The sequence below is a fragment of the Kitasatospora sp. NPDC092039 genome, from assembly GCF_044756065.1.
In the GTDB taxonomy this organism is placed as follows: Bacteria; Actinomycetota; Actinomycetes; order Streptomycetales; family Streptomycetaceae; genus Kitasatospora.
On record NZ_JBIVSD010000004.1, the window covers coordinates 266828 to 378013 of the forward strand.

107 protein-coding genes and 1 tRNA gene (2 of these 108 only partly in view) are annotated in these 111186 nt (G+C 73.1%); 54 read left to right on the forward strand and 54 right to left on the reverse strand.

Annotated features, from left to right (window positions below; genetic code table 11):
* The 3 genes in view from ACIQI7_RS10755 to ACIQI7_RS10765 are tightly spaced (each overlapping or abutting the next) and all read left to right on the forward strand, a layout consistent with a single transcriptional unit that may run on beyond the window.
* Positions 1-1077, forward strand: the 3' portion of a protein-coding gene (locus tag ACIQI7_RS10755; RefSeq protein ID WP_401107386.1) for an energy-coupling factor transporter transmembrane component T. Its footprint begins 30 nt before the window's first position; 1077 of the gene's 1107 nt are visible here — the last part of the coding sequence; its start codon lies off the left edge, out of view; it ends in the stop codon at positions 1075-1077.
* Complete coding sequence (locus ACIQI7_RS10760) at positions 1074-2675, forward strand: ABC transporter ATP-binding protein (protein ID WP_401107389.1); 1602 nt, start codon at positions 1074-1076, stop codon at positions 2673-2675. Before ACIQI7_RS10755 ends, ACIQI7_RS10760 begins: the two co-directional genes overlap by 4 nt.
* The gene (locus ACIQI7_RS10765; protein WP_401107391.1) at positions 2672-3508 is read left to right on the forward strand and encodes an ECF transporter S component; all 837 of its coding nucleotides are present in this window, start codon (positions 2672-2674) and stop codon (positions 3506-3508) included. The genes ACIQI7_RS10760 and ACIQI7_RS10765 overlap by 4 nt, the downstream gene beginning before the upstream one ends.
* On the opposite strand, the gene ACIQI7_RS10770 is transcribed toward ACIQI7_RS10765, so the two are convergent.
* Together ACIQI7_RS10770 and ACIQI7_RS10775 are read right to left on the reverse strand one after the other, a co-directional pair.
* Positions 3505-4302, reverse strand: a complete 798-nt coding sequence (locus ACIQI7_RS10770; RefSeq protein ID WP_401107393.1) for a helix-turn-helix domain-containing protein — start codon at positions 4300-4302, stop codon at positions 3505-3507. The genes ACIQI7_RS10765 and ACIQI7_RS10770 overlap by 4 nt on opposite strands.
* Positions 4303-4679: 377 nt before the next feature.
* Complete coding sequence (locus ACIQI7_RS10775) at positions 4680-4928, reverse strand: hypothetical protein (RefSeq protein WP_401107395.1); 249 nt, start codon at positions 4926-4928, stop codon at positions 4680-4682.
* Positions 4929-5169: 241 nt separating this feature from the next.
* Between ACIQI7_RS10775 and ACIQI7_RS10780 the strand changes: the two genes are divergently transcribed.
* From ACIQI7_RS10780 to ACIQI7_RS10790, 3 genes are all read left to right on the forward strand, one after another.
* Positions 5170-5820, forward strand: coding sequence for a M15 family metallopeptidase (locus ACIQI7_RS10780; RefSeq protein ID WP_401107398.1), 651 nt, complete (start codon positions 5170-5172; stop codon positions 5818-5820).
* Between the two features lie 95 nt (positions 5821-5915).
* Complete coding sequence (locus ACIQI7_RS10785) at positions 5916-6332, forward strand: NUDIX hydrolase (RefSeq protein WP_401107400.1); 417 nt, start codon at positions 5916-5918, stop codon at positions 6330-6332.
* A 137-nt stretch (positions 6333-6469) separates the two neighbouring features.
* Positions 6470-7852 (forward strand): hypothetical protein, encoded by a 1383-nt coding sequence (locus ACIQI7_RS10790; RefSeq protein ID WP_401107403.1) that lies wholly within the window; start codon positions 6470-6472, stop codon positions 7850-7852.
* Between the two features lie 9 nt (positions 7853-7861).
* Here the strand turns inward: ACIQI7_RS10790 and ACIQI7_RS10795 are convergent, their stop codons facing one another.
* Positions 7862-8938 (reverse strand): NAD(P)/FAD-dependent oxidoreductase, encoded by a 1077-nt coding sequence (locus tag ACIQI7_RS10795; RefSeq protein ID WP_401107405.1) that lies wholly within the window; start codon positions 8936-8938, stop codon positions 7862-7864.
* Positions 8939-9117: 179 nt separating this feature from the next.
* Between ACIQI7_RS10795 and ACIQI7_RS10800 the strand changes: the two genes are divergently transcribed.
* Together ACIQI7_RS10800 and ACIQI7_RS10805 are read left to right on the forward strand one after the other, a co-directional pair.
* Entirely contained in the window at positions 9118-10026 is a 909-nt protein-coding gene (locus tag ACIQI7_RS10800) for an RNA polymerase sigma-70 factor (RefSeq protein WP_401107407.1), read from the forward strand.
* A gap of 108 nt (positions 10027-10134) precedes the next feature.
* A complete protein-coding gene (locus ACIQI7_RS10805; RefSeq protein WP_401107410.1) occupies positions 10135-10998 on the forward strand; it encodes a LysR family transcriptional regulator in 864 nt (287 codons plus the stop codon).
* Between the two features lie 74 nt (positions 10999-11072).
* Here ACIQI7_RS10805 and ACIQI7_RS10810 read toward each other — a convergent pair whose 3' ends face one another.
* On the reverse strand, positions 11073-11399 hold the full coding sequence (locus ACIQI7_RS10810) for an antibiotic biosynthesis monooxygenase family protein (RefSeq protein WP_401107412.1): 327 nt from the start codon (positions 11397-11399) through the stop codon (positions 11073-11075).
* Between ACIQI7_RS10810 and ACIQI7_RS10815 the strand changes: the two genes are divergently transcribed.
* The 3 genes from ACIQI7_RS10815 (at position 11400) to ACIQI7_RS10825 (ending at position 14771) form a co-directional block, all read left to right on the forward strand.
* Positions 11400-13154, forward strand: a complete 1755-nt coding sequence (locus ACIQI7_RS10815) for a recombinase family protein (protein WP_401107415.1) — start codon at positions 11400-11402, stop codon at positions 13152-13154.
* A 414-nt stretch (positions 13155-13568) separates the two neighbouring features.
* Positions 13569-13865, forward strand: a complete 297-nt coding sequence (locus ACIQI7_RS10820) for a hypothetical protein (protein WP_401107418.1) — start codon at positions 13569-13571, stop codon at positions 13863-13865.
* Positions 13866-14534: 669 nt separating this feature from the next.
* Positions 14535-14771: an HNH endonuclease gene (locus ACIQI7_RS10825; RefSeq protein WP_401107421.1), complete on the forward strand. Its 237-nt coding sequence runs from the start codon at positions 14535-14537 to the stop codon at positions 14769-14771.
* Between the two features lie 120 nt (positions 14772-14891).
* Here the strand turns inward: ACIQI7_RS10825 and ACIQI7_RS10830 are convergent, their stop codons facing one another.
* Positions 14892-15083 (reverse strand): hypothetical protein, encoded by a 192-nt coding sequence (locus ACIQI7_RS10830; RefSeq protein WP_401107424.1) that lies wholly within the window; start codon positions 15081-15083, stop codon positions 14892-14894.
* A gap of 785 nt (positions 15084-15868) precedes the next feature.
* Here ACIQI7_RS10830 and ACIQI7_RS10835 point away from each other — a divergent pair.
* A complete protein-coding gene (locus ACIQI7_RS10835) occupies positions 15869-16804 on the forward strand; it encodes a major capsid protein (protein ID WP_401107427.1) in 936 nt (311 codons plus the stop codon).
* An 83-nt stretch (positions 16805-16887) separates the two neighbouring features.
* On the opposite strand, the gene ACIQI7_RS10840 is transcribed toward ACIQI7_RS10835, so the two are convergent.
* Complete coding sequence (locus ACIQI7_RS10840) at positions 16888-17616, reverse strand: GntR family transcriptional regulator (protein WP_401107430.1); 729 nt, start codon at positions 17614-17616, stop codon at positions 16888-16890.
* A 154-nt stretch (positions 17617-17770) separates the two neighbouring features.
* Here ACIQI7_RS10840 and ACIQI7_RS10845 point away from each other — a divergent pair, with 154 nt between their 5' ends.
* The 4 genes from ACIQI7_RS10845 to ACIQI7_RS10860 all read left to right on the forward strand — a co-directional run bounded on the left by ACIQI7_RS10845 (position 17771) and on the right by ACIQI7_RS10860 (position 19760).
* On the forward strand, positions 17771-17980 hold the full coding sequence (locus ACIQI7_RS10845) for a hypothetical protein (protein WP_401107433.1): 210 nt from the start codon (positions 17771-17773) through the stop codon (positions 17978-17980).
* 386 nt (positions 17981-18366) lie between these two features.
* Positions 18367-18684: a hypothetical protein gene (locus ACIQI7_RS10850; RefSeq protein WP_401107436.1), complete on the forward strand. Its 318-nt coding sequence runs from the start codon at positions 18367-18369 to the stop codon at positions 18682-18684.
* A 207-nt stretch (positions 18685-18891) separates the two neighbouring features.
* Complete coding sequence (locus tag ACIQI7_RS10855) at positions 18892-19407, forward strand: NUDIX domain-containing protein (RefSeq protein ID WP_401107439.1); 516 nt, start codon at positions 18892-18894, stop codon at positions 19405-19407.
* Between the two features lie 107 nt (positions 19408-19514).
* Entirely contained in the window at positions 19515-19760 is a 246-nt protein-coding gene (locus ACIQI7_RS10860) for a hypothetical protein (protein WP_401107442.1), read from the forward strand.
* A gap of 320 nt (positions 19761-20080) precedes the next feature.
* Here ACIQI7_RS10860 and ACIQI7_RS10865 read toward each other — a convergent pair whose 3' ends face one another.
* Complete coding sequence (locus ACIQI7_RS10865; protein WP_401107445.1) at positions 20081-20551, reverse strand: cupin domain-containing protein; 471 nt, start codon at positions 20549-20551, stop codon at positions 20081-20083.
* Position 20552: 1 nt separating this feature from the next.
* On the opposite strand from ACIQI7_RS10865, the gene ACIQI7_RS10870 reads away from it, so the two are divergent.
* A complete protein-coding gene (locus ACIQI7_RS10870; protein ID WP_387748610.1) occupies positions 20553-21029 on the forward strand; it encodes a MarR family winged helix-turn-helix transcriptional regulator in 477 nt (158 codons plus the stop codon).
* A 22-nt stretch (positions 21030-21051) separates the two neighbouring features.
* Here ACIQI7_RS10870 and ACIQI7_RS10875 read toward each other — a convergent pair whose 3' ends face one another.
* Both ACIQI7_RS10875 and ACIQI7_RS10880 read right to left on the reverse strand, forming a co-directional pair.
* Positions 21052-21534: a CYTH domain-containing protein gene (locus ACIQI7_RS10875; protein ID WP_401107448.1), complete on the reverse strand. Its 483-nt coding sequence runs from the start codon at positions 21532-21534 to the stop codon at positions 21052-21054.
* 103 nt (positions 21535-21637) lie between these two features.
* Positions 21638-23713, reverse strand: coding sequence for a DHA2 family efflux MFS transporter permease subunit (locus tag ACIQI7_RS10880; RefSeq protein ID WP_401107450.1), 2076 nt, complete (start codon positions 23711-23713; stop codon positions 21638-21640).
* A 438-nt stretch (positions 23714-24151) separates the two neighbouring features.
* Here ACIQI7_RS10880 and ACIQI7_RS10885 point away from each other — a divergent pair, with 438 nt between their 5' ends.
* Positions 24152-25372, forward strand: a complete 1221-nt coding sequence (locus ACIQI7_RS10885; protein WP_401107453.1) for a peptidoglycan-binding protein — start codon at positions 24152-24154, stop codon at positions 25370-25372.
* Between the two features lie 70 nt (positions 25373-25442).
* Here the strand turns inward: ACIQI7_RS10885 and ACIQI7_RS10890 are convergent, their stop codons facing one another.
* The 4 genes from ACIQI7_RS10890 to ACIQI7_RS10905 form a co-directional block, all read right to left on the reverse strand.
* Positions 25443-26027 carry a TMEM165/GDT1 family protein gene (locus tag ACIQI7_RS10890; RefSeq protein ID WP_401108010.1) on the reverse strand — a complete coding sequence of 195 codons (585 nt, stop codon included), beginning with the start codon at positions 26025-26027 and terminating at the stop codon, positions 25443-25445.
* Positions 26028-26315: 288 nt separating this feature from the next.
* Positions 26316-27101, reverse strand: coding sequence for an ABC transporter permease (locus tag ACIQI7_RS10895; RefSeq protein WP_401107454.1), 786 nt, complete (start codon positions 27099-27101; stop codon positions 26316-26318).
* A 44-nt stretch (positions 27102-27145) separates the two neighbouring features.
* Positions 27146-28777 carry a dolichyl-phosphate-mannose--protein mannosyltransferase gene (locus ACIQI7_RS10900; RefSeq protein ID WP_401107456.1) on the reverse strand — a complete coding sequence of 544 codons (1632 nt, stop codon included), beginning with the start codon at positions 28775-28777 and terminating at the stop codon, positions 27146-27148.
* Positions 28778-28964: 187 nt separating this feature from the next.
* Positions 28965-30269 (reverse strand): MFS transporter, encoded by a 1305-nt coding sequence (locus ACIQI7_RS10905; protein ID WP_401107458.1) that lies wholly within the window; start codon positions 30267-30269, stop codon positions 28965-28967.
* 144 nt (positions 30270-30413) lie between these two features.
* Between ACIQI7_RS10905 and ACIQI7_RS10910 the strand changes: the two genes are divergently transcribed.
* Positions 30414-30995 carry a MarR family winged helix-turn-helix transcriptional regulator gene (locus ACIQI7_RS10910; protein WP_401107461.1) on the forward strand — a complete coding sequence of 194 codons (582 nt, stop codon included), beginning with the start codon at positions 30414-30416 and terminating at the stop codon, positions 30993-30995.
* A gap of 229 nt (positions 30996-31224) precedes the next feature.
* Here ACIQI7_RS10910 and ACIQI7_RS10915 read toward each other — a convergent pair whose 3' ends face one another.
* The 3 genes from ACIQI7_RS10915 to ACIQI7_RS10925 all read right to left on the reverse strand — a co-directional run bounded on the left by ACIQI7_RS10915 (position 31225) and on the right by ACIQI7_RS10925 (position 34882).
* A complete protein-coding gene (locus tag ACIQI7_RS10915) occupies positions 31225-33051 on the reverse strand; it encodes a glycosyl hydrolase family 18 protein (protein WP_401107464.1) in 1827 nt (608 codons plus the stop codon).
* A gap of 367 nt (positions 33052-33418) precedes the next feature.
* The gene (locus tag ACIQI7_RS10920; RefSeq protein ID WP_401107467.1) at positions 33419-34087 is read right to left on the reverse strand and encodes an FxLYD domain-containing protein; all 669 of its coding nucleotides are present in this window, start codon (positions 34085-34087) and stop codon (positions 33419-33421) included.
* A 234-nt stretch (positions 34088-34321) separates the two neighbouring features.
* Positions 34322-34882 (reverse strand): DoxX family protein, encoded by a 561-nt coding sequence (locus ACIQI7_RS10925; RefSeq protein ID WP_401107470.1) that lies wholly within the window; start codon positions 34880-34882, stop codon positions 34322-34324.
* A gap of 213 nt (positions 34883-35095) precedes the next feature.
* Between ACIQI7_RS10925 and ACIQI7_RS10930 the strand changes: the two genes are divergently transcribed.
* Entirely contained in the window at positions 35096-35728 is a 633-nt protein-coding gene (locus ACIQI7_RS10930; RefSeq protein ID WP_401107472.1) for a MarC family protein, read from the forward strand.
* A 57-nt stretch (positions 35729-35785) separates the two neighbouring features.
* Here the strand turns inward: ACIQI7_RS10930 and ACIQI7_RS10935 are convergent, their stop codons facing one another.
* Together ACIQI7_RS10935 and ACIQI7_RS10940 are read right to left on the reverse strand one after the other, a co-directional pair.
* Complete coding sequence (locus tag ACIQI7_RS10935) at positions 35786-36325, reverse strand: NADPH-dependent FMN reductase (RefSeq protein WP_401107475.1); 540 nt, start codon at positions 36323-36325, stop codon at positions 35786-35788.
* 77 nt (positions 36326-36402) lie between these two features.
* Positions 36403-36867 carry an Lrp/AsnC family transcriptional regulator gene (locus ACIQI7_RS10940; RefSeq protein WP_387748588.1) on the reverse strand — a complete coding sequence of 155 codons (465 nt, stop codon included), beginning with the start codon at positions 36865-36867 and terminating at the stop codon, positions 36403-36405.
* Between the two features lie 189 nt (positions 36868-37056).
* Here ACIQI7_RS10940 and ACIQI7_RS10945 point away from each other — a divergent pair, with 189 nt between their 5' ends.
* Both ACIQI7_RS10945 and kynU read left to right on the forward strand, forming a co-directional pair.
* Positions 37057-37887, forward strand: a complete 831-nt coding sequence (locus ACIQI7_RS10945) for a tryptophan 2,3-dioxygenase (RefSeq protein WP_401107477.1) — start codon at positions 37057-37059, stop codon at positions 37885-37887.
* A 128-nt stretch (positions 37888-38015) separates the two neighbouring features.
* Positions 38016-39242: a kynureninase gene (gene kynU, locus ACIQI7_RS10950; protein ID WP_401107479.1), complete on the forward strand. Its 1227-nt coding sequence runs from the start codon at positions 38016-38018 to the stop codon at positions 39240-39242.
* 116 nt (positions 39243-39358) lie between these two features.
* Here kynU and ACIQI7_RS10955 read toward each other — a convergent pair whose 3' ends face one another.
* Positions 39359-40303, reverse strand: coding sequence for a hypothetical protein (locus ACIQI7_RS10955; protein ID WP_401107480.1), 945 nt, complete (start codon positions 40301-40303; stop codon positions 39359-39361).
* Between the two features lie 76 nt (positions 40304-40379).
* Here ACIQI7_RS10955 and ACIQI7_RS10960 point away from each other — a divergent pair, with 76 nt between their 5' ends.
* On the forward strand, positions 40380-41009 hold the full coding sequence (locus ACIQI7_RS10960) for a TetR/AcrR family transcriptional regulator (protein ID WP_401107483.1): 630 nt from the start codon (positions 40380-40382) through the stop codon (positions 41007-41009).
* 175 nt (positions 41010-41184) lie between these two features.
* On the opposite strand, the gene ACIQI7_RS10965 is transcribed toward ACIQI7_RS10960, so the two are convergent.
* On the reverse strand, positions 41185-42693 hold the full coding sequence (locus ACIQI7_RS10965; RefSeq protein WP_401107486.1) for a choice-of-anchor A family protein: 1509 nt from the start codon (positions 42691-42693) through the stop codon (positions 41185-41187).
* Positions 42694-42905: 212 nt separating this feature from the next.
* Between ACIQI7_RS10965 and ACIQI7_RS10970 the strand changes: the two genes are divergently transcribed.
* The 3 genes from ACIQI7_RS10970 (at position 42906) to ACIQI7_RS10980 (ending at position 45187) form a co-directional block, all read left to right on the forward strand.
* On the forward strand, positions 42906-43613 hold the full coding sequence (locus tag ACIQI7_RS10970) for a 4'-phosphopantetheinyl transferase family protein (protein ID WP_401107488.1): 708 nt from the start codon (positions 42906-42908) through the stop codon (positions 43611-43613).
* A gap of 142 nt (positions 43614-43755) precedes the next feature.
* Complete coding sequence (locus ACIQI7_RS10975) at positions 43756-44238, forward strand: DUF2269 family protein (RefSeq protein WP_387748574.1); 483 nt, start codon at positions 43756-43758, stop codon at positions 44236-44238.
* A gap of 118 nt (positions 44239-44356) precedes the next feature.
* The gene (locus ACIQI7_RS10980; protein ID WP_401108013.1) at positions 44357-45187 is read left to right on the forward strand and encodes a helix-turn-helix domain-containing protein; all 831 of its coding nucleotides are present in this window, start codon (positions 44357-44359) and stop codon (positions 45185-45187) included.
* 91 nt (positions 45188-45278) lie between these two features.
* Here the strand turns inward: ACIQI7_RS10980 and ACIQI7_RS10985 are convergent, their stop codons facing one another.
* The 7 genes from ACIQI7_RS10985 to ACIQI7_RS11015 form a co-directional block, all read right to left on the reverse strand.
* Positions 45279-45713, reverse strand: a complete 435-nt coding sequence (locus ACIQI7_RS10985; protein WP_401107491.1) for a hypothetical protein — start codon at positions 45711-45713, stop codon at positions 45279-45281.
* A 293-nt stretch (positions 45714-46006) separates the two neighbouring features.
* Complete coding sequence (locus ACIQI7_RS10990; protein ID WP_401107494.1) at positions 46007-46903, reverse strand: amidohydrolase family protein; 897 nt, start codon at positions 46901-46903, stop codon at positions 46007-46009.
* Positions 46900-48534 carry an acyl-CoA dehydrogenase family protein gene (locus tag ACIQI7_RS10995; RefSeq protein ID WP_401107496.1) on the reverse strand — a complete coding sequence of 545 codons (1635 nt, stop codon included), beginning with the start codon at positions 48532-48534 and terminating at the stop codon, positions 46900-46902. The genes ACIQI7_RS10990 and ACIQI7_RS10995 overlap by 4 nt, the downstream gene beginning before the upstream one ends.
* A complete protein-coding gene (locus tag ACIQI7_RS11000) occupies positions 48518-49279 on the reverse strand; it encodes a TetR/AcrR family transcriptional regulator (RefSeq protein ID WP_401107499.1) in 762 nt (253 codons plus the stop codon). The genes ACIQI7_RS10995 and ACIQI7_RS11000 overlap by 17 nt, the downstream gene beginning before the upstream one ends.
* A gap of 149 nt (positions 49280-49428) precedes the next feature.
* A complete protein-coding gene (locus ACIQI7_RS11005; RefSeq protein WP_401107502.1) occupies positions 49429-50937 on the reverse strand; it encodes a S28 family serine protease in 1509 nt (502 codons plus the stop codon).
* A gap of 179 nt (positions 50938-51116) precedes the next feature.
* Positions 51117-51971, reverse strand: coding sequence for a serine protease (locus ACIQI7_RS11010; protein ID WP_401107503.1), 855 nt, complete (start codon positions 51969-51971; stop codon positions 51117-51119).
* Between the two features lie 391 nt (positions 51972-52362).
* A complete protein-coding gene (locus ACIQI7_RS11015; protein ID WP_401107505.1) occupies positions 52363-52992 on the reverse strand; it encodes a TetR family transcriptional regulator in 630 nt (209 codons plus the stop codon).
* 119 nt (positions 52993-53111) lie between these two features.
* On the opposite strand from ACIQI7_RS11015, the gene ACIQI7_RS11020 reads away from it, so the two are divergent.
* The 3 genes from ACIQI7_RS11020 to ACIQI7_RS11030 all read left to right on the forward strand — a co-directional run bounded on the left by ACIQI7_RS11020 (position 53112) and on the right by ACIQI7_RS11030 (position 54722).
* Positions 53112-53267: a hypothetical protein gene (locus ACIQI7_RS11020; RefSeq protein ID WP_387748558.1), complete on the forward strand. Its 156-nt coding sequence runs from the start codon at positions 53112-53114 to the stop codon at positions 53265-53267.
* A 57-nt stretch (positions 53268-53324) separates the two neighbouring features.
* On the forward strand, positions 53325-53708 hold the full coding sequence (locus tag ACIQI7_RS11025) for a hypothetical protein (protein WP_401107508.1): 384 nt from the start codon (positions 53325-53327) through the stop codon (positions 53706-53708).
* A gap of 129 nt (positions 53709-53837) precedes the next feature.
* On the forward strand, positions 53838-54722 hold the full coding sequence (locus ACIQI7_RS11030; protein WP_387748554.1) for a metallophosphoesterase family protein: 885 nt from the start codon (positions 53838-53840) through the stop codon (positions 54720-54722).
* A 155-nt stretch (positions 54723-54877) separates the two neighbouring features.
* Here ACIQI7_RS11030 and ACIQI7_RS11035 read toward each other — a convergent pair whose 3' ends face one another.
* The 8 genes from ACIQI7_RS11035 to ACIQI7_RS11070 form a co-directional block, all read right to left on the reverse strand.
* Positions 54878-57451, reverse strand: a complete 2574-nt coding sequence (locus ACIQI7_RS11035) for an FtsX-like permease family protein (RefSeq protein ID WP_401107511.1) — start codon at positions 57449-57451, stop codon at positions 54878-54880.
* Positions 57448-58203 carry an ABC transporter ATP-binding protein gene (locus tag ACIQI7_RS11040; RefSeq protein ID WP_401107514.1) on the reverse strand — a complete coding sequence of 252 codons (756 nt, stop codon included), beginning with the start codon at positions 58201-58203 and terminating at the stop codon, positions 57448-57450. Before ACIQI7_RS11040 ends, ACIQI7_RS11035 begins: the two co-directional genes overlap by 4 nt.
* On the reverse strand, positions 58200-58493 hold the full coding sequence (locus ACIQI7_RS11045; RefSeq protein WP_401107517.1) for an SHOCT domain-containing protein: 294 nt from the start codon (positions 58491-58493) through the stop codon (positions 58200-58202). The genes ACIQI7_RS11040 and ACIQI7_RS11045 overlap by 4 nt, the downstream gene beginning before the upstream one ends.
* Before the next feature lie 240 nt (positions 58494-58733).
* Positions 58734-59411, reverse strand: coding sequence for a response regulator (locus ACIQI7_RS11050; protein ID WP_401107519.1), 678 nt, complete (start codon positions 59409-59411; stop codon positions 58734-58736).
* On the reverse strand, positions 59408-60652 hold the full coding sequence (locus tag ACIQI7_RS11055; RefSeq protein WP_401107522.1) for a sensor histidine kinase: 1245 nt from the start codon (positions 60650-60652) through the stop codon (positions 59408-59410). The genes ACIQI7_RS11050 and ACIQI7_RS11055 overlap by 4 nt, the downstream gene beginning before the upstream one ends.
* A gap of 94 nt (positions 60653-60746) precedes the next feature.
* Complete coding sequence (locus tag ACIQI7_RS11060; protein ID WP_401108015.1) at positions 60747-63278, reverse strand: ATP-dependent Clp protease ATP-binding subunit; 2532 nt, start codon at positions 63276-63278, stop codon at positions 60747-60749.
* A gap of 182 nt (positions 63279-63460) precedes the next feature.
* The gene (locus ACIQI7_RS11065; protein WP_401107524.1) at positions 63461-64165 is read right to left on the reverse strand and encodes a VIT family protein; all 705 of its coding nucleotides are present in this window, start codon (positions 64163-64165) and stop codon (positions 63461-63463) included.
* Between the two features lie 256 nt (positions 64166-64421).
* Positions 64422-65033 carry an HAD family hydrolase gene (locus ACIQI7_RS11070; RefSeq protein WP_401107526.1) on the reverse strand — a complete coding sequence of 204 codons (612 nt, stop codon included), beginning with the start codon at positions 65031-65033 and terminating at the stop codon, positions 64422-64424.
* Positions 65034-65235: 202 nt separating this feature from the next.
* Between ACIQI7_RS11070 and ACIQI7_RS11075 the strand changes: the two genes are divergently transcribed.
* On the forward strand, positions 65236-65847 hold the full coding sequence (locus ACIQI7_RS11075; protein ID WP_401107528.1) for a hypothetical protein: 612 nt from the start codon (positions 65236-65238) through the stop codon (positions 65845-65847).
* A 384-nt stretch (positions 65848-66231) separates the two neighbouring features.
* Here ACIQI7_RS11075 and ACIQI7_RS11080 read toward each other — a convergent pair whose 3' ends face one another.
* The gene (locus ACIQI7_RS11080) at positions 66232-66378 is read right to left on the reverse strand and encodes a hypothetical protein (protein WP_401107531.1); all 147 of its coding nucleotides are present in this window, start codon (positions 66376-66378) and stop codon (positions 66232-66234) included.
* A 118-nt stretch (positions 66379-66496) separates the two neighbouring features.
* Here ACIQI7_RS11080 and ACIQI7_RS11085 point away from each other — a divergent pair, with 118 nt between their 5' ends.
* A complete protein-coding gene (locus tag ACIQI7_RS11085) occupies positions 66497-66640 on the forward strand; it encodes an integrase (RefSeq protein ID WP_401107534.1) in 144 nt (47 codons plus the stop codon).
* A 157-nt stretch (positions 66641-66797) separates the two neighbouring features.
* Positions 66798-68051: a restriction endonuclease gene (locus ACIQI7_RS11090; protein ID WP_401107537.1), complete on the forward strand. Its 1254-nt coding sequence runs from the start codon at positions 66798-66800 to the stop codon at positions 68049-68051.
* Between the two features lie 65 nt (positions 68052-68116).
* Here ACIQI7_RS11090 and ACIQI7_RS11095 read toward each other — a convergent pair.
* Positions 68117-68188: transfer RNA gene (locus ACIQI7_RS11095), tRNA-Val, on the reverse strand.
* Between the two features lie 246 nt (positions 68189-68434).
* On the opposite strand from ACIQI7_RS11095, the gene ACIQI7_RS11100 reads away from it, so the two are divergent.
* On the forward strand, positions 68435-69754 hold the full coding sequence (locus ACIQI7_RS11100) for a hypothetical protein (RefSeq protein WP_401107539.1): 1320 nt from the start codon (positions 68435-68437) through the stop codon (positions 69752-69754).
* Positions 69755-69864: 110 nt separating this feature from the next.
* On the forward strand, positions 69865-70083 hold the full coding sequence (locus ACIQI7_RS11105; protein ID WP_359914456.1) for a zinc ribbon domain-containing protein: 219 nt from the start codon (positions 69865-69867) through the stop codon (positions 70081-70083).
* 16 nt (positions 70084-70099) lie between these two features.
* Here ACIQI7_RS11105 and ACIQI7_RS11110 read toward each other — a convergent pair whose 3' ends face one another.
* The 3 genes from ACIQI7_RS11110 to ACIQI7_RS11120 form a co-directional block, all read right to left on the reverse strand.
* A complete protein-coding gene (locus ACIQI7_RS11110; RefSeq protein WP_401107541.1) occupies positions 70100-70933 on the reverse strand; it encodes an HAD family hydrolase in 834 nt (277 codons plus the stop codon).
* On the reverse strand, positions 70933-73599 hold the full coding sequence (locus ACIQI7_RS11115) for a phosphoribosyltransferase (protein WP_401107544.1): 2667 nt from the start codon (positions 73597-73599) through the stop codon (positions 70933-70935). The genes ACIQI7_RS11110 and ACIQI7_RS11115 overlap by 1 nt, the downstream gene beginning before the upstream one ends.
* A 243-nt stretch (positions 73600-73842) precedes the next feature.
* Complete coding sequence (locus ACIQI7_RS11120; RefSeq protein WP_401107546.1) at positions 73843-75051, reverse strand: HpcH/HpaI aldolase/citrate lyase family protein; 1209 nt, start codon at positions 75049-75051, stop codon at positions 73843-73845.
* A 357-nt stretch (positions 75052-75408) separates the two neighbouring features.
* Between ACIQI7_RS11120 and ACIQI7_RS11125 the strand changes: the two genes are divergently transcribed.
* Complete coding sequence (locus ACIQI7_RS11125) at positions 75409-76608, forward strand: TerD family protein (RefSeq protein ID WP_401107549.1); 1200 nt, start codon at positions 75409-75411, stop codon at positions 76606-76608.
* A 118-nt stretch (positions 76609-76726) separates the two neighbouring features.
* On the opposite strand, the gene ACIQI7_RS11130 is transcribed toward ACIQI7_RS11125, so the two are convergent.
* On the reverse strand, positions 76727-77467 hold the full coding sequence (locus ACIQI7_RS11130) for a Tellurium resistance (protein ID WP_387748480.1): 741 nt from the start codon (positions 77465-77467) through the stop codon (positions 76727-76729).
* A gap of 340 nt (positions 77468-77807) precedes the next feature.
* Here ACIQI7_RS11130 and ACIQI7_RS11135 point away from each other — a divergent pair, with 340 nt between their 5' ends.
* Positions 77808-78989, forward strand: a complete 1182-nt coding sequence (locus ACIQI7_RS11135; protein WP_401107552.1) for a DUF2637 domain-containing protein — start codon at positions 77808-77810, stop codon at positions 78987-78989.
* A gap of 87 nt (positions 78990-79076) precedes the next feature.
* Here the strand turns inward: ACIQI7_RS11135 and ACIQI7_RS11140 are convergent, their stop codons facing one another.
* The 5 genes from ACIQI7_RS11140 to ACIQI7_RS11160 all read right to left on the reverse strand — a co-directional run bounded on the left by ACIQI7_RS11140 (position 79077) and on the right by ACIQI7_RS11160 (position 83091).
* Positions 79077-80171: a DUF475 domain-containing protein gene (locus ACIQI7_RS11140; protein WP_401107555.1), complete on the reverse strand. Its 1095-nt coding sequence runs from the start codon at positions 80169-80171 to the stop codon at positions 79077-79079.
* 147 nt (positions 80172-80318) lie between these two features.
* Positions 80319-80897 (reverse strand): TerD family protein, encoded by a 579-nt coding sequence (locus tag ACIQI7_RS11145; protein WP_387748474.1) that lies wholly within the window; start codon positions 80895-80897, stop codon positions 80319-80321.
* A 228-nt stretch (positions 80898-81125) separates the two neighbouring features.
* On the reverse strand, positions 81126-81701 hold the full coding sequence (locus tag ACIQI7_RS11150) for a TerD family protein (RefSeq protein WP_387748473.1): 576 nt from the start codon (positions 81699-81701) through the stop codon (positions 81126-81128).
* A 221-nt stretch (positions 81702-81922) separates the two neighbouring features.
* Positions 81923-82381, reverse strand: a complete 459-nt coding sequence (locus ACIQI7_RS11155; protein WP_387748471.1) for a peroxiredoxin — start codon at positions 82379-82381, stop codon at positions 81923-81925.
* A gap of 272 nt (positions 82382-82653) precedes the next feature.
* Positions 82654-83091, reverse strand: coding sequence for a DUF3052 domain-containing protein (locus ACIQI7_RS11160; protein WP_401107559.1), 438 nt, complete (start codon positions 83089-83091; stop codon positions 82654-82656).
* A 517-nt stretch (positions 83092-83608) separates the two neighbouring features.
* Between ACIQI7_RS11160 and aceE the strand changes: the two genes are divergently transcribed.
* Together aceE and ACIQI7_RS11170 are read left to right on the forward strand one after the other, a co-directional pair.
* On the forward strand, positions 83609-86359 hold the full coding sequence (aceE, locus tag ACIQI7_RS11165; RefSeq protein WP_401107562.1) for a pyruvate dehydrogenase (acetyl-transferring), homodimeric type: 2751 nt from the start codon (positions 83609-83611) through the stop codon (positions 86357-86359).
* 109 nt (positions 86360-86468) lie between these two features.
* Complete coding sequence (locus tag ACIQI7_RS11170) at positions 86469-86981, forward strand: nitroreductase/quinone reductase family protein (protein WP_401107565.1); 513 nt, start codon at positions 86469-86471, stop codon at positions 86979-86981.
* 112 nt (positions 86982-87093) lie between these two features.
* Here ACIQI7_RS11170 and ACIQI7_RS11175 read toward each other — a convergent pair whose 3' ends face one another.
* Entirely contained in the window at positions 87094-88695 is a 1602-nt protein-coding gene (locus ACIQI7_RS11175; protein ID WP_401107568.1) for an MFS transporter, read from the reverse strand.
* Between the two features lie 219 nt (positions 88696-88914).
* On the opposite strand from ACIQI7_RS11175, the gene ACIQI7_RS11180 reads away from it, so the two are divergent.
* The 7 genes from ACIQI7_RS11180 to ACIQI7_RS11210 all read left to right on the forward strand — a co-directional run bounded on the left by ACIQI7_RS11180 (position 88915) and on the right by ACIQI7_RS11210 (position 96263).
* A complete protein-coding gene (locus ACIQI7_RS11180) occupies positions 88915-89601 on the forward strand; it encodes a TetR/AcrR family transcriptional regulator (protein ID WP_401107571.1) in 687 nt (228 codons plus the stop codon).
* Between the two features lie 123 nt (positions 89602-89724).
* Positions 89725-91038 (forward strand): histidine kinase, encoded by a 1314-nt coding sequence (locus tag ACIQI7_RS11185; protein ID WP_401107574.1) that lies wholly within the window; start codon positions 89725-89727, stop codon positions 91036-91038.
* Positions 91035-91709: a response regulator gene (locus ACIQI7_RS11190; RefSeq protein ID WP_401107576.1), complete on the forward strand. Its 675-nt coding sequence runs from the start codon at positions 91035-91037 to the stop codon at positions 91707-91709. The genes ACIQI7_RS11185 and ACIQI7_RS11190 overlap by 4 nt, the downstream gene beginning before the upstream one ends.
* A gap of 179 nt (positions 91710-91888) precedes the next feature.
* Positions 91889-93013, forward strand: coding sequence for an alpha/beta hydrolase (locus ACIQI7_RS11195; RefSeq protein ID WP_401107578.1), 1125 nt, complete (start codon positions 91889-91891; stop codon positions 93011-93013).
* Between the two features lie 26 nt (positions 93014-93039).
* On the forward strand, positions 93040-94344 hold the full coding sequence (locus ACIQI7_RS11200) for an acyltransferase (protein WP_401107581.1): 1305 nt from the start codon (positions 93040-93042) through the stop codon (positions 94342-94344).
* A 146-nt stretch (positions 94345-94490) separates the two neighbouring features.
* Positions 94491-94826, forward strand: a complete 336-nt coding sequence (locus ACIQI7_RS11205; RefSeq protein WP_401107583.1) for an MmcQ/YjbR family DNA-binding protein — start codon at positions 94491-94493, stop codon at positions 94824-94826.
* A 222-nt stretch (positions 94827-95048) separates the two neighbouring features.
* Complete coding sequence (locus ACIQI7_RS11210) at positions 95049-96263, forward strand: alpha/beta hydrolase (protein ID WP_401107585.1); 1215 nt, start codon at positions 95049-95051, stop codon at positions 96261-96263.
* A gap of 49 nt (positions 96264-96312) precedes the next feature.
* Here ACIQI7_RS11210 and ACIQI7_RS11215 read toward each other — a convergent pair whose 3' ends face one another.
* Positions 96313-97305: a helix-turn-helix transcriptional regulator gene (locus tag ACIQI7_RS11215; RefSeq protein ID WP_401107588.1), complete on the reverse strand. Its 993-nt coding sequence runs from the start codon at positions 97303-97305 to the stop codon at positions 96313-96315.
* A 100-nt stretch (positions 97306-97405) separates the two neighbouring features.
* On the opposite strand from ACIQI7_RS11215, the gene ACIQI7_RS11220 reads away from it, so the two are divergent.
* Positions 97406-97984, forward strand: coding sequence for a TIGR03086 family metal-binding protein (locus ACIQI7_RS11220; protein WP_401107591.1), 579 nt, complete (start codon positions 97406-97408; stop codon positions 97982-97984).
* Between the two features lie 50 nt (positions 97985-98034).
* Here ACIQI7_RS11220 and ACIQI7_RS11225 read toward each other — a convergent pair whose 3' ends face one another.
* Both ACIQI7_RS11225 and ACIQI7_RS11230 read right to left on the reverse strand, forming a co-directional pair.
* Positions 98035-99048, reverse strand: a complete 1014-nt coding sequence (locus ACIQI7_RS11225) for an aldo/keto reductase (protein WP_401107595.1) — start codon at positions 99046-99048, stop codon at positions 98035-98037.
* Positions 99045-99548 (reverse strand): MerR family transcriptional regulator, encoded by a 504-nt coding sequence (locus ACIQI7_RS11230; RefSeq protein ID WP_387748441.1) that lies wholly within the window; start codon positions 99546-99548, stop codon positions 99045-99047. The genes ACIQI7_RS11225 and ACIQI7_RS11230 overlap by 4 nt, the downstream gene beginning before the upstream one ends.
* 134 nt (positions 99549-99682) lie before the next feature.
* Between ACIQI7_RS11230 and ACIQI7_RS11235 the strand changes: the two genes are divergently transcribed.
* The gene (locus ACIQI7_RS11235) at positions 99683-100516 is read left to right on the forward strand and encodes a serine hydrolase domain-containing protein (RefSeq protein WP_401107599.1); all 834 of its coding nucleotides are present in this window, start codon (positions 99683-99685) and stop codon (positions 100514-100516) included.
* 57 nt (positions 100517-100573) lie between these two features.
* On the opposite strand, the gene ACIQI7_RS11240 is transcribed toward ACIQI7_RS11235, so the two are convergent.
* Entirely contained in the window at positions 100574-101350 is a 777-nt protein-coding gene (locus ACIQI7_RS11240; protein ID WP_401107601.1) for a pirin family protein, read from the reverse strand.
* A gap of 225 nt (positions 101351-101575) precedes the next feature.
* Here ACIQI7_RS11240 and ACIQI7_RS11245 point away from each other — a divergent pair, with 225 nt between their 5' ends.
* From ACIQI7_RS11245 to fabF, 5 genes are all read left to right on the forward strand, one after another.
* Positions 101576-102772 carry a PucR family transcriptional regulator gene (locus ACIQI7_RS11245; protein WP_387749266.1) on the forward strand — a complete coding sequence of 399 codons (1197 nt, stop codon included), beginning with the start codon at positions 101576-101578 and terminating at the stop codon, positions 102770-102772.
* 91 nt (positions 102773-102863) lie between these two features.
* On the forward strand, positions 102864-103814 hold the full coding sequence (locus tag ACIQI7_RS11250) for an ACP S-malonyltransferase (protein ID WP_401107604.1): 951 nt from the start codon (positions 102864-102866) through the stop codon (positions 103812-103814).
* A complete protein-coding gene (locus ACIQI7_RS11255) occupies positions 103811-104842 on the forward strand; it encodes a beta-ketoacyl-ACP synthase III (protein ID WP_387748433.1) in 1032 nt (343 codons plus the stop codon). The genes ACIQI7_RS11250 and ACIQI7_RS11255 overlap by 4 nt, the downstream gene beginning before the upstream one ends.
* Before the next feature lie 75 nt (positions 104843-104917).
* Positions 104918-105157 carry an acyl carrier protein gene (locus ACIQI7_RS11260; protein WP_387748431.1) on the forward strand — a complete coding sequence of 80 codons (240 nt, stop codon included), beginning with the start codon at positions 104918-104920 and terminating at the stop codon, positions 105155-105157.
* A gap of 186 nt (positions 105158-105343) precedes the next feature.
* Entirely contained in the window at positions 105344-106609 is a 1266-nt protein-coding gene (gene fabF / locus ACIQI7_RS11265) for a beta-ketoacyl-ACP synthase II (protein WP_401107609.1), read from the forward strand.
* Between the two features lie 63 nt (positions 106610-106672).
* On the opposite strand, the gene ACIQI7_RS11270 is transcribed toward fabF, so the two are convergent.
* Positions 106673-107167, reverse strand: a complete 495-nt coding sequence (locus ACIQI7_RS11270; RefSeq protein WP_401107610.1) for a DUF3145 domain-containing protein — start codon at positions 107165-107167, stop codon at positions 106673-106675.
* Positions 107168-107531: 364 nt separating this feature from the next.
* Positions 107532-108557, reverse strand: coding sequence for an NADP-dependent oxidoreductase (locus tag ACIQI7_RS11275; RefSeq protein ID WP_401107612.1), 1026 nt, complete (start codon positions 108555-108557; stop codon positions 107532-107534).
* Positions 108558-108713: 156 nt separating this feature from the next.
* Here ACIQI7_RS11275 and ACIQI7_RS11280 point away from each other — a divergent pair, with 156 nt between their 5' ends.
* Together ACIQI7_RS11280 and ACIQI7_RS11285 are read left to right on the forward strand one after the other, a co-directional pair.
* Positions 108714-109178: a MarR family winged helix-turn-helix transcriptional regulator gene (locus ACIQI7_RS11280; protein WP_401107614.1), complete on the forward strand. Its 465-nt coding sequence runs from the start codon at positions 108714-108716 to the stop codon at positions 109176-109178.
* Between the two features lie 119 nt (positions 109179-109297).
* The gene (locus ACIQI7_RS11285) at positions 109298-110869 is read left to right on the forward strand and encodes an LCP family protein (RefSeq protein ID WP_401107616.1); all 1572 of its coding nucleotides are present in this window, start codon (positions 109298-109300) and stop codon (positions 110867-110869) included.
* Positions 110870-110920: 51 nt separating this feature from the next.
* Here the strand turns inward: ACIQI7_RS11285 and ACIQI7_RS11290 are convergent, their stop codons facing one another.
* Positions 110921-111186, reverse strand: the 3' end of a protein-coding gene (locus tag ACIQI7_RS11290) for a 1-aminocyclopropane-1-carboxylate deaminase/D-cysteine desulfhydrase (protein ID WP_401107618.1). The gene runs 646 nt beyond the window's last position; only the last 266 of its 912 coding nucleotides appear in the window; the start codon falls outside the window, past its right edge; the stop codon is at positions 110921-110923.

Sequence of the window (111186 nt, forward strand, 5' to 3'; positions counted from 1 at the left end):
CCCACCGGACCCCGCCAACTGCACCCCGGGGCCTGGTGGTTGTGGGCGCTCGGGCTGGGCGCGGCGGCCACCAGGACCACCAACCCGGCGATCCTGCTGCTGCTCACCGCCGTCGCCGGGTACGTGGTCGCGGCCCGGCGCGGCGACGCGCCCTGGTCGCGGTCGTACGGGGCGTTCCTGCGACTGGGCCTGCTGGTGCTCGGCATCCGGCTGGTGTTCGCGGTCTTCCTCGGCTCCCCGGTCCCCGGCACCCATGTGCTGTTCACCCTGCCCGAAGCCCCCCTCCCCGCCTGGGCGCAGGGCGTGCGGATCGGCGGCCGGGTCACCGTCGAGGGCCTGCTCGCGGCGCTGTACGACGGACTGCGGCTGGCCACCCTGCTGGTCTGCGTCGGCGCCGCCAACTCCCTGGCCAGCCCGGCCCGGCTGCTGCGCGCCCTGCCCGGCGCGCTCTACGAGGCGGGCGTCGCCGTCGTCGTGGCGATGACCTTCGCGCCGAACCTGGTCGCGGACGTCCGTCGGCTGCGCGCCGCGCGGCGCCTGCGCGGCCGCACCGACAGGGGCGTCGCGGCCGTGCTGAGCGTCGGACTCCCGGTGCTGGAGGGCGCGTTGGAGCGATCCGTCGCGCTGGCCGCCGCGATGGACACCCGGGGCTTCGGCCGCACCGCCGACGTCCCGCGCCGGCTCGCCCGGGCGACGGCCGCGCTCACCCTGGCCGGACTGCTCGGGGTCTGCCTGGCCGCGTACGGGCTGCTGACGGCCGGCGGCGCGGGCTGGGCGCTGCCCGTCCTGCTGCTCGGCCTGGCCGCCGCCTTCGCCGGACTGCTGCTCGGCAGCCGACGCTCCGTCAGGAGCCGCTACCGGCCCGACCCCTGGGCCCTGCCGGAGTGGCTGACCGCCGGCTCCGGGGCCGCCGTGGCGGCCCTCACCACCTACCTGGCCGCGCAGGACCCGGCCGCCTTCGCCCCCACCGTCGTCCCGCCGACCGTCCCCGCGCTGCCCCTGGCCGCCGTGCTGACCGTCCTGCTCGGCCTGGTACCGGCGTTCGCCGCCCCGACCCCGCCCCGGAGGGCATCGTGATCACCTTCGAGCAGGTCTCCGTCCGGTACGCGGACTCCGCCGCGCCCGTACTGAACGGCGTCGACCTCACCGTCCCCGAGGGCGAACTCTGCCTGCTCGTGGGCCCGTCCGGCTCCGGCAAGTCCACCCTGCTGGGAACGGTCAGCGGCCTGGTGCCGCACTTCACCGGCGGGGTGCTGCACGGCCGGGTCACCGTCGGCGGCCGGGACACCCGCGAGCACCGGCCGCGCGAACTCGCCGACCTGGTCGGCACGGTGGGGCAGGACCCGCTGGCGCACTTCGTCACCGACACGGTGGAGGACGAACTCGCCTACGGCATGGAGTCGCTGGGCCTGCCGGGCGACGTGATGCGCCGCCGGGTCGAGGAGACCCTCGACCTGCTCGGCCTCGCCGACCTGCGCGACCGCCCGCTCGGCTCCCTCTCCGGCGGCCAGCAGCAGCGCGTCGCGATCGGCTCCGTGCTCACCGTGCACCCGCGCGTCCTGGTCCTGGACGAGCCCACCTCGGCCCTCGACCCGGGCGCGGCCGAGGAGGTGCTGTCCGTCCTCCAGCGGCTGGTGCACGACCTCGGCACCACCGTGCTGATGGCCGAGCACCGGCTGGAGCGGGTCGTCCAGTACGCCGACCAGGTGCTGCTGCTCACCCCGGACGCGCCCCCGGTGCTGGGCGAACCGGCCGAGGTGATGGCGCACTCCCCGGTCCACCCGCCGGTGGTCGGCCTCGGCCGGCTCGCGGGCTGGCGGCCGCTGCCGCTCTCGGTCCGCGACGCGCGCCGCAAGGCCGCACCGCTGCGCGCCGAACTCGACGGCCGGACGCCCGCCGCCGCCGGTGCGTCGTCCGGTGCCCCCGTCGCCGTAGCCGACCGCCTCGCCGTCCGGCGCGGCCCGGTCCCCGCGCTGCGCGGCGTGGACCTCGCGCTCCGCCCCGGCGAGATCACCGCCCTGATGGGCCGCAACGGCGCCGGCAAGTCCACCCTGCTGGGCAGCCTGGTCGGCCTGCACGCCCCCGCCTCCGGCCGCGTCGAGGTCGGCGGCCGCACCCCGCACCGCACCCGCCCCGCCGAACTGATCCGCGAGGTCGGCCTCGTCCCGCAGGACCCGCGCGACCTGCTGTACGGCGAGTCGGTCGCCGCCGAGTGCGCCGCGGCCGACGGCGACGCGGGCGCCGCCGCCGGCACCTGCCGCGCCCTGGTCGAACGCCTGCTGCCCGGCATCACCGACGACACCCACCCGCGTGACCTCTCCGAGGGCCAGCGGCTCACCCTCGCTCTCTCCGTCGTGCTCACCGCCCGGCCCCCGCTGCTGCTCCTGGACGAGCCGACCCGCGGCCTCGACTATGCCGCCAAGGCCCGGCTGGTGGAGATCCTGCGCGGCCTGGCGGCGGAGGACCACGCCGTGCTGCTCGCCACCCACGACGTCGAGCTGGCCGCCGAACTCGCCCACCGCACGGTGATCCTGGCCGAGGGCGAGATCGTCGCCGACGGACCGACGGCCGAGGTCGTCGTCTCCTCCCCGGCGTTCGCCCCCCAGGTGTCCAAGGTGCTGGCGCCCGGGCCGTGGCTCACCGTCGGGCAGGTCGCCGAGGCGCTGGGCGCATGAGCACTCGTCCCGTCCCGCTGGGGCGCAGGTCCATTGCGGCGCTGCTGTCCGTCTCCTTCGTCGGCGTCGCCGCCTTCGGCTGGCCGCTGCTCGCGTCGACCAAGTCGGCGCTGGTCGGCCACTCGGCGGACGCGCCGTGGCTGTTCGCGCTGTTGTTGCCGCTGCTGCTCGCCGTGGTCGTCGCCCAGATCTCCGAGGGCCGCTCGGCGGGCGGCGGGGCGCCGGGGCTGGACGCCAAGTCGGTGGCCCTGCTGGGGGTTCTCGCGGCGGCGGGCGCGGCACTGCGGCCGCTCGGCGCGGGGACGGCGGGGCTGGAGCCGATGTTCTTCCTGATGGTGCTCTCCGGGCGGGTGTTGGGGCCGGGGTTCGGCTTCGTACTCGGCTCGCTGTCGATGTTCGCCTCCGCGCTGCTCACGGGCGGGGTGGGGCCGTGGCTGCCGTTCCAGATGCTCGCCATGGGGTGGGTCTGCCTGGGCGCCGGGCTGCTGCCGGGATCCGCCTCCCTGCGCGGCCGCCGCGAACTCATGCTGCTGGCGTCTTACGGCGCTCTCGCGTCCCTGCTCTACGGCACGATCATGAACCTCCAGGGCTGGCCGTACATCGGCGGCCTGGCCGGCTCCATCTCCTTCGTGCCGGGCGACCCGCTGCCCGCCAACCTGGTCCGCTTCGCGGCGTACTGCCTGACCACGTCGCTGGGTTGGGACCTGCCCCGCGCCGCGCTGACCGTCGTCCTGTGCCTCACCCTCGGCACCCCCGTCCTGCGCGCCCTGCGCCGCACGACCCGTCGCGCCGCCTTCGACGCCCCGGTCACCTTCCACCCGCCGGAGCGCTAACGGCACCCGCCGCACACCTGCCCGGCCCCGGCGACGGGCCGCCCGCACATCCCACCCCGCCCGGGGCACTCGTGCCTTCGCGGCCCGTCGTCCCCTTGCCGGGGTTTTGGCACCATCGGCACCTTCGCGATCCGCGCTGCCACGATCGCCCCCACGCTGTGCGTGACCCTGTCCGGCAGCGGAGCCGCGATGATCCCCGCCAGCGCGTCCCGCGTCCACCCACCCGCGAGCAACCCCTCCACCCGCGCGGCCTGGTCGCACAGCGGCTTCCCCGCCAGCGCCATCCGGGGCTCCCTGCGCCCGAGTTCGAGCAGCAGAGCCATGCCCGCCGTCAACTTCTCCGGGGGACGGACGGAAGGCTCTTCCACGGCCTTGGTTTTCAGTTCCTTGGAAGGGCTTCCCACCTTCCCGCCGCCTGGCACCCCAGGTCCGGGCCCACCGGCGGCCGGGGCCACGGGAAGCGGCGGCATCGCATGCGCTGCCTTCCCGTTCGTCACCGGCACCTCATGAACCGAAACGACCGTCCGCACCTGCCCCGTCAGCGGATCCCGCAGCGTCCGGCGGACGTAGTGCCCGGCCGCCTCCAGCTCTCGCAGCGCACGGGCAACCGTCGTCCGCCCTTCAACGCTCTTCGCAGCGAGTGTGCGGACGTCCTCCCGCGCCCCGTCCGGCAGACTGAGCAGGTAGCTCAGCAACCCGCGCGCCGCCCAACTCAGCGAGTGCTTACGGACGACGTGGCCGTTGTCGAGGATCGTGTACCCGGGAGCATGCCGAGGGATACGATGAATCTGCATCGTGGAGCTCTTCTCTCCTGGTGCCGAACCCCGGGGTGTTGGCGCACCGCCGGGGTAACTCTTGCCCATGCATCGAGCACTCCTCCCGAGCACCCGGCACCGCAATCTTCACCGTAATGCCGTAACGCCCAATCAAACTCAGCTCGTGATCACTCATTCGGGCGGCGCAAGCGCGCACAACCCGGCGCGCCCCGGGCTCGCCAGCCCGGGGCCGCCGAAATTCCGACTACAAAGATGGTCCGTTGATCGGCCTGCAGCCGAGACGGGAGGCGAGATCGCTGGTGTCCCGGTTCGGGTGTGGAACCTACCAGTGCCGCCGGTGCCTTCCGTCCACCTCGACTGACGATCAGTCATGCGCAACGCTTTACGCTCCGTCGTCACCCGACCACGTGATCCGGCGAGTTGAGCCGCACCCGGCGCTCGCCCTCCACGGTGACGGTCGGACCGAACCGACCGAGGCCCGGCACGCCCTGGCTCTGCCACCAGGCGTGGGCGGCGGCCACCTCGTCCCACAGGCCGAATCCACCGACCCGGCCCCCGGGTGGTGCGCGTGGATGGGCCCCGCCGATCTGGCCGTGGACTCCGGCCGGTGCCTCCTCGGCCTCGGCCGGACGGACGAGGCCCATGCCCTGATCGCGGAGGGGACGGCGCTGCTGCCCCGCACCAGGGAACAAGACGCGCGGCATCTTCCTGACGTACCGGGCCCGGAGCCACCTGAAGGCCAGGGACGTCGAGCAGGCGCTGTCCGTCACCTGCGAGTCCTGGAACGCCTGCGGACCGGCTGAGTGCACCGAACCCGAACCGGGGGCGCACCTGGAGCGCGGCATGTCGGTCCCGTAGCCTTGATCCTCTTCCCCAGGAGGCGTGTTGAGCGAGATCGTCCTGATGTCCGACCCGAAGGTCGCCGCGATCCCCGTTCGGAACCGCGACGAGCGGCTGTCGGACGTGCGGAGCGGTGGCGCGCTGCTGGTCGACGGGCGCAAGCAGGACGGCGCCGGGGCGTTCGCGCAGCTGCGCACCGGGGTGCTCGACCGGCTGCTCGACGCGCAGGCGGCGCTGCCGGACGGCCTGCGGCTGCTGTTCGTCGAGGGCTACCGGCCTCCGGCGCTCCAGAGCCGCTACTTCGACGAGTACGCCGCCGAGTTGCGGGCCGCGAACCCCGACTGGCCGGACGACCGGATCAGGTCGGCGGCCAGCCGCTACGTCTCCCCTCCCGAGATCGCGCCGCACAGCGCCGGGGCCGCCGTCGACCTCACCCTCGTCGACGCCGACGGCCGCGAACTGGACCTCGGCACCAGGGTCAACGCCAGCCCGGAGGAGAGCGCCGGGGCCTGCTACACCCACGCCGAGAACATCGGCGCGCAGGCCCGCGCCAACCGGCGGCTGCTCAGCGACGCCCTGACCGGCGCCGGGCTCGTCAACTACCCCACCGAGTGGTGGCACTGGTCGTACGGCGACCGCTACTGGGCGCTGGCCACCGGCGCCCCGGCCGCGCTCTACGGGCCGGCGCAGCGGTAGCCGACACGACACGCGGTCCGCGGAGCCTGCCGAGCGGGCCCGCGGCCCCGGGCCAGACTGTCGTCGACACCGGCGCAGGCCCGAGGAGCAGAGCGATGACCGAGCAGGACCCCGAGCGGCGACTCCCCGCCGTCGCCGTCGCGATCGTGGTCGAGGACGGCCGGGTGCTGATGGTGCGGCGGCGGGTCGCCGAGGGCGGGCTGTCCTGGCAGTTCCCGGCCGGGGAGGTCGAGCCGGACGAGTCCCCGGAGGACGCGGCCGTCCGCGAGACCGCCGAGGAGACCGGCCTCTACGTCGCCGCCGCCCGGCTGCTCGGCGAGCGCGACCACCCGCAGAGCGGGCGGCGGATGGCGTACACGGCCTGCGAGGTGGTCGGCGGCACCGCCATGGTGATGGACGTCGACGAGCTGGACCGGGTGGTCTGGGCCTCCCGCGCCGAACTCGCCGAGTACGTCCCGTTCCCGCTGTTCCCGCCGGTCCAGGAGTACCTGGACGGCACGCTCGCCGGGTAGGGCACGGCGGACTCGCGTGGGAAGTCGGCCCGTCCGACTTCCCACTCAAGAACATCAGCGCCGGGGCCCTGGAACTCGTCTCCAGGGTACGGACGTTCGGACGGGAGACCGCTCGCCCCCGCTTCGGAAGGACACGCGTGACACCCGCGCAGGAAGCCCCGTCCGGCCACGACCACGCCCCTCCGCGGGCCCGCCGCCCGGGTCGGGAGCCGGTCACCGACGAGACGGTGGCCCGGCTGAGGGTCCTGGCCCGCACCGACCCCGCCTCGGGCCTGCCCGCGCTGGCCGAGGCGCTGCGGGGCCGGGCCTACGGCGAGCCCCGGCCCCGGCCCGAGGAGGCCGTCCCGTTCCTGGAGGAGTCCGCCGCCATCTACCGCGCCCTGGTCGCCGACGGCGGCACCGAACACCTGGGCGCCGCCGCCAACGCCCTCGCCTCCCTCGCACTGGAGTGCTCCCTGGCCCACGCCGACGGCCTCGCCCTCGCCGCCCGGCAGGAGGCGGCCGACCTGGCCTCGTGCGCCGAAGCGGCCCGGCCGGTGCCGGACCTCGGCCGGGCCGCCGTCCTGCGCGCCGACCTCGCCCACGCGCTCGCCGAGGCGGGTCGGTTCGACGAGGCCGTGGACGCCGCCCGCGCGGTGGCCGCCCGCTCCCGGGCGGTGACCGAGCCCGGCGGGACCGACCTGACGCGGCGCCTGCTCGGCCTCACGGTGCTGCTCCGCCTCGCGGGCCGCACCGAAGAGGCCGTCGCCGTCGAACACGAGGCCCTCGCCTGGCTGCACGAGGGCCGTACGGAGCCGGACCGCAGCCCCGTACCCGCCCTGCGCGCCGCCGGCGCCGCGCTGTGGTTCGCCGACCTCGGCGACCCCGCGCAGGCCCGCCTCCTGCTCGCGGAGGCCGCCCGCGCCTGCGAGCGTCTACCCGCCCGCGGCGAGCGGGGCAACTTCGGCTTCCTCGAAGGCCTGCGGGCCGACCTGTTCGCCCGCTCCGGTGTCCGGGACGAACAGGCCGCGGCCGACGCCCCGGATCCGCTCGCGCTCGGCATCGACCCGAGCCGACACCTCCAGCCCGTGCTGGGCCTGAGCTTCCACCACTGGTCCTTCAGCCTCCGCGATTCCTTCCGGGACGGACTGGTCGCCCTCGCGCGGGCCGTCGAGGCGATCACGGGCGTTCCCGAGCAGACCGACCGCCTCCCTGACGAGGACGACCTGCCCGAGCACACCGACGGCCGGTCGCCCCTGCCCGACGACCGCGACCTGCTGGCCGCCCTCGGCACCCTCACCCGGCGGCTCGACCTGCGCCGGGCGGTCCTGGGAGAGCATCCGAGCTACTACGCCCGCACCGCGCTCCCCCGGCTGCGGCGGAACGTCCGGATCGCACGGCACCTCCACGCGACGGACCCCGCCGCCGGCACCCGGCGCCTGGTCAGGGCGCTCACCGACCTGGCCATGGCACAACTCGTCCACGGCGACAACGCCGACGCGACCGGCACCCTGCACGAGGCCCACGCGCTCGCCGGCTGACCGGCGCGCTCAGCCCCCGATGCCCGTCCTGGCACCGAACTTCCCACCGCGGGAGGCGAGTTCCTTGAGCACGACCCCGCCGCGCCCGGCGAGGTGCGAGCGCCGCAGGCTGTCGTCGCGCCGGGTGAACTGGGCCACCGCGGCGCCCCGCCCGAGGGTGACGGCCCGGGCGACGTAGCGCGGGGTGTACGGCGCGGGCGTGCGGCCGGCGAGCAGGCGGCGCAGGTTGTCCACCGCGACGGCGGCCTGCGGGCCGGCGAGCGCGCAGGCGAAGCGGGCGCCGGGGACGGCCGCGCAGTCGCCGATGGCGAAGATCCGCTCGTCGTCGACGCTGCGCAGGGTCGCGTCCACGGCCGCGCGGCCGTCCCCGTCGACGGTGAGGCCGCTGCGGGCGGCGAGGTCGGGGACGCCCGACACGATCGCCCACAGGGTCAGGTCGGAGGGGAGCGCCACGCCCGACCCCAGGTGCACCGCGCCGTCGGCGGCCCGCACCAGGCTGTCGTCCACCACCTCGACGCCCAGGGCCGCCAGCCCGTCCCGTACCTTCCGGTGCGCCCGGTCGGTGAAGTCCGCGGCCACCGCCCGTCCGACGATCCGCACCCGCAGGTCCGGCCGCGCCTCGGCGATCTCGGCCGCCGTCTCGATCCCGGTCGCACCGCCGCCGACCACCGTGACCGCGCTCCCGGCGGGCAGCGCGGCCAGCGCGGTCCGGGCCCGCTCCGCCCCCTCCCAGCTGCCCACCGGGACGGTGCCCGGCACCGGTCGCACCGTGCTGCCCATGGCGAGGAACGCCCAGTCGAAGGCGAGGCCCGTCCCGTCGTCCAGGGTGACGACGCCGTCGCCGATCCGCTCGACGGTGCCGACCCTCAGCGCGGCCCCCGCCCGGAGCATCGACGCGATCGGCGTCGCGGCGGCGTCCGTCCCCGCGATCCGCTGGTGCAGCCGTACCCGTTCCACGAAGTCCGGGCGCGGATTGACCACCGTCACCTCGGCCGCCCGCACCTTCCTCGCGACCCGGTTCGCCGCGAGCATGCCCGCGTAGCCGGCGCCCACCACGACCACCTTCATCTCCGCCACCGCCTTCATCTCGGCCTCCTGCCGGTGCTGCGTCCGTCCGTTCGGGCAGGAGATGCCGGCCGGCCGCCCGGCGTGACACCGATCCGGCACGAGAGCGGTATGAGACAGGTCACACGGCGCCAGGTGTCACGGACCGGGGCGCTCCGGCGTCCTGTGGGAGGCACCAGCCGACCGGAGGGAGACCCGAGATGAGCGGCGAACACGCGGACGACCATCACCCCGACCCGGCCACCGAGGCCTTCGTCGCCCACCGCAACCTGCTGTTCACCGTCGCCTACGAGATGCTCGGCTCGGCGGTGGACGCCGAGGACGTCCTCCAGGAGACCTGGCTGCGGTGGGTGGGCGTCGACCTCGACGCGGTGCGGGACCGGCGCGCCTACCTGGTCCGGATCACCACCCGGCAGGCGCTCGGACGGCTGCGCGCGATCGGCCGGCGCAAGGAGTCGTACGTCGGCCCGTGGCTGCCCGAGCCGCTGCTCACCTCGCCGGACGTCGCCGAGCAGGTCGAGCTGGCGGACAGCATCTCGATGGCGATGATGACGGTCCTGGAGACCCTCGCGCCCACCGAGCGGGCGGTGTTCGTGCTGCGCGAGGTGTTCGGCCTCGGGTACCAGGAGATCGCGGAGGCCGTCGACAGGACGCCGGTCACGGTCCGCCAGATCGCCCACCGGGCCCGGGCCCACGTCGCCGCCCGCCGGCCGCGCGGCACCGTCTCGGCCGAGGAGGCCCGCACCGCCATCGCCGCCTTCCAACGGGCCGTCGAGACCGGCGACCTGCAGCAGCTGCTAGACCTCCTCGCCCCCGACGTGGTCGCCCTGAGCGACGGCGGCGGCATCAAGCAGGCCATGCCCCGGCCCACCGTCGGCGCCGGCCCGGTGGCCCGCCTGCTGGCCGCCGGCGTGGCGGTGTGGGGGCCGCTGGGGACGTGCGAGCCGGCCCAGGTCAACGGGCACCCGGCGCTGGTCATGCGGATCGACGGGGAGATCGACCTGGTGGTGGCGATGCGGATTGAGGAGGGGCGGATCACCGGCATCTACTCGGTGCGCAACCCGGAGAAGCTGACCCACATGGAGCGCGAGACGGCGGTGAGCCTCTGAGCCCCTCCCGGAAACCTCCGGAACCCTCTGGAGCACACCGGGCCCTTCGACACCTCCTCCCCCGTACGCTGTCCCGCAGCACCGGGAACGAGGGCGTTCGGGGGAGCAGTGGAACTAGGTCAGTTGCGCGCCTTCGAGGCCGTCGTCACCCACCGCACGATCACCGGCGCGGCCGGGGCGCTCGGGCTCGCCCCGGCCGCCGTCACCGAGCGGGTCCGCACCCTCGAACTCGGCCTCGGCACCGCCCTGTTCGACCGGTCCGGGCGGGACCTGACCCTCACCTCGGCCGGTGAACGGCTGCTGCCCTGGTCCCGGCGGCTGCTCGACCAGGCCGAGCAGGCCCGCCGCGAGGTCGTCGCCGCCAGGGCCCGCCTGCGGCTCGGCGTCCTGGCGGCCGTCGCCGCCACCCAGGTCCCGGCCGTCCTCGCCCGCCTCACCGACCGCCGGCCCGACCTGGACATATCCCTGCACACCGACACCTCCCGGGACGCCCTGCTCGACGGCGTCGCCGCCGGAGCCCTGGAAGCCGCGCTCGTCCTCGACGCCCCCGGCCCGCTCGGCGCCCTCGGCTTCCCCCTGCCGCCCGCCCCGCTCGACCACCTCGACGTCCAGGACGTCCCGCTCGCCCTGGTGGCCGCCCCCACCCACCCGCTGGCCCGCGTCGGCGCCCTCACCCGCGAGGCCCTCCGCGGCCACCGCCTCCTCGTCAACTCCCCCGCCTGCTCCTTCCACCTCGCGGGCGAACGCCTCCTCGGCCACCACGTCCGACGCCTGCGCACCGGCGCCGTGCCCGTCACCCGCGCCTGTGCCGAACAGGGCCTCGGCATCGCCCTCCTCCCCGCCCACGCCGTCCACGCCCACCTCACCGCCGGTACCCTCGTCCGCCTCCCCCTCGACCCCCCACCCCTCCACCTCCGCCTCCTCTGGCGCACCGACCACGCGCCCCTCCCCCTCCCCGCCGCCCTCGCCTGAACGGCCCGGGCCCGCACACAGCAGCGCGGCCCGGGGCTCCGAAAGCCCCGGGGCGCGCAACCGCCGTACGGATGTCAGGCCTTGGGGCCCGTGGACTGGACGACCTCGAAGGACCAGAGGGTGGAGCCGGTGGCGGCGGGGCGCTTGGGGGCCTCGCCGGAGGGGCCGTTCTGGTGGGCGGACTTCATCGGGCCCTCCATCCAGGCCTTGAAGTCCTCCTCGCTGCGCCAGCGGGTGTAGACGAGGTACTGGTCGGTGCCCTCGACGGGGCGGAGGAGCTCGAACCACTCGAAGCCGTCCGAGTTCTCCACCGCGCCGGCCCGGGAGGCGAAGCGCTGCTCCAGCACCTCGCGCTGCTCGGCCGGCACCGTCAGGACGTTGATCTTGACGACGCTACTCACATGACACCTCTCATCGTGAGGCCCGCTACCTGGGCACTTAATCTTGACCACGTGCGAGCAGTCTCCTACATACGACAGTCAAAGAAGCGTGAGGACGACTCTCAGGCTTCGCCGGCTGCCCAGCGAACGAAGACCGAAGCCTTGATCGTCGCCAAGGGCTGGGAGAACAACGGCCACTTCGAAGACGTCGGCAAGTCGGGTTGGGACCCCAACGTCACTCGGCCCGGGTTCGAGGAGATGATGGCGGCCGTCCGTGCTGGGCAGGTTGACGCCGTGGTCGTGTTCTCCCTCTCCCGCCTCACGAGGCAAGGTGCGCTGGAGGCCATGAAGATCAACGAGGAACTGGCCCGGTACGGTGTGCGCCTGGTCTCGGTCGAAGAGCCCTATCTCGACACCTCCACCCCGATGGGCGTTGCCATCTTCGGTCTGATCGCCGCGCTGGCCCAGCAGGAATCCGACTTGAAGTCCGCCTACGTCACGGCGACCAAGGAGACGCTGCGCGCGGCCGGGAGCCACGTCTCCGGCATCCCCCCGTACGGCTTCCAGACGGTCCGGGAGCAACGCGGCGAACTGTCCGTGATGCGACTGATTCCCGACCCGATCGAAGCGCCGCACGTGCGCGACATGGCCCGCTGGGCCGCAGACGGCATGTCCGCCGGAGACATAGCGCGCCAGCTCACCAAGTCGAACGCACCGACCAAGGTGACCACGCTGGGCAACAAGGGCACCAAGCGCCTTGAAGCACGCCGCGCGAACGGCTCATCCAAGAGTCTCGGTGGCCCCGGCTGGACGACCTCCACCGTCCTGCGCATCCTTCGTGATCCCCGGCTCGCCGGGTACGCCATGGTCTGGGAGGGCCGGAAGCCGCGCACGAAGGACGAGGACGGCAACGTGGTCCCCGGCACACAGGGCAAGCGGACCGTTCTGCGCGGAGACGACGGCTCTCCCGTGGTGTCGCACGAAGGCATCATCACCGCCGTGGAGTGGTGGGCTCTCCAAGAGATCCTGGACGGCCGAACGAAGGTCGTCGCCCGCTCCGGCCGTCGTGTCCCGACGCTGCTCGCTGGCCACGGGATGCTGTTCTGCGATGTCTGCGGATCGGTCATGGTGGCGGACAAGAGGGGCGACGACGAGAACCCGAAGTCCTACTACAAGTGCAACCGCCCCGCCGGTGTCATCCCCGGGCATGGTGGCCTGGTCATCGACGCAACGGCTGCGGACCATGAGGTGGCCAGCTCCGTGTGGGCGCGTCTGATGGCCATGGACCCGGCGGACGAGGACGACGCAGAGTGGCTGATGGAAGCTGCCCGCCGATTCACCCGCCAGCAGCAGGACCCGACTCATGATGCCGAACAGGCTGCATCAGAAGCCGAGTTGGTTCACGTCCGGGAGGCCCTTCGCACGCTGTACCAGGACCGGCAGGAAGGTCTGTACGTCGGCGAGACCGGCAAGCGGATATTCGCCGAATCGGTCGCCCGACTGACGGCACACGAGGAGCGCGTATCCGCGCGGGTCGAAGAGTTCCGATCGGCAAGCAACCGAACCGTCACGATCCCGATGGACTGGACAACCCCTGACAGTGACCCGATCGGAGACGGCTCAACCTGGTCAGGCATGACCCTTGAGCGCAAGCGGGAGTTCCTGTCGCTGTTCGTGGACTCGGTCCGTATCACCAAGGCGATAGGCAGGGGTCGGAACGCGAACACCCAGGACCGTGTAGTCATCAGGTGGGCCAAGAAGCCATCCACCGACTAACACCAAAGGGGGCCAGTGCCCCTCTTGGGCCTTTCCCAGCCCCGCTTGGCCCCCAGCGGCCAAGCGGGGCTTCTTCGTGCCCGCAGAGGGCCGTCCAGGAACGTGCTGGCTGCTCGGTCCGCACCCTCCCCAGCGACAGGCGGGCAGCGATGGGGTGACGGGGTGACGTTCGAGGGCTCTGTTTCAGGTTTCTCTATGTGTGCGTGTGTCTAAGAGAAACCAAAACTGACCCCTCGAACGTCACCCCGTCACCCTTGGCACCGGGCAGGATATCGTCCCCCTCTTCTACTCCCGGGAGAAGGAACAGAGACAGTCCGGGCGGCGCCATTCGGCGGGCGCGGGATGACACTCCGTCCCCACCGGCAAGACGGTTGCCGACAGTGGCGCGAGGCCGACGGGGCGGGGCGCCGCGAGATGCTGGACGAGTACGGCGTCAAGGTGGTGCTGTACCCGGTGTGGGGCCGTGGGAAAGCGGACCGCGTGGTCATCACGGCCGAGATCGATCACGACCCCGGAGCCGAGGTAACGGGGGCTGTCGAAGGCGACCAGGACCGCCCCGAGGCCGAGCAGCCACAGCCCGAGGCCCCGAAGGTGGGCCGTACTGCCGTCCGGCTTGCCGAGCCCGTTGTACAACCTGCCGAGAACAACCAGGACTCGGTACAGCCCGGGCTGGTGGGCGCACCAGCGTCGGAGCCCGCCCTAGCCGCGTAGCCGCGGGACAGCCCGAGGGGTGACGGGGTGACGTTCGAAGGGTCGATTTCAAGTTCTTCTATGACACAGCGAGTCTAGAGAGAACCTGAAACAGACCCCTTGAACGTCACCCCGTCACCTTTCGGTTTTCAGGAGGGGAATTCGTCCCCTCCTCTACTAGTGAGAGAGGGGGACGGACAACCCGAACAGTGCCGCCCATCGGGCCGCGGGAATTCCTCCCCCTCCTCTACCTCCGGGAGAGGGCGCAGGATTACCGCGCACCCCACCGACGGGAACCGGCGGCCCGAGTGCCCGCGCCCCTCTCGCAACCCTGCCCGTGCACCACGCACCCGCGTTACCGGGTGGCCGCCGGAGTCGTGCGGCAGAGCGCGGGGACCGCACCAGCCCGAGTAACGGCGTCCGCCAGGGCGCACCTGAAAGGGACTCACCGAGTGCGGTCCCCACCGCCCCGCAAAGGGCACCAGGACCAACAGGAACGGCACCGACGGAGCATCCGCGGGGTGCCCGTGGCAGGGGTGAAGCGGTTCGCCTGCCATCCGGACCAACGAAGGGGGCACGATGCGCTGTATCGACTGCACCGCACCGCCCACTCACCGGGGCCGCTGCCAGCTCCACCACGAAGCCTACGAAGCCCGCCCCTCGGTACGAGCGAGGCGCCGCCGTCAGGCCGTGGTCGAGCGGGGCAACTCCGCTGCGGCACGCCTGCGGAAGCAACTCCGCCGCGCCGGCCGGGCCACCTGCGGCGCCTGCGCGCTCGACTTCCTTCCGTCCGCCGTGGACGTGGACCACGTGGTCCCCCTGGCCCTCGGCGGCGAAGACGTGGACTCGAACGTCTGGTCCCTGTGCCGCCCGTGCCACAAGGCCAAGACGCGTCAGGACTTCGGGGCGCAGTCGACCCCGTTCTGAACGGTCCGGAGAGGCCGCGCTCGCGAGCCTGTCTGAGGTATCGGAGTTCCTCCCCGGACCACTCGTCAGCCTACCGACGAGATGCGACGCGCTGCGTCAGAGCAGTGCGGGTCAGTCGTTCTACCGGGCCGACCAGTCGGTGAGGTAACCCACAGCGATGTTCACGTTTCCCTTGGCCAACTTGAGTGCGTCCAAATTCAGGCGGCTGTTCGAGTATCCCAGATCGCCCAGAGCCTCAAGCTCCTTGCTGTAGATCTGCGCGAAATCGGGCTCACTCGTGTTGCTGGTCGCTGCGTTCTGGACATCCGACATGGCCACTCCCTCACTGCTCGGCACCCTGCCGATCGCTGCGGATCATGACATGACGGTCCGTCATCACGCCACTACCCTTGACAGATTGGCGGTGGTTCGGTGCCACGTAAGCCCCGCCCCCCGTGCTCGGTCCCGGGGTGCCCCGAGCTGACCACGGGCGGACGCTGCCCGCGCCACCAGGCCGAGGCCGACGCACAGCGAGGCACACCAGGCGGAAGCGCGTACGGCCCGCGGTGGCCACGCATCCGACGGGCCTACCTCTACACGCATCCGTGGTGCGTGCTGTGTGCTCGCGTCGCTGTGGTCGCTGACCACTTCCCCGAGTCGCGTCGCTCGCTGGTCGCCCGAGGTGTCAGTGATCCGGACGCCTGGTCGCGTCTCCGTCCGCTGTGCACGTCGTGTCACAGCCGCGAGACGGCCGTTCACCAGCCCGGAGGATGGGCCTCGGAGCGCCAAAAGCCCATAAAGGGCCTCTGACCTGCGGTTTTACCCAGGGGGGTGACTCCCTCCCCTCCCCACCCAGCGCGGCAGGGAGGAGAAAAAATCTAATGGTCAATTAGGGCATTTTGGTGGGGATTGCAATGCGCAATCAGGCCCCTTGATGGACCGAATCGCCAGGAAATGACGACGTCGCCCGGACGCCAACTCATCTACTGTTCCTGCGGTTGGGGCTGTTCTCGAGTGAGCGCGGCCGCAGTCGCACCGGAGCCTGGCGACGATTCCGGGATCTGGGACTGATCGTGCCGGAGTCAAGTAACGAAATTCTGCAACTAGGAGATTCAATTATGGCCCTTACCCTTGCCGAATCCGCGAAGCTCTCTACGGAAGACCTTCAGCGTGGCGTGATCGAGACGTTCGTTCAGGAGTCGCCCATTCTCGACCGCCTCCCCCTCATCGAGACCGAGGGAACGGCGTATCGATACAATGAGGAGTCCGAGCTTCCCGGGGTTTCCTTCCGCGCTGTCAACGAGGCATACCCCGAGAGCGTTGGCGCGGTGAACTCCCGAATCGAGACCCTCGCCATTCTCGGCGGCGACTCCGATGTAGACAAGTTTCTCGTACAGACGCGTGGCAACATCAACGACCAGCGGGCGGTTCAGGAGGTCCTGAAGGTCAAGGCCGCTTCGCTGCATTTCTCCGACCAGTTTTTCAACGGCGACACCGCAGTGAACCCGAAGGGGCTTGACGGCCTGCGTAAGCGCCTGATCGGGCGGCAGGTGCTCGACGCCAAGGGAGTTGGTCCGGTTGCCAACGGCTACGATTTCTTTGATGCGCTCGACGCGTTGACCGCGCAGGTTCGCGGCATCAGCGGGCAGAACGGCGCCCTGTATATGAACGCGGCGATCCTGGCGAAGATCCGTTCCGGGTTCCGCCGGCTCGGGGGTGCTGAGCTGCTGACGTCCGAGATCAACGGCAAGAAGGCCACCATGTGGAACGGCATTCCGATGCTCGATCCCGGCCAGAAGCTCGACGGCACCGATATTCTCCCGCTCACGGCCGTTACCGGCGGTAAGGAGACTGGCGACATTTACGCGGTCCGGTTCGGTGCCACCGAGGCGGATGCGGGTGTCACGGGTCTGACGAACGGCGGCATTCAGGTGACCGACCTCGGCGAGGCGCACGACAAGCCGGTTTACCGGACCCGAATCGAGTTCTATTGCGGTATCGCACTGTTCGGCGGCAAGGCGGCGGCACGTCTGATGAACGTTCTCGCTGGCTGATCTGATGGCATGGTAAAGAGGCCCCCATCCCTACTTCCCTTCCGGGTTGTGGGGGCGGGGGCCTCTTTGCGTTCTTGGTCGATCTACGGCGTGTACTCGTAGCCGATGGTGAACCGGGCGGGCAGGCAGGACTCCGTGTACTCAATCACACCTTCGTCGTCCGACCAGCGGTGGACGAGCGCCAGGATCGAGCTGCCGACCGGCACTGCCAGGGCGGCGGCTTCTCGCTGGTCCGCGGTTCGCGCGTGCATGTCGTCGCGCGCCGCCGTGATGGTTCGGCCCGTGGCCTGGAGGACCCTTGCCGTGATTCCGTCGTTCCGTCCCGGCGCCGTGTTGAGCAAGTCGGGCACGAGCGCTGCGAAGTGCGCGGGGTACCAGGACACCGCGAAGAGGGTTCGTGACTTACCGCGCCCAGCGATGTACTCGCGACGCACCAGTTGGGCCCCGTGTTCCAGGTCGAACAGATCCGCTACGTAGAGCGGCGGGATGACGATCTCGGCAGCCGTCACGCGGCTGGTCTCGCCATCCATGAAACTGGACTGCACCCTCTGCACTCGGGCGAGACGGTCACGGCTACTGGCACTCACGCGCGGGTCGTCCGCGACGAACGTTCCACGTGGTGACGTGCGCAGATAGCCCTCCACCTGGAGGTGCTGGAGTGCGCGGCTGACCGTGGCCACGGCGACGTTCCAGCGGCCGGCGATCTCCTTGTTGCTGGGCAGCTTTGCACCCGGTTCCAGCTCTCCCGAAAGGATTCGCTGGCGGTAGTGATCCGCGATCACAGACCACGTCTTCGGCGTCTTGCTCGGCACGTTCGCTCGCTTCCGCTCGGTGGACGATACCCCGCTTGAGCAGACTAGTTCACTCGGAACCGTAGCGACCGAACTAGGCCACTCTTCATGCTGGACTAGTTCACTGACTGGACGTCGGTTAAGCGGTGACCAGCCCTGTTCCGAGGGAGCACACATGCAGGATGCGGAGAACAAGTGCCCGAACGGCGAGGAGATCCGTCCGGACCCGCCGGACCCGGACGGCATCGCCACGTGGAAGTGCCCGTGCGGATACTTCGGCTACGTGCTGCCGGTCGACTTCGTGTCGACGCACCCGAACGAGACCCGCGTACAGGTCTGCGGCCGGAAGCGCCGGAGCAGCGTGCCCGCGCCGGTCATGGCGTGACGGTCCGGTCCTGGGGCCGGCTGTGGCTTCACCGGATCACTCACCCGGTGGTCACGGCTCAGATGCTCTGGGGTCTGCATCTTCAATTCGCTTGGCCGGTAATGATGTTCAGCCCGAGGCGACGACAGATCATCCGTGACGAACGCGCCCACGTGGCCCCCTGGCACGTGGAGCTTCGCACGGGCCCCGAGTAGCACCTTCAGACTCCCGTCCCGGGCGCGCTGTCATGGCTGACGTTGCACTCGGGACGGGCTCCAACTCCCGTACCCCGCCCCGGGGCTGGAACCGAGGCGACAACACCGGTACGGGAAACCCGGTCCCGTCCGTACGCGCAACAACCCCCGTCGTGGACGGGCGGGGCCGCCACCATCGAGGAAGGGTGCCACATGGCAAGGACCAGCCCGAAGGGGGCGGAACGCCGCGTGGTCGTGCTCCGCCGCGAAACCCGGAACTTGGCTCCGTCGGGCGTAGCGGTCCGGCTCAACGTCGCGTCGCTCGGCTCCGTCGCGAAGGACTCCCGCGCCGATCGGATCGGGTTCGTTCACCGGACCACCGGCAGCTACGCCTATCTACGGGAGCCGGGGACGGTAGACGACGTCTGGGAGTGCCCGGTGACCTCGGTCGGGCCGCCCAGTGCGGAAGAGGCCGAGCGCGCCCAACTGGTTGACGTGGGAGTCGTCCCGCACAAGGACCACCCCGAGTAGCCCCTTCGACTCCCGGCATGACTGCCGGGTCGCGTCCCCCGGAACAGCTCCCCGGGGTGGCGCGCGTCGATCCCCCGCCGGATGTTCTGACACCAACAGCCGTCGGGGGATCGGCACTCAGACCCCCGCCCCGACTCGATCGACCGTCCAAGTGTTTCGAGTCGGGGCGGGTTCCATCTGCCCAACCACTAGGCGACAGGAACAACTGTGGTGCACAAGGACATTCAGCGGCAGCCGGAGCGCCGGATCGGGGCGCTGGTTCTGCTCACGGACCCGGAACAGCGCGTGCTCCTGGTGGAGCCCACCTACCGGCCCGGTTTCCAGCTTCCCGGCGGCGCCGTCCACCAGGGCGAGCAGATCGCTGACGCGGCGGCGCGCGAACTCGCCGAGGAAACCGGACTGAGTCGGGTCATCACGCATCATCTGGGCGTCGACCAGATCCCGGCGAACCCGTCCACGGGCGCCGTCGAAGGGTTCAACATCATCTGTGACGGCGGGGAGGCGACCCCGCTGGAACGGCGCCTTCTGGCCGACCAGGGCGTGCCGGTCGGCGCGGCCCGAGAGATCAGCGGTCACCGGTGGGTGGCACTCGAAGAGCTGGACGACGTCACGGAGCCCTACATGGCGCAGCGCATCCGGGTCGCCATGGGTATCCGGAACAGCGGGCTTCGTCAGCCCCTCCTGTACATCGGACAGCCGGCGGGCGAGCGCCACACCGCGTAATGGAGGCATCCGGCGGGGGATTCAACCCCGAAGGCAAGCTTTGGCGCGCTGAGTACTGGTTTCGGGGTCAGCCCGGGATTCCCGGAGTCGTCGCCGGAACCTCGAACGTGACCGGCAGCGCTGCCATGCACTCGTTCGAACGCTTGGCCGCGTGGCTGATTTCGGAGATGGCCCGGCGGTGGTGGACGTTGGAAGTGCCGTGCGAAGTGGCCGACTTCGGGGAGATCCTTCTTCGCCACGCGCAGCAGGACGCCCAGGCGCACGGCAAGTGGACGTACCGGCCGGACATGCCCCCGGCGTGGGCGGACGTCACCGTGACCTACCATCCGACCGATCGGGGCAAACGGGCCTGAGGATCGAAGGGGCCCCGTCCGGGTTCGCCTGGGCGGGGCTTCGGTCCGGCGGCTCTTCCTGAGACGGCCGGGCCGCTTATGTGAGTGGCTTGACACATTCGTTGATCTTGACGACGGACATGGCGCGCTCCTTCTGCTCCGGTGACTGCGTACGGGAGCAGTCTGCTACACCTCACGGCCGGGCGGTCCGCAGGTGTCGGCGGCCGTCCGGGCACGGGCAGCCGGCGGGGGCGGCCGTCCGGGCACGGGCAGCCGGCGGGGGCGGCCGTCCGGCGGGGGCAGCCGGCGGGGGCGGCCGTCCGGCGGGGGCGGCGTGGGGGTCAGGCGATCCACGGCGGGAGGACCCGCTGGTCGTCGCGCGGGGCGAGGGCGCAGGCGCCCTCGGGGGTGCGGGCGTCGGGGTTGTAGGCGTGGGCGGGGGACGGGGAGGCGACGACGGCGGTGAAGCCGGTGTCGGTGGCGATCCGGCGGGCGGCGTCGGCGGGGAGGACGACGGTGTCCCCGGCGGCGAGGGTGAAGACCTCCCCCGCAAGGTCGACCCGGGCGGTGCCGGTGAGCAGGGTCCAGACCTGCTCGGTGTCCATGGCGTGCAGCGGGCCCCGGGCGTCGGCGGCCATGTCGACGTGCCAGACGGCGAGGGCGGCGGATCCCTGGGTGGGCGAGGCGTAGGTGGTCATGACGCCGTTCGGGGTCGCGGTGCGGCGGGCGTCGGTCCGGCGGATCACGGGCATGGCGAAGGAACCCCTAAGATGGACAATGAAGTTGTCTATATAGTCAATGAGGTTGTCCATCGTGTCAAGTGAACCGTCTCCGCCGGGTTTTGAGCTGCCGCTGCGTCTGCTGCTCGCCTTCCGGACGATCATCGACGAGCTGCACGAACGCATCGCCCGTCAGGGTCATCCCGACCTGCGCCCGATGCACGGCTTCGTCTTCCAGGCGATCGGCCCGCAGGGCACCACCGCCTCCGAGCTCGGCCGCCGCCTCGGAGTCTCCAAGCAGGCGGCCGGCAAGACCGTCGACCAGCTGGAGCAGCTCGGCTACGTCGCGCGCGTCGCCGATCCGACCGACACCCGGCGCAAGCTGGTCCGGCTCACCGAGCGCGGGGTGGACTGCCTGATCCGTTCGGCGCGGATCTTCGACGAGCTGCGCGAGGAGTGGTCGGAGGTCCTCGGCGAGGAGCAGCTGCGCGCGGTGGAGGACGGCCTGCGCCGGCTCGCCCCCGGCGACCCGTTCCGGTTCGACACCCCGCGCTGGTTCGGTGCGCCGTAGCGGACCAACCCCCTTGGTACGGTCAGGACTCGGGCAGTCCACGGGTCGCGAGGGTCTGGTTCTTGTACGCCTTCACGCCGGTGATCTCGGCCCCGAACCAGTCCGGCGCCGAGAACGCCTGGGCCTCGGCCTCCGAGCCGAACTCGACCTCGGCGGTGCGCAGCCCGGCCAACTCCCCCTGGTAGACGTCCGCGTGGACCGTGACGCCGGACTCGTCGAAGGTGTAGCGGTCCTTGACCAGCCGGGCGCCCTCGGTGGCCGGCCAGAGCTCGGTGAACTCCTCTTCCCCGAGCTCGCGTTCCACCTCGATCCGGACGGGGGAACCCGCCGAGGACGAGGCGCCGCGCTTGACGCCGAGGACGCGGCCGCCGCCGATCCGCCGCAGCCGCACCTCCGTCCCGTCGTCCTTGATCGCGATGTACCCCTGCTCGATGTGCTGCCGCACCGCCGTCTCCGGCGGTTCGAAGGCCTCCAACAGGAACTTGCGCTCGATCTCGAACGGCATGCCGCACCATCCCTTCCCGGTCGCACCGAGCGGCCGGTTCGCACCGAGCAGCCAGTTCGCACCGCGCGGCCCGTCGAGCCGTCCGGACGAACCCGTCGGGCCGTCAGAAGGACCGCCCCTCCCCACGGTACGGCCGCTCCGGCCCCGCCGGGTCCGGCCGGTCGCGCCGGTCCGAGCAGAGCGAGGAGCTGAGCCGGTTCAGCAGCCCGGCGAGCTCGGCGTACTTCTGCTCGTCCCAGTCCCCCAGCAGCTCGGCGAGCTGGGTGCGCCGGGCGGCGACCAGCCGCAGCGCCGCCGCCTCCCCCGGTTCGGTGAGCCGCAGCGGCAGCCGCCCGACCCGCGCCGCCAGCCCCCGGCCCTCCACCTCCCGGACGGCCTCCTCGATGACGGCGACCGGGACGATCCGCCGCTCGGCGAGTTCGACCGGCTCCACCGAGCCGTGCTGGTGCATCTGGAGCAGCAGCCAGCTGGAGGCGGGCCGCAGGTCCAGCCCGGCGGACTCGGTGATCCGGCGGAAGAGGTCGCGCCGGGCCTCGCGGCTGTTCAGCACCGACAGCGCGCGGGCGATCTCGTCCAGCGAGGTGCGCTCGACCGGGTTGACCCCGATGGACTCGCTCAGGTCGGGCGCGGTGACGGTGGAGCGCAGCTTCTGTTCGCGCAGGAACAGCGACAGCACGAAGGCGACCACCGCGACCGGCACCGCGTACAGGAACACCCGGGTGATCGACTCGGCGTACGCGTGGTAGACCCCCGGCTGGACGGCGGCCGGCAGCCGGGGGATGACCCGCGGGTCGGCGGTGATGACCTCCGGCCGGAACCCGGGCGGCAGCGGCACCCCCGCCAGGGCGTCGGCGAGCCGGCCGCGCAGCCCGTTCGCGAAGACCGTCCCGAAGACGGAGACACCGAAGGAGGCCCCGATGGAGCGGAAGAAGGTGGCGCCGGCGGTGGCCACGCCGAGGTCCTCGTAGCCGACCGAGTTCTGCACGATCAGCACCAGCACCTGCATCACCAGGCCCAGCCCGAGGCCGAAGACCAGGAAGTAGCCGCTCATCTCGGCGGTGCCGCTGTGCTCGTCCAGCCGGGAGAGCAGCAGCAGCCCGACGGTGGTCACGGCCGTCCCGGCGATCGGGAAGATCCGGTAGTGGCCGGTGCGGGCGACGATCTGACCGGAGCCGATCGAGGTGAGCAGCATGCCGAGCACCATCGGCAGCATGTGGATGCCGGACATGGTGGGCGAGACCTGCTGGACCACCTGGAGGAAGGTCGGCAGGTAGGTGAGCGCGCCGAACATCGCGAAGCCGACCACGAAGGAGATCACCGCGACCAGGCTGAACGTCCGGGAGCGGAACAGCCGCAGCGGCAGCACCGGCTCCGCCGCCGTCCGCTCGACCCGGACGAAGGCGACCAGCAGCACCAGGCCGAGCGCACCGAGGCCGACGATCTGCCAGGACGCCCAGGCCCAGGTGGTCCCGCCGAGCGAGGTCATCAGCACCAGGCAGGTGGCGACGGCGGCGATCAGCACGGTGCCCAGGTAGTCGATCCGGTGCTCGCGCCGGACCTCCACCCCGTGCAGCACCGCCGCGATCACCACCAGGGCGACGGCGCCGATCGGCAGGTTGACGTAGAACACCCAGCGCCAGCTGAGGTGGTCGACGAACACCCCGCCGAGCAGCGGCCCGAGCACGCTGGTGACGCCGAACACGGCGCCGAACAGGCCCTGGTAGCGGCCGCGGTCCCGGGGGGCGACGAGGTCGCCGACGATCGCCTGAGAGAGCACCATCAGCCCGCCGCCGCCCAGGCCCTGGAGCGCGCGGAAGGCGATCAGCTCGCCCATGTTCTGGGCGATCCCGCACAGCACCGAGCCGAGCAGGAAGATCACGATGGAGGCCTGGAAGAAGCGCTTCCGGCCGTACATGTCGCCGAGCTTGCCCCACAGCGGGGTCGCGGCGGTGGAGGCCAGCAGGTAGGCGGTGACCACCCAGGAGAGGTGCTCCAGGCCGCCGAGGTCGCTGACGATGGTCGGCAGCGCGGTGGAGACGATGGTCTGGTCGAGGGCGGCCAGCAGCATCGCCAGCAGCAGGGCGCCGATCGGCACCCAGAGGTTGGGGACGGTGACCGCCGGCGGGCCGCTCGCGCCCGTGGCGCTCCGGCCGGACCCGGCGCGCGGATCCGTCGTCATGGCGTCTCCAGGGGCATCACGGCACCTCCGCGGACGTCCACAGCGCCCGCGCGGGCGTCATCGCGTCTCCGTCGGCATCACGACGTCTCCGTGGGCATGGCGTCTCCAAGGGGGTCGCGGGCCCGTCGCCCGGGCCGTGCGGATGATCACTCCCAGCTCACCGCGCTGGTCTGTTCGTCCCGATTCGTTCCGTCGGGTCGAACCGAGCGTAAGCGCCGGGGACGACCGCCGCGCCCCGGGCGTTCTCCGAGGGGCCAACCGGCACCAACCGGCACAACACCCCCGCCGGCGGACGGACGCCCCTGTCCACCCTTCGGGCGGTCCTGCATAATCAGGCGCGATCGTGCGCCCCGGTCCGCCCGGAACGTGCGCCGAACGACCGAACGACCGCCCGCGAAGTCGACGCGGACCCGACGCGAAACCGAGGAGGACCGGCCGATGCCGGACCAGCACTGCCCGACGTGCGGCACCGCACGCTCCACCGGGTGCGGCTGCGTCCCGGACCCGAGCCTCACCGAGACCGCCGTCCTGCCCCACCTCGAAGGGCCGCTGGTCCGCCCGTACGTCCCGCAGACCGCCGACCAGGTGGCCGACGAGGCCCACCCGAACGCACCCGTGGTGGACCCGTTCGCGACCACGGTGCTGCCGCCCGTCCCCCCGGGACGGCCCGGGCCGCCGGCCGCTCCCCCGCTCGGACCGGACGCGGACGCGTACGCCACCACGGTGCTGCCGCCCGCCGCCCCGGGGCAGGGCCCGTTCGGGCCGGACGCCGGCGCCTACCCGGACGGTGCCTACCCGGACGGCGGCTACGCGGACGGCGGCTACTCGGAAGCCCACGCCACCACCGTGCTGCCGCCGGTCCCGCCCGCCGGGCCGGGCGGGTACCCGGGGGCCGCGCAGCAACAGCCACCGGTGCCGGGGTCGGGGCCGGACGCCGACGAGATCGGTCTCTTCCCCTTCGGCCCGGGCGCGGGCTCCGGACGGCCCCCGGGCACGGCCGGGCCGCGGGCCGGCGGCGGCCGGGCCGCCAGACGGGCGGCCGAGCAGGCCGACCGGCGGCCGCTCGCCCAGCGCAAGGGGCTGCTCGCCGGGGTCGGCGCCGCCCTGGTGGCGCTCACCATCGGCGTCGCCTACGCCGTGACGCCCTCCGCCGGGCCGCCGGCCGAGCAGGCCCGGCCGCTGCCGACCAGCACCCTGGCGCCCGCGCCGGTGGACCCGCCCACCCTGGCGGCGCCCGCCCCCAGCGCGGCGGCGCCGACCAGCGAGGCACCGAGCCCGACGGCCACCGCCACCCGCAAGCCGAGCCCGACCAGGACGGCCACCCCGACGCCGACCCCCACGCCGACGCCGCCGCCTCCCCCGGTCCAGCCGCCCGCGCCGGACCCCGTCCCGACGCCGACGCCCACCCCCACGCCCACCCCGACGCCCACCCCGCGGCTGCTCCAGCTCGGGATGAACGGGCCGGACGTCAAGGACATGCAGCAGCGCCTGTACGCCGCCGAGTGCGGATTCGTCGACAAGTCGATCATCACCGGCACCTTCGACTACTGGACCCAGTCGGTGCTCAGCAGCTACCAGCGGGAGAACCGGATCAAGGGCGAGAACGGCGTCTACGGCCCCAAGACCCAGGCCACCCTCACCGCCGACCCGGGCTGCTGATCCCCCGCACGTACGAAGGGGCGGCGGCCGCCCACCGGCGGCCACCGCCCCACTCGTCAGCCCACAGCCGTCAGCCGGTGACCGCCCCGAAGATGCTGATGCCCGCCAGCACCACCATGATCGTCGCCGCCACCCGGATGATCAGCTTCATCGGCACGTGCTTGAGCAGCTTCTGCCCGCCCACGATGGCGATCCCGCCGACCGCGCACAGCGCCAACCAGGAGCCGAGGCCGACGGCCAGCGGGTCCGCGTACTTGGCCGCCAGGTTGGCGGTCATGATCTGGGTCAGGTCGCCGAACTCGGCGATCGCGACGACCACGAAGCTGGCCCCGGCCACCTTCCAGAAGCTGTTCGAGGACGGCTCCTTGGCCGCGTGCTCGTCGTCGTCCCCGCCGTGGAACAGCAGCATCGCCGCGCCGACCAGGAACAGCACGCCGGTGACGCCCTCCACCCAGCGGTGCGGCAGCAGCGAGAGCAGCTGCCCGGCGGCGAGCGCGAGGCCCACCTGGAGGGCGAAGGCGGCGGCGATGCCCGCGAAGACGTAGCTCGCACGGTACTTGGTGCCGAGCACCAGGCTGGCCAGCGCGGTCTTGTCCGGCAGTTCGGCCAGGAAGATGACGCCGAAGGTCAACGCGGCAACGGTAGGACTCATCAGAGGTTTCCTCGGTCGGGCTGCCCGGCCACCGCAGCTCCGTCAGGGGACGCTTCGGCCCGACAGCACTGGTCATGGTCACAGCACTGCGGCCGAAGGTCTCGCCGGCAACGCCCTGTCGAGCGATGCCCCGGGCGCCGGGCCCCTGGGGGCCAGTATGTCGACGGTCCGGTGGAGGGCTACTCCCCTTCAACGACGCCAAGCGTACCCGACGGCGTGAGCCGGCCGGTCCCAGCAGGCCACCCCACCCGAAGGCCCCACCCGAGGCCCCCTGCCCCCCGCCCCTCGCCCCTACCCGCCGCCCCCGTCCGGCCCGGGCGCGACCAGTCCGCGGCCGACCAGCTCCAGGACCACCACGATCGCCACCGACTCCACCGCCAGCAGCCCGATCAGCACGAACAGCTGCACCGCCCCCGCCTGGACCGGCGAGGCCCCGCCCAGCAGCATCCCGACGAACGCCCCGGGCAGGGTGACCAGGCCGACCGTCCGGGTCTGGTCCAGCGCCGGGACGAGCGAGGTCGCCGCCGCCGTCCGGCAGATCTCCAGCCGGGCGTCGCGCTCCTCGAAGCCGAGCGCCAGCGCGGCCTCCACCTCGCCGCGCCGCAGCCGCAACTCGTCCAGGGCCCGCCGCCCGGCCAGCGAGGTCGCGGTGAGCGCGCCGCCGATCAGGATGCCCGCGACCGGGATGACGGACAGGCCCCGGGCCGGCAGCAGCCCGGCGCCCAGCAGCAGGGCGAGCACCGGCAGCACCCCCGCGCCGATCGGGGCGGCCGCCCAGACCCAGGCCGGGCCCGGGGTCATCCGCCGCCCGGCGGTGCGCACCGCGACCGAGAACATCAGCAGCACGAACAGCGCCGACCACCAGAGCGAACCGACCACCCAGGTGATCACCGCGGCGACGGCGGCCAGCTGCACCACCGCGCGCAGCCCGGCCCGCAGCACCGCGTGCCCGTGGCCGAGCAGGCCCCACCCGGCCACCGCGACGGCGGCCAGCAGCAGCACGGCCGTGACCACCCCGAGCACCGGGGTGACCGGCAGCAGCTGCCCGCCGGAGGCCGCCAGGTCCGCGGGGAGCATCAGATCCGGCCCGTCGGGCAGATCCAGCCCATCGGCCGGGCCCGTCAGATCCAGCTGGTGAACCACATCCGGTCCTGCCAGGACGACATCGGGATCACCTCCGCCGTGTACAGCGGGTAGAAGAACGCGAAGCAGCCGATGATCGCGAGCACGACCGCCCCGGCCCCGATCGCCCCGATCCGGCGGCGCCCGGGGCCGCACCCGGCCGGGCCGAGCATCGCCCCGAGCATCTGGGCGACGGCCAGGCACAGGAACGGCACCAGCACGACCATGTAGAAGGAGAAGATCGTCCGCTCCTGGTACCGGAACCAGGGCAGGTAGATCCCGGCCACCGCGCACAGCACCGCGCCCGAGCGCCAGTCCCGCCGGAAGAACCAGCGCCACAGCAGGTAGACCAGCGCGAAGCAGGCCGCCCACCAGAGGAACGGCGTGCCGAGGCCGAGGATCTGCGCCGCGCAGCCGCCCGAGGAGGTGCAGCCGCGCTGCCCGGCCGGGACCTGCTCCCAGTACATCGAGACCGGGCGGCCGTCGACCAGCCAGGCGAAGGGGTTGGACTGGTAGGTGTGCGGGGTGCTCAGACCGGTGTTGAAGTCGTACATCTGCGAGTGGTAGTGCCACAGGCTGCGCAGCGGCGCGGGCACCCAGCTCATCGGGACCTGCGGCAGCGGGATGCCCAGGACGCTGTCCGGGGAGAGCCCGGCGCGCCCGTCGGCCCAGTGCCGGTCGTAGCCGCCCCCGCCGTCGGCGCCGGTACCGCCGGTGGCCAGCCAGCCGCTCCAGGCGCCGACGTACACCACCGCGGCGGAGCCGACCATGGCGAGGAAGGCGGGTGCGGCGTCCCGGCGCAGCATGGAGCGCCAGGGACGGCGGGCGCCGGCGCCGCGGCGGCCGGACCCGTCCCACAGGACGGTGAGGACGCCGAGGGCGGCGAGGATCGGTGCGCCGTTCCACTTGACGGCGCAGGCGGCGCCGAGGAACACCCCGGCGGCGATCCGCCAGGGGCGCCACCCCAGCCGGACGGTGTCGCCGCCGGCGGCCTCGGCGACGCGGGCGAGCCGGGCGCGGGCGTGGTCGCGGTCGATCAGCAGGCTGCCGAAGGCGGCGAGCACGAAGAACATCTGGATGCCGTCGAGCAGGCCGACCCGGCTCATCACCAGCTGGAGGCCGTCCACCGACATCAGCAGCGCGGCGGTGCAGCCGACCAGGGTGGAGCCGAAGAGGCGGCGGCCGATCCGGGCCAGCATCAGCACGGTGACGGTGCCGAGCAGGGCGGTCATGAACCGCCAGCCGAAGGGGTTCAGTCCGAACAGCTGCTCGCCGATCGCCATCACCCATTTGCCGAGCGGCGGGTGCGCGATGAACTCGGGCGCGGAGGTCAGCGGGATGGACTGGGGGACGGACAGGATGTCGGCGTTGGCGTGGTCGGGCCAGGTGCCCTCGTAGCCCTGCCGGAGCAGCGACCAGGCGTCCTTGGGGTAGTACGTCTCGTCGAAGACGAAGGAGCCGGGGTGGCCGAGGTCCCAGAACCGCAGCAGGCCGGCGAAGAGCGCGACGGCGACCGGTCCGAGCCAGCCCGCGTGGTCGGCCGCCCAGCGGACCGGGCCGCCGCGCGGGGCCGGTGCCGGGGCGGCGGGGGCCGGGGCCGCCGGTGGGTGCGTGAGCGCCGCTTGCGTCATAGCCTCGCCGATTCGCCTGTCTGCTCTGCCCGGGTCCTGGCTCCGCCCGGGTCGTGCCGCCCCGGCCGGGGCAGGGCGGTCGACAGCCACTGACACTATGTGGCGGTGCCCGCGAAGCCAAGCGCGACGGGCGCCGACCAGGTGACCTGGTCGGCGCCCGTTTCGAACGCCCGGACGGGCCGTTCCGCTACGCGGCGGTCTGCAGCTCCCGGACCGGGACGGCGCGGACCACGACCGGCGCCGCGTTGTCCTGCTCCGGCGTGAGGTACGGGCGCAGCCGCAGCGCCATGACGACGATCAGCAGCGTGGAGCCCGCCATGGCCGCCAGGTAGAGCGGCCAGGTGCCGGAGCCGACCAGCAGCACGCCGACGGCCGGGCCGACCGCGATCGCTATCTGCTTCACCAGGGCGTACCCGGCGTTGTAGGTGCCGAGCAGCCGGGCCGGGGCGAGGTCCGCGACGATCGGGCCCATGGTGGGCGCGAGCAGCGACTCGCCGACGCCGAAGAGGGCGTAGATCGAGACGATGGCGACCGTGGCGGCCATGGTCTCGGTCCGGATCAGGCCGGCCACCAGGGCCATCGCCCAGGCGCCGAGCCAGACCAGGCCGGCCGCGGCCATCGCGGTGGTGCGGCGGCGGCGCGCGGTGATCCGCACCATGAACATCTGCAGCACCACGATGGTCAGCGCGTTGGCGCCGATCGCGAAGCCCAGGGTGGAGGGCGCGGTGCCGACGGTGTCGGTGGCGAAGGCCGCGACGCCGGACTCGAACTGGCCGTAGCAGGTGAAGAAGATCAGCCCGGCGAGCAGGCAGAGCCGCAGCATCGCCTTGTCGGCGACCAGCGCGCGCAGCCCCGTCGGGCCGTCGGCCTTGCCCTGGACGACGCTCAGCTGGACCAGGGGCATCCGGGCGGTGCCGGTGACCAGGGCGAGGCCGAGGAACGTCGCCGCCTCGATGGTGAACAACCGGGTGAGGCTGGCCGGGTCGGAGACGTCCACGATCTGCCCGCCGACCAGCGCACCGATGCCCATGCCCAGGTTGACCAGGGTGAACTGGAGCGCGAAGGCGTGCGAGCGGGTGGCCGCCGTGGAGCAGCGGACGATCATCGTGGCGAGCGCCGGCTGGCAGGTGGTGACACCCGCGCCGAACAGGAAGGAGGAGACCAGCAGGGCCGGGGTGCCGGTGGCGTGGCCGAAGGCGAACGCACCGGTGGCGGCGAGCGCCGTACCGGCCAGCAGCACCGGGCGGGGGCCGTACCTGTCGATGCCGCGGCCGGTGAACGGGAGGACGGCGAGGGCCGCCAGCGCGAAGACGGTGAACACCATCCCGGCCGCCAGCGAACCCAGCCCGCGCACCTGGTCCACGTACACGAACATGTACGGCATCGTGAACCCGCTGCCGAACGCGCTGAGCGCGTTGCCGATCTGGACGCGGCGCAGCGGGCCGCCCGCTCCACGCCGCTGCTGCCTCTGCTGCTTCACCGTGCCGGTCACCGTGCACATCCCTTCCTGGTTTCAACTGGATACTCTTAAGTCCAGAAGATTTCAGAGCTAAAGTTTGACGAGATAAAGTCTTAGCACCGGAAGAGTGCGGAGTCAAAGGCTTAAGGGGTGCACGCTCGTGGGAGACTGGTCCGCATGACTACGGACAAGCCGCGGCCGGCTGCCGGCCAGCCCGCCCCGGCCACCCCCCTGGAGTTCGGCATCGCCGAGCAGGTGGCCCTCTACCAGCGGGAATTCCCCACCGTCGACCCCCAGGTGGAGACGATCGTGCAGACCCTCAACCGGGTCTCCCGGCGGATGGGCGTGGCGTACGACCGGCAGCTGACTGTGCTCGGAATCACCTCCGCCGAGTGGGAGGTGCTCAAGGCCCTGGTGGTCTCCGGCAGCCCGTACCGGCTGGGCCCGGGCGAGCTGGCCAAGCGGCTCGGGCTCACCCCGGCGGCGATGACGCACCGGATCGACCGGATGGTGGCCGACGGCCTGGTCACCCGGGACCGGGACGAGACCAACCGGGTGCGGGTGATCATCGAGCTCACCGAGACCGGCCGCGACAAGTGGCTGGAGTCGATGCGGATGGCGGCGGTGTTCGAGGAGGAACTGCTCCAGGACGTCGTGGGCGAGGAGCGCACCGCGCTCTGCGCGACGCTGGGCCGGATGCTGCGGCGGATCGAGGAGAGCCAGCCGGACGCGCTCGGGCGCACCGACGACCTGGCCTGACGCCGGAGCGCCGACACACCGACGCGCCGGAGCACCGGAGCACCGGAGCACCGGAGCACCGGAGCGTGCGGGCCGGCTCGGCGGGGCTCCGCCGCCGCGGCCGGGCTCCGCGCGGGCCCCGGGAACGCGAACGGGTCCGGCCCGCCGGGAGGAGGCTCCTCCCGGCGGGCCGGACCCGTCGCTTCAGGTGCTGCGAGGATCCGTCAGGCCCTCGGCGGTCCGTCGGTCGTCAGCAGGGACCGTTGTCGGTCCAGACGCCCCACTGGCCGCTCAGGCTCGGGTCGTCGCCCTTCGTCCACCACTTGTTGGTGTAGTAGTGGCCCTTCCACGAGACCTTGGTGCCGCCGGCCGCGTAGGTGGTGTTCGCGTCCCAGCTCGGGGCGGCCGGGCAGGAGCTCGGGGTGCCGGTCGGGGTCCCGGTGGGGGTGGTGGTCGGCGTGCCCGTGGGGGTGCTGGTGGGCGTGCCGGTCGGGGTGCCGGTGGGGGTGCCGGTCGGGGTCGGGGTCGGCGTGCCGGTCGGCGGGGCCGGGCAGGCGGAGGCCGAGCCGTTGGTGGCGCTCACCATCTTGTCGAACAGGCCGGTCTTGGTACCCAGGTCGTACAGCGAGAAGGCGAAGGACCCGCCGAGGCCGTTGCAGTGCGCGTAGTCGATCTTGGCCTGGATCGACTTGGCGTCCTCACCGCTCCAGAAGGTGTTGCCGTCGTAGAAGTACGTGGTCTTCGCGTCGTCGTCCCAGAAGGTCTTGGACGGGTTGTCGACGAAGCCCGCGAGCTCCTTGAACATCTGGATGCCGGGGACGTTGCCGGACATCGCCGCGCCGGCCGCCGGCTGGGTGGCGGGCTGGAACAGGCCGTGCTTGCCGTTGTCCTTCACCCCGGTCCAACCGCGGTAGTAGAACGGCACACCCATGTTGATCTTGTTGGCGGGGAAGCCGCCGGGGATGCCGTACTCCTTGTCACCGGCGGTCCAGGCCTTGATCGCGTTGTCGATCGAGTACTTCCCGTTGCCCGGCTTGGCCGGGGTCGACGGGTCGTTCGGGCCCGAGTACAGCGGCGCCTGGTGGTTGGTCGGCCCCTGCGGGTCCCAACCGCCGTGCATGTCGTAGGTCATGACGTCGAGGAAGGTCAGGTACTGACCGATCTTGTCGGTCTCGACGTTCATGATCTTGTCCTGGCCGGCGCCGACCGCCGCCGACAGGGCGTAGGTCTTGCCGTCGGTCTTGCCCTGCGCGTCCAGCTGGGTGCGGAACTCCTTCAGCAGCGCGGTGAAGTTCTGCTTGTCGGCCGGGCTGGAGATGTTGCCGGTGTGGCCGCCGCCGCCCGGGTACTCCCAGTCGAGGTCGACGCCGTCGAAGATGCCGGCGGCGGAGCCGGGGCCGCCGTAGCCGGCCTCGCTGGGCAGGTTGCCCTTGATGAACATGTCGATGCAGGACGACACCAGGTGCTTGCGCGAGGCGTCCGTGGCGGAGGCCGGCGAGAAGAACTTGGAGTAGGTCCAACCGCCCAGCGAGATCAGGACCTTGAGGTTGGGGTTCTTCGCCTTGAGCTTCTTCAGCTGGTTGAAGTTGCCCGCGATCGGCTGGTTCCAGACGTCGCCGACGCCGTCGACCGAGATGTCCGCGCCGAAGCTCTTCTGGTAGTCGGCGAACGCGTCGCCCGCGCCGTCACCCGCGTTGGGGTTGTTGTCGTTCGTGTCGGCGGCCTTGGTGGCCTCGAAACACCCCAGGTCGGTCGGGTGGATGTTGGCGAACGAGTAGATCAGGTAGTCCAGGTTCTTGGCGACGCCGGTGTCCTGGATCGTCTTGGGGTAGTACGCGTTCGCGTAGATCGACCACTGGTCGAAGTAGGCGACCTTGATGCCGCCGCTGGTGGCGGGCGCGCCGGTGGAGTTGGTGGTCGCGGCGTTGGCGGCGACGCCGCCGGACAGCGCGAGGCCGGCGCCGAGCAGCAGGGAGGCGGTGGTGCCGGCCGCGATGGCGGCCAGGCTCTTGGGGTGGCGTCGGCGGCCGCCCTGCGGGGCGGGGGCCCCGGCCCTTTCAATGCGTGAGCGCAGCATGGGTGCGTGACTCCTGGTTGTGGGGGTACCCGTCGGCCCGGCGGCACGCGTCCGGGGTGGGGCCGGACGACCGGGACATGACAGGCATGGGTGGGGAATCGAGCGGATCAGACCATGACGGACTACCGGGATGTGCCGAACCGGCGCCCGCGGCACACGACCGCTGACGCCGGTTCAGGGGCTCCCTGCACCTGGGCAATAAAAATGGACTAGACCAACTCGCCCGTCAAGGGGGGCAGTCGGGCCTTGAGACCCGCTTAAGGTTCCACCCCCGCGCTGAGCTGGGCGGCCGCGCGCGGAGTCCGCACCTGAGTTCGGGTACCGGAGCCTGGTGCCGAAGCCTTCGTGCCGGAGCCGGGCGCCGGACTCAGTAGCGGACGGCGTTGGCCACCTCGGCCTTGACCGTGCCGGAGAGGCTCCGGTTGGCGTGCGCGGTGGCCTGGGCGCTCTGCCCGGCGGCCACGTCCGCGACGGTCACCGCGGTCGCGTCCAGCACCTTGCCGGACTCGTCGGTGAAGTCCAGCTGGATCACGTACCGGTACGACTGCTGGCCGTGGTTGGTGACGGTCAGCGGCACCTGCGGCTTGCCGTCCGACCCGGTCTCCACCGCCCCGGCGGTGACGTCCCCCTTGGCGTCCAGCCCGCCCTTGATCCCGGCGACGGCCGAGGACGCCGACGACACCGCCGCCGAGGCCCGCGCCTCCGCCGAGGCGATCGCCGCCCCCGCCCCGCCGGCCGCCGAGGCCAGCGCCGAGGCGGCGGAGGCGGCCGCACTCGCGCCCTTCTCCACCGCCGCCGCGGCCGAGGAGGCCACGCTGCTCGCGCTCCTGCCGGAGGAGCAGCCCGCGAGCACCGCCGCGCCGACCACCGCCACGGCCAACGCCCCTGCCACCGCGCACCGTCGGCGGCGCAGCGGCGGTGCGTCCAGGTCCTGCGCGGTGGTCCTCGGCGGGGTCGGGGAGCCCGGGCCGGTCTTCGGGCCCGCCTCCGCGGGGCGGAGACGGGCCCGGGCGCGGGTGAGCGGCTGGCGGTCCATGCGGTCCCTCGTTTCCGGTCGGCGCCGGGCTGCCCGGCACACCTCCCCGCCCACCCTCCGAGGCCCGGTGGACCGCCGCCAGCAGGGCTGCTGCCCCCGGGTGACGCGGCCGCGGACGGGGCCGGTGCCGCCCGGGAGAGCCGCTGGGGCCTGCCTCGAACCCCGTCGTGCGCCCGGGCGCCGGAAGAGCCCGGAGCCCTAGGAGAGCCCGGAGCCCTGGGAGAGCCCCGAGTCCTAGGAGAGCCCGGAGCCCTCCTGCGAGTCCGCCTCCACCGCGGCCCGCTCCTCGCGCAGCCGCACCAGGTGCCGGCGCCGCGCCACCACGCCGTACGCCCCGGCGGCGCTCGCCACGAAGGACGCCAGGCCGACCCACGGCCGGTCGAAGACGTGGCCGGTCAGGTGGTCCAGCGAGTACCGGCCGGCACCGGCCAGGCCGATCGCCAGCCCGGTCGCGCCGAGGAAGGCCGGGTACTCGTAACCGCCGGACATCGCGAAGAAGCCGGCCGGGGCGTGCACGGACACCGCGCCCGCCATCGTCCCGGCCACCACCGCGCCGGCCGCCGGGGTGGCCAGCCCGGCCACCAGCAGCGCGCCGCCGCCCGCCTCGCCGAGACCGGCCGCGAGCGCGCTCTGCCGTGCCGGGTGGAAGCCCATGTGTTCCATGGCCTCGGCGGTGGCCTCCAGGCCGCCGCCACCGAACCAGCCGAACAGCTTCTGGGTGCCGTGCGCGATCAGCACTCCGCCGACCGCGCTGCGCAGGGCCAGCAGGCCCAGGTCCTTACGGTTCAGGCACATCTCGCATCCTCGTTTCCGCGGCGGCGTGGACCTGCTCGGTGGCGGTCCTGACTCCATAGCAACCGAGAGCGCCCACCGCTTCGAGCCGGGGCCGCCATCCGGGCGAATCCGCCGCCGGCCAGGAATGAACCGCCCGGCGAGGAGATTCACGCCACGCCCGACCGCGGGGCGTGGCGGACCGGCCGCCCGGGGGCCCGCGGTCATGCTTGGCCCATGTTCGTCTTCAACCTGAGCAGCGCCTTCATCACCTTCTTCGCCGTGGTCGGCCCGCCGAAGACCCTGCTGTCCTTCGCCCGGCTGGCCGGGACCAGGAGCAACCTGGAGCTGCGACGGCTGGCGGCGCTGAGCACTGCCATCTCGGCGGTGATCGGCCTGGTGCTCGGCTTCGGGGCCGACGAACTGACCACCCTGTTCCACATCAGCGACCAGTCGCTCCAGCTCGCGGGCGGGGCGATCTTCTTCGTCTACGCCGTCGCGCTGGTCTTCGGCCTCCACCTCGGCTCGGACGGCGACGAGGACGAGCACCTGGCGAACCCGCTGGTGGACGGCATCCGTGAACTGCTGCTGCCGTACATCGCCAGCCCGCTCGCCGTCACGGCCGTCCTGGTCGCCTCGCTCAACCAGGACGACTGGGGGTGGAAGGCCGCCGTCGCCGGGGCGTACGTGGCCGTCGCGGTGATCAACTACCTCTGCGTGGCGGTACTCGCGCCGCTGATGCGACGCACCCACCGCACCTCGCTGGAGGTGCTGTCACGGCTGCTCGGGATGCTGCTGGCGGCGGTCGGCGTGGAACTGTTCCTGGAGGGCCTGGCCGGGCTGGGGGTGCACCTCCCGGCCGGGCACTGAGCCCGTCGGGCCACCTGCCTGTCGGTCCGCCGGGCCGCCCCCCGGTCGGTCCGCCGGTCAGCCCGCCGCGAGGCGGGCCAGCACCTCGCCGATCCGCTCCCGCACCAGCGGGTCGGCGACCAGCCCGTCCGGGCCGACCGCCCCACGTGCCGGCGACAGCCGGACGCAGGCCTCGTCCAGCACGGCCGCGCCGGTGTAGCCGAGGACGGTGCGCAGGGTGGCCTCGGCCCCCTGGCCGCGGCCCGGGCCGGCGGCGTTGATCCAGCCGGTCGGCTTGTCCGAGATCTCGGTGCCGCCGACCGTCCAGTCCAGCAGGTTCTTGAACGCGCCCGGCAGCGTCCCGGCGTACTCGGGGGTGCAGACCAGCAGCGCGTCGGCCGCCCCGATCGCGGCCCGCAGCGCGGCCACCGGCTCCGGCAGCGGGTCGGTATCGAGGTCCGGGTTGAAGTGCGGCAGCCCGGCCAGTCCGTCGTAGTACGTGGTCCGCAACCCCGGAGTGGCGGCGGCCACCGCGGCCGCGGTGCGCAGCACGGTCTCGTTGGTGGAACCGGCCCGCAGGCTCCCGGGCAGCAGCAGGATGTGGCGCTCGTTCGGCATGCCGGGAACCTACTCCCTGACGTCCGTGTCAAGGCCAGCGGGCGCCCGCCGGCCCCGGCGCGACGACGCGGCGGCGGTCAGCGCGGCGGCACCACGGGCCGCCAGGGCACCGGGCTGGAGAGGATCATCGAGCTGGACGGCTGGCCGTAGCGGCCGAGCCGGTCGCACACCCCCTCGAACTCGGCCATCGACGACACCGCGACCAGCAGCACGCAGCACGCCCCGCCGGTGACCCGGTGCAGCTGCACCACCTCCGGCCAGGTCGGCACCTCCGGGTCGCGCAGCACGCAGCGCGGGCCGTAGCACTGGATCTGGACCAGCGCGGTGATCGGCAGCCCGGCCCTGGTGAGGTCCACGTGGGCGTGGTAGCCGCTGATCACCCCCTCGGACTCCAGCCGGCGGACCCGTTCGGCCACCGCGGGTGCGGACAGGCTGACCCGGCGGGAGAGTTCGTTGTACGAGAGCCGGGCGTCGGCCTGGAGCTCGGCGAGCAGACGGCGGTCGACGGCGTCCAAGGCGACCTCCCGGGTGGTCGGGATCAAGGGATTTCCGTTCGTAAAGCGAATCGGCGCAACGCCTCGCGAACGAGAGCTCCGAACGCGGTTGCGATGCCCGTCGACCATTCAAGCGGGGGGCACCGCCGCCGCACAATGGGCACCCGGTGGAACCCGGCAGTCCGGCTGGATCACCGGACCGGGCGACGGGGCCCGGAGGATCAGGAGGCATCGGGTATGGGGCACGACACGGTGGAGACGCCCAAGCTGTCGTTCGGTCGCGGCGGAGCACCGGGCCGAGGGACCCCGTACGCCCAGTACGCGCGCCTGGACGAGCTGCACGGCCTGCAGCACCCGCGCAGCGAGGAGCCCGCCGAGCTGTCGTTCATCGTCACCACCCAGGTGATGGAGCTGCTGTTCGACCTGCTGCGGCACGAGTGGACGCTCGCCCGACAGGCGCTGCGCGAGGACGACCTGACCGCCGCGCTGGCCGCGCTGCGCCGGGGCACCCACGTGCAGGACGTCCTGGTGGAGTCCTGGGACCTGCTGGCCACCATGACCCCGCACGAGTTCAACTCCTTCCGCGCGCTGTTCGGCGAGGCCTCCGGCTTCCAGTCCTCCGCCTTCCTCCGGCTGGAGTTCCTGCTCGGCAACAAGAACGCCGCACTGCTGAACATGTACGACGGGATGCCCGGCACCCAGGCCGAGCTGGCCGAGGCGCTGCGCTCCCCCGGCCTGTACGACGAGGCGCTGGCCCTGCTGGCGCGCCGCGGCCTCGCCCCTCGGCGGGCCCCCTCCGAGCGGCGGTACCAGCCGTCCGCGGAGGTCGAGGCGGCCTGGCGGCGGGTCTACACCGAGCCGGAGTTCGCCGCGCTCCAGCCGCTCGCCGAGGCCCTGCTGGACGTGGCCGAGCGGGTCACCCGATGGCGCCAGCGGCACCTCTCGGCGGTCAAGCGGACGATGGGCGGCAAGCCCGGCTCGGGCGGCTCCAGCGGGCTGACCTGGCTGCGCAAGTCGGCCGAGCAGGACGTGTTCCCGGAGCTGTGGACGGTCCGGGACGGGCTGTGACGGCGGAGACGGACATGACGGCCGCGACGGCCGCGACGGCCGCGACGGCCGCGACGGCGCTGGCAGCGGTGACGGGCACGTCGGGAACGGGACGGGCCGGACACACGGATGACGAGGAAGGGACGGGCATGACCACGCGCGAGGAGTGCGAGGCGCTGGACGCCGTCGACCCGCTGGCGGCGTTCCGCAAGGAGTTCGCCCTGCCGGACGGAGTGATCTACCTGGACGGCAACTCGCTGGGCGCGCTGCCGGTGCGCACGCCCGAGCGGGTACGCCAGGTGGTCGAGGAGGAGTGGGGCCGGGAGCTGATCCGCAGCTGGAACGACGCCGGCTGGTTCGAGCAGCCGTACCGGCTGGGGCGGCGGATCGCGCCGCTGATCGGCGCCGGTCCGGCGCAGGTGGTCGTCTGCGACACCACCTCGGTCAACCTGTTCAAGGTGCTGTCGGCCGCGCTGCGGCTGCGCCCGGGCCGGCGCACGGTGCTCGGCGACGCCGAGGCCTTCCCGACCGACCTGTACATCGCCGAGGGCGTGACCGGCCTGGTCGAGGGCGCGCGCAGCACGCTGATCCGCCCCGAGGAGCTGGACCGCCACCTGGACGGGAACGTCGCCGCGGTCGTCCTCTCGCACGTCGACTACCGCACCGGCGAGCTGCTGGACATGCCCGGCATCACCGCCCGGGTCCGGGCCGCGGGCGCCCTGATGATCTGGGACGTGTGCCACTCGGTGGGCGCGCTGCCGATCGAACTCGACGCCGCGGGCGCGGACTTCGCGGTCGGCTGCACCTACAAGTACCTGAACGGCGGCCCCGGCTCACCGGCCTTCCTGTACGTCGCCGAGCGGCACCTGGCGGCCGGCCCGCTCCAGCCGCTGAGCGGCTGGTTCGGCCACGCCCGGCCGTTCGCCTTCGAGCCCGGGTACGACCCGAAGCCGGGCATCGGCCGGTTCCTGACCAGCTCGCCCTCGCTGCTCGGCCAGGCCGCCCTCGGCGCCTCGCTGGACGTCTGGGAGCGGGCCGACCTGGCGGCGGTCCGGGCGAAGAGCCTGGCGCTGACCGACCTGTTCGTCTCGCTGACCGAGCGGCTGGACGGCGTCGAGGTGGTGACCCCGCGCGAGCACGCCCGGCGCGGCAGCCAGGTCGCGCTGCGGCACGCCGACGGCTACCCGGTGGTGCAGGCGCTGATCGAGCGCGGGGTGATCGGCGACTTCCGCGCGCCGGACCTGATGCGCTTCGGCTTCACGCCGCTCTACCTCTCGTACACCGAGGTCTGGGACGCCGCCCGGCAGTTGGCCGAGGTGCTGGAGAGCGGTGAGTGGCGGGCGGAGCGCTTCTCCCGCCGGGGCGAGGTGACGTAGGGCGCGCCCGGTGGGTCCCTGCCGTGCACCCGGCAGGGATCCGCGGGACGCGCCCCGGCCCCCGGGCACCGGTGGAGCGCTCCTTCCTTCGAGGAGAACCGGCCTGCGCTCGGGCGTCAGTCCGTCAGTTCCTCGACCAGCGCGCGGTAGACCGCGAAGGCCGGCTTGGGCGTGTAGTCGTCGCGCAGCAGCCCGAAGTGCGGGAACGGTCCGGCGCCCGCGCTGTCCGCGTCGCGCAGGGCGAAGAACGCGTAGCCGGCGACGTTGAGTTCGGCGGCGAGCCCGGCGACCGTCCGGACCACCTCCGCCACCACCTCGGCCTGCCGCGCCTCGCTGCGCCCGGGGCCGGTGGGCCAGCCGTTCTCGCAGATCCGCAGCGGGACGCCGGGCCCGATCCCGGCCCGGGGCAGCGTGTCCCGGCGGAACCCGGTGAGCACCGCCCGTACCGCGTCGGCGAGTCGACCGGGCGGGACGGGGCGGAAGACGTCCGGGAAGAAGTCCAGGCCGACGTAGTCCAGGGCCCGGTGGAAGCGCTCGTCGGCGAGCCGGCCGAGCTCGGGCCAGAAGGTGTCCGCGGGGTCGAAGGAGGGCACCGCGTTGAAGCCGACGGCCAGCCGGTCGAACCCGTGGGCCAGCGCCTCCTCCTTGGCCGCGACCACGCCCTCGACCAGCGCCCGGCGGACGTTGGGGATGCTGCCGTCCACGGGCGGGAGGTCGAGGTTGGGCTCCTCGCAGATCTGCAGCAGGGCGAGGCGGTGCCCCTCGGTCCGGACCGTCCGCCGGACGAAGTCCAGCCAGCCCGCCAACTCCCCGCCGCGCTCCCGGTACTGGACCACCAGGTCGAGCCGGCGGCCCTCGACGGCGTACCGCTCGGGCCGCTCCGGGGTGTGCTCGCCACCCGGGTACGAGCGGTAGGCGCGGACCAGGAACTCCGCCGCGCCGCCCTGGAGCAGGCGCAGGGCGGCGGTGATCCGGGCCGGGTCGTCGGGGCGGGCGGGCGTGATCACGCCGGTGTCGTCACCGGCCGCCCCGCCGGGGTAGATGCCGAAGGTGAAGGTCATGCCGCCACCGTAGCCGATATTTTTGGTGTCACTGCAAGTTTGAAGTGACATCAGGATCTGCGGATAGAATCCGGCCATGGGACTTCGCGAACTCAAGAAGCAGCAGACCCGGGAGCTGCTGTCCGACACCGCCATGGGCCTGTTCGCCGAGCGCGGGTTCGACCGGGTCACGGTGGTGGAAGTGGCCCGGGCCGCCGGGGTCTCGCCGAACACGGTCTTCAACTACTTCCCGACCAAGGAGGACCTCTTCTTCGACCGGCAGGAGGAGGTGGTCGCCCACCTGGCCGCCGTGGTCCGGCACCGCCCGGCGGGCAGCACGGCCGTGGACGCCGTCCGGGCCGACCTGCTGACCGCCTTCGCGAACGCGGAGCCGACGGTCGGGCTGGACCCGGGGATGGCGGCGTTCTGGCGGATCGTCGAGGACAGCGCCGCCCTGCGGGCCCGGCTGCTGGAGCTCGGCGAACGGGCCGAGGCGGCGCTCGCGACCGCCCTGGCCGAGGAGTCGGGGGCCGCACCGGAGGACCCGCTCCCCCGGATCGTGGCCGGAGCCGTCGCGGGGGCGCACCGGGCCGTCCTCGGCGAGGTCCGGCGGGCCGTGGTGGCCGGGGAGCCCGCCGAGACGGTGCGGACCCGGGTCGAGGCGGCGGTGGACCGCGCCTTCGGGCTGCTCGGCTCGGGCCTCGCCCACTACCCGGGCGAGCGGTAGCCGGCCGGAGCCGGGGAACGGGGCGGCGGCGCGGACGGAAGCGGAAGCGGCGCAGGCCGCCCGGTCGGTTCGACCCGGGCGGCCTGCGCCGCTGTCCGGCTGCTCGACTGTTCGGCTGCTCGACTGTTCGGCTGATCGGCTGATCGGCTGATCAGCGACTCGGCCGTACGGCCCGTCAGCTGTGGCGACCGCGACGGCGGGCGGCCAGCACGGCCAGACCGCCGAGGCCGAGCAGGCCGACGCCCGCCAGGCCGAGGACCACCGAGGCGTTGCCCGCGCCGGTGGAGGGCAGCTCACCGCCGCCACCGGGGTGGGGGCTGGTCGGACCCCCGCTCGGGCGGTGGCCGGTCGGGGCCGCACTCGACGTCGTCGCGGTGGCCGACGGGGAGGTCGGGGCGGACGAGGTCGGCGCGGGCGAGGTGGGCGTCGGGCCCGGCGAGGTCGGGCCCGGCGAGGTCGGTGACGGGGAGGTCGGTGACGGGGAGGTCGGTGACGGGGAGGTCGGTGACGGGAACGTCGGGCTCGGCGACGTCGGGGAGGGGGAAGGCGTCGGCGAGGTCGGCGACGGGCTGGGCGTCACGGCGCAGTCCGGCAGGTCGCCGTCGAACGGGTAGCTGTGGATCTCGTAGCCGCCGGTGCCGGTGTGGATCAGGTTGCCCGCGAGGTACACCCGGCCGTTCATGCCCGGCTGGGCGATCGTCGTGGTGCCGCCCGGGTTGCCGGCCATGACCGAGCCCTGGAACTGGGCGCTGCCGAGGATCCGCGCCGTGCTCGCGGTCGGGAAGTTGTACATCAGCTTGGAGCGCAGCTCGGTGGTCCGGTCGCCCGCCAGACCGGTGCCGGTGTAGGTGTTGATGACCGGGCTGTCCCCGAGCATGTTCACCACGACGGTGGCACCGGCCGGGATGCCGTCGAAGACCAGGCCGATCTGCCCACCGGTCGGCGACGCGAGGTCCCGGGTGACGTTGAAGACCTGCCTCATGCTGGTCCCGTCCCCGGTGAAGGTCGCCTCGTTGGCGGCGACCGCGACGGTGCCGGTCGCGGTGGCCCGGCCGACGCAGTCGGAGACCTCCTGGATCCGGGTCAGCACCGACCGGTAGGGGGCGGCGGCGTCCGGGTCCTGGATCGACTCGCCGGTCGGGTCGATGCTCACGGTGCCGGTGACCGGGCCGGCGTGGCGCAGGTTGCCGAACGCCGGGCCGTGCGAGTCGCTGCCGCCGATCAGGACGCTGTTGCCGGTCCTGACGTCGACGTCGCCGCCGGTGGTCACGAAGTCGCTGCCGTTCGGCGGCACCACGCGAGAGCCGACGCCGACGACGCCCATGTTGTAGACGCCGCCGCCGTTCTTGTCGACGGTCAGCTTGCCCAGCGTGACGATCTTGCCCTCGGCCTCCGCGGCCCGGCCGTTCACGGTGTAGTCGCCGCCGGTGAAGACGTTGACGGCGGCGTCACGGCCGGGGAAGTCACCGTTGTGCGGCGGCGGCCAGGCGCTGGGACAGTCGGACCCGGAGCAGGCACCCAGCGGCGGGGCCAGCGGCGCGGCCGAACCGGTCGTCAGCACCGCGGCCAGCGGCAGCGCGGCGACGGCGGTCGCCACGGCGACCCGGACGGCCCGGCGCCCGGGCGCGGCCGGAGTCCTCGCGGCGGCGGTTCTGTGATCCGACGAACCGGTGACCTGACCCATCGACAATTCCTCCGTGCATGAGAAAGGGGCAGGCCCGGACGGACTGCCGCGTTCCGTACCATCTGCCGGCGATCCCGCAGATCCGGGATATCAAACCTTAAATCGGACTATTCACACCTTACAGATCCTCAGTTCGGAGCTGAAATTCATCCGTCCGGAGCAGCGATCGCCCGGGCAAGCGGGAGTTTGGCGGCAGGCCCTAGGTTGGACGCATGACCACCGAGGCCCAGGAACAGAGCGCGCCGCTCGTCGCGGTCGCGTCCGCCGACGCCGTACTGCGGCACCCCGAGGCGGGCGAACACCTGCTGACCGCCCTGGAACGGGAGCGCGCCGCGCGCTTCCGGCACGAGTCCGGGCGGATCGACTTCACCGCCGGGCACCTGCTGGTCCGGCTCTGCGCCGCCCGGCTGCTCGGCGTGCCGGTGGCCGGCCTCCTCCTCGCCCAGCAGTGCCCGGACTGCGGGCTCGCCGACCACGGCAAGCCCTACCTGCCGGACCACCCCGGGGTGCACGTGAGCCTGTCGCACACCCGGGGCGTGGTCGCCGCCGGTGCCGGGTTCCAGCCGGTCGGGGTGGACGTCGAGCTGTCCGCCCGGGGCGGTTCGCTGCGCTCGGTCGCCCGCCGGGTGCTCGCCCCGGCGGAGCTGGCCCTCGTCGAGGCCGACGCGGAGCCGGAGCAGGCGTTCCTGCGGCTCTGGGTGCGCAAGGAGTCGCTGATCAAGATCGGCCGGGCCAGCCTGGACACCCTCGGCCGGGTCGACCTCTCCGGGCTGCCGCTGTCCGTCCCGCCGGGCGCGCCGCTGCGCAGCCGGTGGGAGGACCTGCACCTGCTCGACTGGGCCGACCCGGAGCACGCCGCCGCCGTCGCGGCCGTCAGCACCGCCCCGGCCCGAATCGTGGAGCTCACCGCGGCGGGCTGATCGTCGGGCCGGGGGCGGCCCCCGGCGCCCACCCGCGCGGCGGGCCGGTGGATAAGCGGTGTTAGCGTGCCTGGTCGTGGGCACGTCGAACGCGTGTGCCCGCCGACCAGCTGCCCACCGGATTCAAGAGGGTGCCCCCGCCATGGCCAAGTTGCTGCTGAGCCTGCACGTCCTCGTGTCGGTCCTGTTCATAGGCCCGGTCGCGGTGGCCGTCAGCATGTTCCCCCGCCGGGCGAAGGCCGCGCTGGCCGGCGGTCCGGACCGGGCCTCCGACGCCGGCGTGCTGCGGGTGCTGCACCGGATCACCCAGGTCTACGCGCTGCTCGGGGTCGCGGTGCCGGTGCTGGGCATCGGCCTGGCCCAGGTGATGGACGTGCTCGGGCAGTCCTGGGTGATCGTCTCGATGGTGCTGACCGCGGTCGCCGCACTCGCGCTGCTGCTCTTCGTGCTGCCCGGCCAGCAGGCCGCCGTGGACGCGCTCGAACTCGACCCGTCGGACGAGCAGCACGCCAAGGCCGTCAGCGGCCTGAAGACGCTGCCGATGACCGCCGGTGTGTTCAACCTGCTGTGGGCCGTGGTCGTGGTGCTCATGGTCGTCCGCCCGGGGTCGAGCACCGGCGTCTGACCCCGCTCTCCGGATCCCCGCTGGCCACCGCCGCGGGTCACCGCGGAACCCTGCTGGTCCCCGTCGCCCCCTCCCGTCGACCGGGCTCGTTCGAGTACCGTCCTGGGCCATGACGATCATGGCGGGCATGGGCAGCCCGACGGGAACCGGTGTCGGCCCGCTGCTGCGGGGCTGGCGGGAACGACGGCAACTCAGCCAGCTGGAACTGGCGCTGCGGGCGGACTCCTCGACCCGCCACCTCAGCTTCGTCGAGAACGGCCGCTCCCGGCCCAGCCGGGAGCTGGTGCTGCGGCTCGCCGAGCAGTTGGACGTGCCGGTGCGCGAGCGCAACACCCTGCTGCTGGCGGCCGGTTACGCCCCGCACTACCCCGAGACGCCGCTGGACGACCCGTCGATGGCCGCGCTGCGCGCGGGGCTGGAACGGCTGCTGGCCGCCCACGACCCGTACCCGGCGGTCGTGGTCGACGGGTCCTTCCGGGTGCTGGCGGCCAACCGCTCGCTCGGGCTGCTCATGGACGGCGTCGCCCCGCACCTGCTAGAGCCGCCGTTCAACGCGATCCGGGTCACCCTGCACCCGGACGGGCTGGCACCGCGCATCGTCAACCTCCGGCAGTGGCGGCAGCACCTGCTGGAGCGGATGGAACGGCAGCTGGAGCTGGTCCGCGCCGAGCCGCTGCGCCGGCTGTACGAGGAGGTCCGCGGCTACCCCGAGCCGGCCGGGGGTCAGGGCGACGCCCCCGCCGAGGACGGGCCCGGCGCCGACGACTTCCCGTTCGCGCTGCCGATGCGGATCCGGTACGAGGGGCGGGTGCTCTCCTTCCTCTCCACCATCGCGACCTTCAACACTCCGCTGGACGTCACCGTCTCCGAGCTGGCCATGGAGACCTTCCTACCGGCCGACGCGGAGACGGTGCGGTTCCTGCAGGCGGTGGTCGGGCCGGAGCGGTAGCCCCCGGCTCGGTCTGCGCCCGGCACTCAGCCCCGCGTCTCAGTCCTGCTCCTCAGCCCCGCGTCTCAGTCCTGCTCCTCAGTCCCGCGTCTCAGTCCCGCGCCCGGGCCTCTCGCCGCAGGGCGGTGAACTGGAGGACGGCGAACAGCGCCACCGTCCCGGACTGCAACGGGATCCAGACGAACCCGGCGGTGGTCGGCTCCAGCCACAGCTCCATCGCGACCAGGCTGAGCACCACCCAGGCCAGGTTGAGGTCGATCACCGCCCGCACCCCGAACACCGGCGGCTGCCGGCGGGCGGCGAGCACGCCCACCGCGAACGCGTACCCGAGGAGGAGGATCCCGACGTCGACCAGAGTGGCGCGGCCGGCGCCGAGCAGCTCGCCGAGCGGGCCGGAGAAGGCCAGGTAGGCCAGGCCGTTGCCGCCGGTGACCAGGGCGTCCAGGACGAGGGCGCCGCGCACCGTCCACGGCGAGAAGGCGGAACCGGGCCGGGCGGGCGTGAGGGTGTTCGCGTGGGCGGACATGGCGGATCGCCTCCTGTCTGGGGTGGGAGCCCGGGGCCTTGGCGGCCTCACCGGGTGGCTCCACCCTGCCCGGTGGGGCGGCGGGCGTCGATTACCCCGCAGGTAACGGCCGGTCCGGTCCGGCCCGCCGGGCACCCGGCTGACCGGCCCGGTGCCGCACCCGTGGTCGGAGGTGCCACGGGTGCCACGGGTGCCACGGGTGCCGCAGGTGCCGCGGGTGCCGCAGGTGCCGCGGGTGCCGCAGGTGCCGCGGGTGCCGCAGGTGCCGCGGGTGCCGCAGAGACCGCGGACGGTCAGCCGACCGCCGGGGCGGGGAGCCCGAACAGGGCGGCCGCGTTGTCGTGGCAGACCGCCCGCAGCCACTCCTCCCCCAGCCCCAGCCCGGCCAGCGCCTCCAGCTGGTGGACGTACCGGTAGGGGATGTTGGGGAAGTCGCTCCCGAGCAGGACACGGTCCCGGAGCCCGCGCAGGCGCGGCAGTTCCTCCTGCGGGAACGGGGCGTCGGCCTCGGCGAAGTCGGTGAACGCGATGGTGGTGTCCAGCCGGACGGCCGGGTGGCGCTCGGCCAGGTCGAGGAAGTCGCGGTACTCGGGCATCCCGAGGTGGGCGACCACCAGGACCAGGCCGGGGTGCCGCTCCAGCACCGCGCCGATCGGGCCGGGGCCGGTGAACTTGCCCGGCACCGGCCCGGACCCGCAGTGGGTGACCACCGGGGTGCCGGTCTCGGCGAGCAGCCCCCACACCCCGTCCAGCAGCGGGTCCGCCGGGTCGTAGCCGCCGACCTGGAGGTGCGCCTTGAACACCCGGGCACCGTCCTCGATGGCCCGGGCCACGTAGCCCGGCGCCTCGGGCTCGGGGAAGAAGGTCGCGGTGTGCAGGCACTCGGGGGTGCGGGCGGCGAAGTCGGCGGCCCAGGCGTTCAGCCAGCCGGCCATGCCCGGCTTGTGCGGGTAGAGCATCGACGTGAACGCCCGGACGCCGAAGTCCCGCAGCCGCCGGACCCGTTGCTCCTCGGCCTCGCGGTAGGTGATCGGCCAGGGGCGGTTCACCAGTGGACCGGCCGCGTCGAAGTACGCCCACACCTTGTCGAGGACGTTCTTCGGCATGAAGTGGGTGTGCACGTCGATCAGCCCGGGCAGGCCGAGCGACCGCCAGAACCTCCGTACGCCGTCGGCCTCCTGACCGCTCACGCGCTCACCGGGCGGGCACGGTCGATGACGGCCCCGGTGTCGACCCCGGCCGGCAGGGTGCCGAAGGCCCCGCCGTGGTCGCCGCCCAGCCGGCTCGCGCAGAAGGCGTCGGCCACCGCCGGGCTGCCGTACCGGACCAGCAGCGAGCCCTGGAAGGCCAGCGCCATCGACTCGACCAGCCGGCGGGTACGGTACTCCAGGTCCCCCGGGTCGGTCAGCTCCTTGCGCAGCGCGGCGACGGCCGCGTCCAGTCGGCGGTCCGCGCCCGCGGCGGCGTCGAGTTCGCCGAGGAAGGCCTCGACGCTCTCCGGGCGCTTGGCCATCGCGCGCAGCGCGTCCAGGGCGGCGACGTTGCCGGAGCCCTCCCAGATCGACACCAGCGGTGCCTCCCGGTAGAGCCGGGGCATCCCGGACTCCTCCACGTAGCCGTTGCCGCCCAGGCACTCCAGCGCCTCGGCGGAGTGCGCCGGACCGCGCTTGCACACCCAGTACTTGGCCACCGCCAGGCCCAGCCGCCGGACCAGCGCCTCGGTCCCGTCCCCGGCGAGCGCCCGGTCGGTGGCCTGGGCGAGCCGCATGGCGACGATCGTGGCCGCCTCGGACTCCACCACCAGGTCCGCGAGCACGTTACGCATCAGCGGCTGGTCGACCAGCGCCCTGCCGAACGCCCGCCGGTGCAGGGCGTGGTGAACCGCCCGGGTGGCGCCGTAGCGCATGCCGGAGGCCGCGCCGACGGTGCAGTCCAGGCGGGTCATGTTGACCATCTCGATGATGGTCGGGACGCCCCGGCCCTCCTCGCCGACCAGCCAGCCGACCGCGCCGTCGTACTCCAGCTCGGCGGAGGCGTTGGACTTGTTGCCGAGCTTGTCCTTCAGCCGCATCAGCTGCAGGCGGTTGCGGCTGCCGTCCGGCAGGACCCGCGGCAGCGCGAAGCAGCTGAGGCCGCCCGGCGCCTGGGCCAGCGTCAGGAAGAGGTCGGACATCGGCGCCGAGGTGAACCACTTGTGGCCGGTGAGCCGGTAGGTGCCGTCCGGCTGCGGAGCGGCGGTGGTGGTGTTGGTGCGGACGTCCGAGCCGCCCTGCTTCTCGGTCATCGACATGCCGGCGATCAGCCCGCGCTTGGTGCGCGGCTCGCGCAGCCCGAAGTCGTACTCCCGGGCGGCCAGCAGCGGCTCCAGCTCGGCGGCCAGGGCGGGGTTGGCGCGCAGGGCCGGGACGGCGGCGTAGGTCATCGAGACCGGACAGGTGTGGCCGGCCTCGACCTGGCCCCAGACGAAGAACCTGGCGGCGCGGGCGGCGTGGGCCCCGGGGCGCTCGTCGCGCCAGGGCGCGGCGTGCAGGCCGTACGAGACGGCGGTGCGCATCAGCTCGTGCCAGGACGGGTGGAACTCGACCTCGTCGATCCGGTGGCCGAAGCGGTCGTGGGTGCGCAGCACCGGCGGGTTCTCGTTGGCCAGCCGGCCCCACTCGGCGGCCTGCTCGGAACCGGCCAGCCGGCCCAGCTCGCGCAGCTCGGGCTCGGCCCAGCCGGCGCCGGCCCGCTGGAGGGCGGCGAGCAGGGTGGGGTCGGCGGCGGTGTCGTGTCCGTACGGCAGGGGCACCTGGTTGGTGACCTCATGCGTCGCTGTCATCGCGTCCTCCCAGGGCACGCAGGGTGAAGGAGACCAGGGCGGGGACCACCGTGGTGGTGTCGCTCGGGGGGTTGTCGCTGGGGGTGCTGTCGCTCGTGGGGGTGTCGCTGGGCGGGCTGTCGCTCGTGGGAGTGTCGCTGGGGGTGCCGTCGTGCTGTTCGGGATCGGCTTCGAGCGCCCTGGCCGGTGTGGTCCGTGCGGTCGGTGTGCCCGGGGCGGCGGCCAGTGGGCCGGCCAGGGCCTCGCCGACCGCTCCGACCAGGGCGGCGGCGGTCAGTACCGGGTCCTGCTCGGGCAGTTCGCCGCTCGCCACGGCGGCGGCGATCTCGGTGGCGATCACGTCCCGGAAGGCCCGCCGGAACACCAGGCGCTCCTCGTCCACGACCGCGTCAGCCGGCTCGACCAGCAGCGCGTACGCCAGCCGGGGCGCGCGCAGGGCACGGGCGGCGAAGGTCTCGACCACGGCGGCGATCCGCCGCTGCGGGGTGTCCCGGACGGCCACCGCCGCGTTGACCGCGTCGATCTCGTGGCTGACCACCCGGCGGAACAGCTGCACCGACAGGTCGACCTTGCCGGAGAAGTGCTGGTAGAGGCTGCCGGTGGCGATCCCGGCGCGGTCCGCCACGGCGGCCATCGTGCAGCCGCCGTAGCCGCGCTCGGCGAGCAGGCCGACCGCCGACTGGAGCACCGCTTCACGCTGGGCGTCCAGGCGGGCTTGTACGGCGGGGGTGCGTCGGTAGGCCATGGAAGCATTGAAGCACTGATTCACTGCTTCGGGGAGGGGGTGGACGGGCTCGGCCGGGCGGCACTCGCGGAACGCGCGAGGAGGCCGCCCCGGGAACGCGGGGCGACCTCCTCCTCAGTGCTCCGTGCCGCGGCCCTGCCGCGCGGGCGCTACAGCGGGCGGCGCTCCTGCTCCAGGCGCTGGCCCTCGACGTCCAGCGGACCGAAGTCCGGGATCAGCTGCGGCGACTTGGTGAGCGAGCGGGCGTTCGGGTCGTCCAGCCCGGCCCACTCCAGCACCTTGGCGACGGCCTGCGCCGACTGCGCGGCGGGCAGCTGCTCGATCTTGGAGCCGTGGTTGCCGCCGGGCACGGTGTAGACGTAGCTGTCCTCGCTGCCCCGGCCGAGGCGGAACGGCTTGGCGCCCCACGGGTCGTTGCCGCCGTAGACGTACATGATCCGCTCGCCCTCGCGCTTCACCCAGCGGTCGATGTCGGGCATCGCGTTCCGGTTGAAGACGGTCGGGATCTCCTTCGGCACGAAGGTGCGGACCGAGTAGAGCTCCTTGTAGTCGTAGTGCAGCACGCCGTCGAGGTGCGACACGTCGAAGAACGGCGCGCCCAGCTCGGTGGCGGCCTGGTAGTAGTACGCGGTGTACTTCGCCAGCGACTGGTCGCTGTTGCCGGTGATGCCGGACTGCGCGTCGAACCAGGCGTACAGCTCGTCGTCGGTCGCGGTGGCGGCCACCGGGACCTTGGCGCAGTCGGCCTCCAGGCTGTACTGCCAGAACGCCCAGACCACGTCCAGCACGCCGGCCTCGTACGCACGGTCCGGGGTGCCGAGGGTCTTGAAGGTGGAACCGGCCGCCTGGTTGTCGGCGACGTAGCGGGCCTCCAGGCGGTCGCGGCGCACCAGCAGCTCACGCTGGGCGGCGTTCAGCCTGGCCCGGCACTCGGGGGTGCCGACGGTGCGGAAGAACTCGCTGTACGGCTCGGAGTCGTTGACGTTGGTGTTGTTCGGCGCGACGTAGGCGATCGTGCCGGACACGTCGTCCGGGTAGAAGCGGCGGAAGTAGGTGGAGGACATGCCGCCCTTGCTGGCGCCGGTGGACAGCCACTCCTCCTGGTAGATCCGCTTGAGCGCGGTCACCAGCCGGTGCGAGTCCGCGGCGCCCTGGCGGATGCCGGCCTTCGACCAGTCCGCCGGCTCCGGGCGGGAGGGGGTGAAGAACCGGTACTCGATGGACACCTGGTTGCCGTCCACCAGCCGGGTCGGCTCGGTGCGGGACGGGTTGGTGCCCAGGGTGTAGCCGTTGGTGTAGAAGACGGTCGGGCGGTCGTAGCCGCGGTGCAGCAGGCTGAAGCGCTGCTGGAAGGTGCCCAGCCAGGGCCGGAAGTGGTCGATCGGCTGGGTGTAGGTGGCGAGGAAGTAGCGGTGACCGGTGGTGGTCGGCTTCTCCTCGGTGATGGTCACCCCGGGGATCGCCGCCAGGCGGTCCTTGATGTCGGCGGTCGGGTCGTCGGCGGGGCCGCGGCCGTGGCGGGACGCCTCGCTCTGCGCGTCCTGGCCCCCCTGGGCGCTCTGGCCGTCGGCGGCGGACGCCGGGCTCGCCAGGCTGCCGATCGCGAGCAGCGGTATCAGCAGGGCGGAAGCCAGCAGCCTTCTCACGGTGGTGGTCATCAACTCTCCATCTGTTCAACTGGTATGACTGCCGCCTGCCGGAACGGCCGGGCGGCGTGGGTGGTGCGGCGGCCGACCGATGGACGGCCGAATGGGCCACCCGCTGTTCGCGGATGGCCCATCGGGGAAAAAGTGCTGGTCAGTGGGGTTGTCCTGGCCGCTCGGGGTGTCCTGGCCGTCTACGGGCGGGGCAGGGTGCACCCGGGGAGGGTGAGGTCGAAGCGGTTGCCGGCGGCGAAGCAGGCCGGGATCCCGTAGGTCTCCTGGGCGTAACCGATGCCCTGGCGGACCGTCACCGTGCCGTTCTGGTCCACCTCGCACGGGTTGTCCATGGTGCAGCGCTCGCCGTTCTCGTTGATCGTGTTGTTGACGGCGACCACCTGGCCGGTCGAGGCGTCGACCACCGGCGAGCCGGAGGTGCCGCCGATCACGTTGCAGGTGGACGTGTAGCGGACCGAGTCCTTGAAGGTCCAGTCGGCTTCCTTCAACCGGTAGGCGAAGCCGTCGACCGAGCAGGAGTAGATCTTCTTCCAGTAGCCGGAGACGACCCGGATCGAGGTGCCCTGGACCGGGTGGGTGGCGGCGATGGTCAACGGGGCTATCCCGTACCGGGACTGGATCGAGGCGTAGGTGGTGTTCAGTTGGTAGATCGACACGTCGGTGTCGGTCATCGCGCCGTAGACGATCTTGGTGGCGCGCAGGGTTCCGACGCCGCTGCCGCTCCCGTTGAGCAGGGTGAAGGACCGGCTGGAGGTCCGATTGAGGACCACCTCACCCGGGCCGGGCATGCCGGTCTCCAGGCAGTGGCCGTTGGAGAGCACGAGGGCCGGGTCGCTCGCGGCCGAGCCGGGCATCCGCACCAGCGAGCCGGAGCAGTTGCTGAGTGCGACCGTCCCGGCGAAGTTGACGGCGGCGACGGGCTCGGCGACCGGCTTGGTCGCGGGGGCTGCGGCCTGGGCCGGGACGGCTCCGACGAGGGCGGTGGCCCCGGCCACCAGGAGCGTCGCGACCGTGCCTATGAGCGGCTTCTTCATGAGAGACCTCTCGGTGTGGGGGGGGTCCACGGGTGGGGGTCCACCAAAGCTGTCGCGGACATGACCCACTGTCAAGAGTCAAGGCGATACCAAGAACCGCTCAAAGCCGCATTGGCCGGTTACCGCCGACGCCCGGCTCGGGGCCAGGGCGCGGCGGCGCGGCGGCGCAGCGGTGCGGAACGCGCCGCTCGGCGCGGCGGCGCAGCCTGCCGTTCGGCGCGGCGGCGCGGAACGCGGCCTGCCACTCGACGGTGCGGCCTGCCGCTCGGGGCGGCGCCCGGGGCGTGCGACCCCTCGCATCTGGCTCGGCGCGCGGCCTGCGGCCCTGGGCGCCGCCCGAGGGAGGGCTCGGCCGGCCGTCGCGGGGCCGTCAACTCCCCTGCCGGTACGGTCAACCGGCCCGCCAGTGCTCCCGGCCGCGGCTGATCAGGCGCAGCTGGAGGCGCGCGGTGGCGGCGATCCGTCGGCCCCGGGGCGGGTCCGCCTCCAGCGCCTCCAGGAAGGCGGCGGCCATGGAGACCATGTGGTCGACGTACAGCTCGGCGAGCATCCGCAGGTCCTGCTCGCTCCACCCCCGCGACACCGGCTGCAGCGCCAGGGCGGCTCCCACCTCGGCGGCGAAGCGGCCGAGTTCGGCGTCGATCGCCTCGCGCACCTGCCGCACCCCGCCGTGCCGCTCGCGTGCCAGGAAGCGGACGTGTCCCCGGTTCTCCCGGACGTGCCGTTCGATCACGTCCACCGCACGGTCGATCAGCTCCTCGGCGTCGCCGGCCTCGGCGAGCACGGAGCGGATCATGACGTGCAGGCTGGCCAGCGACTCCTCGACCAGCGCCACCCCGAGGGCGGCGAGGTCGGGGAAGTGCCGGTAGAAGGCGGCCGGGGAGAGCCCCGCCTCGCGGGTGACCTCGCGGACGCCCAGGCTCGCCAGGTTCTGATCGGCCAACAGGTGCAGCCCGGCGTCCAGCAGGGCCCGGCGGCTCTGCTGCTTCTGGGCCTGTCTGGCCCCAACGGTGTGACTCACGCCATTCAGTAAACATTCGTTTGCTGAACTTCGCCAGTCGGCGTACAGTGGGACCGAAGTCAGTGAACAGTTGTCAACCGAAATCGGCGCAGTCCCAGCCGCAACCGAAGGAGTCAGCCGTGATCCTGTTCTCCGCCCTGGTCGCCATGGGCATCCTGATCGGTACCGCCGCCCACACCTCGCTCCCGGTCTTCCTCGCCGCCTCCGCCGGCATCACCGCCTGGCTGCTGGCCTTCGGCGCCCGCGAGGGCATCTCCCGCCTCCGGCACCGCTGACCCCGCCGCTCCGCGGACCGCACTCGCGGCCACTCCACAGAGAGGACCCGCACCACCATGAGCACCGACACCGACCGTCCCACCGTCGACCGTCCCGCCGTCGACCGCCAGGGCGTCAGCCGCCTGCGGGCCAACGGGCAGGAGACCAACGCACCTGAGACCACGGCAGAGGAAACCACGGTGCAGGAGACCACCCGTCAGGGCGCCGCCGACGCCGACGGCCTGGCCGTCGCCTCCTTCCTCCTCGGCCTGCCCGGCCTGCTGCTGTTCAACATCGTCCTCGGGCCGATCGCCATCACCCTGGGCACCCTGGCCCTGGTCCGCGGCACCAGCCGACGCGGCCGCGCCGTCCTCGGCCTGTCCCTCGGCATCGCCTCGCTGGTGATCCTCGCCGTCACCACCGCCACCTCCCACGGGGTGCTCATCGACATCGGCTCCTGAACCGCCTCCCTTCCGTTCCTGGCGTCCCGGCCGACCGGTTTCGAACGACTGATCCCGTCAACCCGCCCCGCCCGCCCGGCCCGCCACGTAGGGTGGGGCCCATCGGCCGGGCGACCTCAGGGGGCAGGAGTGACTACGGAGAACCGCAGCGACGCACAGCCGGAACGGCCCACCCCGACGGGTGGACGGCTGCTCGCCGTGAGCGATCTGCACATCTCCTACCAGGAGAACCGCGACCTGGTGGAGAAGCTCCAGCCCTCCCACCCCGGCGACTGGCTGCTCGTCGCCGGTGACGTCGCCGAGCTCACCACCAGCATCGAGTGGGCCCTCGGCCTGCTCGCCGAGCGCTTCGCCCGGGTGGTGTGGGTGCCCGGCAACCACGAGCTGTGGACCCACCCCGAGGACCCGGTCCAACTGCGCGGGGTGGCCCGCTACGAGCACCTGGTGGAGCGCTGCCGCCGGCTCGGCGTGGTGACCCCGGAGGACCCGTACCCGGTCTGGGAGGGCCCCGGCGGACCGGTCCGCATCGTCCCGCTCTTCCTCCTCTACGACTACACCTTCCGCGCTCCGGGCACGACCACCAAGGAGGCCTCCCTGGCGGCCGCCTACGAGAGCGGCATCGTCTGCGCGGACGAGCGGATGCTCTACCCGGACCCGTTCCCGGACCGTGACTCCTGGTGCCGGGAGCGCGTCCGGCTGACCGAGAAGCGGCTGGCGGAGTGCGACCCGGACGTCCCGCTCGTCTTCGTCAACCACTACCCGCTGGTCCGCCAGCCCACCGAGATCCTCTGGTACCCCGAGTTCGCCCAGTGGTGCGGGACCGAGCTGACCGCCGACTGGCACACCCGGTACAACACCGCGGCGATGATCTACGGTCACCTCCACATCCCGCGCCGGACCACCTACGACGGCGTCCCGTTCACGGAGGTCTCGCTCGGCTATCCGCGCGAGTGGCGCAAGCGCGGACTGCCGGACCCGCTGCTGCGCGAAGTCTTCCCGCAGTCGGCGGTCTGAGCCTGCCGTTCACCCGCACCTCCTGTCCGCCCTCCGGCGGCCCGGCTCCGCCACCCCCTCACCTGCCGGGCCGCCACATCCCTTCCGACCGCGCCGTGTTCTGCCTCGGCCCGCTCTGCCTCGGCCCGCTCTGCCGCCGTCCGGTCCACCACCTCCTACTCCGTCGCTATCGCCCGCAGGACGTCCAGCCGCGCCGCCCGGCCCGCCGGGCGGAGTCCGGCCACCGCGCCCGCCAATAGCCCGGCCGCCAGGACCACGGCCAGCTGCAGCGGCGGTATCGCGAACGATCCCGTTCCCGCGCCGTCCGAGGCCCGCACCAGGGCCCAGCCGAGGAAGGCTCCGAGCCCCAGTCCGCCGACCGTCCCGAAGGCCGCCACCAGCACCGACTCCCAGCGCACCATGCCGCGCAGCTGAGCTCTGGTCTGGCCGACCGCCCGCAGCAGCCCCAACTCCCTGGTCCGCTCGTGCACCGCCAGCGTCAGGGTGTTGGCGATACCCAGGAGGGCGATCAGCACCGCCAGCGCCAGCAGCGCGTAGACCACCGAGAGCATCGTGTCGACGCCGGAGGCGGCGCTCTTCGCGTACTCGGCGCGGTCCTGCACCTGCGGACTGCCGTACGGGACCAGTGCCCGTTCCACCGCCGCCTTGCCCTCGGCGGCCGGGACGCCGTCGCGCAGCCCGACCGCGACCATGGTGTCCGCGTCCTGCCCCCGGTGCGGGGCCCAGGCCTGCCGGGTCATCAGGTAGTCGCCGGCCAGGCTGCCGCCCTCGTACAGGGCGCGGATGGTGAACGGGCCGCTCGCGCCGTCGGTGAACCCCACGGTGACGGTCTGCCCGAGCCGCCAGCCGTGCTGTTGCGCCTCGCTGCGGGAGACCGCCAGCCCGTCCGTGCCGAGCGCGGCCAGAGAGCCGTCCACCCGGCCGAGGTCGACGATGCCGGAGAGCCGGGCGGGATCGGTGACGTCCAGCGTCCGACCGTGCCCGTCGATCCGGGCCACGCCCCGGCCGAGCCCGACCGTCTGCCGCACCTCGGGCAGGGCCGCCAGGGCGTCCGCCACCTTGGGGCTGATCCCGCTGCCGCCGGCCCCGAACGAGGCGGTGGTGACGGCGAGATCGCCGGCGAAGGACTTGCTCACGGTGTCGTCCAGGGTGGCCTTGATCGAGGCCCCGAAGACGGTGAACAGCGTGACCACCGCGACACCGATCATCAGCGCGCTCGCGGTGGCCGCCGTCCGGCGCGGATTGCGGGCCGCGTTGCGCCGGGCGAGCACCCCGGAGACTCCGCGCAGCCTGGGCAGCGGCGTCCCCAGCGTCCGTACCGCGAACACCGCGGCGACCGGGCCCAGCACCACCGTGCCGGCCAGCACCGCGAGTGCCCCGACCGCCGTCAGCAGCACGGACGGGCCGTCGGTCGCACCGAGGACGGCCACCGGTACGCCCCCGGCCAGCAGCAGGCCGCCCAGCACCACCCGGACGGCTCCCGAGCGGCCCTGCGCCGCCCGGTCGACTCCGGTGTCCCGCAGGGCCGCCAGCGGGGCCGTCCGCCCGGCCCGGACGGCCGGCAGCAGCGCGGAGCCCACCGCGACCAGCGTGCCGACCAGCAGCGGCAGCAGGACGGCGGCCGTACCGATCACCATGCCGCCGGTCGGCAGCGCGAAGCCGAGCGCGGAGAAGAGCGCCTTGAGCCCGGCGGCCACGCCGATCCCGCCCAGCAGCCCGCCGAGCGAGGCCAGCAGGCCGACCGCCAGCGCCTCCGCCAAGGTCGCCCCGAGCACCTGGCCGCGCACCGCGCCGAGCGCCCGCAGCAGCGCGTTCTCCCTGGTCCGCTGGGCGACCACGATCGCGAAGGTGTTGTGGATGGTGAACGTCGCCACCAGCAGCGCGATCCCGGCGAAGACCAGCAGCAGCGTGGTGAACATGGTCAGGAAGCGCCCGGACAGCAGCTGGGTGGACTCCTGGGTGGCCGCCGCGCCGGTGATCGCCTGGACGCCGGCGGGCAGTCGCGGGGTGATCCGGTCGACCAGCTCCCGCTGGGAGACCCCGCCCGCCGCGCGGACCTGGATCGAGCTGGCCTGCCCCTCGCCCTTGGGCGTGAGGTACCGCTCGGCGTCCGCGAAGGTCATCGCGGTGAAGGTGCTCGGCCCCATGCCGTCCGCGGCCGCCCCGAAGGTGGCGATGCCGACGACGGTGACCGGCACCGGATCCGGGGTGCGCAGCACGGTGGTGGAGCCGAGGCGCAGCCCGCCCGCCTTCGCCGCGCCCCGGTTCACCACGACCTCGCCCGGGGCGGCCGGCGCCCGGCCCTCGGCCAGCCGGTACGGGTTGAGCCGGCCGTCCGCCAGCCAGTTGCCCGCCAGGGTGGGCGGGCCCTGGCCGCCGATGGGCTTGCCGTTGCTCCCGATGAGCTGGCCGGCGCCCTGGACGGACGGCTCTGCGGCCGCCACTCCGGGCACCGTGCGCAGCCGGTCGGCGAGCGCGGCCGCCACCGGCGCCCGCACCCCGCCGGCCGTGCCCGCCGAGTCCAGCACGTCGGCACTGCGGACCACGACGTCGGTGCCGGCGTTGGCGTCGGCGAAGAGGGTGTCGAAGTTGGCCCGCAGGGTGTCGCCGAGCACCATCGTGCCGGTCAGGAAGCTCACCCCGAGCAGGATGGACAGGAGGGTGCCGGCCAGCCGCCGCTTGTGGGCGCGCAGCGAGCGCAGGCTGAGCCGGAGCGGGACGGTGTTCATGCCCGCCCCCGTTCGAAGGCCTTCATCCGGTCCAGCACGAGGGCGGAGGTGGGCTGCCGCATCCGGTCGACCAGCCGTCCGTCGGCGAGGAAGAGCGCCTCGTCGGCCCAGCCCGCGGCCGTCGGATCGTGGGTGACCATGACCACGGCCCGGCCCATCTCGTCCACCGCCCGGCGCAGCAGGCCGAGCACCTCGCCGCCGCTGCGGGAGTCGAGGTTGCCGGTCGGCTCGTCGGCGAAGACCACCTGCGGCCGCCCGGCCAGCGCCCGGGCCACGGCGACCCGCTGCTGCTGGCCGCCGGAGAGCTCGCTCGGGCGGTGCCGCAGGCGGTCCCCCAGGCCCACCACGTCGACCAGTGCCTCCAGCCAGGCCCGGTCGGGGGCGGCCCCGGCCAGGTCGAGCGGGAGGGTGATGTTCTCCAGGACGGTGAGGGTGGGCACCAGGTTGAAGGCCTGGAACACGAAGCCGATCCGCTCCCGGCGCAGCAGGGTGAGCCGCCGGTCGCCGAGCGGGCCGAGCTCGGTGTCGCCGATCCAGGCGCTTCCGGCGGTGAGCGTGTCCAGCCCGGCCGCGCAGTGCATCAGAGTGGACTTGCCCGAACCGGACGGGCCCATGATGGCGGTGAACCGCCCGGCCGGGAACTCCACCGTCACGTGGTCCAGCGCCCGGACCTCGGTGCCGCCGACGCCGTAGATCTTCACGGCGTCGGCGACCCGGGCGGCGGCGCCCCGTACGACGTCCAGGGTGGTCACCTGGCACCACCTCCCCCGGCGTCGCCACGCGGCGGCTCGCTGAGCACGGCCCGCTTGGCGCGGTACTCCTCGGCGTCGATGTCGCCCTCGGCGTAGCGGCGGCCCAGGACGGCCAGCGGATGCTCCGCCACGGCCCCGGACCCTGCCCCGGGCCCGAACCCGCAGCCGTGCCGCCGCCAGACCGTGCGGCGCAGCACCGCGATCACCAGGACCACCACGGCGATCCAGACCAGCGGGATCAGCAGGATCCACGGGCCGGGGCCGTGCCAGTCGGCCAGCTGGGTGTACATGGTGGTTCAACTCCTCGGTGGTGGGCCTCCAGGACCTCGGGTGGTTCCCGAGGTGCCTAGAGCGTCCCGCCGCGGAGCCTCATCACGCGTCCTACCAGCAGCGGCAGTTGGGATACTCCCGGGAGAGTAGGAGCCGTCCGTGACACGCCGGGCCGGAAGTAGCGCCCGCACCGCGAAGCCCGAAGCCACGAGCCCGGCCGCGACCGCCACCGACCGCAACCGCAACCGCGCGGAAGCCGCTCAGCCCAGCCAGCCCGGCCGCACCAGCCCCGACTCGTAGGCCAGCACCACCAGTTGCGCCCGGTCCCGCGCGCCGAGCTTCAGCATCGCCCGGCTGACGTGCGTCTTCGCCGTCAGCGGGCTGACCACCAGCCGCCGGGCGATCTCCTCGTTGGACAGCCCCATCCCGACCAGCGCCAGCACCTCGCGCTCCCGCTCGGTCAGCATCAAGATGTCCGAGAGCCCCTCCGGCACCGCCTCGGGCGCCTTCGACCGGGCGGCGAACTCGCCGATCAGCCGCCTGGTGACCCCCGGTGAGAGCAGCGCGTCCCCCGCGACGGCGACCCGGATCGCCCGCAGCAGATCGGCCGGCTCGGTGTCCTTCACCAGGAAGCCCGCCGCCCCCGAGCGCAGCGCCTCGAAGACGTACTCGTCCAGCTCGAACGTGGTCAGCACGACCACCCGCACGGAGGACAGCGCCTGGTCCTCGGCGATCATCCTGGTCGCCTCCAGCCCGTCCATCCGCGGCATCCGGATGTCCATCAGCACGACGTCCGGCACGAGTTCGCGGGCGAGCCGCAGCGCGGCCTCGCCGTCGTCCGCCTCGCCGACCACCGTGAGGTCGTCCTGGAGGTCCAGCAGGGCCCGGAAGCCCGCCCTGACCAGCAGTTGGTCATCCGCCAGCAGTACCCGAATCAATCGCTCTCCGCCTTCGGTGTCGGCAGCTCCGCCCGGACCCGGAAGCCGCCGTCGGGCAGCGGCCCCGCGGTGATGGTGCCACCGAACGCCGCCGCGCGTTCCCGCATCCCGACCAGCCCGCTGCCCGACCCGCCCGCGTCACCGAGCACCGCGGGCCCCGGGTCCTCCACCCGGACGACCAGCACGGCCGGGTCCGTCCAGTCCAGCACCACGACCGCCTGCCGGGCCGCCGAGTGCCGCACGACGTTGGTGAGCGCCTCCTGGACGATCCGGAAGGCGGTGAGGTCGACGGTGGCGGACAGCGCGCGCCGTGTGCCGCGCTCCTGCACCTCCGCCTCCAGGCCCACCCGGTCCGCCTGCTCGGCGAGTTCGTCCAGCCGGTCCAGCCCCGGGGCCGGCCCGCGCGGCGCCGCTCCGGGCCCGCGCAGCGTCGCGAGCACCTGGCGGACCTCGCCGAGCGCCTCCTTGCTGGTCGACTTGATGGTGACCAGCGCGCTGCGGGCCTCCTCCGGCCGACGGTCGAGCAGCGCCAGCGCGGCCCCCGCCTGGACGTTGATCAGCGACAGGCTGTGCGCCAGGATGTCGTGCAACTCCCGGGCCATCCTGAGCCGTTCCTCGTTGGCCCGGCGCTCCTCCAGCTGCTGCCGGTAGGCCCGGTGGGCGGCGATCCGCTCGCGCCGGAACCGGACCAGCTCGCCCCCCGCCATCACCAGCAGCAGCCAGGCCAGCAGCCCGAGCTCCTGCAGCCAGACGCTGCCGGACGGCGGGGCCGCGCGCCGCCAGCTCTCCGGCAGCACGAAGGTGCCCAGCAGGTGCACCAGGTAGACCCCGCCCACGCCGGCCCAGGCCGCGCGGCGGTGGCCGGACCCGATCGCCACGCAGCAGGCGACCAGCCAGCTCAGGAAGGCCGGCCCGTACGGGTACCCGCCGGCCAGGTACCCGGCGGTGACGGCCGAGGTGCCGGCCACCACCGCGACCGGCCACCGGTCGCGCAGCACCAGCAGGGCCGGCCCGAGCAGCAGCAGCAGGTAGCCGAAGGCGTCCAGCGGAACCCGCCCGTGCTGGTTGTGCGCGGCGAAGGTCGAGCCGACCACCTGGGCCACCGCTGCCACCGCCGCCACCCCGAGCGGGTAACCTGCCTTGGCCGCGCGCACCCACGGCGGACGCCACGGCTCGGGCGGCTCCTCCGGTGACTGCCCGGCCGACGGCGGCTCGGGCGGCGGGGACGTGGGCGGCATCATGCCCACAAGCTAGACCGGCGCCGCGTCCCCGCGCGTCCTCCACCAGTGGCGTTCGGGCGTACTCCCGCTGGAGTACGCCCGAAGCTGTTCGCCGTCAGCCCTGCGCGGCGGCCGAGGCGGCCCCGGCCTGCGCCTCCTCGAAGGTCGCCGCCGCCTCCGGCCGCGCCAGCGTGACCACCAGCTCCCCGTCGCTCACGTCCGCGATCAGCGTGTCCCCCTCCCGCACCGAACCGTCCAGCAGCAGGTTGGAGATCCGGTTGTCCAGCTCCGACTGGATCGTCCGGCGCAGCGGCCTGGCCCCGAACTCCGGCTGGTAGCCCCGGTTGACCAGGTACTCCTTGGCCGCCTCGGTGACGTCCAGCTGGACGTCCTGGGCCCGCAGCCGGCGCCGGCTGCGCTCCAGCAGCAGGTCGACCACCGACAGCAGGTCCTTCCGGGTGAGCGCGTGGAAGACGATCACCTCGTCGATCCGGTTGAGGAACTCCGGCCGGAACTGCCGGCGCAGGTCACGCATCAGGTCGTCCCGGATCTCGTCCACGTTCCCCGCGTGGTCGAGGATCCGCTGCGAGCCGATGTTGCTGGTCATGATCACCACGGTGTTGCGGAAGTCGACCGTACGCCCCTGGGAGTCTGTCAGCCGCCCGTCGTCCAACACCTGGAGCAGCAGGTTGAAGACGTCCGGGTGGGCCTTCTCCACCTCGTCGAAGAGCAGCACGCTGTACGGCTTGCGGCGCACCGCCTCGGTCAGCTGCCCGGCCTCCTCGTAGCCGACGTACCCGGGCGGGGAGCCGACCAGCCGGGAGACGGTGTGCTTCTCCTGGAACTCGCTCATGTCGAAGCGGATCATCCGGTCCGGGTCGCCGAACAGCAGCGCCGCCAGCGCCTTCGCCAGCTCGGTCTTGCCGACGCCGGTCGGCCCGAGGAAGAGGAAGGAGCCGGTCGGCCGCTCCGGGTCGCCCATCCCCGCCCGGCCGCGGCGCACCGCCTGGGCGACGGCGGTGACCGCCTCGTCCTGGCCGATCACCTTCTCGTGCAGGTGCTCCTCCAGCTTGAGCAGCCGCTCCTTCTCGGTCGCGTTCAGCTCCGCCACGGGGATGCCGGTCCGGGAGGAGAGCACCTGCGCGATGTCGTCGGCCGTCACGTCGACGACCTCCTCGCGGGCCTCGGCGGTCGCCGCCAGCTCGTCCTCGGTCTGCCGCAGCTCGGTCTTCAGGTTGGCGGCCCGGACGAACTCCTCGTCCGCGACGGCCTGGTCCAACTCGCGCTTCAGCTTGGTGATCCGGTCCTGCACCCCGGTCGCCTCGGTGGACCCGCTCAGACTGCGCAGCCGGACCCGGGCGCCGGCCTGGTCCAGCAGGTCGATCGCCTTGTCCGGCAGGAAGCGGTCACTGACGTACCGGTCGGAGAGCGTCGCCGCCGCGTCCAGCGCCTCGTCGGTGAACCGCACCTGGTGGTGCGCCTCGTACGCGTCGCGCAGACCCCGGAGGATCTCGATCGTCTCCTCGACGCTGGGCTCGGGCACCAGCACCGGCTGGAAGCGGCGCTCCAGCGCGGCGTCCTTCTCCACGTGCTTGCGGTACTCGTCCAGGGTGGTCGCGCCGACCACGCTCAACTCGCCGCGCGCCAAGGCCGGTTTGAGGATGTTGCCGGCGTCCATCGAACCCTCGCCGCCGCCCGCGCCGACCACGGTGTGCAGCTCGTCCAGGAACAGGATCACGCTCTTCTCGGCCGCGGTGACCTCGTCGATCACGTTCTTCAGCCGCTCCTCGAACTCGCCCCGGTACTTGGAGCCGGCCACCAGCGCGGTCAGGTCGAGCGTCACCACCCGCTTCTCCTTGAGGCTCTGCGGCACGTCCCCGGAGACGATCCGCTGGGCCAGGCCCTCGACGATCGCGGTCTTGCCGACGCCCGGCTCGCCGATCAGCACCGGGTTGTTCTTGGTCCGCCGGGAGAGGATCTCGACGGTCTGCTCGATCTCCTCGGCCCGCCCGACCACCGGGTCCAGGCGGCCCGAGCGCGCCTCCTCGGTGAGGTCGCGCCCGTACTCGTCCAGCGTCGGCGTCTCGCTCGGGTGGGCGCCCGTGCTGCTGCGCTCGCCGCCGGTGCCGCGCCCCTCCAGCACCGACTTCAGCGCGTCCTGCGAGGGCGCCGCGTTGCGCAGCGCCACACCCGCGCCCGAGCGCTCCTGGTCGAGCAGCGCGCCGAGGATGTGCTCCGGGCCGATGTACGAGGCGCCGACCGCCTGCGAGCGGGCGTGCGCGGCGAGCAGCGCGCGCTTCGCCGAGGGGGTGAGCGCCGGCCGGCCGTCCACCCCGTCGGCGGTGCCGGACGGCAGCGCGTGCTCCAGGTCCCCGGAGAGCCGGTCCGGGTCGATGCCGGCCCGTTCCAGCATCCGGCGCGAGGGGTCCACCCGGGTGGCCGCCCAGGCCAGGTGCGCGGTGTCCAGGTCACTGGAGCCGTCCTCGGCCGCCCGCCGCGCGGCCAGCGCGAGCAGTTCCTGCGAGGACTCGCTGAGCAGCCGCCCGATCGGCACCCGCTGCACGGCGGGCGGGGACGCCAGCGGGCTCATCCCGAAGAACCGGCTGAGCAGATCGGAGAACGGATCGTTCGATCCGAACGGGGGCATGGTCACGGCGATTCACCTCTCCCAAGCGGTTTGCAGCCACACAAACACAGGGCGCACCGGCTCGCCTGTCGAGCCGACGGGGGCCGTCACGCGGAGCACCCGGGCCGCACTGCTCCCCGGTCGTACGGCCGGGGGAGCATGCCCGCCCGGAGCCTGCTCCCGTGGTCGTACGGGTCCCGGCCTCACCCGGTGACCTGCTCCAGCAGCACACCGCCGCTGTACGTCACCGCCATCGCCAGCAGCCCGCCCACGACGTTGCGCAGGACCGCCCGGGCCGGACCGGCACCCCCCAGTCGGGCGCTCGCCCAGCCCGACAGGGTCAGCGCGGCCACCACTGACACCACCGTCACCAGCAGCCGCCAGGACTCCGGCGGCAGCAGCACCGCCAGCAGCGGCACCAGCGCGCCCAGAGTGAACGCCGCCGCGCTGGCCAGCGCCGCCTCCCAGGGATTGGTCAACACGTCCGGGTCGATGCCGAGTTCGGTCTGCGCGTGGGCGGCCAGCGCGTCCCGCTCGGTCAGCGCCGTCGCCACCTCCCGGGCCAGGTCGTCCTCCAGCCCGCTGACCCGGTAGTAGTCGGTCAGCTCGTCGAGCTCCCCCTCCGGGTCCTCCGCGAGCTCCCGCCGCTCCCGCGCCAACGCGGCCCGCTCGGTGTCCCGTTGGGTGCTGACCGACACGTACTCACCGGCCGCCATCGACATCGCCCCCGCCAGCAGCCCGGCCACCCCGGCCGCGAGCAGCACCGTCCGGGAGCCCTCCGCGCCCGCCACCCCGGTCACCAGACCGGCCGTCGACACCACGCCGTCGTTGGCCCCCAGCACGGCCGCCCGCAGCCAGTTCAGCCGCGACGACAACTCCGCCCGCGACCCCCCGACCTGCTCAGCCATCCACCCACCGCCTCAGGGGTCCGCCCGCTCCCCCGATCCTCGCCCGCCACCCCGGGCCCCGCCACCCCCGGCCCGCCACCCGCAGCTCCCCCGCGGGCAGAGCCCCGCGCTCCGCCGGCGACCGCCCGTCCACCAGCCGCGCCGCCCGGCTCCCCACACCTGCTGGGCGCCGCCTTCACCACCACCCTGCGCCCGGCACCCCCGCCGACATCACCGGCCAGACCCGCCACCTCAACGGCGCCGCCCACACCACCCGTCAGACCAGCAACGGCGCCAGCGCGCGCCGCAGGTCCTCCGGCCCCCGGTAGCGCACCCCGGTCATGCCCAGCGCCACCGCCGCGTCCACGTTCTCCTGCCGGTCGTCCACGAACAGGCACCGCTCCGGCGCCACCCCGGCCCGCTCGGCGGCGATCTCGTAGATCCGCCGCTCCGGCTTGGCACTGCCCACCCGGGAGCTGTTCACCACCTCGTCCGCCAAGTCCGTCAGCCCCAGCAGCGCCAAGTCCTCGTCCAGCCACACCGTCGCATTGGTCACCAGCACCACCGGGCAGTGCTCCCGTACCCGCCGCAGCATCCCCACCACCGCCTCATCCGCCCGGAACGGCGCATTCGCGAACGCCTCCGCCAGCCCGCGCGCCTGCGCCCACGTCACCCGCCCGGCCAGCCCCCGCGCGATCGAGTCCACCCACTCGGCCCTCCCGATCCGCCCGAGCAGCAACGGCCCGTCGTTCTCCGGCGCGAACGCGACCGCCGCCGTACTCCCCTCCCCCACCCCCGCCGCCCGCTCCAACGCCGCCACCCGGTCCCCGTCGAAGAACCGGATCACCCCGTCCACATCGCACAGCACCGCATCGAACGCCCTGGTCATCAGCACCCCCCTTCCCTACCACCGCCCCGCCCACCCCGACAGCCCCACGGACGCCACCCCGAGGGAATCCCCACCGCCGCGACCTCGCGAGTGGCACGCAGAACGCCGTCATCGCCAATCTCAGCGAACCTCTATTGAGCTGACATGCGCTCAGTCTGGATCATCTATTCCCTTTGTCGTAGTCATCTGCCAAGGTTTCGCCATGCGAATGCTCTTCAAGGGAATGGGTGCCCTGGTCCTCCTCGCCTCACTACTCGTGGGTGCAGTTGAGGTAATAGGACTCACTGCCCGCCAACTCGGGCGTCAGATCTTCGACGGAGTCAACCCAACAATCTCCGCTGCTGCCGTCACGGCAATGGCCACCGTGATCGTCGCGGTAGCCACACTAGTTCTAGGCCGGTACATCGAGAAGCGCAAGACCATTGAGGCCGAAATCCGCATCAGCAAGATCCCTGTGTACTCCAGGCTCGTATCCGGCCTTTTCACACTACTCCAGGCGGAAGCTGGACCTCAGCAAACTGCTGCTGCCGAAGCTCTCTTCCGCGACCTCACGCCCGACCTCATCACGTGGTCGTCTGATGAGGTGCTCGTTGAATGGTCACGATTCAAACGTACTGTCGCCAACCTCTCACCGGAGGATGCCATATTTGCACTCGAAAAAGTACTGATGGCCATCCGGCAGGACTACGGCCACAAGGGGGCGAAGGTGGGAGACGGGGATCTTCTCGGCCTGTTCATCAACGATATCGACACGCATATTGCAGCTCGCCAGAGGAGCCAAGTCCAGACGCCCGGCCACCGTACCGTGCGCTGATTCAACAGCGAAGCTCAGAGTAACGGGCGGCGGAGTTCTGGCTGGCGTCCCGTTCGATCTAGGGTTGAGCATGATCGGGGGCGTAAGCTAGGTCAGGGATCTCTGCGTCTGACCGCAATTTGATCGAGTGGCCCCGGCCTTGCGCAATTCGGGTCCTGATCCAGAGATGTGGCAAGACCGCGATGCCAGCCGCCCTAGCCCCCGCAGATTCTGACCTCGGCCTCCAGGCGGCTGGTCGCTCTCTGCGGCTAGCCGTCGGAGCGGAGCAAAGACAGGAGTGACAGCGATCGGCTGGGCGGCGCGATGGCGCGCCGTGCGTGCTCTTGATGAAGTAGCCAAAGTCGTACCAGTCCCGTCCACCGCCCCACCGGGCTTGTTAGCTGATCAGCTCGCAGCCTGCTCGTCCAGGAGTGCCGCGTTCACCAGGCCGAGCTCAACAGCAGGCGCCTGTACGACGAGGTATTCCAGAGCCGCACGGGCTTCCGGCCGATGGCCTTCCCCGCCGAGATCGTCGACGACCTGGCGCACCACCTCGACCGGTACACCGGCCCCGGCCCGGACGGGCACCTATTCATCAGGCCCGGGTGGCGGGGAGCTCCGCCGCAGCAACTTCCGGGACGCCTCGATCCGGGTTCGCACCCGCGAGCTCATGACCAGGATGAGGCACAGCAGCACCCGGGCCGCGCTGATCCACCAGCACATGACCAGAGACCGGGCCATCGCCGACCGCATGGGCGCGGCGGTCCGCCAGGCGCTCCAGCGCGACGATCCGGCTACAGAAGCCAGTCAGTAGCCAGCTCACTCAGCGCAGCCGGGCCGGCCCCCTTGGGACCGGCCTCGCTACCTTCTCCGCTGCGATCACGCCCCAGTGTCAGCCGGCGATCGGACCCGCGAGAAACTCCACATTCGTACATACGAACTGCCAGTCGCCCAGAACGGAGCCTGAGCGCGTGCCTGTCGCCAGCACACCCTCATCACAGACCGAGCAACCCGCAGCAACATTCGATGAACTGACCGATGTCGATCTCCACCTCGACGCGTTCTATCCGGGTGGTACCAAAGGCAACATCTCGGACGACCCGATCAACAAGCTGGTCCCGAAGGTGGGTAACCAGGGAGGCTTCCGGCTGGCCGGTTCACCCTGGAATCAGAACGTCCGACTGGCCGTCCTCTACACGACCGGCCGGGAGTCCGATTGGCCGGATGCTCTCGATCCGCAGACCGGAACGTTCACCTACTACGGGGACAACAAGAAGCCCGGACACGAACTGCACGGAACGAAGCCCGGTGGCAACCTCCTCCTCCGGGACGTCTTCGCTGCATCCCATGCGGGTCCCGAGGAGCGGCGTCGAATACCACCGTTCCTGCTCTTCGAGAAGGCTGGCGCCGCCGGCCGCGGCGTCCGGTTCCGTGGACTGCTCGCGCCGGGCGGCCCGGCTCTCACCTCGGATGACGAACTCGCCGCCATCTGGCGCACAACCGGCGGCGAGCGCTTCCAGAACTACCGGGCCCGGTTCACCGTGCTGGACCAGGCTGTCATTACACGCAAGTGGATCCAGCACCTCATCGAGGGTGGAGACCCTCTGGAGGGCGACTGCCCCGACGCGTGGCGGACCTGGGTCGAAACCCGCTCCTACCTTCCGCTCACTGCCCCGGCGACGACCGTCATCCGCAGCCAGGCGGAGCAGCTGCCCTCTGACCCGAACTCCCGGGAGATCCTGGCAACAATCCGCGAGCACTTCCGCGGCCGGGAGCACGACTTCGAGCCGTGCGCGGTAGAACTGTGGCGCCTTCTCGCGCCGGCGACCGGCCAGGTCGAGGTGACCCGTCGGAGCCGCGATGGCGGCCGCGACGCCGTGGGGCAGTACTACCTGGGCCCTCCGACTGACCGGATCGCCATCGACTTCGCCCTGGAAGCAAAGTGCAAGTCGCCCGACCAGGCCGTCGGCGTGAAGGAAGGAAGCCGCCTGATCTCACGGCTCCGGCACCGAAACTTCGGGGTCCTCGTTACGACGTCCTACTTCAACCAGCAGGTGCAGAAGGAGATCCGTGACGATGAGCACCCGGTAGTCCTGATCTGCGGCCGCGACATCGTCGAACTCCTCCGCCAGCACGGATACACGTCCAAGACTGCGGTCGAAGAATGGCTGGCCAAGCGGTATCCCGCACCGGCATCTGGCACGAGGATGGCACGGGACGAGTAGGAGCCCGGGAACGATCAAGGGCCAGTTCGGGAGGATCCTGCCTCCGAACTGGCCCTTCTCATCTGTGGGCGCGGACGGTTTCGAACCGCCGACATCTGCTTTGTAAGAGCAGCGCTCTACCACTGAGCTACGCGCCCCCGGTCGTGGCCCGGTGGGCGCACGACGAGAGCCTAGGGTACCTGGTCCCGGGGGGTGGTGTGGGACAGGTGGCGGGTGAGGGGGTGGGCCCGGTGGGTGGGGCCGGGGGTGGATGGGGCGGGAGGGGGTGACGGGCGGGTGGGGGGATCGGGGAGAATGGGGCCGGATCAGCGGGTCGGAGCAGGGAGCGCGCAGTGACGGTGGCCGGCGGGAGCGGGCGGGGGCGGCGTCGGGCGGGGAGTGCGTTGGCGGACGCGTTGGTGCTGCCGGTGGTGCTGGCGGGTGCGCTGGGGGCGGTCGGGCTGGCCTCGGCCGGGAGCAGCGGCTGGTGGGGCCGGCGCGGCGGCGGTGAGGGCGGACGGGCGCAGGCCCGGGAGGCCCGGGCGGCGGCCCAGGAGGCGTTCTACGAGCTGGAGGAGACCCAGCGCGAGGTGCAGCTCGCGGTGGAGACGGTCCGCGCGGCCGAGGAGGGCCAGACGGCGCAGCGCGCGCTGGCCGACCTGGCGGCGATCTCCGGCCGGGTCGACCAGGTCACCGTGAACTACCTGGCCGCGCTCGACGCCCACAACCTGGACAGCGAGACCCTGGACGCGGGCGCGGCCGCGCAGGCCAGGCGCCAGCTGGAGGACGCGAAGGGCCAGCTCGGCTCGGCCCGCTCGGAGCTGAACGACTTCCTGCGGCGCCTGCAGCCGGCCGTCGAGCACGCCGAGCAGCAGCTGATGCGGGTCACCCCGGCGGTCGAGCAGGCCAAGCGGGCGTTGCTGGCGGCCACCACCGCGCTGGACGAGGCGCGCGGCGCCGGCCTGCGGGCGGACGACCTGGCGGCCCGGCTGGCCGAACTGGCGCCCGAGCTCGGCCGGCTGAACGAGGGCCCGGCCCGGCACGGGGTCGCGGACACCCTGCGGCGCGCGGACGACGTGAAGCAGCGCGCCGAGGCGATCGCCGCCGACGCCGGGCAGCTGCCGGAGCGGGCGCGGGAGATCGACCGTCGGCTGGCGAGCCTGCGCACCCGCATCCAGGCGCTGGAGACCAAGGCCGAGACGGTCGCGCCCGCCCTGAGCGAGCTGCGCCGCCGGTTCAGCACCGCCTGCTGGCAGGACCTCCAGCGGGTGCCGGACCAGGTCGCGGAGACCGGGCGCGCCGCCGAGCGCAAGCTCGCCGAGGCCGCCCGGGCCCGGGACGAGCAGCGCTGGGCGGACGCCACCGGTGCGATCGGGACGGTCCGCGCACTGCTGGAGACCGCCGACGGCTCGGTGGCCGCGGTGAACGACCGGCTGCGGCAGCTGAACGAGGTGCAGCACGACCCCCACAAGGAGATCGAGCGCGCCCGCTTCGCGATCCGGGACGCGCAGCGGCTGGCGATGGCCGGCCGCAGCGCGCCGGACCCTCGGCACGCCGCCCCGCTGGACGAGGCGGTGGCCCGTCTGGACCGGGCGGTGGCCGCGCTGGAGGAGGCCGGCCGGCACCCCGACTACTGGCACTTCCTGACCGAGCTCGCGGCGGTGCGGGACACCTCTGCACGGGTGATCGAACTGATCCGCGAGGACCTCGGCGGCCACCGGTAGGACGAGCAGGAGAAAAAAGAGGAGAAGGAGAGGGAGGAAGGAGGAGAGGGAGGAGGGAGGAAGCAGGAGGAGCGGGACCCGGCGGGCACCCGGCTGGGTACTCTGCCGGTATGCCTCGTTACGACTTCCGCTGCCGCTCCTGCGGCGCCACCTTCGAGCTCCGCCGTCCGATGGCCCAGGCCAACGACCCCGCCGTCTGCCCGCAGGGCCACGAGGACACCGTGAAGCTGCTGTCCACCGTCGCCGTCACGGGCGGCGCGGCCGCCGCCCAGCAGGCCCCCGCCGCCGGGGGCGGGGGCGGGTGCTGCGGCGGCGGCTGCTGCGGCTGAGCGGGGGCCGCCCCGGTCAGACCCCGACCGGCAGGGCCGCCGCCCCGGCCAGGAACCGCCGGACGATCTCCTCCCCCGCCGTCACCCCCACCTCCGTGAGGGCGGTGACGCCGGGGGCCGTCCAGCCGCTGTCCGCGAGCTCGCCGTGTCCGGGACGCCAGCCGGCGTCCGCCGCGAGCAGCAGGTCGGCGTCGAGCAGCGAGTCCCCGGCCGCCAGCACCGTGTCGGCGCCGCTGCGCCGGACGACCTCGGCCAGCGCGGCGCTCTTGGTGAGCGGTGCGGGAACGGCGTACACCTTGCGGCCCTGCAGGGAGACCGTCCAGCCGCGCTCGGCGCACCAGCCGGCCAGTTCGGCCAGCCAGCCCTCGGGCAGCGCGGCGCGCTCGACCACCAGGTAGGCGAACAGCTCGTCGGCGACCTGCCGCTTGTGGGTCCACTCCGGGTCGGCGCACAGGGCGAGCCGCCGGGTCACCTCCTCCAGCGGGGCCGAGCCGGCGGCGATCCGCGCGGTGATCTCGGCCCGCCAGTCGCGGTCCGGCACGCCGTCCACCAGCAGCTGTCCACCGTTTGCGCAGATCGCGTACGCGGGGACCCAGTCCGGCGTCGGGCCGGGCAGCTTGACCCGTCCGTACTGCTCGGGCGTCCGGGTGGTGGCCGGGACGAAGCAGGCCTGCCGGGCGAGTTCGGTGAGCAGCTCGGCGGCCCGTTCGGTCATGAAGGACAGCGGCCGCCCCTGGTACACCTCGACGCAGAGCAGCCGCGGCGCGAGCCGGTCGGGCGCGGCCAGGGCCATGGCCCGCTCGGAGTAGATCAGCGTCCGGTCGAGGTCGCTCGCCACCAGAACACCCATCAGGAATCCCTCCCCGTAGTCTCGGGCACGGCGTGCCCGTCGGTCACAGCCCGCCCGTCCGTCTCGGCCCGCCCGTCGGTCTCGGCCCGCCCGTCAGCCACAGCCCGCCCGTCGCCTCCGGTCGCCCCGCGGCTGTAGCGGGGGTGGATCAGCCCGACGCAGGTGTACGGCAGCCCGTCCACCTCCTCCACCTCGACGCCGCGCTGGGCGGCGAGCAGCCGGACGTGGTCGAGGTCGGCACCGGCGCCGCGCCGGGCGAGGATCCGCCAGGGGACCCGGCGCAGCAGCACCCGGGTGGTCTCGCCGACGCCGGGCTTGACCAGGTTGACGTTGTCGATGCCGTACTCGGCGCTGATCCGCTCGACGGCGGCCCAGCCCGCCCAGTCGGGCGTCCGGTGCGGGTCGGCGGCGAGCCGGTCGGCGCCCTCGACCGCCGCGGCCCGGACCTCGCCGAAGCGGGCGGCCACCGCGTCCAGGAAGGCCGCCGAGACGTCGCTCCCGGCGAGTTCGGCGTAGTGCTTGGCGCCGTGGAAGTCGTCCGGCCCGATCAGCCCGGCCCGCAGCACGGTGCGCGAGACCAACCCGGAGACCGTGGAGTTGAGGCAGGCGGACGGGATCAGGAAGTCGTCCCGGGTGCCGTACGTCCGCACGCAGCGGCCCGGGTCGGCGAGCACCGCGAGGTCCGGGTCGAAGTCGGTGCCGGCCAGGGCGTCGGCGAGTTCTCGGGTGATCGCGCCCTTGCCGGTCCAGCCGTCCACGAACACCACGTCCCGCGCGCGGTGGTGGGCCGCCAGGTACCGCAGCGCGACCGGGTCGATGCCGCGGCCGCGCACGATCGAGACGGCGTAGTGCGGCACGGACAGGCCGTGCGCGAAGGCCAGCCAGCGGCGGATCAGGATGCCGACGGGCGTGCCGGCCCGGGCCAGCGAGGCGAGCACCAGGCCGGGGCCGCGCTCGCGCAGCAGGGTCTCGGCGACGGTGCCCACGGCGAGCGCGATCCGGCCGGCGGAGCCGCGCAGCGCCTCGTGGAACAGCGCCTGGTACCCGGGGCCGGGCTGGTACTCGACCGGCAGCGACTCGGCGTAGTGCGCGCCGCCGCTCTGGACGGCCTCCTCGCGCTCCTCGGTCGGGGCTTCGAGTGCGACCCCGGAGAGGTCCTTGAGCAGCCAGGCCACCTCCTCGGCCGCGTACGAGGAGAACGCCGGCCCGTACAACGGCGCGGGGAGCACGACGGGCGCCGTCGCCGTCGCCGGCGCGGACGAAGTCGACGGCGCGGACGAAGACGACGGCGACGGCGACGGCGACGGCGACGGCACGGACAGCGCGCGAGGCGATGGCGCGGACGGAGAACCGGGCAGCGAGGCGGCCGCCCCGGGCACCGGCCGGTGCGAGGGCAGCACGGCGAGCACCACCCGGTCGGTCACCCGCCGCAGCTGCCCGAGCAGCGCGCGCTCGCCCTCGTGCAGCGCCGGGGTGTCGGCCACGTCGTCCACCACCAGCACCACGGCGTCGAACCGCCGCGCCGGGTCGCTGCCGGGGGCGACGTTGTACGCGTAGCGCTCGGGCGAGCCGCCGTCCTGCGGGTCGTCGTGGGCGGGGAAGGCGAGCCGGGTGCGGATGGCGTAGCCGGGGTCGTCCACCGCCAGGACCGGCGAGCGGGTGGTGGTGGAGAACCGGACGCGGTCGCCGCCGAGCCGCTCGCCGAGGGCGTCGGCCAGGCGCAGCGGCGCGTACATCAGCTCCTCGAAGCCGAGCACCAGCACCCGCCGCGCACCGGCGGGCAGGGCTTCGGCCAACTGCCCGGCCAGCCGGGGGAGTACGGCGTCCAGCCGGGCGCGGTCGCGCGCGGTGAAGCCGTGCCGGCCGCCGTCCGGGAGCCCGGCGGGCCAGTCCAGCCCCACGCGGACCAGCGGCGCGGCGGCGGCCGCCGAGGGCCCGGCCTCCGGAGTGACGGCGCCGGCCTCCGCGATCAGCCGCTCGGCCCGGTTCAGCAGGTCCGCCGGCAGCTCGACGCCTCCGCTCGCGGTGGCCACCAGGTCCAGCTGGACGCCGAGTTCGGCGGCGGTCCGGTCGAGCCGCCGCCGGTCGGCCGCGGAACGCAGGTCCACCAGGGCGACCACCACGTAGTGCCCGCGCGGGTGGCGGGCGTGCAGGTCGCGGATGGTGTTGAGCACCGTCTGCCCGGTCGAGAACTCGTCGTCCACCAGCACCAGCGGTCCGTTCCCGGCGAGGAGGCCGGGGTCGGCCGGGAGCAGCAGGTGCGAGGTGGCGTGCGAGTGCTCCTCCTCGAAGCCGCCGACCGGGGGGATGCCGGGCACCGGGCGGCGGGTGGAGTGCAGGTAGGGGGCGTCCAGGCCGTCGGCGACGCTGTGGCCGAGGCCCGTGGCGGTCTCCGCGTAGCCGAGCACGACGGCCCGGGCCGCCGCCTCCGCGCCGAGCAGGTCGCGGACCCGGCGGCCGAGTTCGAGCCCGGCGCCGTGGACCACCGAGGGCCGTTGCGGCACGTGCTTGCCGAGCACGGTGGAGACCAGCAGGTGGGCTCGCTTCGGGTTGCCGGACCGGAGGGCGAGCCCGACGAGTTCGGGGAGCCGCGCGGAGCCGGTCAGCGCGATCCCGGCCCGGTCGGCGACCCAGCGGCCGGTCCACGTCTGCGGTGTTGCTGTCACTGCTGGTCCTGCCTTCGATGGTGCGATGGTGCGTTCGTCATATCCGCGCTATGGAAACCAGGGGAAACGGCTCGGACTCGACCACGGGAACAATCAGCCGTCCGGAAGACGGTCGCACGGGAACCGACCGTCCGGGCGCCGGCCACACGGGCGCCGGGCACACGGAAGCCGACCGTCCGAGCGCCGGGCACACGGAAGCCGACCGTCCGGGCGCCGGCCACACGGGAACCGACCGTCCGGGAGTCAGTCGCACAGACAGGCCGACAGCAGTTCCGCGAAGCTCACGTCCTCCCGGGCCACCCCGAACACCTCCGCCCGCAGTAGCACCCGCTCCGCCCAGGCCCGGTGCGGCCGGGCCTCGTTCATCTTGTTGGTGTACGCCGAGCGCAGCACCCCGCCGCCGTCCTGCTCCTGCCGGAGGATGTCCCGGGCGTCGCAGTACTCCTCGTGCGTGACCACGGAGAGGGCGTGCACGGCCGGAACGTGGCTGGGGTGGATGCAGGTCTTGCCGAGCAGGCCGTTGGCCCGGTCGAGTTCGACCTCCCGGATCAGCCCGTCCAGGTCGTGGTCGATGATCCGCCGGCGGACCTCCTCGCCGGAGGCCCGCAGGGCTCCGGCCCCGGCGGGCACCGAGGCCCCGGTGAACGGGGTCCGGCGCAGCTGCGGCTTGAACATCCGCTCCTGCACCGGGAAGTACTCCCAGACCGGTCCGGTGACGGTGTACCCGGTGCCGTCCGCCCGGCCGAGCACGTTGACCACGTCCCCGATCACCGCCGCGACCAGCGCCACGTCGTACGCGGTGAGGTCGGGCGAGCGCCGCAGCCCGTACGCGGAGCAGAGGTCGGTGACGCCGAGCCGGACGGCGAGCACCCGCTCGCGGTGGCCGGCGAGCAGTTCGGCGATGCCGAAGAGCTGGTCCCGCCTGGTCTCCAGGTGGGCGAGTTCGGGCGACTCCAGGACGGGCATGGCGAACAGCCGCCGTCCGGTCGCGGCCTCGGCGGCGGCCAGCGCGGCCAGGTACTCGCCGCCGTTCGCGGGGGTGAACTTCGGCAGCACGAAGCCGCTGAGCAGTTCGACGGCCGGGCCGAGGCGCTCGGCCAGGTCGAGGATCTGGGCGGCGGCACGGACCCTGATGAAGAGGAGGGGATGGCTCTGTGTACAGTCGGTGAAATCCTTGACCAGGTCATTCAACTGCTCGACCAGGTTCCGCTCACCCGCGTCCACCTCGTGGTCGGCGATCGCGTCCTCCAGGCAGAGCACCATCGACACCACGCCCCGACCAGCGAGTTTACGGATGTCGGCGGCCAGCGCCGGCCTGGTGGCCGGGCTGTACAGGGTGCCGCCGAGGGCGGTGGCGAGCACCGCCGGTTCGCTCCGCGCGGTGAACGGGCGCGGCTGTTCCAGGAAGAGCCGGCCGCGTACGTCCTCGGCGAGGTGGCCGAAATGGCGCAAGGTGCTCTCCTCCAGGAAGTGGACCGGTCCCCGGCCCGTTGCCGACGACACCCTGGTCAACCGGCCGACCGGGCGCCATGGTTCCCGGGCACGCCTCCGCCGGACGCCCCTCCGTCGAACCCCCGGGGACCTTTCGACCGCCCATCGTACGGACGGGATCCGGCCGGTCCCGGTTCCCCGGCACTGAACTCCCGGAACATCCCGGTCCACTTCGACGATCATGGCCGTGACGGGCCCGGACCTCGGAAACGACGGCGGCAAACCTCGGAAAGCGCAAGTCTTGGCAAAGTCCGACCCGGCGCGGACCGGTCCGGTCACGTTGTCCGAAGGGGTGGCGAACAGGCAGGATGGTCGGCTATGACGCACGTGATGGCCAAGGGCGCCAACATCGCACTGCCGGCGGCGGCGGTCCGCGCCGTGCTGCGCTGGAGCGCCACGCCCGGTGCGCCGGACGTGGACGCTTCCGCGCTGCTGCTCGGCGCCACCGGCAAGGTCCGCTCGGACGCCGACTTCGTCTTCTACAACCAGCCCCGCCACCCCTCCGGACTGGTCCGCCACCTGCCCAAGCAGCAGACCTCCGGCGGCGCCGAGATCATCGACACGGTCGAGGTCGAGCTGGGCAAGCTGCCCGCCGACGTGGACCGCGTGGTGCTGGCGGGCTCCTCCGAGGGCGGGCCGTTCCGTTCGGTGCCGGGGCTGCGCCTGCTGCTCTTCGACGCCACGGCCGGCGAGGCCGCGCCCGCGCTCGCCGAGTTCCGGATCGAGGACGCCGAGAACGTCACCGCCCTGGTCGCCGGCGAGCTGTACCGCCGCTCCGGGGCCTGGAAGTTCCGTGCGATCGGCCAGGGCTACACCTCCGGGCTGATCGGTCTCGCCACCGACTTCGGCATCACCGTGGACGACGCGGAGGCCGACCCGGCGCCGGCCCGGGCGACCGGCTCCACCGCCACCCCGTCCGGCATGCTCGACCCGCGCAGCATGCCGCTGCCGGACCCTCGCTCGACCAACCCCGAGCCGGGCACCTTCACGCTGGCCCCGGCCGTCCCGCAGGCACCGCCCGCCCAGCCCCCGGCCGCCACCCCGGCACCGGTCCCGGCCACCGCTCCGGCGGCACCGGCCCCGGCCGCCGCCGCGAGCGCGTCGCCCGCGCCGACGACCCCGCCGCCGCCCACGGCCCCGCCGACCATGCCCCCGCCGCCCACCGTTCCCCCGGGCCACCGGCCCGGCACCGGCTACGGCTACCCCCAGCAGCCGAACCCGGGGTACGGCTACCCCCAGCAGCAGCCCACCGGCGGCTACGGCTACCCGCAGCCGGGCACCGGCCAGCAGCCCTACCAGCAGCAGCCGGGCGGTTACGGCTACCCCCAGCCGAACCAGCCCGCCCCGCCGCAGCAGCAGCGCCCCGCGGGCTACGGCTACCCGCAGCCCGGCACCGGCCAGCAGCCGCCCGTCCAACCGCAGCCCGTCCAACCGCAGCCGCCGACGGCCCAGCCCCCGGCGGCCACCGGCGAGGAGTTCGCGCTGCCCCCGCAGGGCCCCCAGTTCCAGCCGCGCTGACGCCCCCGGCGGGGCCGCCCGACGACGCCGACCCTGACGACGCCGACCCCGGCCCCGCCGGCCCCGGAACCCGCACTCGCACCCGCACAAGCCCCCGCCGCGGGACCGCCGCCCCCCGTCAGTCGCTCTTGTACCCGCGCTGCCACTGCATCCCGAACCCGTACAGCCGGTCGATGTCCGCCTGGAACCCGTTGACGTACCGCACCTCGCGGCGCACCGTCAGCTGGTTGTCCCCCGCGTTCTCGATCAGCACCACCGCGCAGGAGCGCGCCGCCCGGGCCCGCTCGTCCAGCTTGATCTCGATCCGCGGCCCGGTCTGCGGCACGATCGTGATCACCGCGTTCGACTGTTCGAAGGCCGGCGTGCCGTCGTAGATGTAGACGAAGATCAGCAGCCGCTTGAACTTGTCCTTCTTCTCCAGGTTGACGTACATCGTCTCGCCGGACGGCGCCCCGTACTGGTCGTCGCCGCTGAGCTTGACGTACGGCGCGTTCTGGAGGTCGCCGAACAGCCCGCCGAGCGGCTGCACCACGCCCGTGCTCCCGTCCGAGAGCTCGTACATGCAGGCCAGGTCCAGGTCGACGTTCGTCGGCTCGCTGCCCTGCGGCGAGTCCGGCTCCAGCGGCCGCAGGATCCGCGGGCTGAAGAACCGTTTGACGGAGTCCCGGGCGCTCGGCCGCGCGCCGCCTCCGGCGGTCATCGTCCAGTGCAGGTTGACGTAGAGGTAGCCGGTGGTGGCCGCCGACCCGGTGATCGCGTGCTGCGGGGACGACTTGGTGAGTATGACCTTGTGCTGCCCCCCGGGGTTGTCGAAGGTGTAGCTCCTGTCCCCGCGCAGGTACTCCCAGATCGAGACCATGCAGTCCTCTTCCCCTGCTCCCGCCAGGCGTTCTGACGGTCCGCCGACCAATGATCGGGCATCGGCCCGGCCGTCGGATACCCCGTCCGGGCCCTCCGCTACCCAACCGGGCCGCACCGGCGGGTCGATTGGCCGGAGGAAGCCGCCCTCCCGTAACATGCCGCCCCTTCGGACGCGATATCGTCTAGCCGCACAGGTGTCCCGTCCGCCCCTGCGCGGGTGCGGCGGGCACGCCGTGCGGCGACGAACGATCCGTCAGTCGGTGCCCGCACGGCGGGTCCTGACCACCTGTGTCGCGCTGTGATCCTGTCCCCTGCGGAAACCCGAGGCCCGACCCGCAATGAACCTGACCTCCATACAGCTGGTCTGGACCGTCGTCGGCGGCGCAGCCCTGCTGTTCGTCGCCGTCCTGATGGCGACACTGCGCTTCAAGAGCTCGAAGAAGGACGAGTCCGGCGACTCCTGGGAGCGCAGCGAGGAGCGCCGCCGGCGCAAGGAGATGATCTACGGCATCTCCTCGTACACGCTGCTGTTCTGCTGTGCCGGTGTCGCCGCCGCCCTCTCCTTCCACGGCCTGGTCGGCTTCGGCAAGGAGAACCTGGGCCTGTCCAACGGCTGGGAGTACCTCGTCCCGTTCGGCCTGGACGGCGCCGCGATGTTCTGCTCGGTGCTCGCCGTCCGCGAGGCCAGCCACGGTGACGCCGCGCTCGGCTCGCGCCTGCTGGTCTGGGTGTTCGCGATCGCCTCGGCGTGGTTCAACTGGGTGCACGCCCCGCGCGGCGTGTCGCACGACGGCGCCCCGCAGTTCTTCTCCGGCATGTCGATCTCGGCGGCGATCCTGTTCGACCGGGCGCTGAAGCAGACCCGCAAGGCCGCGCTGCGCGAGCAGGGCCTGGTGCCGCGCCCGCTGCCGCAGATCCGCATCGTCCGCTGGCTGCGCGCCCCGCGCGAGACCTACGCGGCCTGGTCGCTGATGCTGCTGGAGAACGTCCGCAGCCTGGACGAGGCGGTCGAGGAGGTGCGCGAGGAGCGTCAGGCGAAGCTGGACGCCAAGGCCCGTGCCCGTACCGCCGACCGCCGCGAGCGGGCCGAGCTGAAGGCCATCTCCCGCCAGGGCGGCATGCTCTCCCGGGCCCGCGGCGGCCGCCAGGTGCCCGCCCTCACGGCTGCCGGAGACGGCCCGAGCGCTACGGAGCCTGCCCTAGCCGCGGAGTCCGACGCCACCACCCCGGCCTCCTCGCCGTACTCGGCCTCCTCCTCGTCGTACCCGTCCTCGCGCCGGTCCTCCGACCCGTTCGAGCCGGCCGCCCTGGACGCCGGGCGCCGCCCGCGCGCCGCCGTCGGCTCCTCGTACTCGTCGTACTCGTCCTCCCTGTCCTCCTCGTCCTCCTCGGCCTCCGGAACCGGGTCGTCCCGCAGCGACTCGACCGTCGACCTGACGGCCGACGACGACACCCTCTCGATGCCGAAGCTGGACTCGCTGGAGCGCAAGCTGCGCGCGATCGAGCAGCAGCTCGGCTGACCCCGGCACCCCACGGGTACGACCGGGGACACACGAACGGCCGCCTCCGGGGATCCCCGGAGGCGGCCGTTTCGCCTGCCCTGCGGACTACTTGCCGGTGCCGACCAGCTCCGGTTCCTCGTCCGCGCCCTCACGCCGGTTGCGCAGGATCGACGAGCCGAGCGCCAGCCCGATGAAGGCGACGCCGATCAGGCCGGTGACGATCTCCGGGATGTGGTACTTGATCCCGACCAGCAGGATCGCCGCCAGCGCGCCGATCGCGTAGTGGGCGCCGTGCTCCAGGTAGACGTAGTCGTCCAGGGTGCCCTTGCGGACCAGGAAGACGGTCAGCGAGCGGATGTACATCGCGCCGATGCCGAGGCCCAGGGTGATCTGGAAGATGTCGCTGGAGATGGCGAACGCGCCGACCACGCCGTCGAAGGAGAACGAGGCGTCCAGGACCTCCAGGTAGAGGAAGAGGAAGAACGCGGCCTTGCCGCCGACCTGGACGATCGACTTGCCGGACTTCTCCGCCTCCTCCTCGCGCTCCTCCTCGGCCTCCAGGCCCGACTCGAAGATCGAGGAGAGGCCGTTGACGGCGAGGTAGGTGACCAGGCCGAGGACGCCGGCGAGCAGCACGGTCTCCGCGTGCTCCTCGGCGAAGAAGTTGGAGGCGAGCAGCAGGGCGACCAGGGCGACGACGCTGGAGAAGGCCTCCAGCTTGCCGACCTTCTCCAGCGGGCGCTCGATCCAGGCCAGCCAGTTGTAGTCCTTCTCCTCGAAGATGAAGTCGAGGAAGATCATCAGCAGGAAGACGCCGCCGAAGGCCGCGATGGCCGGGTTGGCCGCCTCCAGGTACTGGCCGTAGGTGAGGCCGTCGTGGGTCTTGTCGGAGTGCAGCGCGAGGTCGATGACCGTCGTGGGGGTGAGCTTGGCGGTGAGGCCGACGACCAGCAGCGGGAAGACCAGGCGCATGCCGAAGACCGCGATGAGCACGCCGACGGTCAGGAAGATCTTCTGCCAGTACGGGTTCATCCGCTTCAACACCGTGGCGTTGACCACCGCGTTGTCGAACGACAGGGAGATCTCCAGGATGGAGAGGATCAGCACGATGCCGAAGCCTTGGGCTCCCCAGAGCAGTCCGGCCGCGACCAGGCCGATGGCGGTGATCGCGAACGACCAGCCGAATGTGCGGAGGAACACGGGAGTTGACTACCTTTCGGGTTCTGGCCGTGCCGGGGGCGGCCTCGACCCCGAGACGCCCTGACCGGGCCTCGCCCGGTCAGGTCACCCCCGCACTGCCCTCTGTTCTCATGATCGGGTCGGGTACGACAAGTCCGATTTCCGCCCTTACTGTACGTTCACGCCGAAGTCGAGCGCGATGCCGCGCAGGCCGGAGGCGTACCCCTGGCCCACCGCGCGGAACTTCCACTCACCCGCGTAGCGGTACAGCTCACCGAAGATCATCGCAGTCTCGCTGGACGCGTCCTCGGACAGGTCGTAGCGGGCGATCTCCTGGCCGTCGACCGAGTTGACGACCCGGATGTAGGCGTTGCGGACCTGCCCGAAGTTCTGGAGCCGCGCCTCGGCCTCGTAGATCGAGACCGCGAAGATCACCTTGTCGGCCTGCGCCGGGACGAGGTCCAGGTTGACCAGGACCACCTCGTCGTCACCCGTGTCGTCGCCGCCGGTGAGGTTGTCGCCCTGGTGCTCCACCGAGCCCTCGGGGCTCTTGAGGTTGTTGTAGAAGACGAAGTACTCGTCGCCGAGCACTCGCCCGCCACCGCAGAGCAGGGCGCTCGCGTCGAGGTCGAACGGGGCGCCCGTGGTCGAACGGGCCGACCAGCCGAGGCCGATCTGGACCTGCGTCAGGTTCGGCGCGGCCTTGGTGAGCGAGACGTTGCCGCCCTTGGCGAGCGTGACCACCATGACGTTCTTCCTCCCTTGCTTCTCCCGGGGCGCCTTCCAGGTGTATCCCCCGCGGCCCCGGCCGACCGGCTCCGGTCGGCTGAACTTCCTGAACTCACCCATCCTCGCAGCGCGACGGACCGGCGCCGCACCGGGGCGGACGGAGCCGGGGCGGCCCCGGACCGCGGAGGTCCGGGACCGCCCCGGGGGAACGGCGCGAAGCCCGCGCCGCAGGGCGCCGGCGGCGGCTCAGACGTTGACGCCGAAGTCCTGCGCGATGCCGCGCAGACCGGAGGCGTAGCCCTGGCCGATGGCGCGGAACTTCCACTCGGCGCCGTTGCGGTACAGCTCGCCGAAGACCATCGCGGTCTCGGTGGAGGCGTCCTCGGAGAGGTCGTAGCGCGCCAGCTCCGTGTTGTCGGCCTGGTTCACCACGCGGATGAACGCGTTGCGCACCTGGCCGAAGTTCTGGCCGCGGGTCTCGGCGTCGTAGATCGACACCGGGAAGACGATCTTCTCCACGTCCGCCGGCACGCCGACCAGGCTGACCTTGATCGCCTCGTCGTCGCCCTCGCCCTCGCCGGTCAGGTTGTCGCCGGTGTGCTCGACCGAGCCGTCCGGGCTCTTCAGGTTGTTGAAGAACACGAAGTTGCCGTCCGAGGTGACCTTGCCCTGGGCGTTGCACAGCAGGGCGCTGGCGTCCAGGTCGAAGTCCGCGCCGGTGGTGGTCCGGACGTCCCAGCCCAGGCCGACGACCACGGCCGTGAGGCCCGGTGCCTCCTTGGTGAGCGAGACGTTGCCGCCCTTGCTGAGGCTGACTCCCACTAGTCCTCCAAGAATCGGGAGGCACGCCCAGTGGTGCCCCCGGTGGTGCGGTCCCGGGGCGTCGGGAGGCCCATCGGCTCCCGCACCCCACCCCGCCAACGGCCCGAGCGTAGTACGGGGTTCCCGTCCGCACCCCTGATCAGGCCGGACACGTCCCCACGGCACCCGGCCGGCGGGTGCGGCGGGGGCGTTCCGGACCGTCCTGGGCCCCGGCGGGGGTCTCAGAGCGCCGCGAGGACCTTCAGGTACTCCTGCTCGTCCCGGGCGTCCGGGAGGCCGTTGACGACGCTCCAGCGCACCGTGCCCGCGGTGTCGATCACGAAGGTGCCGCGCAGCGGGCAGCCCCGCTCCTCGTCCAGGACGCCGTAGGCCCTGGCGACCTCGCCGTGCGGCCAGAAGTCGGCCAGCAGCGGGAACTCCAGGCCCTCCCGGTCGGCGAGGACCCGCTGGGAGAACTGCGAGTCGCAGGAGAGGCCGAGCACCTGCACGGTGTCGTTCTGCAGGCCCGCCAGCTCCCGCTGGATCGCGCCCAGCTCGCCGGTGCAGACGCCGGTGAAGGCGAACGGGTAGAAGACCAGGACGACGTTCTTCGCGCCGCGGAGGTCGGAGAGCCGGACGGACTCGCCGTGCTGGTTGTTGAGCTCGAAGTCCGGAGCCGGGGAGCCGACCTCGATGGCCATGAACGGGACCTTTCTGACGCGACCGCGCCGCGCGGCGGGCGCGGCAGGGCACATCCTCGCATTCGTTTACGGCGGTTCGGCCGAACGGATGAGGCGGGCGGCCGCGGCCCGGTCCGTTCGCCGTCCGCGAACGCCCCGGCGGGCCGTCCGGGGCGCCGGCCCGCGTGGGGCCGGCCACGCCCGGGAGCCGGCCGGCCGGGAGCCGGACATGCGGCGGGCCCCGCCGGAGGGGTTCCTCCGACAGGGCCCGGCGCGGGGGCTTCAGAGCCCGCTCAGCGCTTGCCGCCCTTCGCCGTGGACTTGGTCGCGAGCCGGGTGGCCGCCCAGTCCTTGACGATGTTGATCGAGCTGGTCTGGGAGAGGCCCGCGGTCTTGGCCGCGTCGCTGATGTCGGAGGCCTCGATGTGGCCGTCGCGCCCGGTCTTGGGCGTCATCAGCCAGATCAGGCCGCCCTCAGCGAGGTACTCCAGCGCGTCGACGAGGGCGTCGGTGAGGTCCCCGTCGTCGTCGCGGTGCCACAGCAGAACGGCGTCGGCGACGTCGTCGTAGTCCTCGTCGACGAGATCCGTCCCGGTGAGCTCCTCGATTCCCTCGCGGAGCTCCTGGTCAGTGTCGTCGTCGTACCCCAGCTCCTGGATGATCTGGCCCTCTTCGAAGCCGAGACGGGTCGCCGGGTTGGACTTGTCCGCGGGGTCCGCGGTCGCGCTCACGGGAATAACCTCCAGTATTCGGCTCGGCGTCCATGCCGAGGCTGTGGCCGTAGTCCACACGGGCGCGGCGGTTCGCGCAAGTACCCGACCCCCGATCCCCTCCAAAGGTTGACGTGCCACACCGGGACACGCCGCGCGGCGTGGCGGGAATCACACCGATTTGCCCTTTTCCGCGTCGTCCGAGGATGCTTCGGGTGGTCCCGGCCCACAGGCCGTACGCGTGCCCGAGATGCGAACGGCATTCGGGGTCCGCGCGTGCGCGGGCGTAGAGTCTCCTGTTGGCCCTCACCCCGGCCGCCCGCCATCGGGCGGACGGGACACCAGGTCGGACCACCTCTTTTCGTAACACCCGGGGGTGTGCGGAGCGGACGAAGACGCCCGCGCCGCGCGCCGCCAGACCGGACCGCCCACCAGGCGGAACGGTTACCGATCGGTAGAGATGACGGATCTCCGAGCGCGGTAGCACGATGGAGGCGGCGCGACACACCTCAGTTTCGACCGACAGTGAAGGAACAGCGTGGCTTCCGGATCCGATCGCAACCCGATCATCATTGGCGGCCTTCCGAGTCAGGTCCCGGACTTCGATCCCGAGGAGACCGCGGAATGGCTGGAGTCGCTCGACGCGGCCATCGACGAGCGGGGGCGTGAGCGCGCCCGCTACCTGATGCTGCGGCTGATCGAGCGCGCCCGCGAGAAGCGTGTCGCCGTGCCCGAGATGCGCAGCACGGACTACGTCAACACCATCGCGACCAAGGACGAGCCGTTCTTCCCCGGCAACGAGGAGATCGAGCGCAAGATCCTCAACGCGACCCGGTGGAACGCGGCCGTCATGGTCTCCCGGGCGCAGCGCCCGGGCATCGGTGTCGGTGGCCACATCGCCACCTTCGCCTCCTCCGCGTCGCTGTACGACGTCGGCTTCAACTACTTCTTCCGCGGCAAGGACGCCGAGGGCGAGTCCGGCGACCAGGTCTTCTTCCAGGGCCACGCCTCCCCCGGCATCTACGCCCGCGCCTTCCTGCTGGACCGGCTCACCGAGCAGCAGCTCGACGCGTTCCGCCAGGAGAAGTCGAAGGCCCCGTACGGCCTCTCCAGCTACCCGCACCCGCGGCTGATGCCGGACTTCTGGGAGTTCCCGACCGTCTCGATGGGCCTCGGCCCGCTCGGCGCGATCTACCAGGCCCGGATGAACCGCTACCTGGAGCACCGCGGCATCAAGGACACCTCCGACTCGCAGGTCTACGCCTTCCTGGGCGACGGCGAGATGGACGAGCCCGAGTCGCTCGGCCAGCTGTCGCTGGCCGCCCGCGAGGGCCTGGACAACCTGACCTTCGTGGTCAACTGCAACCTGCAGCGCCTGGACGGCCCGGTCCGCGGCAACGGCAAGATCATCCAGGAGCTGGAGTCGCAGTTCCGCGGCGCCGGCTGGAACGTGATCAAGCTGGTCTGGGACCGCAGCTGGGACCCGCTGCTCGCGCAGGACCGCGACGGCATCCTGGTGAACAAGCTGAACACCACGGTGGACGGCCAGTTCCAGACCTACGCCACCGAGACCGGCGCGTACATCCGCGAGCACTTCTTCGGCGGCGACCTGCGCCTGCGCGCCATGGTCGAGAACATGACCGACCAGCAGATCCAGCACCTGGGTCGCGGCGGCCACGACCACAAGAAGATCTACGCGGCGTTCAAGGCGGCCCGCGAGCACAAGGGCCAGCCGACGGTCATCCTCGCCCAGACGGTCAAGGGCTGGACGCTGGGCCCCAACTTCGAGGGCCGCAACGCCACCCACCAGATGAAGAAGCTGACGGTCGAGGACCTGAAGCGCTTCCGCGACCGGCTGCACCTGCCGATCACCGACAAGCAGCTCGAGGACGGCCTCCCGCCGTACTACCACCCGGGCCGCGACTCGGAGGAGATCCAGTACATGCACGACCGCCGGGAGGAGCTCGGCGGCTACGTGCCGACCCGCAAGGTCCGCCCGCGGAAGCTGGAGCTGCCCGGCGACGACGCGTACAAGGCGGTCAAGAAGGGCTCCGGCAACCAGACCATCGCCACCACCATGGCGTTCGTCCGGCTGCTCAAGGACCTCATGCGGGACAAGGGCATCGGCAACCGCTTCGTGCCGATCGCGCCGGACGAGTACCGCACCTTCGGCATGGACTCGCTCTTCCCGTCGGCGAAGATCTACAACCCGCTCGGCCAGACCTACGAGTCGGTCGACCGCGAGCTGCTCCTCGCCTACAAGGAGTCGCCGACCGGCCAGATGCTGCACGACGGCATCTCCGAGGCGGGCTGCACCGCCTCGCTGATCGCCGCCGGCTCGTCCTACGCCACCCACGGCGAGCCGCTGATCCCGGTGTACGTCTTCTACTCGATGTTCGGGTTCCAGCGCACCGGCGACCAGTTCTGGCAGATGGCCGACCAGCTGGCCCGCGGCTTCGTGCTCGGCGCCACCGCCGGCCGCACCACGCTGACGGGTGAGGGCCTCCAGCACGCCGACGGCCACTCGCACCTGCTGGCCTCGACCAACCCCGGCGTGGTGGCCTACGACCCGGCGTACGGCTTCGAGATCGCGCACATCGTCCAGGACGGTCTGCGCCGGATGTACGGCTCCAGCGCCGAGCACCCGCACGGCGAGGACGTGTTCTACTACCTCACCGTCTACAACGAGCCGATCAAGATGCCGGCCGAGCCCGAGAACGTGGACGTCGAGGGCATCCTCAAGGGCCTGCACAAGTACGCGCCGGGCACCGCCGGCCAGATCCCGGCCCAGATCCTCGCCTCCGGCGTGGCCGTGCCGTGGGCCCTGGAGGCCCAGCGCATCCTCGCCGAGGAGTGGAACGTCAAGGCCGACGTCTGGTCCGCGACCTCCTGGAACGAGCTGCGCCGCGACGCGGTGGAGGCCGAGGAGTTCAACCTGCTGCACCCCGAGGAGCAGCAGCGCGTGCCGTACGTCACCCAGAAGCTCCAGGGCGCCGAGGGCCCGGTCGTCGCGGTGTCCGACTGGATGCGCGCGGTGCCGGACCAGATCGCCCGCTGGGTGCCGGGTCAGTACCAGTCGCTGGGCGCCGACGGCTTCGGCTTCGCCGACACCCGTGGCGCGGCCCGCCGCTTCTTCCACATCGACGCGCAGTCGGTCGTCCTGGCGGTGCTCACCGAGCTCGCCAAGCAGGGCCGGATCGACCGCTCGGCGCTGAAGGACGCGATCGACCGCTACCAGCTGCTGGACGTGGCCGCGGCCGACCCGGGCGCCGCCGGCGGCGACGCCTGATCACCCGCTGGAACTGACTGGAGGGCCGGACTCCCCACGGGGGGTCCGGCCCTTCGGCGTCCGCCGTGACTTGACCCTCTCACCGGTGTGAGGTCCTAGGGTCGGCGGCATGACGAACGACACGAAGGCCGACGGCACGACGGACGAGACGAAGGCCGGCGCCGTGCCGGGCGGGACGGGGCGCGGGCCCTCCGGGCGCCACCCCGAACCCGCCGACGGCGCGGGCGAGTTCAACCGCCGGGTGATCGCCGGGTTCCGGAGGGACGGGGGCGTGGTCGGCGGCGAGCTCGCCGACGCCCCGCTGCTCCTGCTCACCGTGTTCGGCGCCCGCAGCGGGGAGCCGCGCACCACCCCGCTGGTCTACCTGGCGGACGGCGAGCGGCTGGTGGTCTTCGCCTCCAACGGCGGCAGCGCGACGGACCCGGCCTGGTACCGCAACCTGGTCGCCGCGCCGGAGGTCACCGTCGAGGTCGGCACCGAGCGCTACCCGGCGCTCGCGGCCACCGTCGACCCGGCCGAGCACGAGGCGCTCTGGGCCCGCCAGATCGCCGCCCAGCCCCAGTTCGCCGGCTTCCGCACGGAGGCCCGCACCGTCCCGCTGGTGGCGCTCACCCGCGTCTGACCGGCGGGGGCACCGCGCACGGGAACCACGACGGCCCCGGACTCCAGCGAGTCCGGGGCCGTCGCGTCGCGCCCCGCCGTGGCGTTGCGCGGGGCGCGTCGCGGGGGGGCCGTCAGATGTGCACGGCCGGGCCCGCGTCGGTGGTGCCGCGGCGGGTGAGCAGGCCGAGCACGGCGGCGGCGAAGGCCACCACGGAGGCCACCGCGAAGGCGAGCGACATGCCGCTCACGAAGGACTCGTGGACGGCGCCGGCCATCGCGTCCACCACCTGCTGCGGGGTGCCGGCCGGGGCCGGCGGGGCGATGCCGAGCTGGGCGGCCTGCTTGAGGCCCTCGCCCGCCTCGCCCTCGACCGGCGGCAGGCCGGCCGCGGCCCAGTTGCCCGGCAGCACGTCGCCGACCTTGGCGGCCATCAGCGCGCCCAGCACGGCGGTGCCGAGGCTGCCGCCGACCTGCATCGCGGCCTGCTGGAGGCCGCCGGCCACGCCGGACAGCTCCATCGGGGCGTTGCCGACGATCACCTCGGTGGCACCCACCATGACCGGGCTGATGCCGAGGCCCATCAGGACGAACCAGAGCGACATCACGCCGTTGCCCGAGCCGGTGTCCAGGGTGGACATGCCGAACATCGCGGCGGTGGTGATCAGCATGCCGGCCACGATCGGTATCCGCGGGCCCAGCTTGCCGATCGCCAGGCCGGCCAGCGGCGAGCCGACGATCATCATGCCGGTCATCGGCAGCAGGTGGACGCCGGCCTCGACCGGCTTCATCCCGTGCACGTTCTGGAGGTAGAAGGTCACGAAGAAGATCGCGCCGAAGAACGCGAAGGCCATCAGCACCATCAGCAGCACGCCCGCCGACAGCGGCACCGAGCGGAACAGGCTGAGCGGGATCAGCGGCTCGCGGGCCTTGCCCTGCCAGAGCGCGAACAGCACCATCAGGACCACCGCGCCGCCCAGGAACAGCAGCGTCCTGCCGTCGCCCCAGCCCCACTCGGGCGCCTTGATGATGCCGAAGACCAGCGCGAACATGCCCACCGAGAGCAGCGCGATGCCGGGCAGGTCGAAGGACCTGGCGGCGTTCTCGGCCCGGACGTCCTTGAGGATCCACACGCCCAGCGCCAGCGCGATCAGGCCGACCGGGATGTTGATGAAGAACACCGACTCCCAGTTGACGTGCTCGACCAGCAGGCCGCCGACGATCGGGCCGGCCGCGGTGGAGGCGCCGATCACGCCGCCCCAGATGCCGATCGCCATGTTGAGCTTCTCGGCCGGGAAGGCCCCGCGCAGCAGGCCGAGCGCGGCCGGCTGGAGCAGCGCGCCGAACAGGCCCTGGAGGACCCGGAAGGCGATCACGGTCTGGATGTTGCCGGCGAAGCCGATCGCGGCCGAGGTGGCGGCGAAGCCCACTGCGCCGACCAGGAAGGTGGTCTTGTGGCCGAAGCGGTCACCGATCTTGCCGGCGGTGATCAGGAAGACCGCCAGGGCCAGCAGGTAGCCGCTGGTGACCCACTGGATGTCGGCGGGCGCCGCGTGCAGCTTCTCCTGGATCACCGGGTTGGCGATGGCCACGATCGTGCCGTCCAGCGCGACCATCATGACGCCGACCGCGACGGTCAGCAGGGTCAGCCAGGGGTGCCCCTTGAGGCCGCCCCCCGACGGCGGGTTCGGCGGCGGTGCGTCCGCCTCGGAGTTCTTGACGACGGACTGACTCATCTGGGCCCTCCGGGGGGCGTGGCTGGGTGCGGGACATGGTCGTGGCGCCCCGGCCCACCCGTCCCCACAGGTGCCCCGGCCCGACGGGCGCCACTCCGGGCAGATTATGTCAGCTGCTGACATTCGGCAAACAGTGACTTCTGGCCACTACTGACATTTGTCAGAGCGCTAAGGTTGTGCTCCCACCCGCCACACCCAGCGCTCCGGAAGGCCCCCGCCATGGCCGCTCACACCCCCCGTACCACCGACGCCCCGGCGGGCCCCGGGCGCACGCCCGGGCTGCGCGAGCGCAAGAAGCAGCAGACCCGGTACGCCCTGATCCAGGCCGCCCACCTGCTCTTCCTCCGCCAGGGCTTCGCCCGCACCACCGTCGACGAGATCGCCTCCGCCGTCGACGTCTCCCAGCGCACCTTCTTCCGCTACTTCGCCAACAAGGACGAGGTCGCGCTCGCCGTGATGGCCGTGGCCGAGGACTACTTCATCGAGTGCCTGCGCCACCGCCCGGCCGAGGAACCACCGCTCCAGGCCCTGCGCGCCTCGATCGTCAAGGCCTGGCGCGACCTCGGCAGCGAGGAGACCGCCGGCCCCGGTTCGATCCACAGCGCCCTCGAACTCATGCGGATGATCGAGGAGACGCCCCCGCTGCTCGCCGCCCACCTGCGCCGGGTCACCGAACAGGAGCGGCTGGTGGTCCAGGTGCTCGCCGAACGCGAGGGACTGGACCCGGCCGAGGACCTCCGCCCGGCCGTGCTCGCCGCCGTCTTCGGCAGCCTGCTGCGCTCCGCCCACCTGTCCTGGAGCGCCGAGCACGAACCGGCCGGCCCCGAGGGCATGGTCGCCGTCATCGAGCGCTACTTCGACCAGCTCGGCCCGGCCCTGGCCGGCCACTGGCGCGACCCCTCCTGAGGCCCCGGGGCCCGTCGGCACATCCGTGTCATACCGGGGTATCACCCGACACCCCGGTACCACCCGGAAGTTCGGGCTCCAGTGCGACGCCCGGCGGGCCCCGCCCTCCTAGGCTGGCCCGCGATGAAGAACCTCACCGCCGCCGACCTCCGCCCGTACGGCCGCCGCCTGCTGCGCGCCTTCCGACACCACCTCACCACCCCGAGCGGCGGCCACACCCCGCTGCTCGGGGAGTCGCCCCGGCCCTGGCTGCGCCGGCTGCCGTACGCCGTCGCCCTCGCCCTGCTGTCCTCGCTGATCCCCACCGGGATCACCGTCCTGGTCGAGACCTTCGGCCTGGTGCTGCCGGTGGCCGGCGCGCTCACCGTCGCCCAGACCGTCCCGCTGCTGCTCGCCATCACCCGGCCGCTGGCCGCCTGGTGGATCAGCGCGGCCACCCTGGTCACCACCGCCGCCATCACCGCGCGCTACGACATGGCCGGTGGCACCTGGCCGTGGAACGCGCCGATGATCCTCGCGTACATCTTCCTGCTGTTCGCCCTGGCGCTGCGGGAGAGCCGGGCCACCCTGGTCTCCGTCTGGCTGGCCACCGTCGCGCTCACCGCGCTCACCACCACGCTGGGCCTGCCCCGCTCCGGCGACGGCACCACCATGCTGCTGATCGCGCTCAGCGGCGCCGCGCTGCTGCTCGGCTGGGCCGTCCGGGACCGCGCCGAGGCGCGCCGGCTGCTCACCGAGCAGGAGCACATCAGCGAGGTCGAGCGCGAACGCCGCACCCTGCTGGAGGAACGCGCCCGGATCGCACGGGAGTTGCACGACGTGGTGGCGCACCACATGTCGGTCATCGCGGTGCAGGCGGCCAGCGCGCCGTACCGGATCGCCGGGGTGCCGGACGACGCCGCCGAGGAGTTCGGCGCGATAGCCGGCACCGCCCGCGAGTCGCTGGCCGAGATGCGCCGACTGCTCGGCGTGCTGCGCAGCGAGGAGTCCGGCGGGGAGAAGTCCCCCCAGCCCGGGGTCGGCCAACTCGCCCAGCTGGTCGAGACGGTGGGCCGGGCCGGAGTCCCGGCCGAACTCACGGTGGAGCCGGGCACGGCGGACCTGGTGCCGCAGGCCGTCGGCCTGTCCGCCTACCGGATCGTGCAGGAGGCGCTGGCCAACGTGGTGCGGCACGCCCCCGGCGCGCGGACCTGGGTGTCGCTGACCACCGACGGCCCGGCGCTGCTGGTGACGGTGGTCAACGCGCCGCCGCCGGAGCGCACCGAGTCGCTGGAGGCCTCGGTCGAGGGCACCGGACAGGGGCTGGTCGGAATGCGTGAACGCGTCCGGCTGGTCGATGGCAGGCTGGACACCGGCCCGCTGCCGGACGGCGGCTTCAAGGTGGCCGCCGTCCTGCCCCTCGACCGTCCAGACACCCCCCGGGAGACCACCGCATGACCATCCGCGTGATCATCGTCGACGACCAGGCCATGGTGCGCGCGGGCTTCGCGGCCCTGCTCAACGCCCAGAGCGACATCGACGTGGTGGGGGACGCGGCGGACGGCGCCCAGGCCCTGGAGGTCAACGGCCGCACCCACCCGGACCTGGTGCTGATGGACGTCCGGATGCCCGTCATGGACGGCCTGGAGGCGGCCCGGCGGCTGCTCGACCCGGCCGTGCCCGGCGCCCACCGGCCCAAGGTGCTGATGCTGACCACCTTCGACGTGGACGACTACGTGTACGAGGCGCTGCGCGCCGGGGCCAGCGGCTTCCTGCTCAAGGACGCCCCGCCGGCCGACCTGATCGCCGCGGTCCGGGTGGTCGCGGCCGGCGAGGCGCTGCTCGCCCCCTCGGTGACCCGCCGACTGATCGAGGACTTCGCCCGCACCCGCCCGGCCAGGCGCCGCGACCCCAAGGTGCGGCTCAACGGCCTGACCCCGCGCGAGACCGAGGTGCTGGAGCTGATCGCCCGCGGCCTGTCCAACCAGGAGATAGCCGCCGAACTGGTGCTCGCCGAGCAGACCGTCAAGACCCACATCGGGCGCATCCTCGCCAAGCTCGGTCTGCGCGACCGTGCCCAGGCGGTGGTCCTGGCCTACGAGTCCGGGCTGGTGACCCCCGGCCAGTAGGGGGGTCGCCCCCACCCCGGTGACCCCCCTCGCAGCCGGGGGAAATCCTCCTGATACCCCGGTAGCACACGGGAGTTGGCCCCGCGGAGTGACGTCCGCGGGGCCGTCGCATTCCTACCTTCCTCCTCGTCGGAAGCCGAACCGAGTCGGCGGCCGAACGGACGAGGGGGAGCAGGGACATGCGCAAGTTCCGGGTCAGGCGGGCGATCGCCGCCACCGCGGTGGCACTGGGGGTCGTGCTCGGCGCGGGCGGCTGGGCCGCCGACACCCAGACCCCCGTCACCGGCCCGCCGCCCGGCAGCGCCGCCTGGACGGCCGACACCTCGCTCGGCCTGCGGCTGCCCGACCCGGCCACCGCCACGCCGGCCCGAGTGGCCGCGTTCTTCGCCGGGTTGGGCCCCGCCCAGCAGGACGCCCTGGCCGTCCGCCACCCGCTGGTGGTCGGCAACCTGGACGGCGCCCCGATCGCCCTGCGCTACCGGGCCAACGCCCTGGCCCTGACCGCCGAGCGCACCCGCGAACTCGCCCGGGCCGCCGACCCCGCCCTCACCCCGCAGGACCACGAGGCCGCCCGCACCCGCGCCGAGCGCTACCGCGCCCTGCTGGAGGGCGGCCGGCAGGTCCTCGCCTTCGACCCGCGCGGCCGCGGCCAGGTCGCCGAGGTGTACGGCGACCTCGCCACCGCCCGCCGCACCGCCGTGGTCGTGCCCGGCTCGGACGTCGACCTGCTCCGCTTCGACCGCACCGCCAACCCGTACGGCACCCCCGCCGGGATGGCCCGCGCGCTCCTGGACGCCACCGATCGGCAGACCGCCGTGATCGCCTGGGCCGGCTACACCACCCCGCTCGGCGTCGGCCCGGACGCCGCCACCGAGGACCTGGCCCGGGCCGGCGCCCCCCGCCTCACCCGGCTGCTCGACGGACTCGCCGTCACCACCCGCCCGCAGGCCCCGCCCACCCTGTTCTGCCACAGCTACGGCTCGGTGGTCTGCGGCCTGGCCCGCCCCACCCCCGCGCAGGCCTCCGGCGTGGTGGTGCTCGGCTCGCCCGGCATGGGCGTCGGCTCGGTCGCCGACCTCGACCCGGGCGTCCCGCTCTGGGCCACCGCCCGCAACGGCTCCGACTGGATCGGCGACGTGCCCAACGTCCGGCTGTTCGGCCTCGGCCACGGCGCCGACCCGACCGCCGCCGGCTTCGGCGCCCGCCCACTGCCCGCCACCGGATCCCACGGCCACAACGGCTACTTCGCCCCCGGCACCGCCTCCCTCGCCGCCTACGCCGCCGTCGCGCTCGGCCGCGCCTGACCGCCCGCACCGGAAGGAGCACCACCATGGCCAGCACCCTCACCACCCGGCCCCGCACCACCCGGGCCCGCACCACGGAGCCCCGTACCGCCCGGCCCCGCCCCGCCCGGCCGCTCACCGCCCTGCGCCGCGCCGCCGCCGCGGTCGACGCCAAGACCCCGGCCGACCGCGACCGCGCCCTGGACGGGCTGCGCGCCCTCGCCCTGCTCGCCGTTCCGGTCGGCCACTGGATGCTCGGCGGCTTCACCCGCACCCCCGACGGCGTCCTGCACAACGCCAGCCCGCTCTCCACCCTCGGCTTCTTCGCCCCGCTCAGCTGGGTGCTCCAGATGCTCGGGGTGTTCTTCCTGGTCGGCGGCCACTCCTCGGTCCGCTCGCTGGAGCGGGCCCGGGCCAGGGGCGTCACCTACGGCGGCTGGCTGCGGGCCCGTACGGTCCGGCTGCTGCGCCCGGTGCTCGGCGTGACGGCCGTCTGGGCGGCGCTGGTCCCGCTGCTGCCCGCGCTCGGCGTCCCCGCGGACACCCTGCGCACCGGCGCCACCCTGGTGGTGCAGCCGCTCTGGTACATCGGCGTCTACCTGGGGCTGACCGCGCTCACCCCGCTCTGCGTGGCCGCCGGGCGCCGGCTGGGCGGCTGGTCGGCGGGCCTGCTGGTGGCCTCGGTCGCCGCCGTCGACCTGCTGCGCTACGGGCCGTGGGCCGGGGCGGTGCCGTCCTGGGTCGCGCTGCTGAACATCCTGCCGGGCTGGCTGTTCGGGTACCAGCTGGGCGTGCTCTGGGCGCAGGGCCGGCTCGGCCGCCCGGCGGCCCGGGTGCTGCTGCTCGGCGGCGGCGCGCTGTTCGCCGCGCTGCTGCTGGTCTTCCACTACCCGGCCAGCATGGTCGGCGTGCCCGGGGCCGCCCGGACCAACTCGCACCCGCCGTCCCTGCTGGTGCTCGCCCTGGCCGCGTTCCAGTGCGGCGCCGCGGTGCTGCTGCGGGAGCGGCTGGGCCGGCTGCTGACCCGCCGTCCGCTGCTCTGGCTGCCGGTCGTGGTGGTCAACCTGTCGGCGATGACGATCTTCTGCTGGCACCAGAGCGCGATGCTCGCGGTCGCCGTGCCCGGCGCGGCCGCCCTGGGCGCCGTCCCGGGGCTGACCACCGCACCGGACTCGCTCGGCTGGGTGGTCGCCCGGCTGGCGCTGCTGCCGCTGTTCGGCGCCGTGCTGGTGGCGATCGGCTGGTTCACCCGCCGGTTCGACGGCCCGTGGACGGCCTTCTCCCGGGGCGGCAAGGCGCTGGCCGGGGCCGGGGCGGCGCTGTTCGCGGCGTACGCGCTGGGCGTGGTGTGACGATCCGCCGGGTGTGACTGCTCCAACGGGGGCGTGGGCCGATCGGTCCACGCCCCCTCGGCCGTCGCCATCCGCCCCCGGTGCGCCCCGCAGCGCGCCAGGGCGCGCTGGGGCGCGGTGTCGGTGCCCTGCTCTACCCTGCCGTCATGGTGACGTTCGACGAGTTCCGTGCGATGGCGCTGGCCCTGCCGGAGGCCGCCCAGGAGCCGACCTGGGACATCGAGACGCTGCGGGTCCGCGGCCGGATCTTCGCGATGGGCGCGCCCGGCGGGGACCGCGTCACCGTCAAGGCCTCCCCCGAGGACCAGGCCGAACTGCTCGCCGCCGAACCCGAGGTGTTCTCCTCCGCGCCGTACGTCGGACGGCACGGCTGGGTGAGCGTCCGGCTGGACCGGGTGGACCGGGACGAGCTGACCGACCTGGTCACCGAGGCCTGGCGGCGGACGGCGCCGAAGCGCCTGGTCCGCGAGTTCGACGCCTGAGTGCGACCGGCCGGTCCAGTCGTACCGGGGCGGGTGGGGACCACCGCCCGAACCACTGGGAGACGTCGCGCGGACACCCCTGGTTCGTGTGATCCATCCCACAGTTTAGGTGTTCCCGCCACCCCTCCGGGCCCCCTAGGCTTGCGCAGGGAAGTCAACAGGTTTATCGCACCCTCCGGGCACCGCCCGCGAAATGGTGACGGGCCCAAGGGAGTTGGTGCGGTGCGCAACCGTCGGCGCTGGAAGCGGGTACTGGTCGGGGCGTTCGCCGGTTGCGCGGTGCTCGCCGACGCCGGAGCCTCCGCCGCCGCGGCCGCGATCTCCTCCGAACAGCTGGCGATCTCCACGCCTCCGGCCGGCAGCGCCGCCTGGGTCGAGGACCACTCCTTCGGCCGCTCCCTGCCCGACCCGGCCACCACCACCCCGGCCGCCGCCGCGGCGTTCTTCGCCTCGCTCGCGCCCACCGAACTGGACCGGCTGATCCAGGCGTACCCGCTGGTCGTCGGCAACTACGACGGCGCCCCGCTGGACCTGCGCTACCGCGCCAACAAGCTCGCCCTGGCCGCCGAGCGCGACCGGGCCCGGGCCCGCGCCGCCGACCACCGGCTGCCCTCCGACACCCGCGCCCTGGCCGTCTCCCGCGCCAACGACGTCGAGCACCTGCTCGCCCCCGACCGGCAGGTCCTGGCCTTCGACCCGCGCGGTCGCGGCCTGGTCACCGAGGTGTGGGGCGACCTCGCCGACGCCGAGCGGATCTCGGTGCTCGTCCCCGGCTCCGACGCCGACCTCGGCCACCACGACCAGGCGGTCGACCCGCTGCGCTCCCCGGCCGGCATGGCCCGCGCCCTCCACGCCGAGGAGCGCCGCCAGGCCCCCGGCACCCGGACCGCCGTGATCTCCTGGACCGGCTACGTCACCCCCTCCGGCCTCGGCCCGGACGCCGCCACCTCCCGGCTCGCCGACGTCGCCGCCCCCCGACTGGAGCGGCTGCTCGCCGGGCTGAAGGAGACCACCCGCCCGGACGCGCCGCCGTCGCTGCTCTGCCACTCCTACGGCTCGGTGGTCTGCGGCACCGCCGCCCCGGACATCCCGCGCGCGGCCGCCTCACCGTCCGACACCTCCGGCATCACCGACCTGACGGTCTTCGGCAGCCCCGGCATGGGCGTGCAGAGCACCACCCAGCTGGGCGCCGGCGTGCACGTCTGGGCCACCCGCAACCCCAGCGACTGGATCGGCAACGTGCCGTTCCTGGAGGTCGGCGGGCTCGGCCACGGCGCCGACCCGACGGCGGGCAGCTTCGGCTCGGAGCAGATCTCCTCGGCCCGGGCGGTCGGCCACAACGGCTACTTCGCCGCGGGCACCGACAGCCTGCGCAACTTCGCGGCGATCTCCCTCGGCCACTACCAGGACGTGGTCCGGGCCGCCCCCGACTCCTGAGCCGGGCCGCCCCGGGCCGACCCGACCAGACCGGACCGGGCCGACCGGGCTAACCCGACTGGTCCTGGTACAGCCGCAGCGCGTCCGCCGCCGCCCGGACCAGCTCGCGCCGGGCGGCCGGCGGGGCCAGCACCTCGACGTCCGAGCCGAAGGCCAGCAGCGACCGGACGGCCGCCGGCGCCGGGAAGGCCATCGTCACCTCGGCCCACTCCTCGACCGGCCCGGCGCCCGGCTCCGGCGGCGGCGCGGTGACCCGGCCGCCGTGGATGCGCAGGAACATGTCCAACCGTCCGCGCCGGACCCGCACCCGCACCGGCACGTCCATCGGCAGCCGCTCCACCTGCTCGCGCAGCACCGCCCAGACGTCGCCGAGCCCGACCCCGGCCCGGCGGCGCACCGACTCCTCGGTGGTCTCGGCGGCCAGCACCCGGTCGGCCCGGAACAGCCGCGGCTCGCCGTGCAGGTCGGCCACCAGGTACCAGACGGCGGCCTTGCTCACCAGCCCGTACGGGTCGACGGTGTACTCCACCGGCGCGGGCGTGCCGCTGTGCCGGTAGCGCAGCCGCAGCCGCCGGTCGGCGAAGACGGCGTACTGAAGCTCGCCCAGGTCCGGCCCGGCGGCGGAGCCGACCGCGCCGGGCGTCTGCATCCAGCGGACCGGGTCGACCAGGATCCGTTCACTGGTCCGCTCCGCGGCCGGCCGGTGCGGGGCCGGCAGCGCCGCCATCACCTTGCGCAGCGCCGAGCCGAGCGCGCCGTCCAGCCCGAGGTCGCTGTGCGCCCCCTGGGCGGAGAGCACGAACAGCGCCCTGGCCTCGTCCGCGGTCAGTCCGGTGACGTCGGTCCGGTAGCCGGGCAGCAGGCCGATGCCGCCGTGCCGCCCGCGCTCGGTGAACACCGGCACCCCGGCGGCGGAGAGCGACTCGACGTCGCGGTAGATGGTGCGGACGGACACCTCCAGCCGCTCGGCGAGTTCGGTGGCGGGCACCCGGCCGCGGGTCTGGAGCAGCAGGAGGATCGAGAGCAGGCGGTCTGCCTTCATATCCCAATGATCCCAGTAATCCTGACGGCAGTTGTCAGGTTTTGCTGGGAGATTGCGTTCCGAGCCCGAAAAACCACCCGACACCAGGGAGTTGAGCGCCATGACCGCCGTCCAGGATGCCCGACCGCAGTACCAGACCGCCCTCGACCAGCTGGAGAAGCTGTTCGCCACCGTCACCCCGGCCGACCTCGGCCTGCCCACCCCCTGCACCGAGTTCACCCTGCGTCAGCTGCTGAACCACGTGGTCGGCGGCATGCACCGGTTCGCGTACATGGGCGAGGGCGGCCGCGCCGGGGACGTCGTGGCCGCCGTCGAGGACCCCTCGGACGAGGGCTGGCCGGCCGCGCTGGGCCGGGCCCGCGCCCGGGTGACGGCCGCCTGGGCGGACGACGCCAAGCTCGGCCGCCCGACCGTCGCCCCCTGGGGCGAGGTGCCCGGCGCGATCGCGGTGGGCGGCTACCTGATGGAACTGGTGACCCACTCCTGGGACATCGCCACCGCGCTGGGCGGCGGCTTCGCGCTGGACGACGACCTGTCGCGGACCGCGCTGGGCATCGCGCAGTCCGTGCTGCCGGACGGGCAGCGGCCGCCGGGCGGCCCGTTCGGCGACGTCCGGCCGGTCGCCGAGGACGCCGACGTGCACACCCGGCTGGCCGCCTGGATGGGCCGGTCGGTCTGACCCCGCCGGGCGGCCCGGGGGAGCCACCGCCCCCGGGCCGCCGGTGCCCGCTACTCGCGCGCCGCCGAGGTGGAGCTCATGTCCGGGTAGCGGTTCCCCGCCACCCGGCCGGCCACCGGCTCCAGCAGCGCCAGCTCCTCGGCGGTCAGCCGCAGCGTCGCCGCCGCGGTGTTCTCGGCGAGCCGGCCGCGCTTGCGGGTGCCCGGGATCGGCACGACGGCCAGTCCGTGCACCTCGGCCCGCTGGTGCACCCAGGCCAGCGCGACCTGGGCGAGCGTCACGCCGTGGGCCGCCGCGATCTTCCGCAGCGGGTCGAGCAGCTCGCCGTTGGCGGCCGCGTTGTCGCCGGTGAAGCGCGGGTGGTTGCGGCGGTAGTCGTCCGCCGAGAGCTCCTTGGCGTCCTGGAAGGCGCCGGTCAGGAAGCCCCGCCCGAGCGGCGAGTACGGCACGAAGGCGACGCCCAGCTCCGCCGCGGCCGGCACCGCCGTGCGCTCGACGTCGCGGGCGAACACCGACCACTCGGACTGGAGCGCGGCGATCGGGTGGATCGCGTGCGCCTCGCGCAGTTCGGCACCCGTCACCTCGGACAGGCCGAGGTGGCGCACCTTGCCGGCCTCCACCAGCTCGGCCATGGCGCCGACCGAGTCGGCCAGCGGCACCGCCGGGTCGCGGCGGTGCATGTAGTACAGGTCGATCACGTCCACGCCCAGGCGGCGCAGCGAGGCGTCCACCGCGGTGCGGATGTACGCCGGGTCGTTGCTGATGCCGCGGACGGAGTTGTCCTCCGCCGAGCGCACGATGGCGAACTTGGTGGCGAGCACCACCTTGTCCCGGTTGGCCCGGACGAAGGGGCCGATCAGCTCCTCGTTGTGGCCGGAGCCGTACATGTCGGCGGTGTCGAAGAGGGTGACGCCGGTCTCCAGCGCGGCGTCCAGGGTGGCGAGCGCCTCGTCGGCGTCGGTGGGGCCGTAGAACTCGCTCATGCCCATGCAGCCGAGGCCCTGGACGCCCACCAGCGGGCCCCCGGTGCCGAGTTCGACGGTGGGAAGGACGGTCTGAGTCATGCGCTCTGCGCTTCCTCTCCATGGATGTTCCGGTGTTGGACCGGGGCGCCGGTGAGGTCGGCGACCTTCCCGGCGTAGAGGTCGATCTTGTGGTCGAGGACGGCGAGGGTGGCCTGGAGGTCCACGATCCGCTGCCGGACCTCCTCGCGCTGGGCCTCCAGGAGCTGCTGCCGCTCCGGGTAGGTCCGCTCGCCCTGGCGGGCCATGTCCACGTACCTGAGCATGTCCGCCACCGACATGCCGGTCAGCCGCAGCCGGCCCAGGAAGGCCAGCCGGTGCAGGTCGGCGTCGCAGTAGCGGCGCTGGCCGCCCGCCGCCCGGTCGACCGGGTCCAGCAGGCCGATCCGCTCGTACCAGCGCAGGGTGTGGGCGGTCAGCCCGCTCGCGGCGGCGACCTCGCTGATGGTGTGCCTCGGCGTCCGGTCCGGGTCGCCGGTCGGGCGGCTGAACACCTCCGTGCAGCTGCGCCGGTCGATCTCGATGCGTGCGGGTGCGGCCATCGCTCGTCTTCCCCCTGTCCTGTGCGACGTGGACGACGCTACCGAGTTGGAGTGCACTCCAAGCAAGCCCGACATCCGGGTGGCTTCGCCACCACGTTTTCCGGCGGATTTCCCGGCGACTACAGTCGGACCCCATGGAGAGCTTGCGGATGATCGAGAACTGGCCGGTGCCCCACGCCGCGGCGGCCGTGGTCCGGGGGACGGACGGCGCGGTGCTGGCCGCGCACGGGCCGCAGCAGCACCTGTTCCCGCTCGCCTCGGTGACCAAGCTGCTCACCTCGTACGCGGCGCTGGTCGCCGTCGAGGAGGGCGTGTTCGAGCTGGACGACCCGGCCGGGCCGCCCGGGTCGACCGTCCGCCACCTGCTCGCCCACACCTCCGGCCTGGGCTTCGACGAGGACCGGGTGTTCGCCGAGCCCGGCAACCGCCGGCTCTACTCCAACGCGGGCTTCGACGCGCTGGCCCGGGCGCTGTCCACGGCCGCCGGGATCGAGTTCTCCCGTTACGTCGCCGAGGCGGTGTTCCAGCCGCTGGGCATGTCGGACACCCTGATCCACACCGCGCACAAGTCCCCGGCCGGCGCCGGCGGCCTGTCCACCGTCGCCGACCTCACCCGGTTCGCCGCCGAGCTGCAGGCGCCGAAGCTGCTGGACCCGTCCACCCTCCGGCAGGCCACCCGCGAGGTCGCCTTCCCCGGCACCAGCGGCGTGCTGCCCGGCTACGGCCACCGGCGCCCGAACGACTGGGGCCTCGGCTTCGAGATCCGCGACGGCAAGAGCCCGCACTGGACCGGCACCGCCAACTCCCCCGGGACCTTCGGGCACTTCGGCCAGTCCGGCACCTTCCTGTGGGTCGACCCGCGGGCGGGCGCGGCCTGCGTCGCGCTCACCGACCGGGACTTCGGGCCGTGGGCGGTCGAGGCCTGGCCGGCCTTCTCGGACGCGGTGCTCGACGAACTGGCCCGCTGACGGACCCGCTGTCGGACCCGCGCCCGCGGGACGACGCGGGGAGTCCGACGACAGGGCTCAGCCGTACGAGACCGGCGAGTGCATCTCCCAGAGCAGGAGTTCGGCGCCGGTCCCACCCGCCGCCGGGTCGGCGAAGGCGTCGCCGGTGATCCGCACGCTGTCGCCCGGGACCATCGAGCGTCCCGCGCCCTTGGGTCCCGGCACGGTGCGGTAGCCGAGCGAGCCGGCCGTCAGGTGCGCGTACCGCCAGGGCGCCTCGGGCAGCCGGGGCAGCGGCTGCCACGGCCCGGCGGTGGCCAGCCAGAGCGCGGCGTCGCCGCGGCGCAGCCGCAGGGCGTCCGTCCCGGCGTCCCGCTCCAGCCCGGAGGCGAGCAGCGTCAACCCGCCGTCCGCCGGTTCCACCTTGCGCAGGCCGTACGCGGGGGGCGCGTCGAACTCGTCCGGCTGGAGCCACATCTGGACGAAGCGGACCGGACCGGTGGCGCCGCCGACGTTGCGCTCGGTGTGGGTGACCCCGGAGCCGGCGCTGAGGTGCTGGACCATCCCCGGGCGGACCACCCCGCTGTGGCCGTGCGAGTCCCGGTGGGCCAGCGCGCCCTCCAGCACCCAGGTGAGGATCTCGGTGTCCCGGTGCTTGTGCTCCTCGAACCCGGCGCCGGGGGCGAGGAGTTCCTCGTTGCACGCGAGCAGCGCGCCGAAGTGGGTGTTCTTCGGGTCGTAGTGGCCGGAGAAGGAGAAGGCGTGCCTGGTCTCGACGCCCTCGGCCGGGGCGGAACGGTAGCGCTCGGCGGTGCGGCGCAGGTCGGCACGGGGGCGGTCGGCGGCTTCGGTCACGCCCCCCACCGTAGTGGCTGGGGCGCGGGGTGTGACCCTTGCCACCGCGCCGCTCCGCCGGGGGGTGTGCACGAGCAGTCACTCACGTGAGGCAGTCTTGTCCTTGTGCCAGCCGCTTCCGCGAACTCCAAGAGCGAACCCAGCCCCAGCCCCGCAGCCGAACCGGCCGGGAAGAGCCCGGCCGCCCGGCCGGTCCGTGACCGCCCGGGCCGTGCGGCACCCCGTCTGACCGCGCAGGAGCGCAGAACCGCCGCCGAGCGCGCCGAGCGCCGGGCGGCGACGCTCAAGCGGCTGGAGAAGTCCTCCGGGAAGCTGGCCACCGCCGCGATCTCGCGGATGGACGACCAGCTCGGCTGGTACCGGCGGATGCCGCCGGAGCACCGGTCCTGGATCGGTCTGGTCGCCCAGGCCGGCATCGCCGCCTTCACCGAGTGGTACCGCCACCCCGAGTCCGCGAAGGCGATCTCCACCGACGTCTTCGGCACCGCCCCGCGCGAACTGACCAGGGCGATCACCCTGCGCCAGACCGTCGAGCTGATCCGCACCACGATCGAGGTGATGGAGGAGGCCATCGAGGAGGTGGCCGCCCCCGGCGACGAGGCGGACATGCGCGAGTCGGTGCTGGTCTACGCCCGGGAGATCGCCTTCGCCACCGCCCAGGTGTACGCCCAGGCGGCCGAGGCGCGCGGCGCCTGGGACGCCCGGCTGGAGGCGCTGGTGGTCAACTCGCTGCTGTCCGGCGACGCCGACGAGGGCGTGCTCTCCCGCGCCGCGGCGCTCGGCTGGGGCCAGCCCAGCCAGATCCGGGTGGTGGTGGGCAGCGCGCCGGACGGCGACAGCGAGCTGGTGGTGGAGGCGATCCGCCGGGCCGCCCGGTACGCCAAGCTGAACGTGCTGACCGGGGTGCTGGGCAAGCGCCTGGTGGTCGTGGTCGGCGGCGACAAGGAGCCGGTGCAGGCGGCCCGGGCGCTGATCGGCCAGTTCGCGCCGGGCCCCGTGGTGGTCGGCCCGACCGTGCCCGACCTGCTCTCCGCGACCCGCTCGGCCCACGCCGCCGCGGCCGGCCTGCGCGCCTGCGCGGCCTGGCCGGACGCCCCCCGCCCGGTGCTGGCCGACGACCTGCTGCCCGAGCGGGCGCTGGCCGGCGACCAGGCCGCGCGCCGTCAGCTGGTGGAGGAGATCTACACACCGCTGGACGAGGCCGGCTCCGCGCTGCTGGAGACGCTGAGTGTCTACCTGGAGCAGGCCTCCTCGCTGGAGGGCGCGGCGCGGATGCTCTTCGTCCACCCCAACACGGTGCGCTACCGGCTGCGACGTGTGACTGACGTCACGGGGTACGCCCCCTCCGACGTACGTTCGGCGTTCACTCTGCGGATCGCGCTGGCCCTCGGCCGACTGGGCGGCGTGGGGGAGCCCGGCTGAGCCGGAGTGTAGGGACCATACAATCCCGGATGGTTTTCTTCGTTACCGTCGCCTACCCGCCCCTGGGCGCCTGGCGAGAGAGGGTTGAACCGTGCTCGTAATCGTCGCCCCTGGACAGGGTGCCCAGTCCCCCGGTTTCCTCAGCCCCTGGCTGGAGCTCGACGGCGTCGCCGACCGCCTGCGCGGCTGGTCGGACGTCGCCGGGCTCGACCTGGTGCACGCCGGTACCGAGGCGTCCGCCGAGGAGATCAAGGACACCGCCGTCGCCCAGCCGCTGCTGGTCGCCGCCGGTCTGGTGACCGCTCGGGAGCTGTTCCCGGACGAGGACGCCGCCCGCAAGCTGGTCGGCGCCGTGGCCGGCCACAGCGTCGGCGAGATCACCGCCGCCGCCGGCGCCGGGGTGCTCACCGCCCACGACGCGCTGACCTTCGTGCGCGAGCGCGGCCGGGCCATGGCCGAGGCCGCCGCCGTCACCGAGACCGGCATGCTCGCCGTGCTCGGCGGCGAGCCGGAGGAGGTCGCGGCGAAGCTCGCCGAGCACGGCCTGACCCCGGCCAACAACAACGGCGGCGGCCAGATCGTCGCCGCCGGCACGCTGGCCCAGCTGGAGGCGCTGAAGGCGGACCCGCCGGCCCGCGCCAAGCTGATCGCCCTCAAGGTGGCCGGTGCCTTCCACACCGAGCACATGGCCCCGGGCGTCAAGCGGCTGGCCGAGCTGGCCCCGACGCTGACCGCGGCCGACCCGCAGGTCCGCTACGTCTCCAACAAGGACGGCGCGGTCGTGGACTCCGGTGCCGAGGTGCTCGCGCGCCTGGTGTCGCAGGTCTCCAACCCGGTCCGCTGGGACCTCTGCATGGAGACCATCGGGCAGCTGGGGGCGACGGCCGTGATCGAGCTGTCCCCCGCCGGCACCCTCACCGGGCTGCTCAAGCGCAACCTCAAGGGTGTGGCCACGCTCGCCCTCAAGACCCCCGCCGATCTGGACAAGGCCCGCGAGCTCGTTGCGGAGCACGGCGGTCAGGAGCAGGAGACCCAGGCATGACCAAGCCCCAGATCCGCCCGGTGAGCGGCGCGCAGTACTCGCGCATCCTCGGCGTCGGCGGCTACCGCCCGGTCCGGGTGATCCCCAACTCCGAGGTCCTGGAGTGGATCGACTCCTCGGACGAGTGGATCCGCACCCGCAGCGGGATCGCCGAGCGCCGCTGGGCCGGCCCGGAGGAGTCCGTCGCCGAGATGTCGGTCCAGGCCGCCGGCAAGGCCATCGCCCAGGCCGGGATCTCCCCCGACCAGATCGGCGGCGTGATCGTCTCGACCGTCTCGCACCTCAAGCAGACCCCCGCGATCGCCACCGAGATCTCCGAGCGGCTCGGCTGCGGCACCGCCCCGGCCTTCGACATCTCGGCCGCCTGCGCCGGCTTCGGCTACGGCCTGGGCCTGGCCGACGGCATGATCCGCGGCGGCAACGCCGAGTACGTGCTGGTCATCGGCGTCGAGCGGCTCAGCGACCTGACCGACACCTCGGACCGCTCCACCGCCTTCATCTTCGGCGACGGCGCCGGCGCCGCGATCGTCGGCCCGTCCGACACCCCCGGCATCGGCAAGCTGATCTGGGGCTCGGACGGCTCGCAGGCCGACCTCATCACCCAGACCCAGGCCTGGGACACCGCCTTCGCCAAGTCCGACGCGATCAACGGCGCGGGCGAGGAGGCCAAGTGGCCGGCCCTGCGGATGGACGGCCAGCCGGTCTTCCGCTGGGCCGTGTGGGAGATGGCCAAGGTGGCCCAGCAGGCGCTGGACGCCGCCGGGATCACCGCCGACCAGCTCGGTGCGTTCATCCCCCACCAGGCCAACATGCGGATCACGGATGCCATGATCAAGGCGCTCAAGCTGCCGGAGTCGGTGCCCGTCGCCCGCGACATCGCCGAGACCGGCAACACCTCCGCGGCCTCCATCCCGCTGGCGATGGAACGCATGCTGGAGAGCGGTGAGGCCCACAGCGGGGACCTGGCCCTGATCATCGGGTTCGGGGCGGGTCTCGTGTACGCCGCGGCAGTCGTTACTCTCCCCTAGGCGCATTCGCCCGATTCACAAGCCTGTGTCCGGCCGCCGGCCGGACGCGTTCAACACCGAAGAGGAGCAGCCAGTATGGCTACCAAGGACGAGGTCCTGGAAGGTCTCGCCGAGATCGTCAACGAGATCGCCGGTATCCCGACCGAGGACGTCCAGCTCGACAAGTCCTTCACCGATGACCTGGACGTCGACTCGCTGTCCATGGTCGAGGTCGTCGTGGCCGCCGAGGAGCGCTTCGACGTCAAGATCCCGGACGACGAGGTCAAGAACCTGAAGACCGTGGGCGACGCGGTGGAGTACATCCTCAACGCCTGAGCGATCGACTCGTTCGACCCGGTCGGCCCGTCCGGCGTCCCGTACGCCGGCCCGGACCGACCCGTCGGCCGGGCTCGTCGAGCCTGGCCGACCACTCCGGCCGGGACGCCCTCACCGGGGCGCCCGGCCGGGCCCATCCTCGGCACGCCGCCGACCCCCTGCCACACGTGAGAGAAGAAGAAACCAGTGACCGCTGAAAACCGCACCGTGGTCGTCACGGGTATCGGCGCCTTCACGCCGCTGGGCGCCGACGCCGCCAGCACCTGGGAGAACCTGGTTGCCGGTGAGTCCGGCGTGGCGGCCCTGACCGAGGAGTGGGCCGAGGACCTGCCGGTGAAGATCGCGGCGAGGGCCGCCGTCGAGCCGGGCGAGATCCTGCCCCGCCCGCTGGCCCGCAAGCTGGACCGCTCGGCCCAGTTCGCGCTGATCGCCGCCCGCGAGGCCTGGGCCGACGCCGGCTACGAGACCCCCGCCACCGACGAGTCCTCCAAGCTCGCCCCCGAGCGCCTGGGCGCCGTCATCGCCTCCGGCATCGGCGGCGTGACCACCCTGCTCGACCAGTACGACGTGCTGAAGGCGAAGGGCGCCCGCAAGGTCTCCCCGCACACCGTCCCGATGCTGATGCCCAACTCCCCGGCGGCCAACGTCGGCCTGGAGGTCGGTGCCCGCGCGGGCGTGCACACCCCCGTCTCCGCCTGTGCCTCCGGCGCCGAGGCGATCGGCTACGCGATCGAGATGATCCGCACCGGCCGCGCCGACGTCGTGGTGGCCGGCGGCACCGAGGCGGCGATCCACCCGCTGCCGATCGCCGCGTTCGCCAACATGATGGCGATGTCCAAGACCAACGACGAGCCCCGGCGGGCCTCCCGTCCGTACGACAAGGCCCGCGACGGCTTCGTCCTGGGCGAGGGCGCCGGCGTGGTCGTGCTGGAGTCGATCGAGCACGCCGAGGCGCGCGGCGCCCGGATCTACTGCGAGGCCGTGGGCCAGGGCCTGTCCTCGGACGCCCACCACATCGCCCAGCCCGAGCCGACCGGCGCCGGCGTGGCCCGCGCGCTGGCCGACCTGTTCGAGCGCAACGAGCTGGACAAGGCCGAGATCGTGCACGTCAACGCGCACGCCACCTCGACCCCGCAGGGCGACACCGCCGAGCTGAAGGCGCTGCGCAAGGAGCTGGGCGACGACCTCGACCACATCGCCGTCTCGGCCACCAAGTCGATGACCGGTCACCTGCTGGGCGGCGCCGGCGGCATCGAGACCGTCGCCACCGTGCTGGCCCTGCACCACCGGCTCGCCCCGCCGACCATCAACGTGGACGAGCTGGACGACGACGTGGACGCCGACATCGTCCGCGACGAGGCCCGCAAGCTGCCCGAGGGCCGGATCGCCGCGCTGAACAACTCGTTCGGCTTCGGCGGCCACAACGTGGTGCTGGCCTTCCGCACCCGCTGACGCCCACGTCGAAGGGGCCGGCGCTCGCCGTGAGCGCCGGCCCCTTCGACGTACCCGCCGGTCTCAGACCACCTGGTGCAGCCAGCGCACCGGTGCGCCCTCGCCCGCGTAGCGGAACGGCTCCAGCTCGTCGTCCCAGGGCTTGCCGAGCAGCCGGGCGACCTCGGCCTCCAGGTCGGCGCCCTCGCTGCGGGCGCGCACCAGGACGGCGCGCAGCCGGTCCTCGGGGATCAGGATGTCGCCGTGGATGCCCGTGACGGCGTGGAAGATGCCGAGCGAGGGCGTGCTGCTGTACCGCTCCCCCTCCGCCGTGGCGCAGGGCTCGCTGGTCACCTCGTACCGCATCAGCTGCCAGCCGCGCAGCGCGGAGGCCAGCTTCGAAGCCGTACCGGGCTCCCCCTGCCAGGAGAGCTCGGCACGCCAGTGCCCGGGTGCGGCCGGCTGGCGGATCCAGTCCAGGCTCACCCGCGCATTGAGCACCCCGGCGACGGCCCACTCGACGTGCGGGCACAGCGCGCGGGGCGCGGAGTGGACGTACAGAACTCCACGTGTCGTCACCGGGACCTCCAGGCTGTGGACGAGGGTCGCCTTCCCCAGCTGCCTCGTGCCTGCAGTTGATCCGCAGTTACCCACGTTAGCCGACATTAAGCTACTAAAATCGAGCAAAACGGACAGGCTTTCGCTCAATGCTAGTCGAATTCTCAACGAGGTCTACCCCTCGACCGGATCTCTCCCCCGAACGGCCCCATCGTCGGCGGGACCACCGTACCGCGCGGCGCCGCACGGTGGATGACGCACTTTCGGATCCGACCGGAATGCGGTAGTGCGGCCGGGGCGCCCGCGCCCGACCGCGAACCGTCCACAGCCGACCGCCCCGCCGCCCGGTCGGGGCGGCGGGGCGGTCAGCGCTACTGACGGATCGTCAGCCGTCCAGGCGGACGACCATCTTGCCGGTGTTGACGCCGCGCAGCAGGTCGAGGAAGGCCTCGGCGGCGTTCTCGAAACCGTCCACCACCGTCTCCTCGGTGCGCAGTTCACCGGACGCCAGCCAGCCGGCCACCTCCGCGACGAACTGCGGCTGGAGCCCGGCGTGGTCGCGCACCAGCATGCCCTCCAGGCGCAGCCGCTTGCCGATGGCGAGCGCGAGGTTGCGCGGGGCGGCGGGCGCGGTGGTGTCGTTGTACTGGGCGATCGCGCCGCAGAGCACCGCGCGGCCGTGCACGTTCAGCGCGCCGATCGCGGCCTCCAGGTGGTCGCCGCCGACGTTGTCGAAGTAGAGGTCGATGCCCTCCGGGGCGGCCTCGGCGAGCTGCTGGGCGACCGGGGCGTCCTTGTAGTTGAAGGCCGCGTCGAAGCCGTACTCGTCCACCAGCTTGGCCACCTTCTCCGCCGAGCCGGCCGAACCGACCACCAGCGAGGCGCCCTTGAGCCTGGCGATCTGGCCGACCAGCGAGCCGACCGCGCCGGCCGCGCCGGAGACGAAGACCCGGTCGCCCTCCTTGAGGCCGCCGACGGCGAGCAGGCCGGCGTAGGCGGTCAGGCCCGGCATGCCGAGCACGCCGAGGTAGGCGGAGAGCGGGGCGGCGGCCGGGTCGACCTTGACCGCGTGCGCGGCGTCCAGGGTGGCGTACTCGCGCCAGCCGAGGCCGTGCAGCACCGCGTCCCCCGGGGCGAAGCCCTCGGCCCCGGAGGCGACGACGTAGCCGACCGCGCCGCCGTCCATGGCCTGGCCCAGCTGGAACGGCGGGACGTACGACTTCACGTCGTTCATCCGGCCCCTCATGTACGGGTCCACGGAGAGGTAGGCGTTGCGGACCAGGATCTCGCCCGGGCCCGGGGTCCGGACCGGGGCCTCGACCAGGGCGAAGTCGGACGGCACCGGCCAGCCCTGGGGGCGGGCGGCGAGGTGCCATTCACGCGCGGTCGCGGGGGCGGTCTGCTCTGCCATCGGGGGCTCCTTGCGGTTCGGGTGCGGGATTCGCCGCGCGGCCGGGCTCCGGGCCCGGACTCCCCGCGCGGTTCAGGTGCATGAAAGGTTGAGCAACTGAAGTAACGATGGGCATGAAAGGTTCACCTTGTCAACTTTTCAGGTAGACTCTGGACCATGGAGACTCAGCCGATCGAGGACGCCGCGCCGCAGCCCGACGAGATCACCCGCGAGGTCGTCGACCTGATGGCCAACCTGGTCGCGCTGTTCCACCGCGAGTACGAGGACGCCGCCGCCGCCCGCTCGCTCACCGGCGCCCAGGCCAAGGTGCTCGCCCTGCTGCGGCGCGGGCCGATGCCGATGCGCCAGATCGCCCAGACCCTCAGCTGCGAGCCGTCCAACATCACCGGCATCGTCGACCGGCTGGAATCCCGCGGCTTCGTCACCCGCGAGGCCGACCGGCACGACCGCAGGGTCAAGCTGGTCGCCGCCACCGACACCGGCTCGGCCGCCTCGGAGGAGCTGCGCGAGTCGCTGAACTTCGCCCGCGAGCCGCTGGCCGCGCTCGGCCCGGACGAGCGGACGGCCCTGCGCGACCTGCTCCGGCGGATGCTGGCGGGCGCCTCCGGACCGGGCGCGTGACCAGCATCACAGGCTCCGGGGGCTGGCCACGGGCCCCCCGGGGGTAACCGAACCGCCTCCCGGAACGTCTAACGTTCGAACATCGAACGCGAGAGACCTGAGGACGGGGGGCACGGAGGATGAGCAGCAGTACGCGCCGGCGCCGCTACCTGCGGACCGCCATCGGCCTGGCCGCCGTACTGGTGCTGTCGGTCGTGGGTGCCGGCGCGTGGTTCTACCACCGGCTGGACAACAACATCACCACCTTCGACCCGGGCGGCGTCGCCACCGAGCGCCCGCCGGCCCCCGTCCCGGCCACCCCGGGCGCCTCCGTCCCGGTCAACGTGCTGCTGCTCGGTTCGGACACCCGCGAGGCGGGCAACGACTCGCTGGGCGGCGGCGACGAGGGCGTGGGCCACTCGGACACCGCGATCCTGGTGCACGTCTACGCCGACCACAAGCACGCCGTCGGCGTCTCGATCCCCCGCGACACCCTGGTCACCATCCCGTCCTGCAAGCTGCCGAACGGCACCTGGACGACGCCGAAGACTGACCAGATGTTCAACTCCGCCTTCACCGTGGGCCTGGCCCCCAACGGCAACCCGGCCTGCACCCAGAACACCGTCGAGAAGCTCACCGGGCTGCGGATCGACCACACCGTCGTGGTCGACTTCAAGGGCGCGGCCGCGATGTCCGACGCGGTGGGCGGCGTGGAGGCCTGTGTGCCCAACGACGTCGACCAGTACGGCATACACCTCAAGAAGGGCCTCCAGAAGCTCTCCGGCCAGTCCGCGGTGGACTACCTGCGGATCCGCCACGGCCTCGGCGACAACTCCGACATAGGCCGGATGAAGCGCCAGCAGGCCTTCCTCTCCTCGATGATCAAGAAGGTGCAGGGCCAGGGCTTCTCGCTGCCCACCCTGCTGCCGCTGGCCGACGCCGCCACCAAGTCACTCACCGTGGACGAGGGGCTGGGCACCGCGATGAAGCTGGTGGACTTCGCCCGCTCGATCGAGGACATCAAGCTCTCCGACGTCACCTTCGTCACCGCCCCCTGGCGCTTCGCCGGCGACCGGGTGCGGCTCGTCCAGCCGGACGCCGACACCCTCTGGAAGCTGCTGCGCGAGGACCGCACCCTGGACGGGCAGAGCACCTCCGGGACGGGCCAGGTGACCTCCTCCCCCACCGCCGGCCCGGGTGCCGCTACCGCCCCGGGCACCCCGTCCGCCCCGCTCACCCCGGAGCAGGCCGCGGCGCCGGTCACCGTGGTGAACGGGGTCGGCACGCCCGGCCTGGCCGGCTCCGGCGCCGAGACGCTCAAGGTGCGCGGCTTCCGCAACGTCGTGCTCGGCCCCAACTCCCCCGGGCAGCAGGCCACCCGGGTCGCCTACGACCCCGCGCTGAAGGCCGCCGCCGACCAGGTCGCGGCGCTCTTCCCCGGCGCCAAGGCGGTCGAGGAGCCCGGCTCGGAGGCGATCACCGTGACCCTCGGCGCCGACTACCGCGCGGCGGGCACCCGGATCGACTCGGCGGCCGCCCCGAGCCCGGAGCCCGGAGCCCCGGCCGGTGCCGCGGCGGGCGCCTTCCCGGGTGCCACCCCGGGCAGCCCGCCCGGCACCCCCGGCGCCCTCCCGAGCGGCGTCCCCACCGGCATAGCGGAGAACACCCGCAACGCCGACACCGACCCGTGCGCCAACCTGACCTTCGGCTGATCCGGCCTCGGGCCGATCCGACCGTCGGCCGGTCGGCCCCGGGTCCGGCCGCTACTCGGGGTCCGGCAGACCGGTGACCACGGCGGTCAGCCGGGTGCCGCGCGGGAAGGCGCCCGCCGCCGCCAGGTCGGCCAGCGCGGCGAGCAGCTTGGCGACGTAGCGGCGCTCCAGCGGGACGCCGTGGCGGCGCTCGAACCGCTCGGCGAAGCCGGCCAGCCCGGCCGGGACCCTGCCGTAGCCGCCGCCGTGGTGCGCGTGGTCGATCCGCCAGTTGTCGAAGTCGCGTCCATAGGCGGCCCGGTGCAGCCGGGCGACCT

Bases quoted from the DNA above. Each gene is read 5' to 3' on its own strand.
- ACIQI7_RS10765 (WP_401107391.1), top strand. From the start codon at position 2,672: ATGAGCACTCGTCCCGTCCCGCTGGGGCGCAGGTCCATTGCGGCGCTG.
- ACIQI7_RS10770 (WP_401107393.1), bottom strand. From the start codon at position 4,302: ATGCAGATTCATCGTATCCCTCGGCATGCTCCCGGGTACACGATCCTC.
- ACIQI7_RS10775 (WP_401107395.1), bottom strand. From the start codon at position 4,928: ATGGGCCTCGTCCGTCCGGCCGAGGCCGAGGAGGCACCGGCCGGAGTC.
- ACIQI7_RS10785 (WP_401107400.1), top strand. From the start codon at position 5,916: ATGACCGAGCAGGACCCCGAGCGGCGACTCCCCGCCGTCGCCGTCGCG.
- ACIQI7_RS10795 (WP_401107405.1), bottom strand. From the start codon at position 8,938: ATGAAGGCGGTGGCGGAGATGAAGGTGGTCGTGGTGGGCGCCGGCTAC.
- ACIQI7_RS10800 (WP_401107407.1), top strand. From the start codon at position 9,118: ATGAGCGGCGAACACGCGGACGACCATCACCCCGACCCGGCCACCGAG.
- ACIQI7_RS10815 (WP_401107415.1), top strand. From the start codon at position 11,400: ATGACACCTCTCATCGTGAGGCCCGCTACCTGGGCACTTAATCTTGAC.
- ACIQI7_RS10820 (WP_401107418.1), top strand. From the start codon at position 13,569: ATGCTGGACGAGTACGGCGTCAAGGTGGTGCTGTACCCGGTGTGGGGC.
- ACIQI7_RS10830 (WP_401107424.1), bottom strand. From the start codon at position 15,083: ATGTCGGATGTCCAGAACGCAGCGACCAGCAACACGAGTGAGCCCGAT.
- ACIQI7_RS10835 (WP_401107427.1), top strand. From the start codon at position 15,869: ATGGCCCTTACCCTTGCCGAATCCGCGAAGCTCTCTACGGAAGACCTT.
- ACIQI7_RS10845 (WP_401107433.1), top strand. From the start codon at position 17,771: ATGCAGGATGCGGAGAACAAGTGCCCGAACGGCGAGGAGATCCGTCCG.
- ACIQI7_RS10850 (WP_401107436.1), top strand. From the start codon at position 18,367: ATGGCAAGGACCAGCCCGAAGGGGGCGGAACGCCGCGTGGTCGTGCTC.
- ACIQI7_RS10865 (WP_401107445.1), bottom strand. From the start codon at position 20,551: ATGGACAACCTCATTGACTATATAGACAACTTCATTGTCCATCTTAGG.
- ACIQI7_RS10875 (WP_401107448.1), bottom strand. From the start codon at position 21,534: ATGCCGTTCGAGATCGAGCGCAAGTTCCTGTTGGAGGCCTTCGAACCG.
- ACIQI7_RS10880 (WP_401107450.1), bottom strand. From the start codon at position 23,713: ATGACGACGGATCCGCGCGCCGGGTCCGGCCGGAGCGCCACGGGCGCG.
- ACIQI7_RS10885 (WP_401107453.1), top strand. From the start codon at position 24,152: ATGCCGGACCAGCACTGCCCGACGTGCGGCACCGCACGCTCCACCGGG.
- ACIQI7_RS10895 (WP_401107454.1), bottom strand. From the start codon at position 27,101: ATGCTCCCCGCGGACCTGGCGGCCTCCGGCGGGCAGCTGCTGCCGGTC.
- ACIQI7_RS10900 (WP_401107456.1), bottom strand. From the start codon at position 28,777: ATGACGCAAGCGGCGCTCACGCACCCACCGGCGGCCCCGGCCCCCGCC.
- ACIQI7_RS10910 (WP_401107461.1), top strand. From the start codon at position 30,414: ATGACTACGGACAAGCCGCGGCCGGCTGCCGGCCAGCCCGCCCCGGCC.
- ACIQI7_RS10915 (WP_401107464.1), bottom strand. From the start codon at position 33,051: ATGCTGCGCTCACGCATTGAAAGGGCCGGGGCCCCCGCCCCGCAGGGC.
- ACIQI7_RS10920 (WP_401107467.1), bottom strand. From the start codon at position 34,087: ATGGACCGCCAGCCGCTCACCCGCGCCCGGGCCCGTCTCCGCCCCGCG.
- ACIQI7_RS10925 (WP_401107470.1), bottom strand. From the start codon at position 34,882: ATGTGCCTGAACCGTAAGGACCTGGGCCTGCTGGCCCTGCGCAGCGCG.
- ACIQI7_RS10930 (WP_401107472.1), top strand. From the start codon at position 35,096: ATGTTCGTCTTCAACCTGAGCAGCGCCTTCATCACCTTCTTCGCCGTG.
- ACIQI7_RS10935 (WP_401107475.1), bottom strand. From the start codon at position 36,325: ATGCCGAACGAGCGCCACATCCTGCTGCTGCCCGGGAGCCTGCGGGCC.
- ACIQI7_RS10945 (WP_401107477.1), top strand. From the start codon at position 37,057: ATGGGGCACGACACGGTGGAGACGCCCAAGCTGTCGTTCGGTCGCGGC.
- kynU (WP_401107479.1), top strand. From the start codon at position 38,016: ATGACCACGCGCGAGGAGTGCGAGGCGCTGGACGCCGTCGACCCGCTG.
- ACIQI7_RS10955 (WP_401107480.1), bottom strand. From the start codon at position 40,303: ATGACCTTCACCTTCGGCATCTACCCCGGCGGGGCGGCCGGTGACGAC.
- ACIQI7_RS10960 (WP_401107483.1), top strand. From the start codon at position 40,380: ATGGGACTTCGCGAACTCAAGAAGCAGCAGACCCGGGAGCTGCTGTCC.
- ACIQI7_RS10965 (WP_401107486.1), bottom strand. From the start codon at position 42,693: ATGGGTCAGGTCACCGGTTCGTCGGATCACAGAACCGCCGCCGCGAGG.
- ACIQI7_RS10970 (WP_401107488.1), top strand. From the start codon at position 42,906: ATGACCACCGAGGCCCAGGAACAGAGCGCGCCGCTCGTCGCGGTCGCG.
- ACIQI7_RS10975 (WP_387748574.1), top strand. From the start codon at position 43,756: ATGGCCAAGTTGCTGCTGAGCCTGCACGTCCTCGTGTCGGTCCTGTTC.
- ACIQI7_RS10980 (WP_401108013.1), top strand. From the start codon at position 44,357: ATGGCGGGCATGGGCAGCCCGACGGGAACCGGTGTCGGCCCGCTGCTG.
- ACIQI7_RS10985 (WP_401107491.1), bottom strand. From the start codon at position 45,713: ATGTCCGCCCACGCGAACACCCTCACGCCCGCCCGGCCCGGTTCCGCC.
- ACIQI7_RS10995 (WP_401107496.1), bottom strand. From the start codon at position 48,534: ATGACAGCGACGCATGAGGTCACCAACCAGGTGCCCCTGCCGTACGGA.
- ACIQI7_RS11000 (WP_401107499.1), bottom strand. From the start codon at position 49,279: ATGGCCTACCGACGCACCCCCGCCGTACAAGCCCGCCTGGACGCCCAG.
- ACIQI7_RS11005 (WP_401107502.1), bottom strand. From the start codon at position 50,937: ATGACCACCACCGTGAGAAGGCTGCTGGCTTCCGCCCTGCTGATACCG.
- ACIQI7_RS11010 (WP_401107503.1), bottom strand. From the start codon at position 51,971: ATGAAGAAGCCGCTCATAGGCACGGTCGCGACGCTCCTGGTGGCCGGG.
- ACIQI7_RS11025 (WP_401107508.1), top strand. From the start codon at position 53,325: ATGAGCACCGACACCGACCGTCCCACCGTCGACCGTCCCGCCGTCGAC.
- ACIQI7_RS11035 (WP_401107511.1), bottom strand. From the start codon at position 57,451: ATGAACACCGTCCCGCTCCGGCTCAGCCTGCGCTCGCTGCGCGCCCAC.
- ACIQI7_RS11045 (WP_401107517.1), bottom strand. From the start codon at position 58,493: ATGTACACCCAGCTGGCCGACTGGCACGGCCCCGGCCCGTGGATCCTG.
- ACIQI7_RS11055 (WP_401107522.1), bottom strand. From the start codon at position 60,652: ATGATGCCGCCCACGTCCCCGCCGCCCGAGCCGCCGTCGGCCGGGCAG.
- ACIQI7_RS11060 (WP_401108015.1), bottom strand. From the start codon at position 63,278: ATGCCCCCGTTCGGATCGAACGATCCGTTCTCCGATCTGCTCAGCCGG.
- ACIQI7_RS11065 (WP_401107524.1), bottom strand. From the start codon at position 64,165: ATGGCTGAGCAGGTCGGGGGGTCGCGGGCGGAGTTGTCGTCGCGGCTG.
- ACIQI7_RS11070 (WP_401107526.1), bottom strand. From the start codon at position 65,033: ATGACCAGGGCGTTCGATGCGGTGCTGTGCGATGTGGACGGGGTGATC.
- ACIQI7_RS11075 (WP_401107528.1), top strand. From the start codon at position 65,236: ATGCGAATGCTCTTCAAGGGAATGGGTGCCCTGGTCCTCCTCGCCTCA.
- ACIQI7_RS11085 (WP_401107534.1), top strand. From the start codon at position 66,497: ATGACCAGGATGAGGCACAGCAGCACCCGGGCCGCGCTGATCCACCAG.
- ACIQI7_RS11105 (WP_359914456.1), top strand. From the start codon at position 69,865: ATGCCTCGTTACGACTTCCGCTGCCGCTCCTGCGGCGCCACCTTCGAG.
- ACIQI7_RS11110 (WP_401107541.1), bottom strand. From the start codon at position 70,933: ATGGGTGTTCTGGTGGCGAGCGACCTCGACCGGACGCTGATCTACTCC.
- ACIQI7_RS11125 (WP_401107549.1), top strand. From the start codon at position 75,409: ATGACGCACGTGATGGCCAAGGGCGCCAACATCGCACTGCCGGCGGCG.
- ACIQI7_RS11130 (WP_387748480.1), bottom strand. From the start codon at position 77,467: ATGGTCTCGATCTGGGAGTACCTGCGCGGGGACAGGAGCTACACCTTC.
- ACIQI7_RS11135 (WP_401107552.1), top strand. From the start codon at position 77,808: ATGAACCTGACCTCCATACAGCTGGTCTGGACCGTCGTCGGCGGCGCA.
- ACIQI7_RS11145 (WP_387748474.1), bottom strand. From the start codon at position 80,897: ATGGTGGTCACGCTCGCCAAGGGCGGCAACGTCTCGCTCACCAAGGCC.
- ACIQI7_RS11155 (WP_387748471.1), bottom strand. From the start codon at position 82,381: ATGGCCATCGAGGTCGGCTCCCCGGCTCCGGACTTCGAGCTCAACAAC.
- ACIQI7_RS11170 (WP_401107565.1), top strand. From the start codon at position 86,469: ATGACGAACGACACGAAGGCCGACGGCACGACGGACGAGACGAAGGCC.
- ACIQI7_RS11175 (WP_401107568.1), bottom strand. From the start codon at position 88,695: ATGAGTCAGTCCGTCGTCAAGAACTCCGAGGCGGACGCACCGCCGCCG.
- ACIQI7_RS11180 (WP_401107571.1), top strand. From the start codon at position 88,915: ATGGCCGCTCACACCCCCCGTACCACCGACGCCCCGGCGGGCCCCGGG.
- ACIQI7_RS11185 (WP_401107574.1), top strand. From the start codon at position 89,725: ATGAAGAACCTCACCGCCGCCGACCTCCGCCCGTACGGCCGCCGCCTG.
- ACIQI7_RS11190 (WP_401107576.1), top strand. From the start codon at position 91,035: ATGACCATCCGCGTGATCATCGTCGACGACCAGGCCATGGTGCGCGCG.
- ACIQI7_RS11195 (WP_401107578.1), top strand. From the start codon at position 91,889: ATGCGCAAGTTCCGGGTCAGGCGGGCGATCGCCGCCACCGCGGTGGCA.
- ACIQI7_RS11200 (WP_401107581.1), top strand. From the start codon at position 93,040: ATGGCCAGCACCCTCACCACCCGGCCCCGCACCACCCGGGCCCGCACC.
- ACIQI7_RS11205 (WP_401107583.1), top strand. From the start codon at position 94,491: ATGGTGACGTTCGACGAGTTCCGTGCGATGGCGCTGGCCCTGCCGGAG.
- ACIQI7_RS11215 (WP_401107588.1), bottom strand. From the start codon at position 97,305: ATGAAGGCAGACCGCCTGCTCTCGATCCTCCTGCTGCTCCAGACCCGC.
- ACIQI7_RS11220 (WP_401107591.1), top strand. From the start codon at position 97,406: ATGACCGCCGTCCAGGATGCCCGACCGCAGTACCAGACCGCCCTCGAC.
- ACIQI7_RS11225 (WP_401107595.1), bottom strand. From the start codon at position 99,048: ATGACTCAGACCGTCCTTCCCACCGTCGAACTCGGCACCGGGGGCCCG.
- ACIQI7_RS11230 (WP_387748441.1), bottom strand. From the start codon at position 99,548: ATGGCCGCACCCGCACGCATCGAGATCGACCGGCGCAGCTGCACGGAG.
- ACIQI7_RS11235 (WP_401107599.1), top strand. From the start codon at position 99,683: ATGGAGAGCTTGCGGATGATCGAGAACTGGCCGGTGCCCCACGCCGCG.
- ACIQI7_RS11255 (WP_387748433.1), top strand. From the start codon at position 103,811: ATGACCAAGCCCCAGATCCGCCCGGTGAGCGGCGCGCAGTACTCGCGC.
- ACIQI7_RS11260 (WP_387748431.1), top strand. From the start codon at position 104,918: ATGGCTACCAAGGACGAGGTCCTGGAAGGTCTCGCCGAGATCGTCAAC.
- ACIQI7_RS11275 (WP_401107612.1), bottom strand. From the start codon at position 108,557: ATGGCAGAGCAGACCGCCCCCGCGACCGCGCGTGAATGGCACCTCGCC.
- ACIQI7_RS11280 (WP_401107614.1), top strand. From the start codon at position 108,714: ATGGAGACTCAGCCGATCGAGGACGCCGCGCCGCAGCCCGACGAGATC.
- ACIQI7_RS11285 (WP_401107616.1), top strand. From the start codon at position 109,298: ATGAGCAGCAGTACGCGCCGGCGCCGCTACCTGCGGACCGCCATCGGC.